General features: G+C 72.6%; 100 protein-coding genes, 3 pseudogenes and 1 riboswitch (1 of these 104 cut by a window edge). Of the genes and pseudogenes, 55 read left to right on the forward strand and 48 right to left on the reverse strand.

Features of this window, described 5'->3' with window-relative positions:
- The 6 genes and pseudogenes from ACFV88_RS03885 to ACFV88_RS03910 all read right to left on the reverse strand — a co-directional run.
- A pseudogene (locus ACFV88_RS03885) lies at positions 1-186 on the reverse strand (hypothetical protein); the annotation flags it as partial.
- A 66-nt stretch (positions 187-252) separates the two neighbouring features.
- The gene (locus ACFV88_RS03890) at positions 253-1,194 is read right to left on the reverse strand and encodes an ROK family glucokinase (protein ID WP_385485659.1); all 942 of its coding nucleotides are present in this window, start codon (positions 1,192-1,194) and stop codon (positions 253-255) included.
- A gap of 53 nt (positions 1,195-1,247) precedes the next feature.
- Positions 1,248-1,811 (reverse strand): DUF5304 domain-containing protein, encoded by a 564-nt coding sequence (locus ACFV88_RS03895; RefSeq protein ID WP_385485661.1) that lies wholly within the window; start codon positions 1,809-1,811, stop codon positions 1,248-1,250.
- 67 nt (positions 1,812-1,878) lie between these two features.
- Positions 1,879-3,039, reverse strand: coding sequence for an ArsA family ATPase (locus ACFV88_RS03900; protein ID WP_385485663.1), 1,161 nt, complete (start codon positions 3,037-3,039; stop codon positions 1,879-1,881).
- 200 nt (positions 3,040-3,239) lie between these two features.
- Positions 3,240-3,677 carry an SRPBCC family protein gene (locus ACFV88_RS03905; protein ID WP_385485665.1) on the reverse strand — a complete coding sequence of 146 codons (438 nt, stop codon included), beginning with the start codon at positions 3,675-3,677 and terminating at the stop codon, positions 3,240-3,242.
- Positions 3,678-3,856: 179 nt separating this feature from the next.
- Positions 3,857-4,660: a metallophosphoesterase gene (locus tag ACFV88_RS03910; protein WP_385485667.1), complete on the reverse strand. Its 804-nt coding sequence runs from the start codon at positions 4,658-4,660 to the stop codon at positions 3,857-3,859.
- Positions 4,661-5,020: 360 nt separating this feature from the next.
- On the opposite strand from ACFV88_RS03910, the gene ACFV88_RS03915 reads away from it, so the two are divergent.
- Positions 5,021-6,823 carry an AMP-dependent synthetase/ligase gene (locus tag ACFV88_RS03915; RefSeq protein ID WP_385485669.1) on the forward strand — a complete coding sequence of 601 codons (1,803 nt, stop codon included), beginning with the start codon at positions 5,021-5,023 and terminating at the stop codon, positions 6,821-6,823.
- Positions 6,824-6,834: 11 nt separating this feature from the next.
- Here ACFV88_RS03915 and ACFV88_RS03920 read toward each other — a convergent pair whose 3' ends face one another.
- From ACFV88_RS03920 to ACFV88_RS03945, 6 genes are all read right to left on the reverse strand, one after another.
- Entirely contained in the window at positions 6,835-7,767 is a 933-nt protein-coding gene (locus ACFV88_RS03920) for a D-alanyl-D-alanine carboxypeptidase family protein (RefSeq protein ID WP_385485671.1), read from the reverse strand.
- A 210-nt stretch (positions 7,768-7,977) separates the two neighbouring features.
- The gene (locus tag ACFV88_RS03925; RefSeq protein WP_385485673.1) at positions 7,978-9,240 is read right to left on the reverse strand and encodes a sensor histidine kinase; all 1,263 of its coding nucleotides are present in this window, start codon (positions 9,238-9,240) and stop codon (positions 7,978-7,980) included.
- A 5-nt stretch (positions 9,241-9,245) separates the two neighbouring features.
- Positions 9,246-10,016 (reverse strand): two-component system response regulator CseB, encoded by a 771-nt coding sequence (gene cseB / locus ACFV88_RS03930; protein ID WP_385485675.1) that lies wholly within the window; start codon positions 10,014-10,016, stop codon positions 9,246-9,248.
- Between the two features lie 44 nt (positions 10,017-10,060).
- The gene (locus ACFV88_RS03935; RefSeq protein ID WP_385486036.1) at positions 10,061-10,966 is read right to left on the reverse strand and encodes an endonuclease/exonuclease/phosphatase family protein; all 906 of its coding nucleotides are present in this window, start codon (positions 10,964-10,966) and stop codon (positions 10,061-10,063) included.
- A 353-nt stretch (positions 10,967-11,319) separates the two neighbouring features.
- A complete protein-coding gene (locus ACFV88_RS03940; protein ID WP_385485677.1) occupies positions 11,320-11,976 on the reverse strand; it encodes a response regulator in 657 nt (218 codons plus the stop codon).
- The gene (locus ACFV88_RS03945) at positions 11,977-13,251 is read right to left on the reverse strand and encodes a sensor histidine kinase (RefSeq protein ID WP_385485679.1); all 1,275 of its coding nucleotides are present in this window, start codon (positions 13,249-13,251) and stop codon (positions 11,977-11,979) included.
- Between the two features lie 111 nt (positions 13,252-13,362).
- Here ACFV88_RS03945 and ACFV88_RS03950 point away from each other — a divergent pair.
- The 3 genes and pseudogenes from ACFV88_RS03950 to ACFV88_RS03960 form a co-directional block, all read left to right on the forward strand.
- A pseudogene (locus tag ACFV88_RS03950) lies at positions 13,363-14,014 on the forward strand (ABC transporter ATP-binding protein); the annotation flags it as partial.
- A 73-nt stretch (positions 14,015-14,087) separates the two neighbouring features.
- Complete coding sequence (locus tag ACFV88_RS03955; protein WP_385485681.1) at positions 14,088-14,861, forward strand: ABC transporter permease subunit; 774 nt, start codon at positions 14,088-14,090, stop codon at positions 14,859-14,861.
- 165 nt (positions 14,862-15,026) lie between these two features.
- The gene (locus ACFV88_RS03960; protein ID WP_385485683.1) at positions 15,027-15,179 is read left to right on the forward strand and encodes a hypothetical protein; all 153 of its coding nucleotides are present in this window, start codon (positions 15,027-15,029) and stop codon (positions 15,177-15,179) included.
- A gap of 329 nt (positions 15,180-15,508) precedes the next feature.
- Here ACFV88_RS03960 and ACFV88_RS03965 read toward each other — a convergent pair whose 3' ends face one another.
- Both ACFV88_RS03965 and ACFV88_RS03970 read right to left on the reverse strand, forming a co-directional pair.
- Positions 15,509-16,651, reverse strand: coding sequence for a glycosyltransferase family 4 protein (locus ACFV88_RS03965; RefSeq protein WP_385485685.1), 1,143 nt, complete (start codon positions 16,649-16,651; stop codon positions 15,509-15,511).
- Positions 16,652-16,756: 105 nt separating this feature from the next.
- Positions 16,757-17,653: an alpha/beta hydrolase gene (locus ACFV88_RS03970; protein WP_385485687.1), complete on the reverse strand. Its 897-nt coding sequence runs from the start codon at positions 17,651-17,653 to the stop codon at positions 16,757-16,759.
- Positions 17,654-17,769: 116 nt separating this feature from the next.
- Here ACFV88_RS03970 and ACFV88_RS03975 point away from each other — a divergent pair, with 116 nt between their 5' ends.
- On the forward strand, positions 17,770-18,804 hold the full coding sequence (locus tag ACFV88_RS03975) for a PucR family transcriptional regulator (RefSeq protein WP_385485689.1): 1,035 nt from the start codon (positions 17,770-17,772) through the stop codon (positions 18,802-18,804).
- 27 nt (positions 18,805-18,831) lie between these two features.
- Here the strand turns inward: ACFV88_RS03975 and ACFV88_RS03980 are convergent, their stop codons facing one another.
- From ACFV88_RS03980 to ACFV88_RS04000, 5 genes are all read right to left on the reverse strand, one after another.
- Positions 18,832-20,094: a hypothetical protein gene (locus tag ACFV88_RS03980; protein WP_385485691.1), complete on the reverse strand. Its 1,263-nt coding sequence runs from the start codon at positions 20,092-20,094 to the stop codon at positions 18,832-18,834.
- Between the two features lie 70 nt (positions 20,095-20,164).
- Entirely contained in the window at positions 20,165-21,196 is a 1,032-nt protein-coding gene (locus ACFV88_RS03985; protein WP_385485693.1) for an NlpC/P60 family protein, read from the reverse strand.
- Between the two features lie 339 nt (positions 21,197-21,535).
- The gene (locus tag ACFV88_RS03990; RefSeq protein WP_385485695.1) at positions 21,536-22,663 is read right to left on the reverse strand and encodes an NlpC/P60 family protein; all 1,128 of its coding nucleotides are present in this window, start codon (positions 22,661-22,663) and stop codon (positions 21,536-21,538) included.
- 343 nt (positions 22,664-23,006) lie between these two features.
- Positions 23,007-24,356, reverse strand: a complete 1,350-nt coding sequence (locus tag ACFV88_RS03995; RefSeq protein ID WP_385485697.1) for an NYN domain-containing protein — start codon at positions 24,354-24,356, stop codon at positions 23,007-23,009.
- 35 nt (positions 24,357-24,391) lie between these two features.
- Positions 24,392-24,631, reverse strand: coding sequence for a hypothetical protein (locus ACFV88_RS04000; protein WP_385485699.1), 240 nt, complete (start codon positions 24,629-24,631; stop codon positions 24,392-24,394).
- A gap of 184 nt (positions 24,632-24,815) precedes the next feature.
- Here ACFV88_RS04000 and ACFV88_RS04005 point away from each other — a divergent pair, with 184 nt between their 5' ends.
- The 7 genes from ACFV88_RS04005 (at position 24,816) to ACFV88_RS04035 (ending at position 31,476) form a co-directional block, all read left to right on the forward strand.
- A complete protein-coding gene (locus ACFV88_RS04005) occupies positions 24,816-25,604 on the forward strand; it encodes a rhomboid family intramembrane serine protease (RefSeq protein ID WP_385485701.1) in 789 nt (262 codons plus the stop codon).
- Positions 25,601-25,882 carry an Lrp/AsnC family transcriptional regulator gene (locus tag ACFV88_RS04010; protein ID WP_385485703.1) on the forward strand — a complete coding sequence of 94 codons (282 nt, stop codon included), beginning with the start codon at positions 25,601-25,603 and terminating at the stop codon, positions 25,880-25,882. Before ACFV88_RS04005 ends, ACFV88_RS04010 begins: the two co-directional genes overlap by 4 nt.
- A 138-nt stretch (positions 25,883-26,020) precedes the next feature.
- A complete protein-coding gene (locus ACFV88_RS04015; protein WP_385485705.1) occupies positions 26,021-26,422 on the forward strand; it encodes a small secreted hydrophilic protein in 402 nt (133 codons plus the stop codon).
- On the forward strand, positions 26,361-27,905 hold the full coding sequence (locus tag ACFV88_RS04020) for an ATP-binding protein (protein ID WP_385485707.1): 1,545 nt from the start codon (positions 26,361-26,363) through the stop codon (positions 27,903-27,905). The genes ACFV88_RS04015 and ACFV88_RS04020 overlap by 62 nt, the downstream gene beginning before the upstream one ends.
- Positions 27,902-28,564, forward strand: coding sequence for a response regulator transcription factor (locus ACFV88_RS04025; RefSeq protein WP_385485709.1), 663 nt, complete (start codon positions 27,902-27,904; stop codon positions 28,562-28,564). The genes ACFV88_RS04020 and ACFV88_RS04025 overlap by 4 nt, the downstream gene beginning before the upstream one ends.
- A 175-nt stretch (positions 28,565-28,739) precedes the next feature.
- On the forward strand, positions 28,740-30,152 hold the full coding sequence (locus ACFV88_RS04030) for an SLC13 family permease (protein ID WP_385485711.1): 1,413 nt from the start codon (positions 28,740-28,742) through the stop codon (positions 30,150-30,152).
- A 109-nt stretch (positions 30,153-30,261) separates the two neighbouring features.
- Positions 30,262-31,476 (forward strand): glycerate kinase, encoded by a 1,215-nt coding sequence (locus tag ACFV88_RS04035; protein ID WP_385485713.1) that lies wholly within the window; start codon positions 30,262-30,264, stop codon positions 31,474-31,476.
- Here the strand turns inward: ACFV88_RS04035 and ACFV88_RS04040 are convergent.
- The 6 genes from ACFV88_RS04040 to ACFV88_RS04065 form a co-directional block, all read right to left on the reverse strand.
- A complete protein-coding gene (locus ACFV88_RS04040; protein WP_385485715.1) occupies positions 31,425-32,834 on the reverse strand; it encodes an aminotransferase class V-fold PLP-dependent enzyme in 1,410 nt (469 codons plus the stop codon). The genes ACFV88_RS04035 and ACFV88_RS04040 overlap by 52 nt on opposite strands.
- 246 nt (positions 32,835-33,080) lie before the next feature.
- Positions 33,081-33,197: riboswitch (SAM riboswitch) on the reverse strand.
- 123 nt (positions 33,198-33,320) lie between these two features.
- Entirely contained in the window at positions 33,321-34,385 is a 1,065-nt protein-coding gene (trpD, locus tag ACFV88_RS04045; protein WP_385485717.1) for an anthranilate phosphoribosyltransferase, read from the reverse strand.
- A 216-nt stretch (positions 34,386-34,601) separates the two neighbouring features.
- The gene (locus ACFV88_RS04050; RefSeq protein WP_385485719.1) at positions 34,602-36,248 is read right to left on the reverse strand and encodes a cytochrome bc complex cytochrome b subunit; all 1,647 of its coding nucleotides are present in this window, start codon (positions 36,246-36,248) and stop codon (positions 34,602-34,604) included.
- Entirely contained in the window at positions 36,245-37,303 is a 1,059-nt protein-coding gene (locus ACFV88_RS04055; RefSeq protein WP_385485721.1) for a Rieske 2Fe-2S domain-containing protein, read from the reverse strand. The genes ACFV88_RS04050 and ACFV88_RS04055 overlap by 4 nt, the downstream gene beginning before the upstream one ends.
- A complete protein-coding gene (locus ACFV88_RS04060; RefSeq protein ID WP_385485723.1) occupies positions 37,300-38,106 on the reverse strand; it encodes a c-type cytochrome in 807 nt (268 codons plus the stop codon). The genes ACFV88_RS04055 and ACFV88_RS04060 overlap by 4 nt, the downstream gene beginning before the upstream one ends.
- A gap of 77 nt (positions 38,107-38,183) precedes the next feature.
- Positions 38,184-38,804 carry a heme-copper oxidase subunit III gene (locus tag ACFV88_RS04065; protein WP_385485724.1) on the reverse strand — a complete coding sequence of 207 codons (621 nt, stop codon included), beginning with the start codon at positions 38,802-38,804 and terminating at the stop codon, positions 38,184-38,186.
- A 212-nt stretch (positions 38,805-39,016) separates the two neighbouring features.
- On the opposite strand from ACFV88_RS04065, the gene ACFV88_RS04070 reads away from it, so the two are divergent.
- Entirely contained in the window at positions 39,017-39,418 is a 402-nt protein-coding gene (locus ACFV88_RS04070) for a hypothetical protein (protein ID WP_385485726.1), read from the forward strand.
- A 113-nt stretch (positions 39,419-39,531) separates the two neighbouring features.
- Here the strand turns inward: ACFV88_RS04070 and ACFV88_RS04075 are convergent, their stop codons facing one another.
- The 4 genes from ACFV88_RS04075 to coxB form a co-directional block, all read right to left on the reverse strand.
- The gene (locus ACFV88_RS04075) at positions 39,532-40,797 is read right to left on the reverse strand and encodes an Ig-like domain-containing protein (protein ID WP_385485728.1); all 1,266 of its coding nucleotides are present in this window, start codon (positions 40,795-40,797) and stop codon (positions 39,532-39,534) included.
- 182 nt (positions 40,798-40,979) lie between these two features.
- Positions 40,980-41,378 carry a cytochrome c oxidase subunit 4 gene (locus ACFV88_RS04080; RefSeq protein WP_385485730.1) on the reverse strand — a complete coding sequence of 133 codons (399 nt, stop codon included), beginning with the start codon at positions 41,376-41,378 and terminating at the stop codon, positions 40,980-40,982.
- Entirely contained in the window at positions 41,375-43,129 is a 1,755-nt protein-coding gene (gene ctaD / locus ACFV88_RS04085; protein ID WP_385485732.1) for a cytochrome c oxidase subunit I, read from the reverse strand. The genes ACFV88_RS04080 and ctaD overlap by 4 nt, the downstream gene beginning before the upstream one ends.
- The gene (gene coxB, locus ACFV88_RS04090; protein ID WP_385485734.1) at positions 43,126-44,085 is read right to left on the reverse strand and encodes a cytochrome c oxidase subunit II; all 960 of its coding nucleotides are present in this window, start codon (positions 44,083-44,085) and stop codon (positions 43,126-43,128) included. The genes ctaD and coxB overlap by 4 nt, the downstream gene beginning before the upstream one ends.
- A 368-nt stretch (positions 44,086-44,453) precedes the next feature.
- Between coxB and ACFV88_RS04095 the strand changes: the two genes are divergently transcribed.
- Positions 44,454-45,848 (forward strand): cysteine desulfurase/sulfurtransferase TusA family protein, encoded by a 1,395-nt coding sequence (locus ACFV88_RS04095; RefSeq protein ID WP_385485736.1) that lies wholly within the window; start codon positions 44,454-44,456, stop codon positions 45,846-45,848.
- Positions 45,849-46,224: 376 nt separating this feature from the next.
- Here ACFV88_RS04095 and ACFV88_RS04100 read toward each other — a convergent pair whose 3' ends face one another.
- Positions 46,225-47,205: a carbohydrate kinase family protein gene (locus tag ACFV88_RS04100; protein WP_385485737.1), complete on the reverse strand. Its 981-nt coding sequence runs from the start codon at positions 47,203-47,205 to the stop codon at positions 46,225-46,227.
- Between the two features lie 181 nt (positions 47,206-47,386).
- Here ACFV88_RS04100 and ACFV88_RS04105 point away from each other — a divergent pair, with 181 nt between their 5' ends.
- Both ACFV88_RS04105 and ACFV88_RS04110 read left to right on the forward strand, forming a co-directional pair.
- Entirely contained in the window at positions 47,387-47,602 is a 216-nt protein-coding gene (locus ACFV88_RS04105; RefSeq protein WP_385485739.1) for a hypothetical protein, read from the forward strand.
- 142 nt (positions 47,603-47,744) lie between these two features.
- Positions 47,745-49,307: a hypothetical protein gene (locus tag ACFV88_RS04110; protein WP_385485741.1), complete on the forward strand. Its 1,563-nt coding sequence runs from the start codon at positions 47,745-47,747 to the stop codon at positions 49,305-49,307.
- 105 nt (positions 49,308-49,412) lie between these two features.
- Here the strand turns inward: ACFV88_RS04110 and ACFV88_RS04115 are convergent, their stop codons facing one another.
- Positions 49,413-49,775: a HesB/IscA family protein gene (locus ACFV88_RS04115; RefSeq protein ID WP_385485743.1), complete on the reverse strand. Its 363-nt coding sequence runs from the start codon at positions 49,773-49,775 to the stop codon at positions 49,413-49,415.
- Between the two features lie 371 nt (positions 49,776-50,146).
- On the opposite strand from ACFV88_RS04115, the gene nadA reads away from it, so the two are divergent.
- Positions 50,147-51,325 carry a quinolinate synthase NadA gene (nadA, locus tag ACFV88_RS04120; protein WP_385486038.1) on the forward strand — a complete coding sequence of 393 codons (1,179 nt, stop codon included), beginning with the start codon at positions 50,147-50,149 and terminating at the stop codon, positions 51,323-51,325.
- A gap of 446 nt (positions 51,326-51,771) precedes the next feature.
- On the opposite strand, the gene ACFV88_RS04125 is transcribed toward nadA, so the two are convergent.
- The 5 genes from ACFV88_RS04125 to ACFV88_RS04145 all read right to left on the reverse strand — a co-directional run bounded on the left by ACFV88_RS04125 (position 51,772) and on the right by ACFV88_RS04145 (position 58,341).
- On the reverse strand, positions 51,772-54,888 hold the full coding sequence (locus ACFV88_RS04125; RefSeq protein ID WP_385485745.1) for an efflux RND transporter permease subunit: 3,117 nt from the start codon (positions 54,886-54,888) through the stop codon (positions 51,772-51,774).
- Positions 54,889-55,065: 177 nt separating this feature from the next.
- On the reverse strand, positions 55,066-55,743 hold the full coding sequence (locus tag ACFV88_RS04130) for a response regulator (protein ID WP_385485747.1): 678 nt from the start codon (positions 55,741-55,743) through the stop codon (positions 55,066-55,068).
- Positions 55,740-57,098: a sensor histidine kinase gene (locus ACFV88_RS04135; protein ID WP_385485749.1), complete on the reverse strand. Its 1,359-nt coding sequence runs from the start codon at positions 57,096-57,098 to the stop codon at positions 55,740-55,742. Before ACFV88_RS04135 ends, ACFV88_RS04130 begins: the two co-directional genes overlap by 4 nt.
- A 140-nt stretch (positions 57,099-57,238) precedes the next feature.
- Positions 57,239-57,517, reverse strand: a complete 279-nt coding sequence (locus tag ACFV88_RS04140; protein WP_385485751.1) for a hypothetical protein — start codon at positions 57,515-57,517, stop codon at positions 57,239-57,241.
- A 32-nt stretch (positions 57,518-57,549) separates the two neighbouring features.
- On the reverse strand, positions 57,550-58,341 hold the full coding sequence (locus tag ACFV88_RS04145; RefSeq protein WP_385485753.1) for a PspA/IM30 family protein: 792 nt from the start codon (positions 58,339-58,341) through the stop codon (positions 57,550-57,552).
- A gap of 278 nt (positions 58,342-58,619) precedes the next feature.
- Between ACFV88_RS04145 and ACFV88_RS04150 the strand changes: the two genes are divergently transcribed.
- The 3 genes from ACFV88_RS04150 (at position 58,620) to ACFV88_RS04160 (ending at position 61,253) form a co-directional block, all read left to right on the forward strand.
- Positions 58,620-59,246, forward strand: coding sequence for a DUF3043 domain-containing protein (locus ACFV88_RS04150; RefSeq protein WP_385485755.1), 627 nt, complete (start codon positions 58,620-58,622; stop codon positions 59,244-59,246).
- A gap of 71 nt (positions 59,247-59,317) precedes the next feature.
- Positions 59,318-60,025, forward strand: coding sequence for a class I SAM-dependent methyltransferase (locus ACFV88_RS04155; RefSeq protein WP_385486040.1), 708 nt, complete (start codon positions 59,318-59,320; stop codon positions 60,023-60,025).
- Between the two features lie 142 nt (positions 60,026-60,167).
- The gene (locus ACFV88_RS04160; RefSeq protein ID WP_385485757.1) at positions 60,168-61,253 is read left to right on the forward strand and encodes a S1C family serine protease; all 1,086 of its coding nucleotides are present in this window, start codon (positions 60,168-60,170) and stop codon (positions 61,251-61,253) included.
- 111 nt (positions 61,254-61,364) lie between these two features.
- Here ACFV88_RS04160 and ACFV88_RS04165 read toward each other — a convergent pair.
- Positions 61,365-61,574, reverse strand: a pseudogene (locus ACFV88_RS04165) (hypothetical protein); the annotation flags it as partial.
- A 90-nt stretch (positions 61,575-61,664) separates the two neighbouring features.
- Between ACFV88_RS04165 and ACFV88_RS04170 the strand changes: the two are divergent.
- The gene (locus tag ACFV88_RS04170; protein ID WP_385485759.1) at positions 61,665-62,882 is read left to right on the forward strand and encodes a bifunctional adenosylcobinamide kinase/adenosylcobinamide-phosphate guanylyltransferase; all 1,218 of its coding nucleotides are present in this window, start codon (positions 61,665-61,667) and stop codon (positions 62,880-62,882) included.
- 1 nt (position 62,883) lies between these two features.
- Here ACFV88_RS04170 and ACFV88_RS04175 read toward each other — a convergent pair whose 3' ends face one another.
- Complete coding sequence (locus ACFV88_RS04175; protein WP_385485761.1) at positions 62,884-63,867, reverse strand: class I SAM-dependent methyltransferase; 984 nt, start codon at positions 63,865-63,867, stop codon at positions 62,884-62,886.
- A 189-nt stretch (positions 63,868-64,056) separates the two neighbouring features.
- On the opposite strand from ACFV88_RS04175, the gene cobT reads away from it, so the two are divergent.
- The 9 genes from cobT (at position 64,057) to ACFV88_RS04220 (ending at position 77,126) form a co-directional block, all read left to right on the forward strand.
- Complete coding sequence (gene cobT / locus ACFV88_RS04180; protein WP_385485763.1) at positions 64,057-65,259, forward strand: nicotinate-nucleotide--dimethylbenzimidazole phosphoribosyltransferase; 1,203 nt, start codon at positions 64,057-64,059, stop codon at positions 65,257-65,259.
- Between the two features lie 18 nt (positions 65,260-65,277).
- Positions 65,278-66,141, forward strand: coding sequence for an adenosylcobinamide-GDP ribazoletransferase (locus tag ACFV88_RS04185; protein WP_385485765.1), 864 nt, complete (start codon positions 65,278-65,280; stop codon positions 66,139-66,141).
- Between the two features lie 217 nt (positions 66,142-66,358).
- On the forward strand, positions 66,359-67,915 hold the full coding sequence (locus ACFV88_RS04190; RefSeq protein WP_385485766.1) for a leucyl aminopeptidase: 1,557 nt from the start codon (positions 66,359-66,361) through the stop codon (positions 67,913-67,915).
- A gap of 256 nt (positions 67,916-68,171) precedes the next feature.
- Positions 68,172-69,560, forward strand: a complete 1,389-nt coding sequence (gene lpdA / locus ACFV88_RS04195) for a dihydrolipoyl dehydrogenase (RefSeq protein WP_385485767.1) — start codon at positions 68,172-68,174, stop codon at positions 69,558-69,560.
- 62 nt (positions 69,561-69,622) lie between these two features.
- The gene (gene sucB / locus ACFV88_RS04200) at positions 69,623-71,401 is read left to right on the forward strand and encodes a 2-oxoglutarate dehydrogenase, E2 component, dihydrolipoamide succinyltransferase (RefSeq protein ID WP_385485768.1); all 1,779 of its coding nucleotides are present in this window, start codon (positions 69,623-69,625) and stop codon (positions 71,399-71,401) included.
- Between the two features lie 217 nt (positions 71,402-71,618).
- Positions 71,619-72,263, forward strand: coding sequence for a GntR family transcriptional regulator (locus ACFV88_RS04205; RefSeq protein ID WP_385485769.1), 645 nt, complete (start codon positions 71,619-71,621; stop codon positions 72,261-72,263).
- A gap of 304 nt (positions 72,264-72,567) precedes the next feature.
- Positions 72,568-75,273 carry a pyruvate dehydrogenase (acetyl-transferring), homodimeric type gene (gene aceE, locus ACFV88_RS04210; RefSeq protein WP_385485770.1) on the forward strand — a complete coding sequence of 902 codons (2,706 nt, stop codon included), beginning with the start codon at positions 72,568-72,570 and terminating at the stop codon, positions 75,271-75,273.
- 214 nt (positions 75,274-75,487) lie between these two features.
- A complete protein-coding gene (locus ACFV88_RS04215) occupies positions 75,488-76,474 on the forward strand; it encodes a helix-turn-helix transcriptional regulator (RefSeq protein WP_385485772.1) in 987 nt (328 codons plus the stop codon).
- 124 nt (positions 76,475-76,598) lie between these two features.
- Complete coding sequence (locus ACFV88_RS04220) at positions 76,599-77,126, forward strand: DUF4240 domain-containing protein (protein ID WP_385486042.1); 528 nt, start codon at positions 76,599-76,601, stop codon at positions 77,124-77,126.
- Positions 77,127-77,151: 25 nt separating this feature from the next.
- Here ACFV88_RS04220 and ACFV88_RS04225 read toward each other — a convergent pair whose 3' ends face one another.
- A complete protein-coding gene (locus tag ACFV88_RS04225) occupies positions 77,152-77,640 on the reverse strand; it encodes a GNAT family N-acetyltransferase (protein ID WP_385485774.1) in 489 nt (162 codons plus the stop codon).
- Positions 77,641-77,745: 105 nt separating this feature from the next.
- Here ACFV88_RS04225 and ACFV88_RS04230 point away from each other — a divergent pair, with 105 nt between their 5' ends.
- Both ACFV88_RS04230 and ACFV88_RS04235 read left to right on the forward strand, forming a co-directional pair.
- Positions 77,746-78,645, forward strand: a complete 900-nt coding sequence (locus tag ACFV88_RS04230) for a TIGR01777 family oxidoreductase (RefSeq protein ID WP_385485776.1) — start codon at positions 77,746-77,748, stop codon at positions 78,643-78,645.
- 206 nt (positions 78,646-78,851) lie between these two features.
- Positions 78,852-80,192 carry an NAD(P)/FAD-dependent oxidoreductase gene (locus ACFV88_RS04235; RefSeq protein ID WP_385485778.1) on the forward strand — a complete coding sequence of 447 codons (1,341 nt, stop codon included), beginning with the start codon at positions 78,852-78,854 and terminating at the stop codon, positions 80,190-80,192.
- Between the two features lie 568 nt (positions 80,193-80,760).
- On the opposite strand, the gene ACFV88_RS04240 is transcribed toward ACFV88_RS04235, so the two are convergent.
- Complete coding sequence (locus ACFV88_RS04240) at positions 80,761-82,302, reverse strand: regulator (RefSeq protein WP_385485780.1); 1,542 nt, start codon at positions 82,300-82,302, stop codon at positions 80,761-80,763.
- Positions 82,303-82,527: 225 nt separating this feature from the next.
- On the opposite strand from ACFV88_RS04240, the gene lipB reads away from it, so the two are divergent.
- The 6 genes from lipB to ACFV88_RS04270 all read left to right on the forward strand — a co-directional run bounded on the left by lipB (position 82,528) and on the right by ACFV88_RS04270 (position 87,571).
- Positions 82,528-83,358, forward strand: a complete 831-nt coding sequence (lipB, locus tag ACFV88_RS04245; protein WP_385485782.1) for a lipoyl(octanoyl) transferase LipB — start codon at positions 82,528-82,530, stop codon at positions 83,356-83,358.
- Positions 83,359-83,536: 178 nt separating this feature from the next.
- Positions 83,537-84,502, forward strand: coding sequence for a lipoyl synthase (lipA, locus tag ACFV88_RS04250; protein ID WP_385485784.1), 966 nt, complete (start codon positions 83,537-83,539; stop codon positions 84,500-84,502).
- A 359-nt stretch (positions 84,503-84,861) separates the two neighbouring features.
- Positions 84,862-85,059 (forward strand): hypothetical protein, encoded by a 198-nt coding sequence (locus tag ACFV88_RS04255; protein WP_385485786.1) that lies wholly within the window; start codon positions 84,862-84,864, stop codon positions 85,057-85,059.
- A 91-nt stretch (positions 85,060-85,150) separates the two neighbouring features.
- Positions 85,151-85,852 (forward strand): DUF4191 domain-containing protein, encoded by a 702-nt coding sequence (locus ACFV88_RS04260; protein WP_385485788.1) that lies wholly within the window; start codon positions 85,151-85,153, stop codon positions 85,850-85,852.
- 202 nt (positions 85,853-86,054) lie between these two features.
- Positions 86,055-86,528 carry a carboxymuconolactone decarboxylase family protein gene (locus ACFV88_RS04265; RefSeq protein ID WP_385485790.1) on the forward strand — a complete coding sequence of 158 codons (474 nt, stop codon included), beginning with the start codon at positions 86,055-86,057 and terminating at the stop codon, positions 86,526-86,528.
- Positions 86,529-86,650: 122 nt separating this feature from the next.
- A complete protein-coding gene (locus tag ACFV88_RS04270; protein ID WP_385485792.1) occupies positions 86,651-87,571 on the forward strand; it encodes an RNA polymerase sigma-70 factor in 921 nt (306 codons plus the stop codon).
- A 105-nt stretch (positions 87,572-87,676) separates the two neighbouring features.
- Here ACFV88_RS04270 and ACFV88_RS04275 read toward each other — a convergent pair whose 3' ends face one another.
- Positions 87,677-88,144, reverse strand: coding sequence for an RDD family protein (locus ACFV88_RS04275; protein WP_385485794.1), 468 nt, complete (start codon positions 88,142-88,144; stop codon positions 87,677-87,679).
- 284 nt (positions 88,145-88,428) lie between these two features.
- On the opposite strand from ACFV88_RS04275, the gene glnA reads away from it, so the two are divergent.
- Entirely contained in the window at positions 88,429-89,838 is a 1,410-nt protein-coding gene (glnA, locus tag ACFV88_RS04280; RefSeq protein WP_385485796.1) for a type I glutamate--ammonia ligase, read from the forward strand.
- Positions 89,839-89,919: 81 nt separating this feature from the next.
- On the opposite strand, the gene ACFV88_RS04285 is transcribed toward glnA, so the two are convergent.
- The 3 genes from ACFV88_RS04285 to ACFV88_RS04295 all read right to left on the reverse strand — a co-directional run bounded on the left by ACFV88_RS04285 (position 89,920) and on the right by ACFV88_RS04295 (position 92,958).
- The gene (locus ACFV88_RS04285) at positions 89,920-90,531 is read right to left on the reverse strand and encodes a DUF5753 domain-containing protein (protein ID WP_385485798.1); all 612 of its coding nucleotides are present in this window, start codon (positions 90,529-90,531) and stop codon (positions 89,920-89,922) included.
- Between the two features lie 178 nt (positions 90,532-90,709).
- Positions 90,710-91,600, reverse strand: coding sequence for a glycosyltransferase family 2 protein (locus ACFV88_RS04290; RefSeq protein ID WP_385485800.1), 891 nt, complete (start codon positions 91,598-91,600; stop codon positions 90,710-90,712).
- Positions 91,597-92,958, reverse strand: coding sequence for a tetratricopeptide repeat protein (locus tag ACFV88_RS04295; RefSeq protein WP_385485802.1), 1,362 nt, complete (start codon positions 92,956-92,958; stop codon positions 91,597-91,599). The genes ACFV88_RS04290 and ACFV88_RS04295 overlap by 4 nt, the downstream gene beginning before the upstream one ends.
- A 181-nt stretch (positions 92,959-93,139) precedes the next feature.
- Between ACFV88_RS04295 and ACFV88_RS04300 the strand changes: the two genes are divergently transcribed.
- The 6 genes from ACFV88_RS04300 to ACFV88_RS04325 all read left to right on the forward strand — a co-directional run bounded on the left by ACFV88_RS04300 (position 93,140) and on the right by ACFV88_RS04325 (position 100,377).
- Positions 93,140-93,649 (forward strand): hypothetical protein, encoded by a 510-nt coding sequence (locus ACFV88_RS04300; protein ID WP_385485804.1) that lies wholly within the window; start codon positions 93,140-93,142, stop codon positions 93,647-93,649.
- A 111-nt stretch (positions 93,650-93,760) separates the two neighbouring features.
- Positions 93,761-94,429, forward strand: coding sequence for a class I SAM-dependent methyltransferase (locus ACFV88_RS04305; protein ID WP_385485806.1), 669 nt, complete (start codon positions 93,761-93,763; stop codon positions 94,427-94,429).
- A gap of 142 nt (positions 94,430-94,571) precedes the next feature.
- Positions 94,572-96,425 carry a methylmalonyl-CoA mutase family protein gene (locus tag ACFV88_RS04310; protein WP_385485808.1) on the forward strand — a complete coding sequence of 618 codons (1,854 nt, stop codon included), beginning with the start codon at positions 94,572-94,574 and terminating at the stop codon, positions 96,423-96,425.
- Entirely contained in the window at positions 96,425-98,641 is a 2,217-nt protein-coding gene (gene scpA / locus ACFV88_RS04315) for a methylmalonyl-CoA mutase (RefSeq protein ID WP_385485810.1), read from the forward strand. Before ACFV88_RS04310 ends, scpA begins: the two co-directional genes overlap by 1 nt.
- A 3-nt stretch (positions 98,642-98,644) precedes the next feature.
- The gene (gene meaB, locus ACFV88_RS04320) at positions 98,645-99,643 is read left to right on the forward strand and encodes a methylmalonyl Co-A mutase-associated GTPase MeaB (protein ID WP_385485812.1); all 999 of its coding nucleotides are present in this window, start codon (positions 98,645-98,647) and stop codon (positions 99,641-99,643) included.
- 272 nt (positions 99,644-99,915) lie between these two features.
- Positions 99,916-100,377, forward strand: coding sequence for a hypothetical protein (locus ACFV88_RS04325; protein ID WP_385485814.1), 462 nt, complete (start codon positions 99,916-99,918; stop codon positions 100,375-100,377).
- A 69-nt stretch (positions 100,378-100,446) separates the two neighbouring features.
- On the opposite strand, the gene sigJ is transcribed toward ACFV88_RS04325, so the two are convergent.
- Complete coding sequence (gene sigJ, locus ACFV88_RS04330) at positions 100,447-101,364, reverse strand: RNA polymerase sigma factor SigJ (protein ID WP_385485816.1); 918 nt, start codon at positions 101,362-101,364, stop codon at positions 100,447-100,449.
- A gap of 101 nt (positions 101,365-101,465) precedes the next feature.
- Here sigJ and ACFV88_RS04335 point away from each other — a divergent pair, with 101 nt between their 5' ends.
- Together ACFV88_RS04335 and ACFV88_RS04340 are read left to right on the forward strand one after the other, a co-directional pair.
- Entirely contained in the window at positions 101,466-101,840 is a 375-nt protein-coding gene (locus tag ACFV88_RS04335; protein ID WP_385485818.1) for a hypothetical protein, read from the forward strand.
- Between the two features lie 109 nt (positions 101,841-101,949).
- On the forward strand, positions 101,950-102,390 hold the full coding sequence (locus ACFV88_RS04340) for a TetR-like C-terminal domain-containing protein (protein WP_385485820.1): 441 nt from the start codon (positions 101,950-101,952) through the stop codon (positions 102,388-102,390).
- A 24-nt stretch (positions 102,391-102,414) separates the two neighbouring features.
- Here ACFV88_RS04340 and ACFV88_RS04345 read toward each other — a convergent pair whose 3' ends face one another.
- Both ACFV88_RS04345 and ACFV88_RS04350 read right to left on the reverse strand, forming a co-directional pair.
- Positions 102,415-103,779 carry a DUF2252 domain-containing protein gene (locus ACFV88_RS04345; RefSeq protein WP_385485822.1) on the reverse strand — a complete coding sequence of 455 codons (1,365 nt, stop codon included), beginning with the start codon at positions 103,777-103,779 and terminating at the stop codon, positions 102,415-102,417.
- Positions 103,780-103,997: 218 nt separating this feature from the next.
- Positions 103,998-104,288 (reverse strand): hypothetical protein, encoded by a 291-nt coding sequence (locus ACFV88_RS04350; protein WP_385485824.1) that lies wholly within the window; start codon positions 104,286-104,288, stop codon positions 103,998-104,000.
- Positions 104,289-104,683: 395 nt separating this feature from the next.
- Here ACFV88_RS04350 and ACFV88_RS04355 point away from each other — a divergent pair, with 395 nt between their 5' ends.
- The 6 genes from ACFV88_RS04355 (at position 104,684) to ACFV88_RS04380 (ending at position 111,252) form a co-directional block, all read left to right on the forward strand.
- Positions 104,684-105,202: a MarR family winged helix-turn-helix transcriptional regulator gene (locus ACFV88_RS04355; protein ID WP_385485826.1), complete on the forward strand. Its 519-nt coding sequence runs from the start codon at positions 104,684-104,686 to the stop codon at positions 105,200-105,202.
- A 119-nt stretch (positions 105,203-105,321) separates the two neighbouring features.
- The gene (gene glnII, locus ACFV88_RS04360) at positions 105,322-106,353 is read left to right on the forward strand and encodes a glutamine synthetase (RefSeq protein ID WP_385485828.1); all 1,032 of its coding nucleotides are present in this window, start codon (positions 105,322-105,324) and stop codon (positions 106,351-106,353) included.
- Positions 106,354-106,512: 159 nt separating this feature from the next.
- Positions 106,513-107,520, forward strand: coding sequence for a DUF6891 domain-containing protein (locus tag ACFV88_RS04365; protein ID WP_385485830.1), 1,008 nt, complete (start codon positions 106,513-106,515; stop codon positions 107,518-107,520).
- Positions 107,521-107,855: 335 nt separating this feature from the next.
- The gene (locus ACFV88_RS04370; protein ID WP_385485832.1) at positions 107,856-108,533 is read left to right on the forward strand and encodes a winged helix-turn-helix domain-containing protein; all 678 of its coding nucleotides are present in this window, start codon (positions 107,856-107,858) and stop codon (positions 108,531-108,533) included.
- A gap of 99 nt (positions 108,534-108,632) precedes the next feature.
- The gene (locus ACFV88_RS04375; RefSeq protein ID WP_385485834.1) at positions 108,633-109,646 is read left to right on the forward strand and encodes an NAD-dependent epimerase/dehydratase family protein; all 1,014 of its coding nucleotides are present in this window, start codon (positions 108,633-108,635) and stop codon (positions 109,644-109,646) included.
- 157 nt (positions 109,647-109,803) lie between these two features.
- Positions 109,804-111,252, forward strand: a complete 1,449-nt coding sequence (locus ACFV88_RS04380) for a DUF1996 domain-containing protein (RefSeq protein WP_385485836.1) — start codon at positions 109,804-109,806, stop codon at positions 111,250-111,252.
- Between the two features lie 86 nt (positions 111,253-111,338).
- Here ACFV88_RS04380 and ACFV88_RS04385 read toward each other — a convergent pair whose 3' ends face one another.
- Entirely contained in the window at positions 111,339-111,845 is a 507-nt protein-coding gene (locus tag ACFV88_RS04385) for a hypothetical protein (RefSeq protein ID WP_385485838.1), read from the reverse strand.
- A gap of 220 nt (positions 111,846-112,065) precedes the next feature.
- Between ACFV88_RS04385 and ACFV88_RS04390 the strand changes: the two genes are divergently transcribed.
- A complete protein-coding gene (locus ACFV88_RS04390) occupies positions 112,066-112,665 on the forward strand; it encodes a tetratricopeptide repeat protein (protein WP_385485840.1) in 600 nt (199 codons plus the stop codon).
- A 158-nt stretch (positions 112,666-112,823) separates the two neighbouring features.
- On the forward strand, positions 112,824-114,635 hold the 5' portion of the coding sequence (locus tag ACFV88_RS04395) for a hypothetical protein (protein WP_385485842.1). The gene runs 135 nt beyond the window's last position; 1,812 of the gene's 1,947 nt are visible here — the first part of the coding sequence; the start codon lies at positions 112,824-112,826; its stop codon lies off the right edge, out of view.

Raw genomic sequence — 114,635 nt, forward strand, 5'->3', positions numbered from 1 at the left:
GTGGGGGCGTGTTGTGCGCCGTGTGTATACTTGGGGGGGCGGCGCGGGGGGGGGGCGCTGGGGGGGGGGGGGCGCCCCCCCCCGCCCCCCCCCCGCCGCGGTGTCGTCCCGCATCGACCGTACGTTGTAGCTCAGCACCCGCACCACGGCCAAACCGTCGGGTTCCGCAACCGAGTTGAAGTCCATTCCCCCAACGTACGCGGCCCCCGGAGCCCGTTCGACGCGACACGGGGACCCGCGGGCCCGGAGCGGTCAGCCCTGTCGGGCGAGGTCGGCCGCGCCCACCAGACCGGCCCGGTTGCCCAACTGGGCGGCCAGCACCTGGGCGTGGGGTCGCCAGTGGGAGCCCACGAGCCAGCGCCGGAAGGACTTCCGGATGGGGTCGAGCACCAGATCGCCCTCGTCGGACACGCCGCCGCCCACGATGAAGGCGGAGGGGTCGAACAGCGAGGCGAGGTCGGCGAGTCCGGCGCCGGCCCAGCGGGCCAGTTCCCGGAACGAGTCGACGGCCACCGGGTCGCCGGCCCGCGCGGCGTCGCTCACGTGCTTGCCCTGGATGCCGTCGGGGGTGCCGTCGCCGAGTCCCAACAGCACCGCGGCGTTCTCGGGGGTGGCCCGGGCGCGCTGCCGGGCGTAGCGCACGAGCGCCCGACCGCTGGCGTACTGCTCCCAGCAGCCCTGGCTGCCGCAGCCGCACAGCAGTCCGTCGGGGACGACCCGGACGTGGCCGAACTCGGCGGCGACGCCGAAGCGTCCGCGCCGCAGCTTGTTGCCCATGATGATGCCGCCGCCGATGCCGGTGCCGAGGGTGACGCAGATGACGTCCTCGTGTCCGCGGCCCGCGCCGAACCGGTACTCGCCCCAGGCGGCGGCGTTCGCGTCGTTCTCCACGACGACGGGCAGCCCGACCCGCTGCTCGACCTTGTCCTTCAGCGCCTCGTGCCGCCAGTCGATGTTGGGGGCGAACAGCACGGTGGCCCGCTTGTCGTCCACGTAGCCGGCGGCGCCGATGCCGACGGCCTCGATGTCGTGGCCCCCGCCCGCGCCGCCGACCGCGTCACAGATCGCCTCGACGATGCCGTCGGGGGTGGACGGCGTGGGCACGGTGTGCGTCTCCAGGATCGCGCCCTCTTCGTCGACCACTCCGGCCGCGATCTTCGTGCCGCCGATGTCGACCCCGATGGTCAGTCCCATGTGTCCCTCAGTTCGGTCGTGCCCCGCACGGCACACCGTACCCGAGGGGGAGTTCAGTCGAGATCGATCCGGCCGTCACCGCCGGTGCCCTCGTCGCGCGGCTGGTCACCGGGGTCGTCAGGGTCGTCAGGGTGGTTGGACGCGGCCCCGTCGGTGCTCTTGCGGGGGTCCTCCGCGGAGCCCCGGGTCCAGCGGGTTTCCTGGGCCTGGACGGCGGAGCGGTACGCGGCGAGCAGTTCGCCGCCCGCGGCGGTGAGGTGGTCGAAGACCGCCGGGTTGCGCTCGATGACCGGTTCGACGGCCTCCCGAGCCTGGCGCACCACCTGCTGGACGACGCCCGAGGTGGCGGGGCCGAGCAGCGGGCCGGACAGCCCGGAGAGCTTGTCGGCCACCGCGTCCATCAGCTTGCGCAGCTCTTCGGTGGCGGAGCCGGGCGGCGGGCCGTACTGGGCCCGGCGGCGGGCCTGCTCCTCGGCGAGGTCCTCGGCGCAGGCCGTGGACCAGGCGTCGGTGTCGAAGCCGGGGTCGGACGGGGCGGCGCCCTGCTGGTCCTTGCCGCCCGAGCCGCCTTCGGCACCGGGGCTGGAGCTGGCGGCGGGGCGCTCGGCATCGCTCATGACGGGCTGACTCCTGAGGAAGACGACGGTTCGCCCCTTCGACGGTACCCGAACGGCGGTGTCCCCTTCACTTCGCCGGCCACAGTCCGGGGTCGGGCGCACAGCGGATCTGGAGCTGCCCGTCGCGCAGGCCGGCCCCGACGACCGTGCAGCGACGCAGCGCGGAGGGGAGCGGAACGATCCTGCGGAACCGTCCCGCGGTGATGACGAGTTCGTCGCCGCGACGGACCAGGTCGAGCTCTTCGCGGACGGCCCCGGGCAGCGGGATCGCCCACACCAGTACCCCGTCGGTGGCGATCCGGTCGGTGAGCGACCAGGTCACGGGCGTCGGGGGCGCGGGGTCGAAGGGGACGGCGAGTGCGGCGAGGTCGTCAGCGCCGCGCGGCTCGCGGCCCAGGTGCCCCACCTCGTGCACGGGGTAGGGGGCCCAGCCGGCGAGGGCCTTGCGCTGCTGGGCGACCGCGCCGGCCAGCCAGTGGCTGCCGGTGTCCTCGGGGAGCACCCGGTTGGCGAGGAGGGTGTCCACCCGCAGTCCGTGCAGGGCGAGGCCGGTGGCGGCGGTGTGCAGGGCGTCGGTGGCGGCGGAGCCGGGTTCGGCGACCAACCGCACGGTGGTGGCCGGGTCGGCGATGACGGCTTCGACGGCGGCGAGTTCCCCGTCCCAGCGTTCCACGGTCTCGTACAGGGCGGCGGTGGGCAGCGGGACGCCGGCGAGCCGGCCGAGGACGGGACGCAGGGCGCGGGCCGCCCGGCGCTCGGGGGGCAGCAGTCGGCGCAGGTAGCGGCGGAGCTGCTGGGGCAGGGCGAGCAGGGCGAGGGCCCGGTCGAGGGGCGGCAGATCGACGACGACCACGTCGTGCGGGGCCCGGACGGCTGCCCGCAGGGCGCGGAAGACGGCGGCTTCCTCCGCTCCGGGCAGCGGGGTGAGTTCCTCGGCGTCCAGCCGGGCGGCTCCCGCGAGGTCGAGCGCGGGGGCGGCCCAGTCCTGGAGGCGCAGCAGTTCCTCGCCGAAGGAGGGCGCCGCCGAGGGACGCCAGGCGGTGAGGCCGGGCGCGAGTTCGGCGGGGTCCTGGCGGGTGGGGATGCCGAGGGCCGCGCCGAGGCCGTCGGCGGGGTCGGTGGACAGGACCAGGGTCCGTTGTCCCGCGCGGGCGGCGGTCAGCGCGGTGGCGGCCGCAGCCGTGCTGCGGCCCGCTCCGCCGGGGCCCGTGACGAGGATCGTTCGCATGCCCGAACGCTAGTGCCTGCCGCGGTGCCCACCGACGGCGCGGCCGTACGGACCGTCGCGCCGTACGGGCGGTCGCAGAGACCGTACGGACGGTCGCGGAGCCCGTACGGGCGGTCGCAGAGACCGTACGGACGGTCGCGGAGCCCGTACGGACCGGTCGGTCCTCGGAAGCCGGTCGGTTCCGGGGCGGACCCGTCGCGTCAGGCGGACTCGACGCGCTTCTTGAGTCCGGCGAGCGCGCGGTCGATGATGACCTTCTCGGCCTTGCGCTTGATCATCCCCAGCATGGGGATCTTGACGTCCACGGTGAGCTGGTAGGTGACCTCCGTCACCGACTCCCCCGCCTCCTTGAGCAGGTACGAGCCGTCCAGCGAGCGCAGCATCTGCGACTTCACCAGCGTCCAGCTCACCTCGTGCGGACCGCCCCAGCTGTAGGCGAGGGTCTGGTCGTCCTTGATCGCGCCGGCGTCCATGACGAGCCGCACCTCCTCGGCACGGCCGTCGGTGTCGGTGGCCAGCACCTGGGCCTCCTTCACCTCGCCGGTCCAGTCGGGGTAGCGGGCGAAGTCGGCGATCACGGCCATGACCTCGGCCGGGGCGGCCTCGATCCTGATGCTCGAACTGGTGTACTCCGCCATCGCCGTGGCTCCTCCAGATGCGGTCCGGTGGGTGCGGGGTGCGCGTGTGCCGCGCGGGATAGGGATGAAGGCTACCGCGCAGCGCTGACCGGCCGTTCCCGGCCCCGGGGCGGACCCGGCGGCACGCAGCGGTCCGCGGTGGGGTGCGACGGCCCGCGGTGCGGTGCGAGGGGGGCGGTTCACCACTCCAGCACCCAGGGCCGACCGGTACGGGCGAAGTGCCCGACGTTCACGCACTCGGTGGCGCCGATCCGCATCCGCCGGGCGAGCGGCTGGTGGACGTGCCCGAAGAGGGCGTACCGGGGGCGGGTGCGGCGGATGGCGTCGAGCAGGGCGCGGCTGCCCCGTTCGAAGCGGCGCGGCACGGTGTCGTAGAGCAGCTCGGGCACGTCCGGCGGGATGTGGCTGCACAGCACGTCGACCTCGCCCAGCGCCTCGACCTTGGCGGCGTACTCCTCGTCGCCGACCTCGTAGGGCGTGCGCATGGGGCTGCGCAGTCCCCCGCCGACGAACCCGAAGGTCCGCCCGCCGATCTCGACGCGCTGTCCGTCCAGGACCGTGGTGCCGGGGCGGGCGTACTCGGGCCACAGGCCCGGTATGTCGACGTTGCCGTAGGTGGCGTACGTCGGAGTGGGGAGGGCCGCGAACAACTCGGCGTACTGCTCACGGACGGCCCGCTCGACGGCCGCGTTCCGGTCGACGCCCGCCCAAAGCTCAGCCGCGAAGGCCCGCGCCTCGTCGAAGCGGCGGGCGGTGCGCAGGGCGATGAGCCGGGTGGCGTTCTCCGCGCCGAACAGCTGGGGGAAGATACCGCGCGCATGGTCGGCGTAGTCGAGGAAGAGCACCAGGTCACCGAGGCAGAGGAGGGCATCGGCACCGTCCCCGGCGCGGGCGAGGTCCCGGGCGTTGCCGTGGACGTCGCTCACCACGTGAACGCGGGTGCGGGTGCGGGGGTGGCGCGTTCGGGACGCGGTGACTGGCATGCCCCGACCCTAGAACGGGCCCGGTGGGCCCACGGTGCTCCGACAGGGCCGTAGGGGCCTACCGGAGGGCACCGGACCTGCGGTTACTTCCCAGTCGGGAAGGGGGTGGACTACTGTGCGCGCAGGAACACCATGACATGTGACGCAGCGAACATCTGGCCGGAACCCTCTATCGAAGAGTCGTACCGGTCGGTAACGTCCGGGCCGTCCCGTCGTGCCCGTCGAGCTCCGAGCCCGGCGCCGTGTACCGCGCCCCGGTCGCGGGGCCCGGCAGCGGAGTCCGGGGCACTGCCGAGCCGTGACCGGACCGCCGCAGCGACACACTGTCGTGGCGCCGGCGCCCTATGAGGAGCAGCAGCCTTGCGCGAGTTCAGCCTTCCGGCCCTGTACGAGGTCCCGACGGACGGCAATCTGACCGACATCGTCCGCAGAAACGCGGAGCGTCACCCCGAGGTCGCCGTGATCGCCCGCAAGGCGGGCACCGCCTGGCAGGACGTGTCCGCACGCGCGTTCCTCGCCGAGGTCGAGAAGGCGGCCAAGGGCCTGATCGCCGCCGGGGTGGGCCCCGGCGACCGGGTCGGCCTGATGTCCCGCACCCGCTACGAGTGGACCCTGCTGGACTTCGCGATCTGGAGCGCGGGCGGGGTCACCGTCCCGGTGTACGAGACCAGCTCGTCCGAACAGCTGGAGTGGATCCTGTCCGACGCGGGCGCGGTGGCCTGCGTGGTCGAGCTGGACTCCCACGCGGCCGAACTGGCGGCGGTGCGCGACCGGCTCCCGGCGCTGCGGCACGTCTGGCAGATCGACGCGGGCGGGGTGGAGGAGCTGGGACGGCTCGGCGCGGAGCTGGCCGACGGTGACGCGGTGGTCGCCGAACGGGGCTCGCTCGCCAAGGCCGACGATCCGGCGACCATCATCTACACGTCCGGCACCACGGGCCGGCCGAAGGGCTGCGTGCTGACCCACCGCAGCTTCCTCGCGGAGTGCGGCAACGTGGTGGCGCGGCTGCGGCCCCTGTTCCGCACCGGCGAGTGTTCGATCCTGTTGTTCCTGCCGCTCGCGCACGTCTTCGGCCGCATGGTGCAGATCGCGCCGATGGTGGCGCCGATCCGGCTCGGCTGCGTACCGGACATCCGCCAGCTCACGGACGAACTGGCCTCGTTCCAGCCGACGTTGGTGCTCGGCGTGCCCCGAGTCTTCGAGAAGGTCTACAACGGCGCCCGGGCCAAGGCGCAGGCCGATGGCAAGGGCAAGATCTTCGACCGGGCCGCCGACACGGCCATTGCGTACAGCCGGGCCCGGGACACCGCCCAGGGCCCGTCGCTGGGGCTGCGGGTCAAGCACAAGATCTTCGACAAGCTGGTCTACCGCAAGATCCGCGCGGTGCTGGGCGGGCACGGCGAGTACGCAATCTCGGGCGGCGCACCGCTCGGGGAACGGCTGGGCCACTTCTTCCGGGGCATCGGCTTCACCGTCCTGGAGGGGTACGGCCTCACCGAGAGCTGCGCGGCGACCACGTTCAACCCGTGGGACCGGCAGAAGATCGGTACGGTCGGGCAGCCGCTCCCCGGTTCGGTGGTCCGGATCGCCGACGACGGCGAGGTGCTGCTGCACGGCGAGCACCTGTTCACCGGGTACTGGAACAACGAGGCCGCGACCGCCGAGGCGCTGCGCGACGGCTGGTTCCACACCGGGGACATCGGCACCCTGGACGAGGACGGCTATCTGCGGATCACCGGCCGGAAGAAGGAGATCATCGTCACCGCGGGCGGCAAGAACGTGGCGCCCGCGGTGATCGAGGACCGCATCCGCGCGCACGCCCTGATCGCCGAGTGCATGGTGGTCGGCGACGGGCGTCCGTTCATCGGCGCGCTGATCACCCTGGACGAGGACTTCCTCGGCCGCTGGGCGCGGGACAACGGCAAGCCCGCCGACGCCACGGCGGCCTCCCTGCGGTCGGACCCGGATCTGCTGGCCACCCTCCAGCGCGCCGTCGACGACGGCAACGCCGCGGTGTCCAAGGCGGAGTCGGTGCGCAAGTTCCGCGTCCTGGACTCGCAGTTCACCGAGGACTCGGGGCATCTGACCCCGTCCCTGAAGCTGAAGCGGAACGTCGTCACGAAGGACTTCGCGGACGAGATCGAGGCGCTCTACCGACCGTAGGGACCTTCGGGTCATCCGCGGCCGATGACGTCCGGCAGGGCCCTGCGGACCGCGGTGATCAGGGCGTGGCTGGCCTCGTGGGCGGCGGCCCCGCCGGCGACCGGGTTGCTGCCGGCGCGCTGCCCGAGGACGACCCCGAGGACCAGCCGCGAACTGCCCGCGACCTCCTGCCGGACGGCCCACACGAGGTTGCCGCCGGCCGGGGTGGAGGAGCCGGTCTTGAGACCGACGACCCCGTCCCGGCCGAGGAGCTTGTTGGTGTTCGCCACCCGCGCCCCGCTGCCGCCCTCGACCTCCTCGGTGGCGACGACCTCGCGGAAGACCGGGTCCTTCATGACGGCGCGGGCCAGCCGGAGTTGATCGGTGGCGGTGCTCTTGGTGCTGGCCTCCATGCCGCTGACCCCGGTGTACGTGGTGCGGCCCATGCCGAGATCGTCGGCGGCCCGGTTCATCTTCGCGACGAACGTCTGCTCGTCGCCCGCGTCCCAACGGGCCAGCAGCCGGGCCACGTTGTTGGCGGAGCCCACCATCATGTACTCCAGCAGCCGCCGTTGGGAGTACGTGCGCCCCTCGTCCACCGGGACGGTCGACTCGACGGACGAGTACGACTCGTCGGCGGCCCGCTGGTCGGCCAGGACGTCGGCGCCCGGGGAGCCGGCTCGGACGGGGTGTTCCCGCAGGATCACGTAGGCGGTCATGACCTTGGTGAGGCTGGCGATCGGCACCGGGGTCTGGGCGCCCCGGGTACCGAGGCTGCCGACCCCCTCGACCGTCACGCTCGCCTGGCCCTCGGCGGGCCACGGCAGGTCCAGCGACCGGGCCGCGGAGAGCGTCGGCGGGGCCTCGGTGACGGCGGGGGCGAGGCGCCGCTCGTCGCCGCCGAGGAAGAGCCAGGCTCCGGTGCCGGTCGCCAGCACGGCCGCCGCGACGAGCGGGGCGAGCACGGTCCGTCGGCCCGCAGGGCGGAAGGTCGGGCGGGGGGTCGGACGGGGACGGGGACCGAGTGACGGGTGGTCGACTGACTGGTGATCGACTGACACGGGGAACCTCCGGAAGACGTGTGCGCCGGGTACGCACCCCACCTTCGGGGAGTCGTTCTTCCGGGCCGGTGCGACGCCGTTTCGGCCGCCGCGTAGTCCCGTTTCGGTTCCGTTTCAGGTGGTGCCGGAGGTCAGGTGGAGGGTCGCGACCGCCCCGCCGTCCGGGGCGTTCTCGAAGGTCAGCCGGGCTCCGAGCACCCGTGCCTGGCCCTCGGCGACGGTCAGCCCCAGGCCGTGGCCGCGTCCGCGCTCGCTGGCCCCGGTGAGGAACCGGCGCGGCCCGTGCTCCAGCAGCGCCGCGGGGAAGCCCGGCCCGTGGTCGCGCACGGCGATCCGGGTGCCGGTGACGGTGACGTCCACGGGCGTCGCTCCGTGCCGGTGGGCGTTGACGACCAGATTGACCACGATCCGCTCCACCCGGCGCGGATCGGTCTCCACCACGGCCGCGTCCCGGACGGTGATCCGGGTGTCCGCCTGGGAGCCGGCACCCGAGCGCCGCACCACGTCCTCGACGAACTCGGCGAGCGGCACCCGGTCCAGCCGGGCCCGTTCGACCCCCGCGTCGAGTCGGGAGATCTCCAACAGGTCCTCGACCAGCGCGGTCAGCGCCCGTACCCGGTCCCGTACCAGGGCGGTCGCCTCGTCGTCCTCGCTGAGCAGCCCGGCGGCGGTCGCCAGGCCCATCAGCGGGGTGCGCAGCTCATGGGCGACGTCCGCGGTGAACCGGCGCTCGTCCTCCAGCTTGCGTTGCAGGGCGGCGGCCATCTCGTCGACGGCCGCCGACATCTCGGTGATCTCGTCACGGGCCCGTCCGGGTCGTCCGATGCGGGCGTCGAGGTCGCCGTCGGCGATCACCCGGGCGGTGCGGGCGCCGTAGCGCAGCCGCCGGTGGACGGGCTCGGTGGCCAGGGCGGCGAGCGGGACGACGACGGCGAGCGAGGTGAACAGGGAGATGAGGATGCGGCGGTCCAGGAGCTGGCGGTTGCGTTCCTCCCGGCTCATGTCCATCCGGACGACCAGCACCCGGTCCCCGACCGCGGCGGCGCCCCACATCCAGTACCAGTTGGGCGGGTCGACGTCGTACCACAGGGCCTTGTTCCAGCCCGCGGACTGCTCGGCGGCCAGCAAGCGGGCCAGGGGCGCGGGCAGTTCCTCGGGGGCGCGGGCGTCGACGGGGAGCCCCACCCGGCCCGTGCGGACGTACTCCTTCTCCGCCGCGAGCAGTCGGTCCTCGACGTGCTCGCGCATCACTTTCATGCCCCGGTCGTGGACCGCGTCGCGCACGAGGACGCCGATCACTCCGGCGACCGCGCAACAGGCGACGGCGGTCAGTACGGCGATCTTCCAGCGCAGGGTGCGGAAGGCGGACAGGCTCACCGCGGTCAGCCGCGGACGAGCTTGTAGCCGAAGCCGCGGACGGTCTCGATCCGGCCGCTGCCGATCTTCTTGCGCAGCCGCAGCACGCACAGGTCCACGACCCGGGTGTCGCCCTCCCACCCGTAGTCCCAGACGTCGCGCAGCAGCCGGCGGCGGTCGAGGACGGCGCCGGGCGCGGCGGCGAACTCCAGCAGCAGCCGCAGCTCGGTGGGGGTCAGCGGGACGAGGTGCCCGTCCCGGCGCACCTCCATGCCCTGGGGGTCCACGCTCAGGTCACCGAAGACCAGCGGCCGTACGGGGTCCCGGTCGGCGGCGGTGGCGGACTCCGCGGGCGGCCGGTAGGTGGCGCGGCGCAGCAGGGTCCGGATGCGGGCCACCAGGACATTGGTCTCGACGGGTTTGACCACGTAGTCGTCGGCGCCCGCCTCCAGCCCGGCGATCACGTCGAGGGAGTCGCCGCGGGCGGACATCATCAGGACCGGGACCAGACTCTCCTCACGGATGCGGTGACACAGCCCGATCCCGTCGAGCTCGGGCAGCATCACGTCGAGGAGCAGCAGGTCGTGGCCGCCCGCACGGAAGCCCTCCAGCCCGCTGAGCCCGTCGGCGGCGACCGTGACCCGGTAGCCGTACCGCTCCAGGGAGAGTTGGACACCGCGGCGGATCGTGGCGTCGTCCTCGACGAGCAGGACGTGTACGGGGGCGGGTACGGGGTCGTTGGCCCGGGCTTGCGGCACGGTGCCTTCCTGGTCGTGGGGGGTGTCGGTCGTTCGCATGGTAGCCCCGGCTCCGGCCGCCCGGCGGTGGGCGGGGACGCATCTCACAGCGTGAGGGAGGCGGCGACGGGGAGGTGGTCGCTGCCGGTGGCGGGCAACGTCCAGGAGGAGCGCGGGGTCATTCCGCGGACCAGGACGTCGTCGATGCGGACCACCGGGAACGCGGCGGGCCAGGTGAACCCGAAGCCGTCGCCCGCTTCCCGCTGGGCGGAGCGCAGCCCGGAGGTGAGGCGTGCCAGGGCGCGGTCCCGGTCCGTGCCGTTGAGGTCGCCCAGCACCACCACCCGGGGCAGCGGCTCCGCGTGGACCGCGTCGGCGAGCAGGCGGGCCGCGTCGTTGCGGCGCTCGGTGGTGAAGCCGTGGAACGGGTGGACGCGGACCGAGGCGAGGTGGGCGGCGTAGACGGCGACGGGTCCTTCGGGGGTGCGAACGGTGGCCCGCAGCGCACGGGTCCACGGCATGATCGGCACCACCTCGACGTCCTCCAGCCGGTGTCGGCTCCACAGTCCGACCCCGCCGTGCACCGACCGGTGCGGGTAGGCGGCGGCCAGTTCGCGGGCGTACACGGGGGCGGCGTCCCGGGCCAGTTCCTCCAGGGCCAGGACGTCCGCCCCCGTCGCGGCGAGGGCACGGGCGGTGCGCTCCGGGTCCCGGTTGTCCTCGTCCACGTTGTGGCTGACCACCACCAGCCGGCCGGCGCCGCCGCCGTGCGCGCCCGACTTGTCCGTGAGCACCCCGCCGAAGAGCGAGGCCCACACCACGGCGGGAACCAGCGCGGCGACGGCGGCGAGCCGGGAGCGGCGCAGCGCCGCCAGGGCGAGCAGGACGGGCACGCTCAGGCCCAGCCAGGGCAGCAGCGTCTGGACGAGGCTGCCGAGGTTGCCGACGGTGTTGGGCAGCGAGGCGTGCAGCGCCATGAGGGCACCGGTGAACAGGGCGGCGACCGCCAGTCGGCGGCCACGGAGGCGGGGCCGAGGGGCGGTGCCCCCCGCGGCCTCCCCGGCGGTGTCCCGATCGGCGCCCCGCTCGGCGCCCCCGCCCCGCTCGGCGTCCGGGGCGGGGCGCGCGGGCGGGTCAGCGGGGGGCACGGGTTCGGGCTCGGTGGCGGGCGCGGAGGCCCTCGGAAGGCTCGGCACGGCAGGTGTCTCCCCACTGTCACGGACACCCGGGGCCCGGGTACCCCGACACCCTCCGCGAGGTGCGCTTCCGGCTGTTCAGGGGAGTGCTTCAGGTGTCGCGCGGCTGTGTATCGACTCTGTATCGACGGCCGACCCTGCGGGCGGCACCGGGCCCCCGGGACCGGTCAGCCCGGGGCGCCCGGGTCGGCGTCCCGGCAGAGCAGGGCGGCCTGGACGCGGTTGGCGCAGTCGAGCTTGGCCAGCACCCGGCTCACGTACGTCTTGATGGTCATCTCCGTCATGTGGAGGCGGCGGGCGATCTGGGCGTTGGACAGCCCCTCGGCGACCAGCGCCAGCACCTGCGACTCGCGGGTGGTCAGCCGGGTCAGCCGCTGCACCGCCTCCTGGCGCCGGGCCACCCGTTCGGCGCCGACGGTGTCCAGCAGCAGCCGGGTCACCTGGGGCGAGAGGAAGGCGTCCCCGGCGTGTGCCGCGCGGACCGCGCGGATCAGCTCCCCCGGTTCGCAGTTCTTCAGCACGAAACCCGCCGCGCCGTGTTGCAGGGCCGCCATGACGTGGGGCTCCGCGCCGAAGGCGGTCAGGACCACGCACCGGGTCGACGGCGCCTTGCCGCGCAGTTCCGCCACGGCGCCCAGTCCGTCCAGCACCGGCATGACCACGTCGAGCAGGGCCACGTCCGGCCGGTGGCGCACCGCCTGTTCCACGGCGCCGCGCCCGTCGCCCGCCTCCGCGACGACCTCGATGTCCGCGGCGGAGCTGAGGACGGTGCGGATGCCCGCCGTGATGAGCGGCTCGTCGTCCGCGATCAGGACCCTGATCATTCAGCGCACCCCCAGCATCAGGGAACCGGGCACCACCACGAACACCAGCACGGCGACGGCGATCCCCTGGACCACGGACCGGACGGGGCCGACGGGCACCGGAGACAACGGCGGCACCGGGCCGTCGAGTGCGAAGTCCCCCGGTGCGACGGACCGCACGCCGGAGCCGTCCTCCGCGTCGGGGCGCCGCGCGGGCAGCATCGCCAGCAGCCGGAAGCCGTCCCCGGTGGGCCCGTGGTCCAGCAGGCCGCCGGCGTGCCGCACCCGTTCCCGGAGCCCCGCCAGGCCGTGCCCGGCACCCGGGGCGGTGCCCAGGTCGGGCCCGGTCGCGCCCCGGCTGACGACGGTGAGCAGGGCCGCGTCGCCCTCCCAGTCGAGCGCCACCCTCACGGGCTGACCGGCCGCGTGTTTGACCGCGTTCGTCAGCCCTTCCTGCACCACCCGGTAGGCGGCGCGCCAGCCGGCGTCGGTGAGCTCCAGCGGTTCCCCGCCGCCGGACAGCACCACGGGCACCCCGGCCTCGCGGAACTCCGCGACGACCCGTTCGACGGCGGCCGGACCCGGCTCGGGCGGTGCCTCCTCCGCCCCGCGCAGCGCCCCGACGAGTTCGTGCAGGTCGTCCACGGCGCCCCGGGCGGACCCGGCCAGCCGTCGCACCCCGTCCCGCTGGGCGGGCGGCAGGTCCGCCACCTCCAGCGCGGCGGCCTGCACCGACACCAGGCTGAGCCGCCCGCCCAAGGAGTCGTGCATGTCCCGGGCGATCCGGAGCCGCTCCGCCAACCGCTCCCGTTCGGCGAGCAGCTCCTGCCGGCGGACGAGTTGCCGGTTGCGCTGGTACAGGGCGGACACCAGCTGGTCGTGCTGCGCCTGGTGACGGCCCACCAGCAGCGGCATCGCGACGAACACCAGGTAGCCGGTGACGACGGTGGCGATCCCCACCCCGGCGGGCCGCAACGCCAACTGGGCCGCGAGACCGCCGCAGGCGGCGCCCACGGTGATCGCGGTACCGGCGCGGGTGGCGGGTGCGTGGCCGGCCCGGTACCCGCTCCACAGCAGCAGCGTGTACGCGCCGGGCACCACCGAGACCACCACGGTCGCCGCGAAGGCCGCGGCCGGGGCGCGCCGGCCCCACCAGACGAGGGCGACGGCGAGCGCCGCGTACCCCGGGACCGTGACCCACCGCGACGGACCACCCAAGTGGGCCGCGGTCAGCAGGAGGGTGTCCGTCGCGACCACGGCGGGCGCGGCGACCGCGGCGAGGATCGGGCGGATCATGGCGAGCAGCGTAGGACGCGTCGCGCGGACGGCGCCACACCACGAAGGCGGATCGCCTCCGCCCACTTTCGGGGGCGGTGCCGCAGCGGGTCGCGCCCCTAGCGTCGCACCATGATCAACGTACGGAACCTCGCCAAGAGGTACGGTCCCCGGGTCGCGGTGGACGACCTGACCTTCACGGTCCGCCCCGGGCGGGTGACCGGGTTCGTGGGCCCCAACGGCGCGGGCAAGTCCACCACGCTGCGCATGGTCCTGGGGCTGGACCGCCCGACGTCCGGCACGGCACTGATCGGGGAGCGGCCCTACCGCGAGCTGACCCGTCCGCTGTGCCACGTGGGGGCGCTGCTCGACGCCGGCGCCCTGCACGGGGGTCGGCGGGCCCGGCACCACCTGCTGTGGCAGGCGCACAGCAACCGGATACCGGCCCGCCGGGTGCGCGAGGTGCTGGACCTGGTCGGGCTGGGCGACGCCGGGTCGCGGCGCACCAAGGGGTTCTCGCTGGGGATGACGCAGCGGCTCGGGATCGCCGGTGCGCTGCTCGGTGATCCTCCGGTGCTGATCCTGGACGAGCCCGTCAACGGACTCGACCCGGAGGGCGTCCGCTGGATCAGGAAGCTGCTGCGGGGGCTCGCCGCGGAGGGCCGCACGGTGCTGGTGTCCAGCCATCTGATGGCCGAGATGGAGCTCACCGCCGATCATCTGCTGGTGATCGGGCGGGGCAGGTTGCTGGCCGACGCGCCGCTCGCCGAGGTGGTGGCCGCGGGGGGCGGCGGCACGCTGGAGGAGTCGGTGTTGCGGCTCACCGACGCCGCCGTGGAGTACCGGGGGGCGGGGCGATGAGCGTGTTCCGCGCCGAACTGACCAAGATCCTCACCGTGCGTTCGATGCCGTGGTCCCTGGCGGCGGTGGTGGCCGTCGGCGGGGGCGGGGCGGTGTTGATCGGGCAGGCGTTGCGGGCGGGCTGGGAGGACCCGCCGGCGGACGGGACGGGGATGGTCGACCCGGTCTTCGCGAGCACCTACGGTCTGACGCTGGCCCAGTTGGCCGTGGTGGTGTTCGCGGTACTGGCGGTCGGCGGCGAGTACGCGACGGGCACGGTGCGCATCTCGTTGGTCGCGACCCCGAGCCGGGGCCGCTACTACGCGGGCAAACTGGGCGCGGTGACGGCCCTGTTGTCCGTCGTCTGCCTGGTGACGGTGGCGACGGCGTTCGCGGCCGGGCAGGCGGCCCTCGGCCCGTGGGGGGTCGAGTGGGGGGAACGGGACACGTACCGGACCGCGGTCGGCTCCTGGCTGTGCCTGATGTTGATCGGGTGGTTCGCCTTCGGCGTGGCCTTGGTGGTGCGCAGGCCGGCGCTGGCGATGGGGGTGCTGTTGCCGCTGCTCTTCCTCGGTTCGCAGGGGCTCGGCAACCTGCCGCAACTCCGGCAGGTGATGCAGTTCCTGCCGGACTCCGCGGGCTCGTTCATCATGCACCTGGCCGGGCCGCCGGAGGATCCGGCCTTCCCCCGCGCGTACGGGCCCTGGACGGGGACCGCGATCCTCGCGGGATGGGCCGCTCTCGCGCTCGCCGCGGGGTACGCGACGCTGCGGCGACGGGACGCGGGGTGAACCAGGGCCGCCGGCGGTCGGCGCGGTGACCGAGGGCTTCGGCCCGGAACGGGTCTGGCGGAGCGCGGGCGGGCGCCCTACTGTCCCAAGTGCCGCCGCAGTGGCGGTGTCCGCAGCCGCCGTCGGCCACCCGGGCGACGGCGGCCCGTGTCCCAGGGGGTTCCCATGACCGTCCGACGTCTCGCGCTCGCCTTCGCCACCCTCGTGGTCTCCGGTTTCCTCATCGGGGCCGCCGGACAGCTCGCGAAGATCCTCATTCCCGAGGACCGCGCGTCCTCCTCGGTGAGCGCGATGAACAAGGCCGAACTCGTCGGCTGAGCACGGGCGCCCGGTTCGTGGGGCCGTGCCCCGGCCGCCGGGTCCGGGCCGGGGCGCTGCGCATTTCCCCGCGCCCCTTCGGGTGCGTTCCGCTGCATGTGCGCTGCTCCGTGCGGGTGCGTCGCGGTTGCCCGCGCCGTTCCCCGCGCCCCTCTGGGTACGTTCACCTGGCGGTGCGCTGCCCTGCACGGGTGCGCCGGTGTTGTGCGCAGTTCCCCGCGCCCCCATCGGGGCGTCTTCCGACCCGTGTGCCGCAGGAGTGCCCCGTCAGGGGCGCGGGGAACTGCACGACCGGCCCCGTCCGAGGCCGGTGGGCCCCGGGCGGACGGTCACAGCAGTTTCCGCAGCCGCTCCGCCAGCAGGTCCCAGCGCCAACGCTCCTCGACCCAGGCCCGGCCGCGCTCCCCCATCCGCCGTCGCAGCTCCGCGTCGCCGAGCAGGGTCACGATCCGGTCGGCCGCCTCCTCGGGGCGTCCACCACGCACCACCCAGCCGGTCTCGCCCTCCAGGACGGCGTCCGGAGCGCCGCCGGAGTCCCCGGCGACCACCGGCAGCCCGGTGGCGGACGCCTCCAGGTACACGATCCCCAGACCTTCGACGTCGAGTCCGCCCCGACGGGTGCGGCACGGCATCGCGAAGACGTCCCCCGCGCCGTAGTGGGCGGGCAGTTCCGACCACGGCACCGACCCGGTGAACCGCACCGAGTCGGCGACCCCCGTCGTCCCGGCGAGCGCGCGCAGGTCCTTCTCGTACGGGCCGCCGCCCACCACCAGCAGCACCGCGTCCGGCACGGCGGCCAGGATGCGGGGCATCGCCTCGATCAGGGTGTCCTGCCCCTTGCGCGGCACCAGTCGGGAGACGCACACGACGACGGGCCGGTCCGCCAGGCCGAGGCGTCGGCGCACCAGGTCACCGCCCGAGCCCGGGTGGAAGGTCTTCTCGTCGACGCCCGGCGGCAGCTGCACCATGCGGGCCGCGGCGGCCGGCGTCAGCGCACCGGCGATCCGGGAGCGGGTGTACTCACCGAGGTAGGTGAGGGTGTCCGTCGACTCGCCGATCCGGCGGAGCAGCTGCCGGGCGGCGGGCAGTTGCGCCCAGCCCGCTTCGTGGCCGTGGGTGGTCGCGACCAGCCGTTGCGCCCCCGCGGCGCGCAGCGCGGGCGCCATCAGGCCGAGCGGGGCGGCGGCCCCGAACCACACCGACTCGCAGCCGTGCTCGCGCAGCAGCGCGGTGGCCCGACGGGTGACGCGGGGGGTCGGCAGCAGCATGGTGGTGCGGTCGCGGACGACGGTGAAGGGCTGTTCCGCGTCGAAGGCGGCGGTGGCCTCGACGCCCTCGCGGCTCCGCTTCCAGGTGGAGGCGTAGACGACGATCCGCTCGGGGTCCAACCGCAGGGCCATGTTGTGCAGGAACGCCTGGATACCACCGGGCCGGGGCGGGAAGTCGTTCGTGACGATCAGGGTCTTTCGCATCGGCCTCGACAGTACCGAACCCGGGACGCCACCGGGTCGCCGGCCACGGCGGTCGACGCGGCGCCCGGTCGGGCGCGCCGCCCGACCGCCGTGGCCGGGAGGGCCTCAGCCCGCGAGGGCCCGGCGCAGGACGGTGCCGAGTTCGGTGAGTTGCCGCTGGGAGACCTCGGCGGACTGGAGCGCCTGCGACCCGTGGAAGGTGCCGGGCCACTGGTGCAGTTCGACCGACACCCCCGCCTGGAGCAGGCGCTGCGCGTAGGTGATGGCCTCGTCGCGGTTCGGGTCGAACTCCGCGGTGGCGATGTAGGCCGGCGGGAGGCCGGACAGGTCTTCGGCGCGGGCCGGTGCGGCGTACGGCGTGGCGGGCTGGGAGCCCAGGTAGTGCCCCCAGGCCGCGCCGCGGACGGCCCGCGTGTTCCAGGGGGTGTCGGTGAAGTTCTGCGCCGACCAGGTCTGTTGCCGGTCGTCGAGGATGGCCTCGTTGAGCAGTTGGAAGCGGATGGGCGGGCCGTTCTCGTCCCGGGCGCGCAGGGCGACCGCGGCGGCGAGGTTGGCGCCGGCGCTGTGGCCGCCGACCGCGATCCGCTCCGGGTCGATGCCCAGTTCGGCCGCGTTCTCGTACGTCCAGGCCAGCGCGGCGTAGGTGTCGTCCAGGGCGGCCGGGAACCGGTTCTCGGGGGAGAGGCGGTAGTCGACGGAGATCACGGTCGCACCGGAACGCTCCGCGATCAGGACGCCCCAGTGCTGTCCGACGTCCAGGTCGCCGACGACCCAGGCCCCGCCGTGTAACCATACGACCGCGCCCTGCGCCTGGTCCGGACGGTGGATCCGCACCGCCACGTCGGGGTCGGCGTGCACCGTGCGGTCCTCGATCTCCAGCCCGAGGGCCTCCGGCACCGACTTCTCGGTGGCCAGCGCGGCATAGACCTCACGGAAGGCGACCGGGTCGGTAAGGTCGGCAAGGGGGAGCAGATGGACGAATGCTTCGAGTTCGGGATCCATGGCCTCATCCTCACCACCGGCTGACCGGGGCACACCCGCCAACTGTCGGGCATTCCACCCGGATCGTGCACCGGTCGGCGCTTCTCCTTGCTCGTTCCGGGGCCTACTCTCCTGCCATGGAGGCACTGGCCGTACGGCTGTCCGGGCTGAATCCGTACGTCGACGGCGCGCTGCGCATCGTCGCGTTCTACGACACGCTGATCCATCGGCGGGTGAACGTTTCCGCACTCGTCCGGGCCTCGGCCGGCCTGGCGGAGTGCGTGGCCGGGATACGACTGCACGGCACCGGGCGGGCGATCCGGGTCGCCCCGGACGGCGAGCCGGCGCCCGCCGCGTCGTCACCCGCGTCCACGACGACGCCGATCACCCTCGACGAGGAGGAGATCGGCACGGCGTGGCTGGAACGCCCCGGCGCGCCGAACGCGCTCGACGGCATCCTCCTGGACCGGCTCGCCATCGCCGCCGCGACGGCCGTCGAACGGTACGGTCCGGCGCGCACCACCATGGCCGACCCCGCCCTCGTCGAACTGGTGATCAGCTCCGACAGCGACGAGGCCGCCCGGGCCCGGGCGTTACGCCTGCTCGGCTTCACCGCCCACTCCCCCGTGCACGTCGTCGCCGTGCACGCACGGCTCCCGCTCGACCGGATCGCCGCGCTGATCTGCCCGGCCCGCCCGGTCAAGTCGGCGCCGCTCGCCGACGTGGGCGCCGTCCTGGCCACCACCGTGGACCGGACCGGGTTCCCGGACGGGGTACGGGCGGGCATCGGTTCCGGCGGGAGCCCCGACCGGTCCTGGCAGCGGGCCCGCACCGCCCTGCGTTTCACCACCGCGCGCCGCCCGGTCGTCCACCACGACGACCTGGGGGCGTTGGCGCTGCTCGCCCAGGTGTCCCGGGCCACCACGCACGACAACGCCGACGTGGCCGCCGTCGCCCGCATCGCGGGCAACTCCGAGGACCTGGAGACCCTGGACGCCTACTGCGCCACCGGTTCCCTGCGTCGGGCCGCGGACCTCCTGCACCTGCACCACAGCAGCGTCGCCCGACGGCTCAAACAGATCGCCAAGGTCCTGGACATCGAACTCACCGAACCCCGCGGTCTGATGCGGGCCGCCCTCGCCCTCACCGCCTGGCGGCTGCACGACGGCTGAGCACGAGCCCCCCGGGTCAGATCGGGGTCAGCCCAGTGTCCGGGTCAGACGGGCCCGCCACCGTGCCGTGAACTCCGTCTCCGACACCCCGAGCACCTCCTGGAGCGCCTCCTCGACCGCGCCCGCGCGATCCGCCCGGGCGCCGACGGCCCGGTAGAAGGCGTTCAGTTCGGCCGCGCCCCACTGCTCCTCGATCAGCCGGCAGGCCAGCCAGCCGCCCTCGTAGGCCCGCGCCAACCGGGCCGGGTCACGGGCGAACCCGAAGTCGGCGTCCTGGGGCAACCGCTGGGGAACCCGACCGTCCCGCACCGCCCGCTCCAGTTCGGGGGCCCGCTGGCGGTCGGTGCGGGCCCCGGAGCCGGGCGCGGCGCGGTAGCCCACCCAGTCCGCGTACCCCTCGGAGAGCCACAGCGGGGTGGCCGCCGAGGTGTGGGCCCGGGTCGCCACGTGGACCGTCTCATGGGTGAGGACGACCCGCTCGCCGAAGTCACCGAGCGCCCCGTACGCCTGCGGGTTGACGACGATCCGGTCGGCGGGTCCGCGCCCCCCGACCTCGCCGGTGGTGACCGCGGCGATCCCCCGGTACCCGGCGGCCGGCTGCCCGAGCAGCGCGGCCATCCCGTCCAGCGACCCGGGGACGAGGACCAGCACCCGTCGCGCCCAGTCCTCCCCCCACTCGGTGCTCACCCCGGGCACCGCCCGGTCGGCGAGCGCCGCGAACTCCTGGAGCCGCGCCCGGTCCGGGCCCGTGCCCGTGCCGAGGACCAGTGACCGCTTCCCGCGCACCACCTCCACCGGCCCCTGCTCCCACAGGTGACGGGGCGCCCCCGCGGCGGGCCGGTCACCGACCACGTACCAGCGGTCCCCGCGCAGCCGCAGGTCGAGCAGACGGGCGGTGACCACCGGCGCCCGGTCGTAGCCCTCGATCCGGTGGGCGAGGTCGGCGCGGACGGCGGCCCGGTCGCCGGACCGGTCGACGCCCCGCACGCGGTAGCTCCAGGAGTCGAGGGGTACGCGGGCGAGCCGGTCGAACACCGGGTCAGCCGGGGGCGCCCCACCACCGGGGCCGGGGTCGCCGGTCGCCCGGTAGCCGGCGGCGTCCCGGGCGAGCAGGGCCCGCGCCCGCTGGTCGAGGAGCCGCTGCGCCTCGTCGACGCGGAGCGGGGCCGGCGCCGCGGGGGCACCGCAGCCGATCGGACCGGCGAGCAGCGCCGATCCCGCCACCACCGCGAGCAGGGCGGACGTCCGCCACCGTCGCGTCCTCCGCCCGCCGGGCCCGTGCGCCGCCATGCTCCGAGCGTACGGTCCCCTGCGGACGGGCTCCGTCCCCGACCCCGGCCCGGGCCGCCCCGGAGCGGTCTCAGACCCGGGTCACCGACGAGACCGGCATCATCCCGACCGGGTCGTAGCGGACCGGGGCACCCGGGTAGGGGGCGTGCACGACCTGGCCGTTGCCGACGTACATCCCGATGTGGCTGGCGTCGCTGCGGTAGGCGACCAGGTCACCGGGCCGGGCCTGGGACAGCGGCACCTGCCGACCGGCGTACCGCTGCGCCTGGGAGGTGCGCGGCAGAGCGACCCCGGCCTGTGCGTACGACCACTGCATGAGGCCCGAACAGTCGAAACCGGTGGGTCCGTTGGCGCCCCACACGTAGGGGCGGCCGACGGCGGAACGCACGGCGGCGACGGCGGAGGCGGCGCGCTGGGAGGGGGCCGCCGGTCCGGCGCCGGGCGGGGCGAGCGTGTCGCGTCCGGAGCGCGAGGCCCGGTCGTAGGCGTCGCGCTGCGCCCGGGTCAGGGAGTTGAGGAGTTGGCGGGCCGCACCGAGCTTCCGCTCCACGGCCTGTTTGCGGCGGGCCACGTCCGCCCGGCTGCGCTCCAGTTCGGCGAGGGCCCGGGTGGCCTCGGCGCGCTCCTGGGCGAGGGTGCGCTGCGCCTGCTGGAGCTGCTGGAGTTCGCCGACCTGCCGGGTGCCGATGCGGTCGAGGGCGGCGACCCGTTCGAGGTAGGAGTCGGGGTCGGAGGAGAGCATCAGCTCCAGCGAGGGGGCGACGGCCCCGGAGCGGTACTGCGCCCCGGCGAGCGAGCCGAGCGCACCGCGCATGGTGTTGATGCGTTCCTGACCGCGCGCCACCCGGTTCCGCGCCCCGGTCACGGTCTTGCGCAGTCGATCGGCGCGTTCGTCGGCCTCGTTGAAGGCTTCCGTGGCCTGCTCGGCCTGCGCGAACAGCCGATCGACCTCGGCCCGGGTCTCGGCGGGGGTGTCACGGGGTGCGGCGTGGGCGGAGCCCGCGACGAGCGCCGCCGCCGCGGTGGCCGCGGCGGCGGACAGGACGGTGACGCGGGCGCTCCGGTCGAGGCCGGGCTGCGCTGGGCGGCGATGGGACCCCACGGCTGGCCGCACTCCTTCCGCTGACGTCCCCCTGGGCGGGGGAATGCGCGCCGACAGTAGCCGGGCGACCACGTCACGACCAACGACCGGCTCGCGCACGCACGGTGACGAGGTGCCGCAGACGCAGGTCATCCGGGGGGCGGGGGTCAGCGGACGATTCGGGATTTCGCCCGTTCGGAGGGTGCGGCGAACGTCAGCACGCCGTGGGAGGGCGCCCCGTCAGCGGGTGCGCCGCGGTGGGGCGCCCCGTCGCTCCACACGCCGCCGCCCGCCGGCCTGGACGGCCCGCGGGCGGCGGAGGGGTTCGGTGGCGGGCGCGCGGGCCCGCGACGGGTGCGGTCAGACCCGCACGCCGAACATGTACGGCATGTTGCTCATCGGCTCGTAGCGCACGACGGTGCCGCTGCGCGGGGCGTGCAGCACCTGGCCGTTGCCGGCGTAGAAGCCGACGTGGTGCAGGTCGGAGTAGAAGAACACCAGGTCGCCGACCTTGAGGTCGCTCTGCGAGTTGATCCGGGTGCCGGCCCCGGTCTGGGCCTGCGAGGTGCGCGGGATGGTCTGGCCCGCCTGGGCGAAGGCCCAGGAGGTGAGGCCGGAGCAGTCGAAGGAGTTGGGGCCGTTGGTCCCGTAGATGTACGGCTTGCCGAGCTTGCCCTGCGCCGCGGCGTACGCGGAGGCGGCACGGCCCGAGGCGGGCGCGCCGGAGCCGGGGGTGCCGGTGTCGGTGTTGGTCGCGGTGCTGCCGGACTTGCCGCTGCCGGAGGACTTCCCGGAGTCCTTCTTCGCCTCGTCCTGCTGGGCCTTGAGGGCGGTGCGCTCGCTGTTGCGGCTGGCGCGCTGCTCCTCCGCCTCCAGGGCCGCCTTCTCGGCGGCGGTCAGGGAGTTGAGGAGCTTCTGGGCCTCGTTGAGCTTGGCCTGCACCTCGCTCTTCTTGTCCCCGAGTTCGGTGCGGGTGTCGGCGAGGTCCCCCAGCTTGTCGCCGGCTTCCTGCCGCTGCTGGGACAGGGAGCGCTGCTTCTCCTGGATGGTGCGCAGCGCTTCGACCTGCTGACCGCTGAGCTGGTCCAGCGTGGAGGCCTTGTCGAGGTAGCTGTCCGGGTCGGCGGAGAGGAGGAGTTGCAGCGAGGGGTCTATGCCGCCGCTGCGGTACTGGGCGCTGGCGAGCGAGCCGAGGTCGGAACGGAGTTCGTTGACCTCGTCCTGGCCGCGGGCCACCTTGTCCTGGAGGGTGCCGATCTCCCCCTCCAGCTTCTCCTGCTTCTCCTTGGCCCCGTTGTACTTCTCGGTGGCCTGGGCCGCCTCTTCGTAGAGCTTGTCGACCTTGGACTTGACCTCGTCCTTGGTGGGCTTCTCGCTCGGCGCGGCCTGGGCGGACTGGGCGGTGAGCGCGACGGCCGCGGCGGCGGTCACGGTGAGCACGGTCACACGGGCGCGGCTCGGCTGCTTCGGTCGACGGTGGGACGCCACGGAGGCGAGCTCCTTCTTCCCTCAGCCGCCTACCGAGAACGCCGGCGGGCGGTGCTCCTCCACCGTCGCTCCCATTGAGCGATCACCCGAGCGGAGGTTCGACGCCCGACCTTAGTGACCCTCTTGTGATCAGTTCAAATCCTCACCGGAAAAATCTCGATCGTGACCGGCAATCTTTACCAACAACTCACCCGTAGTGATGTCTGATTGACACTATGTCGCACACAAGTCGCCCTCATACGATCAACTGCCGCGGATGACGCAAAGAGCACAGAGTCAACAGACGGGACAGAGGGGACGGGTGAGGTGGCGGGAACGGGTGACATGCCGGACCTCGGGGGTTTCAGCCCCGTGACAACCGCTTCAGGAGCATCACGGAGGCCACCGGACGGGCTCCCGCCTTGGCGACCCCGTCGGCCACCTCCCGGTCCGTGGAAGCCACGATGACCGGTCGGCCGGGCGGTTCGGCGCGCACGAGCTGGCGGATGAGCTCGTCGGCGGTCACCCCGGGCTTGGAGAACAGCACCCGCACCCCGCGCGGCGGGGCGAGCAGCACCGGTGCGACGAGTTCGGCGCCGTCGAACACACAGGTGATCTCGGCGCCGGTCTGTGCGGCGAGCACCGAGAGTTGGCCGAGCAGCCGCAACCGCTGCTTCTCCAACGGCATCTGCGGATAGCCGGTCTTGGTGACGTTGTAGCCGTCGACCACGAGATGGGCCTGCGGAAGGTCCAACAGCTGGTCGAGGATCGCGGGATCGTGTTCGGACAGGGCGCGCGCCGCGATGTCCTTGGGGGTCATCCGGCCCGGCTCGACGGCGTCGACGGTCTCGGCGGGGCGCACCGACACGGGCGGCAGGGCGAGTTCGCGGCGCAGCCCCCGGGCGGAGTCGAGGAGGGTGTCGAGGAGCAGCCGCAGCCGCATGTCCTCGACGCTGCGCCCCTCCCGGGCGGCCCGGCGGCTGGCCTCCAGGGCGGCCTCGGCCTCGCCCAGCCGGGACTTGAGGCGCCGGGTCTCGCTCTCCGCGGCGGACAGCTGGACCTGCCCCTCGGCGCGGACCGCCTCCAGCTCGCCGTGCACCTTGCGCAGCTCGGCCTGGCCCCGTTTGACGTCGCTCAGGGCGCCGCGCAGCTTGCGTTGGACGGAGTCGGCCTCCCGGCGGGCGGTGTCCAGTTCGCTGCGCACCCGCTCGGTCTCGGCGCGCGTCTGCTGCCGTGCCTCGGCGAGCTCCGTGCGCAGCCGGTCGAGTTCGGCGCGGGCCTCCTCGTCGGCCCGCTCGGCGTCGGCGCGCTGGGCCTCCTCACCGGCGGCGGCGACCAGCTTGACCCATCCGGTGGGGCGCAGCACGTACGCCGCGGCGGCCACGTCCAGCGGGTCGGCGGCGGGTGGCGGGGCCCCCGAGTCGAGGGCCCCGGCCAACTCGGGCTGGGCCTGCCGCAGGGACTCCGCGATGCGCTGGCGGAACAGGGCGTCGCCCTCCACGGCCGCCGCCATCGCATTGCCGGCGAACTTGGCGCGGCGGCTGGGGGTGAAGCGGGCGTACTGGCGCAACGCGCTCGGCAGCTCGGACGGGGTGAGCCCGCCGAAGCCGTCCGAGACGATCTGGACGACCCGACGGCGCACCCCCTCGGGCAGCGGGTGGTCGAGCACCTCGGCGGTGCCGTCGTCCGGCACCCCGCCTCCGCTCTCCGTCATCCGTCCACCCCACTAGCTGTGCGGGGCCGGCTCCGTCAGGAGTCGGCGCCCGGCCTGTCCACGAGTTCCACGTTGTCCAGTGCGTTGCACCATCGGCAGCGCACCGACTCGATGGTCTCACTGACGACCTCGCGCTCCTCCACCTTCGACTCACCGGCCAGGTCGAGGTGGACGTACTCGACCACCTTGGACGAGCGGGTCACGTCGAAGCGGGTGAGGTTGCCGCAGAGCGTGCAGCGCCACCGCGTGGTGTCGGTCGGCAGGGGAACCGTCATCGTGAGCGTCACTTTCCGTCGGGTGCCGGTGCCCGCGGCGGCGCGCCCCGTCCAGCTCCGTGGTGCGCCCGTCGCCGGGGCATGTGTCGCCGTAACCCTACGACCTGGAGCGCCGCCCCCGCTCGGCCCCCGGCCACGGCGGGGCAACCGTACGGTTTCGGTCCCGTTCCGTCATGATCTGCTCATGATCGGCTCCCGGGGTGACGGGCGGGCCGCGCCCGGGCGGGGGGTGCCGCGCGCGACGGCGACGCCGGTGACGTACGCACTGATCGCGGCCTGCGCGGTGGCCTTCGTCTGTTCCCCGGCGGCCGGACTCACCACGGGGCACGGCACCGGGGACGCCCTGGTCACCGCCCAGCGGGCCCTGTACGCCCGCTGGGGGGTGATCCCCGCCGATCTGCTCGCCGGGGAGCCCCGGGCCCTGCTGACGCCCGTCACGGCCCTGTTCGTGCACGGCGGCTGGCTGCACCTGCTCGGCAACATGCTGTTCCTCCAGGTCTTCGGGGTGATGGCCGAAAAGCGCCTGGGTCCGCTGCGGTACCTCGCGCTGTACGTGGGGTGCGGCGCCCTCGCGCTGTGCGGGTACGCGGTGGCGCACGCCGACTCGGCGCAGACCCTGGTCGGGGCGTCGGGGGCGATCTCGGCGGTCCTCGGCGCCTTCCTCTGTCTCTTCCCCGGGGCGCGGGTCACCAGTCTGTTCCCGTTCCTGTTCTTCCTGCCGCTGCGTTTCCCGGCCTGGGTGGTGCTGCCGTTCTGGGTGAGCCTCCAGTGGTGGGCGGCGAGCGGGCGGAGCGCGGGTCCCGGGGTCGCGTACCTGGCGCACCTGATCGGCTTCGCGCTCGGTCTGCTGGCCGGTTGGGCGGCCCGCGGTCGGCCCGGCCCGCGCCCGTGCGACGACCAGGGGAGCCCCCGTCGGGCGCGGGCTACAGTGAAGCCACCAGCCGCGGCCACCGAGGGAGACAGCAAGCCGTGATCACCGCGATCGTGCTCATCAAGACCAGCGTGGACCGCATCCCCGAGATCGCCGAGGCCATCGCCGCCCTGGACAGCGTCAGCGAGGTGTTCTCGGTGACCGGGACGTACGACCTGATCGCCATGGTCCGGGTCCGGGCGCACGAGGAACTGGCCGAGATCATCCCCGGCCGGATCAGCAAGATCCCCGGTGTCGAGGGCACCGACACCCACGTGGCGTTCCGCACCTATTCGCAGCACGACCTCGAAGCCGCGTTCGCCATCGGACTGGACTCCTGACACCGGCCCCGCCCGCGTCGCACCGCCTCCCCCGCCCGGCACCCCTTTACTCCTGTGGGCACCCGTGCGCCCCGAAGATGAAGAAGTCCTCATCTCCGGCTCATCCAGCGGTTCGGTTCGGTTCGTCACGATCTCCTCATGGTTTTCACTCACCGCATAGCGGCCCTCGCCGCGGTCGTCGCGATCCCGCTGGGCATCGCGGTGACGAGCTATGCCCTCACCGACACCCCGGACGACCGGAAGGTGCCGACCAAGGTGGAGCTGGAGAGCGGCTCCCCCAGCGGGTCGCCGGGCGCCCCGCAGACCCCGGGTTCCCCTCGTCCCGAGCCCACCGACGAGACCGTCTCACCGCCCCCCGTGGGCGAAGCCCCCACCGGCACCACGCCGAGCACCGGTCCGAGCGCCGGTCCGAGCACCAGCGCCTCGACGAGCCCTTCGGCGAGCGCGTCGACCAGTTCCTCCCCGAGTGGTGACGACGATGACGGCCCCGGACAGGACGACGACGGCCCGGGCGGCGACGACAACGGTGACGACGGCTGACCCGGTGCGCCGCTGGGTGTCCGCCCGACTGCGCATCATGCTCTGGCTGCTGCTGGTGATGGCGGTGGCGCTCGGCGCCGTCGCCTTCGCGACCCGTTCGGTCCTGCTGCGGGACGCCGACCACCGCATCCACGGGCTGCTCGTCCAGGAGACCGAGGAGTTCGCGAACCTGGCCCAACAGGGTGTCGACCCCCGCACGGGCAAGCGCTTCGCCGATCCGGAAGCCCTGCTGCGGCTGTTCCTGGAGCGGCAGTACGCCGACCCCGACGAGGAGTTGTTGGGGTTGGTCGGGCGCACCGGAAAGCCGCCCGTCGCCAAGTTCCAGCCCCGGGAGATCCGGGTCAAGAACCCCCTGGCCCAGGACCGCGAGGCGCGGACCATGATCTTCGAGTCGAAGGACTCCATGGGGACCCTGCGCCGCTCGGGGGGCGAGCTGCGCTGGGCGAAGGTGACCATCGAGTCGCGCCCCGGACACCCCCCGGCGGCGTTCGTCGTCGCGTTCCACCCCGCGGGCGAACAGGCCAAGGCCAATGACGTGTTCACCATGCTCATCGCCATCTCCGGGGTGGCGCTGATGATGACCACGGGCATCGGCTGGGCGGTCGCCGGGCGCATCCTGCGACCGGTGCGGCTGGTGCGCACGACCGCCGCCCAGCTCACCGAGCAGGACCTCACCCGACGCATCCCGGTGCAGGGCCGCGACGACGTCGCCGCGCTGGCCGAGACGTTCAACGCCATGCTCGACCGCTTGGAACGGGCGTTCGCCGCCCAGCGCGAGTTCGTCGACGACGCCGGCCACGAACTGCGGACCCCGATCACCATCGTCCGGGGCCATCTGGAGCTGATGGGCGACGACCCCGTCGAGCGGGAGGAGACCGTCCGCATCGTCCTGGAAGAGCTGGAGCGGATGAGCAGGATCGTGGAGGACCTGCTCCTGCTCGCCAAGGCCGAGCGGCCCGACTTCGTCGCGCCCGGACCGGTCCAGCTCGGCGAACTGACCGCCGACGTGTTCGTGAAGGCCCGCGCCCTCGGGGAGCGGGAGTGGACCCTCGGTTCGGTCGCCGACGCCGAGGTCCGCCTCGACGCCCAGCGGATCACCCAGGCCATGGTCCAACTCGCCCAGAACGCCGTCCAGCACACCGTCGCCGGGCAGCGGGTCACCCTCGGGTCCCGCATCGAGGGCGACCGGGTGGAGCTGTACGTCGCGGACACCGGTCCGGGGGTCCAGCCGCAGGACGCGCAGGTGATCTTCGAGCGGTTCCGGCGGGGCACCGCCCGGCGCGGCGCCCGGGGCACCGGCGCCGGACTCGGCCTCTCCATCGTCAAGGCCATCGCCGAGGGGCACGGCGGACGGGTCGAGCTGCGGCCCACCGAAGGCGGCGGAGCCACCTTCGCCCTGGTCTTCGGGGACCCGGGCGTCCCCGACGGCGACACGATCCTCCTGCCCACACTGGACGAGCCCACCGAGGAAGCGGCACCGTGAACCGAATACTCATCGTGGAGGACGAGGAGCGCATCGCCTCCTTCGTGGAGAAGGGCCTGCGCGCCAACGGCTTCACCACCACCGCCGTCACCGACGGCGAGTCCGCCTACGACTACGCCGTCACCGGCGGTTTCGACCTGATCGTCCTCGACATCGGACTGCCCGGCAAGGACGGCTTCACCGTCCTGCGGCAGCTGCGCGAGGCCCGCGTCTCGGTCCCGGTGATCGTGCTCACCGCACGGGACTCGGTACGGGACACCGTCGCCGGACTCGAAGGCGGCGCCGACGACTGGATGACCAAGCCGTTCCGCTTCGAGGAACTGCTCGCCCGGGTGCGGCTGCGGCTGCGCACCGCGGCCCGGGCGCCCGAGGTGACCGTGCTGCGCAACGGGGAACTGACGCTCGACCTACGCACCCGCCGGGCCCGCTCCGGTGACCGCACCGTCGACCTGACCGCCCGTGAGTTCGTCCTGCTCGAACTGTTCCTGCGCCACCCCGGCCAGGTGCTGTCGCGCGAGCAGATCCTGTCCCACGTCTGGGGCTACGACTTCGACCCGGGTTCGAACATCGTCGACGTGTACGTGCGCGCCCTGCGCAAGAAGCTGGGCGCGGACCGGGTGGAGACCGTACGGGGCATGGGGTACCGACTGCCCGAGTGACCCACCGGCCCGCGCCGGAACACCAGCGCGCGGGGTCACCGAGCACGCGCCCGCGTGCCCCGGTGGCCCCGCGCGGGCGTGTCCGCGGCCACCGCTCCAGCGGACGCGAGCCGCGTGAAGTTCCCTTCATCAACGGCTCATGGAGCGCTCACCGCCGGAGTGAAAGCTCTCTCATGTGACTGTGAACCTCCGGCAAATGGCGACCCTGTGCGTGGCCCTGAGCATCTGTGCGCTGCTCGCGGTCCCCGGCAACTTCCCGGGGCTGAGCGGCGACGCGCGGATCACCCTCGCCGTCTTCGCGCTGGCCACCTGCGCCTGGATCGGCACTCCGATCGACGACACGTACATCGCCCTGGGCGCCGGGCTCGCCCTCACCGCGACCGGTGTGATCAGCAGCGACACCCTGTTCGGCACCCTCGGCGACGACACCGTGTGGCTGCTGATCTGCGCGTTCGTGCTCGCCGCCGCCGTCGCCAGGACCGGGCTCGCCGGACGGGCCGCGGCCTTCCTGGTGAGCGGCGCGCGCACGGTCCGCCAGTTGGTGCACCTGACGACGGCCGCCCTGGTGGTGACCGCGTTCGCGGTGCCCGCGACCTCCGGGCGGGCCGCCCTGGCGATGCCGGTGTTCCTCGCCCTGGCCAAGGTCCTCGCGGACCGCACCCGACTGGTCGTGATGCTGGCGCTGCTGTTCCCGACGGTGATCCTGCTGTCGGCGGTGGCCACCCTGATCGGTGCGGGCGCCCACCTGATCACCGTGTCCGTGCTGTGGGACGCGGTGGGCGAGCGGATCGGCTTCACCGAGTGGCTGCTGATCGGACTGCCGCTGGCCGTGGTGTCCTCCCATCTGGCGGCGGAGGTGGTGCTGTTCACCACCACCAGGCGGGAGGACCGCAAGGGCCCCGTCCACATCACCGTCGAACAGATCCAGGAGCACAGCGACCACCCGGTCACCGGCCCCTGGGAGGCCGCCGAGACCCGCTGCGCCCTGCTGCTGGCCACGGTGATCGCCCTCTGGTGCAGCGAGCCGCTGCACCGGGTGCCGCCCGCGGTGGTCGCCCTGATCGGTGCGGTCGTCGCCGCCTCCCCCGCGCTCGGCACGGTACGGCTCAAGGACGCCCTGAAGACGGTGCCCTGGTCCATGTTGCTGTTCATGGCGGCGACCATGGCGATGGGCCTCGCCCTGTCCGACTCGGGGGCGGCGAAGTGGCTGGTCGGCGGGATACCGCTGGACCTGCCGCCGTGGCTGTTCCTCGGGGTCGTCGTGGCGGTGTCCACGGCCGCGCACCTGCTCCTCCAGTCCCGTTCGGCCCGCTCCTCGGTCCTGGTGCCGCTGGTCGTCGCGGCGGCGGCCGGCGCCGGAGTGAACCCGGTGGCCGCCGCGCTCGCCTCCACCGCCGCGGCGGGCTTCTGCCACACGCTCCCCGCGTCGGCGAAGCCGGTCACCCTCTACGCCGAGATACCCGGCATCCCGACCTACACCCCGGGCCATCTGCTGCGGATGTCCGCCGTCCTCGCCCCGCTGACCGCCGTGCTGGTGCTGCTGTTCGCCGTGCTGGTCTGGCCGCTGCTGGGCATCCCCCTGACCTGACGCACCGTCCACCCGATGTGACCGGCCCGGCCGCGACCCCTCGGTCCGGCCGCGCCACCACCCCGCGGGCCGTGCGCCCGCCCACCCTCATCCGTCACAGGAGTCCACCATGCTGACCCGATTCGCCATCGCCCCCAGTGGCTTCAAGGAGTCCCTGTCCGCCGAGTCCGCCGCCGAGGCCATCGCCGAGGGCGTGCGCAGGGTCGTCCCCGACGCCGAGATCGACCTGATACCGCTGGTCGACGGCGGCGAGGGCACCGCCCAGGCGCTCGCCGCGGCGTCCGGCGGCCGACTGGTCCCGCTGCGCGCCACCGGGCCCACCGGGGAACGGATCGGCACCCACTTCGCGCTGCTCGGCGACAGCGAGGGCACCGCCGTGGTGGAGATGGCCGCCGTCGCCGGACTCTCCCTCGTCCCCCGCGACCTGCGGAACCCGGGCGCGACCACCACCTACGGCGTCGGCGAGTTGATCCGGGCAGCCCTCGACACCGGGTCCCGTCGCATCCTCGTCGGCTGCGGCGACTCGGGCACCTCGGACGGCGGCGCCGGCGCCCTCCAGGCCCTCGGCGCCCGGCTCCTCGACGCGGACGGCCGGGAACTCCCGTACGGCGGCAGCGCCCTGACCCGGCTGGACCGCATCGACACCAGCGGACTCGACCCGCGCCTCGCCGAGGTGGAGATGCGCGTCGCCTGCAACCCCTACAACGTGCTGTGCGGGGAGCGCGGGGTGGCGCGGGTCTTCGGGCCGCAGAAGGGCGCCACCCCCGAGCAGGTCGAACACCTGGCCGCCGCCCTGGAGCACTGGGCCGCCGTCCTCACCCGTGACCTCAAGGTGCGCACCGACCTGTGCCACGGCGTCGGCACCGGGGCCTCCGGCGGATTGGGCGCCGGACTCGCCGCGCTCGGCGCCCGGTTGCTGCCCCGCTTCGACGTGCTGCTGGACCGCCTCGGGCTGGACGAACGACTGGCCCGGGCCGATCTGGTGGTCACCGCCGAGGGCGCCCTGGACCACCAGACCCCGCGCGGCAAGGTGCCCGCCGAGGTCGCCCGGCGGGCCAAGCTGCACGGCCGCCCGGTGCTCGCCCTGGCCGGCACCCTCGGTGAGGGCGCCCACCAGGTGCGCTCCATCGGGGTGGACGCCTACGGGTCGATCCTGCCCGCGCCGGTCTCCCTGACCGAAGCACTGGGCCGCGGCGGCGAGTTCCTGACCGACGCGACCGAGCGCGCGCTACGGATGATCCAGCTCGGCACCCGGATGACCGAACACCCGCGTCAGGCGGCGGTGGTGGGGTCCGGCACGCAGCGGCCGTCCTCGGTGCGGTAGCGCCAGCGCGCACCGTCGGTGACCAACTCCCGTACGGCCCGCACGAACCGCTCCACGTGCTCGTCGGGGGTGCCCGCCCCGAAGCTGACCCGGACGGCGTTCAGCGAACGCTCTCCGGGTGCGGCCTCCGGGGCGCCGCACTCCCCCGGGTCCTGCGGGTCGGTGCCGAGCAGGGTGCGCACCAACGGGTGGGCGCAGAACAGTCCGTCGCGCACCCCGATGCCGTACTCGGCGGACAGCGCGGCGGCGAAGTGGGAACTGTTCCACCCGTCCACCACGAACGAGATCACCCCGACCCGGGGCGCGTCGTCCCCGAACAGGGACAGCACCCGTACCGCGGGCACCTCGGCGAGCCCGGCGCGCACCAGGTCGATCAACCGCTCCTCACGCGCGACCAGTCGGTCGAAGCCCGCCTCGGTGAGCGCCTTGCAGGCGGAGGCGATGGCGTAGGCGCCGATCACGTTGGGCGAGCCGGCCTCGTGCCGGGCCGCACTGTCGTGCCACTCGACGTCCACTCCCCCGTCGGCGCGCCGTGACACCTTCCGCGAGGCGCCGCCGCCGGCCAGGTACGGCTCGGCCACCCGCAGCCAGTCGGCGCGCCCGGCGAGCACGCCGGCGCCGAAGGGCGCGTACAGCTTGTGCCCGGAGAAGGCGATCCAGTCGACGTCGAGGTCGGCGACGTCCACCGGGTGGTGCGGTGCGAGCTGGGCCGCGTCGAGGACGATCCGGGCGCCGTGGGCGTGTGCGGCGGCGGCGAGTTCGCGCACCGGCCACAGCTCGCCCGTGACGTTGGACGCGCCGGTCACGCACACCAGGGCGGGGCCGTACGGGTCGCGGTCGGCGAGGGCCCGCTCCAGCGTGTCGACGGCCTCGCCGGGGGTGCGGGGCGCGTCGAGGTAGGTGACCCGGGCGTCGCGCCAGGGCAGCAGGGACGCGTGGTGCTCGGTCTCGAAGACGAAGACCTCGCAGTCGGCGGGCAGGGCGGCGGCCAGCAGGTTGAGGGAGTCGGTGGTGGAGCGGGTGAAGACCACGTCGTCGCCGTCCCGGCAGCCGAGGAACTCGGCGACGGTGCGGCGGGCGTTCTCGAAGAGGTCGGTGGAGAGCTGGGAGAGGTAGCCGGCACCGCGGTGGACGCTGCCGTAGTAGGGCGCGTAGGCGGCCACGTCGTCCCAGACCCGCTGGAGCGCGGGGGCACTCGCGGCGTAGTCGAGCGCGGCGTAGTCGACCTCCCCGCCGGTGACCAGGGGGACGGTGACGTCACGGCCGAGGACGGGCAGCGGGCTCTCGGTGAGGGACCCGACGGCGCCCGGAACACAGGCGGGGTCGGCGTGAGTGGTCGTGGTGGCGCGTGCGGACATGACGAACTCCCGGATGAGGCAGATGCGGTGGACCACGCATGAGCACCGCGGAAGGCGCGGCAGGGCACGGCTCGGCACCGGTGCGACACCCGGAGGCGACGACGGGGACCGGCCGGAGGCACGGCGTGGGTGAAGGAAAGGAACACACCGGACAGGGCGTGCGCGGAGGTGGGGCGCTGCGCCCTATCGCATTCGCTTGCTCACGAGACCGCTCCCTCGACGACCAGGACCCCTGGAGACGCGAGGGGTCCGCGCTTGCCGTAGACCTCGCTGCCTACGACCTGGTCTTCACCCGGGGCACCCCGCCACGGACGGAGGGTTGCCGGACAGCAGGCCGGGGCCGATGCGCTGTCACTCATGACCTGCGAAGAATCATGCCAGACGACCGGCGGAACGCACCAGCCCGTTCCGCATCCCGGACGCCACGGAACGCGACCGGCCGTCCCGCGGTGAGCGGAGCGGCCGGAAAGCTCAGGAAGGAACGGGTCAGGCGTTGCTGGCGGCCACCCAGCGGTCCAGGGCCCGGTGGGCCGCGCCCGAGTCGATCGACTCGGCGGCCCGTGCCATCCCCGCGCGCAGCTGGTCGGCCAACGGGGCGTCGCCCGGCGCCAGCGCCACCAGCGCCGCCGCGGAGTTCAGCAGGACCGCGTCCCGGACCGGACCGGTCTCCCCGGCCAGCAGCCGGCGGGCGACATCGGCGTTGTAGGAGGAGTCGGCGCCGCGCAGCGCCTCCACCGGGACGAGGTCGATGCCGACGTCACGGGGGTCGAAGGGCTGCTCGGCGACGGCTCCGCCGCGCACCACCCACACCCGGGAGGTGGCGGTGGTGGTGAGTTCGTCCAGGCCGTCGTCCCCGCGGAACACCAGGGCGGACGAGCCCCGCTCGGCGAGCACCCCGGCGACCACCGGAGCCATCCGCGCGTCCGCGACCCCGGTGGCCTGCGCCGCGACCCGGGCCGGGTTGGTGAGCGGGCCGAGGAAGTTGAAGACGGTGCGGATGCCGAGTTCCTTGCGGGCTGCGCCCACGTGCCGCAGCGCGGGGTGGAACTTCACCGCGAAGCAGAAGGTGATGCCGGCCTCCTCGGCGACCTCGGCCACCCGCTGCGGCGTCAGCTCCAGATTGACGCCCAGCTTCTCCAGCACGTCGGAGGCACCGCTCGCGGAGGACGCGGCGCGGTTGCCGTGCTTGACGACCTTCGCGCCGGTCCCGGCGACGACGATCGCGGACATGGTGGAGATGTTGACGGTGTGCGCCCCGTCCCCGCCGGTGCCGACGATGTCGACGCTCGGCCCGGGCACCTCGATGGTCCGGGCGTGCTCGTACATGGCGCGGACCAGGCCGGTGATCTCCTCGACCGTCTCGCCCTTGGCCCGCAGGGCGACGGCGAAGCCCGCGATCTGCGCGTCGGTGGCCTCCCCGCGCATGATCCGGTCCATCGCCCAGGCCGTGGCGTCGGCTCCCTGGTCCTCGCCCGACAGCAGCGCGTTCAGGACCTGCGGCCAGGAACGGACCGCCGTGGTGTCGCCTCCAGCGGGGGTCACAGCGCTCATGGGTCGCTCCTGGGTTGCGGGCCGTACGGGATCGGGCCCGTACGGCGGACGGTGGCGGACGCGCTGCCGCGCCCGTGGACGGGACCGGCCTGACCGGCGCCCTTCGCGCTCCACCCTATCCAGCTCCGGGGAGCGCGAAGAGCCCCGTCCGGGCAGTGGACGGGGCTCTTCGGGTGGCGACCGCCGGGACCCCCGCGCGGGGTCCCGACCGGGGGATCAGTGGTGGCCGTGGCCGTCCGTGATCTCCTTGTACTCCTCGGCGGTGGGCTTGGCGATCTGGCCCTGGTCGCCGTAGTAGCCCTTCGAGAGACGGGCACGCGCCTTCTGGAGGCGGGACACCTTGCGCTCGACGCCGTTCTCGTCGACCAGCGGGCCGATCTCCACCGGCTGGTACTGCTCGTGCTGGGTGAGCGTGTGCAGCGCCTCCTGGTTGAGCGGCTCGTGGATCTCGATGAACTCGCCGTGCGGCAGGCGCTTGATGATGCCGGACTCGCGTCCGTGCAGCACCTTGTCCCGGTCCCGGCGCTGGAGGCCGAGGCAGATCCGCTTGGTGATGATGAAGGCGAGGACCGGGGCCACGAAGAACCCGATGCGCACGAACCAGGTGATCGCGTTGATCGACAGGTGGAAGTGCGTGGCGACGAGGTCGTTGCCACCGCCGATCAGCATGACCACGTACCAGGTGATCCAGGCGACACCCACACCCGTACGGGTCGGGGCGTTGCGCGGACGGTCCAGCAAGTGGTGCTCGCGCTTGTCCCCGGTGATCCAGGACTCGATGAACGGGTACACCGCGATCGAGACCAGCACCAACGGGAAGACGATCATCAGCGGGATGAACACGCCCAGCACGAGGGTGTGTCCGGCGAAGTTGATCTCCCAGCCAGGCATCACCCGGATCAGGCCCTCGGAGAAGCCCATGTACCAGTCGGGCTGTGCGCCGGTGGACACCATGTCCGGCCGGTAGGGGCCGATCGACCAGATGGGGTTCAGGGTGACCATCGCGGAGATGACCGCGATGACGCCGAAGACCAGGAAGAAGAAGCCTCCCGCCTTGGCCATGTAGACCGGCATCAGCGGCATGCCGACGACGTTCTTCTGGGTGCGGCCGGGGCCGGGGAACTGGGTGTGCTTGTGGTACACGACGAGGATCAGGTGGGCCACGATCAGACCCGCCATGATGCCCGGGATCAACAGGACGTGGGCCGAGTAGAAGCGCGCCACGAAGTCGTGCCCGGGGAACTCCCCGCCGAACAGGAAGAACGCGAGGTACGTGCCGACGATGGGCACGGACAGGACCGCGCCCTGCATGAAGCGGACACCGGTGCCGGACAGCAGGTCGTCCGGGAGCGAGTAGCCGGTGAAGCCGGCGAACATCCCGAGGACGAACAGCGAGAAGCCGAAGACCCAGTTGACCTCACGCGGCTTGCGGAACGCACCCGTGAAGAACACGCGCATCATGTGCGCGAACATGCCGGCCAGGAAGATCAGCGCGGCCCAGTGGTGGATCTGCCGGATCAGCAGACCACCGCGGACCTCGAACGAGATCTTCATGGTCGAGTTGAACGCCTCGGAGACCAGCTGGCCCTGGAGCGGCACGTACGGGCCGTGGTACTCCACCTCGTTCATCGACGGGTGGAAGAACAGCGTCAGGTAGACACCCGTGACGATGATGATGACGAAGGCGTAGAGGCAGACCTCCCCCAGCATGAAGGACCAGTGGTCCGGGAAGATCTTGCGCATGTTGGCCTTGGCCAGGGAGTAGATCCCCAGCCGGCCGTCCGCCCAGTCGGCGACCCGCTCACCCGCGGGCGCTTTGTCCCGTCGGGTGGTCTCGCGGTCGTTGGTCGTCGTGGTACTCATCCGCGCTCCCAGAAGGCCGGACCGACAGGCTCGTCGAAGTCGCCGAGCGCCTCAAGGTAACCCTCCGAGTTCACGCCGATCCGCAGCTGCGGAAGCGCGTGGCCGGCCGGGCCGAAGATGACCCGAGCACCGTCGGAGAGGTCGAAGGTGGACTGGTGGCACGGGCAGAGCGCGTGGTGCGTCTGCTGCTCGTACAGGCTGATCGGGCAACCGACGTGGGTGCAGACCTTGGAGTAGGCGACGATCCCGTCGTGGGACCAGGCCAGCTCCTGCTTGTCCTTGATGTCACCGGGCTGGAGCCGGACGATCATCACGGCGGCCTTGGTGATCTCGGTGAGGAAGCCGTGGTCGTGCTCTTCGAGGCCCTCGGGCTTGACGAACGTCAGCGAACCGACGATGACGTCCTCGGGACGCAGCGGCTCGTTGGTGTTCATGTTGACGAGGAGCTTGCCCTTGGCCCACAAGGTGTGCCGCAGCTTGGTGCCGGGCGCGGGGCCGAGGCCGCCGAGCAGGACGACACCCGAGAGCGGGAACAGCGCCAGGGCACCGAACATCGTGTTGCGGATCAGCTTGCGGCGACCGAGCGCGGATTCCTCCGCCCCCTGTCGGAAGTCCGCCATCACCTTCGCCTTGACCTCCGGCGAGGCGGCGATGGGGTGACGCTCGTCGACGTGCTCCACGTCGGACATCAAGGTGCGGGCCCAGTGGACCGCGCCCGCGCCGATCAGGAACAGCGAGACGCCGAGGGTCCACCCGAGGGTGAAGTTCAGCGCGTTGATGTGCCCGATCGGCCAGATGTAGATCGACTTGTCGACCGGGATCATCACGTAGGCGACGATGAACGCGACCGTGCCGAGCATCGACAGCACGAACATCAGGGCGACGGTGCGCTCGGACCGCTTGGCGGCCCGCTCGTCGATGTCCTGGATGCGGTGCTCGTGCGGGGGCAGACCCGGGTCCGCGAACGGATTCTCCGTGTCGGCCAGGGCTACGGCGCCGTGGGCGTGGTCCTGCGCTGCGGGCAGGTTCTCTTCTGGAATGTCTTGGCTACTCATGACTTCTTGGCCTTTGCGGTCCGAGCGGCGACCCAGATGGCAGTGACGATCAGCGCGCCGAGACCGAAGATCCAGGCGAACAGACCCTCACTGACCGGCCCGAGGCCGCCGAGGTTCAGACCACCGTTGTGGACGGTCTTGTCACCGTTGACCGCGTTGACGTACGCGATGATGTCCCGCTTGTCCTTCTCCGGCATCGTCGTGTCGGGGAAGGAGGGCATGTTCTGCGGACCCGTCTGCATCGCCTCGTAGAGGTGCTTCGGGCTGACGCCGTCCAGGCCGGGCGCGTACTTGCCCTTGGTCAGGGCACCGCCCTGGCCGGTGAAGTTGTGGCACTGCGCGCAGTTGTTGCGGAACAGCTCGCCACCGTTGGCGATGTCCGCGCCCTCGGGGCTGTACTGCTTCTTGGTCGGGATGCTGGGACCGGCACCCATCGCGCCGATGTAGGCCGCGAGCTGGTCGATCTCGGCCTGCGTGTAGACCTTCTTCTTCTTCGGGGCCTGGGCACCCTGGGCCATCATGGGCATCCGGCCGGTACCGACCTGGAAGTCGACGGCGGCTGCGCCGACGCCCACCAGCGGCGGGCCGTCGGAACTGCCCTGACCGCCGGTGCCGTGGCAGCTCGCGCAGCCGACGGCGTACAGCTTCTTGCCCTCTTCGATGGCGAGGGACTGGGCGGTCTCGGCCTGCGCCTTGTCCGCCGGCGCGAACACGGCGTACAGCCCCCCGGTGGCCGCCAGCGCGAGGAGTAGGACGACGACAGCCGCCAGCGGGTGGCGTCGTCGTGCGGAGAGCTTTTTCACGGATTACCCCGGTGTCAGGATCTTCTGCGTCGATGCTTCGGGTGGTCGGGATGCGGCCCCGGCGGGGCGCCGCCCGATTACTTGATCAAGTAGATCGTGGCGAAGAGGCCGATCCACACGACATCGACGAAGTGCCAGTAGTAGGACACGACGATCGCGGCGGTCGCCTGCTCGTGAGTGAACCTTCTGGCCGCGTAGGTGCGCCCCAGGACCAGGAGGAAGGCGATCAGTCCGCCCGCCACGTGCAGTCCGTGGAAGCCGGTCGTCAGGTAGAACACCGAGCCGTACGGGTCGGAGGACAGCGAGAGGCCGTACTCCTTCACCAGCTCCACGTACTCGAAGACCTGACCACCGATGAAGATCGCACCCATGATGAAGGTCACGATGAACCACATCCGGAGCTTCTTCACGTCACCCCGCTCGGCGGCGAACACACCGAGCTGGCAGGTGAAGGAGGAGAGCACCAGGATCGTGGTGTTCGTCGCCGAGAACGGCAGGTTCAGGGCTGCTGCCTGTTCCTTCCAGAACTCGGGGCCGGTCACCGATCGCAGGGTGAAGTACATCGCGAAGAGGGCCGCGAAGAACATCAGCTCGGAACTCAACCAAATGATGGTTCCGACGCTGGTGAGGTTCGGTCGATTGACCGACGGGTGCGCGGGCCCGGTTTCTACTGTCGTTGCTGTCGCCACGACCGACATTATGTCGGTCGCTTATCTCGCCCTCACTCCGGGGGGTGCCGTTCGGTGTGTCCGCACGCCGTGCGCTGCCCGGATGGCCCATCGCGACGGTGTCCGAACCGGTGTTGACGAGGTGTCCGAGGGAGTAGCATCCGCCCCAACGGTTCCCGTCCCAGGCATCCCACAGCCCCGGGCCAGGCAGGCTCCGGAGCCCCCAAGCACTCGGAGGAACAATGCAGCCGACCGCCACGGTGCTGGTCTACAGCGACGACGCGAACACGCGGGAGCAGGTGCGGCTGGCTACGGGGCGCCGGCCGGCCACGGACGTGCCGCCGGTCGAGTTCATCGAGTGCGCCACGTTGCCCGCGTTGCTCAAGGAACTGGACCGGGGCGGGATCGACGCGTGCGTCCTGGACGGCGAGGCGGTTCCCGCGGGCGGCATGGGCGTGTGCCGCCAGATCAAGGACGAGGTCTTCCGCTGCCCGCCGGTGCTGTTGCTGATCGGGCGCCCCCAGGACGCCTGGCTGGCCACCTGGAGCCGGGCCGAGGCCGCGGTGACCCACCCGGTGGAACCCGTGGAGTTCGCGCGAGCGCTCGCGGAACTGCTGCGCAGTCGGCTGGCCGTGCAGGCCTGACGCGTACGGATGGGGGTTGACCCCGATCTTTACGGGTGCCGGACGCCCGGTGGTGTGCGCACCGCCGGGCGTGTCGTGCAGGACCGGGCGGCGACGGGGCCGCGCGGGACGGGTCAGGTCCCCGGGCGCAGTCGGGCCTGTTGGGCCGCCGGCGGGGTGCGGGGGGCTCCGGTGCCGTGGACGGCACTGCCCTCCTGCCAATCCTTCCAGTCCAGGTTCCAGTCCCCGTACCCGTTGCCGAAGGGGTCCATCTCCTCGCCGTAGCTGTTGATGACCTTGACGAGGTCGCCCGCGCGGACGGTCTCGTAGAACCAGGCGGCGTTGCCGGTGCTCATCCCCGTGCAGCCGTGGCTGACGTTGGCGGCGCCGTGCGAGCCCAGCGACCAGGGCGCCGCGTGCACGTACTCGCCGCTCCAGGTGACCCGGGTGGCGTAGTACACCGGTAGGTCGTACGACTCCGAGGTGCCCGCGGCGATGCCGATGCTGGTGCCCCGCATCCGGACGAAGTACTCCTTGCCGAGCACCACCTTGATGCCGTTGCGGGTGGAGAAGCCGGGCTTGCCGGTGGTGACGGGGATCGAGTTGATCTCCTCGCCGTTGCGGTAGACCGTCATGTAGTGCGAGGAGGCGTCGGTGACCGCGACGATCCTGTCGCCCGTGGTGAGCTTCAACGGGGCGCTCTCGCCGCCCCAGAGGCGCTCGCCGACCTTGATGCCGTCCAGGGTGCTGCGCGCCGTGATCGTGGCGTTGACGGGCCAGTACTCCTTGGGCCGGTAGTGCAGGACCTCGTCGTTGAGCCAGTGCCAGGCGCCCTCGACCGCGGGCTGCGACTCGACCCTGAGGCCCCGTTCGACGGCGGCCCGGGCCTTCTTGTCCTCGATCGGCTCGCTCAGCTCGGCGATGATGGGTTGGCCGACCCCGTACTTGCCCTCGTCGGGGCCGAACGTCACCTTCAGTTCGCGTTTCTTGGCGGGGACGCCCGTGTCGAAGGTGACGACCTTCCGGCCGGGCGAGCCGTCCGCCTTCTCGGTGCTGACCCGGGCCGTGTAATGGGCGCCTGCGGCCAGCGGGACGGTGGTGTGCCAACGAGTGCCGTCGGCGGAGAGTTTGCCCGCCACGTAGCGTCCCGCGGCGTCGGTGGCCGTGACGTCGGTGATGCGGCCCCCCGCGCCCTGCTTGGCCGTGATCTCCAGGGGGCGGTCGGGGTCGAGCTTGGCGTTGCCCGATGCGGTGCCCAGGAGCACCTGGCTCGCCGCGTCGTACGGCGCGGCTGACAGCGGATGGTCGGTGGTACCGCCACAGGCGGTGGCACCCGCGACGAGGGTGACCACCAGCATCGTGCAGCTCAAGACCGTGCGCGTTCGCGGTGAGTGGCTCATGGCCCGAGCCTAAGAACGTCCGGCGCGCCGGGCACGGCGAGTGGGCCGTACGGGGGAGGTGGGGGGTGTGGGAGGGGATATGGGGGGCGCGGGGGTGCCGGGGTGCGGGGGTGCCAGGTGCAACGCACGGGGCCCGGACCTCCGAGGGGAGTGTCCGGGCCCGTACGGGTGCTCAGCGGGTGCTACTGGTTCTGGTTCTCTCCGTGGTAGTACTCGAAGACCCAGCCCCACAGACCGATCAGGATGATCGGCAGCGAGAAGTACAGCAGCCACCAGCCGAAGATGACGCCGCAGAAGGCGAACGCGCCACCGACGGCGAGGGCGAGCGGCTGCCAGCTGTGCGGGCTGAAGAAGCCCACCTCACCGGCGTCGTCCGCGACGTCCGCGTCCTTGTTGTCCTGCGCGCCCACGTCGACCCGCTTGGCCGTGAAGGCCAGGTAGTAGCCGACCATGATGCACAGGCCGAAGGCGAGGAAGAGCGCCGTGGTGCCGGCCGGCTCCTTCGACCACACGCCGTAGACGATCGCCATGACGAGTACGAAGACGCTCAACCAGATGAACATCTTGCCCTGGATCTTCACTTGCCGGCCTCCTTGCTGCCGGCCAGCGCCTCACCGGAACCGGGGCCGAGGTGCCCGCCCGCGTTCTCCAGCTGGTCGAGCGCGGCGATCTCCGGGTAGTGCAGGTCGAACGCCGGCGATTCGGAGCGAATGCGCGGCAGGGTGACGAAGTTGTGCCGGGGCGGCGGGCAGGACGTGGCCCACTCCAGGGAGCGGCCGTAGCCCCACGGGTCGTCCACCTCGACCTTCTTGCCGTACTTGGCGGTCTTCCAGACGTTGTAGAAGAACGGCAGGACCGACAGACCGAGCACGAAGGAGCTGATCGTGGAGATGGTGTTCAGGGCGGTGAAGCCGTCGGCCGCCAGGTAGTCGGCGTACCGGCGCGGCATGCCCTCGGCACCCAGCCAGTGCTGGACCAGGAACGTGCCGTGGAAGCCGATGAACAGCGTCCAGAAGGTGATCTTGCCGAGGCGCTCGTCCAGCATCTTGCCGGTGAACTTCGGCCACCAGAAGTGGAAGCCGGCGAACATCGCGAAGACCACGGTGCCGAAGATGACGTAGTGGAAGTGCGCCACCACGAAGTACGAGTCGGAGACGTGGAAGTCGAGGGGCGGCGAGGCCAGGATGACACCGGTCAGACCACCGAAGGTGAAGGTGATCAGGAAGCCGATCGCCCAGAGCATCGGTGTCTCGAAGGACAGCGAGCCCTTCCACATCGTTCCGATCCAGTTGAAGAACTTCACGCCGGTCGGAACGGCGATGAGGAACGTCATGAAGGAGAAGAACGGGAGGAGCACGCCACCGGTGACGTACATGTGGTGCGCCCACACCGTGACCGAAAGGCCCGCGATGGCGATCGTCGCACCGATCAGACCGGAGTAACCGAACATCGGCTTGCGGCTGAACACCGGCAGGATCTCGGAAATGATGCCGAAGAACGGCAGGGCGATGATGTACACCTCGGGGTGGCCGAAGAACCAGAAGAGGTGCTGCCAGAGCAGCGCTCCGCCGTTGGCCGGATCGAAGATCATCGAGCCGAACTTCCGGTCGGCCTCCAGCGCGAAGAGCGCGGCGGCCAGCACCGGGAAGGCGAGCAGGACCAGCACACCGGTCAGCAGCACGTTCCAGGTGAAGATCGGCATGCGGAACATCGTCATGCCGGGTGCGCGCATGCAGATGATGGTGGTGATGAAGTTGACCGAGCCGAGGATCGTACCGAAGCCGGAGAACGCCAGACCCATGATCCACATGTCCGCGCCGACGCCCGGCGAGCGGACCGCGTCGGACAGCGGCGAGTAGGCGAACCAACCGAAGTCGGCGGCGCCGTTCGGGGTCAGGAAGCCCGCGACCGCGATGAGCGAGCCGAACAGGTAGAGCCAGTAGGCGAACATGTTCAGCCGCGGGAACGCGACGTCGGGGGCACCGATCTGGAGCGGCATGATCCAGTTCGCGAAGCCCGCGAACAGCGGCGTCGCGAACATCAGCAGCATGATCGTGCCGTGCATCGTGAACGCCTGGTTGAACTGCTCGTTCGACATGATCTGCGTGCCCGGGCGGGCCAGCTCGGCACGCATGAACAGCGCCATGACGCCGCCGACGCAGAAGAAGACGAACGAGGTGACCAGGTACAACGTACCGATGGTCTTGTGGTCGGTGGTGGTGAGCCACTTGACCACGACGTTGCCGGGCTGCTTGCGACGGACCGGCAGCTCGTTCTCGTACGAGTCGTCAGCCGCCTCTGCGCCCTGAGGAGGATCGTTGAGGATGCTCACAGCTGGTTCGTCTCCCGGTTCTTCTCGTGGCTCGTCTGCTCAATGCCGGCCGGGACGTAACCGGTCTGCCCCTTGTCCGCCAGCTCCTTCAAGTACTGCCGGTAGCGCTCGGGGGAGACGACCTTGACGTTGAAGAGCATGCGGGAGTGGTCCGTACCGCACAGCTCGGCACACTTGCCCAGGAAGGTCCCCTCCTTGCTCGGGGTCACCTCGAAGGCGTTGGTGTGGCCCGGGATGACGTCCAGCTTCATCAGGAACGGCACCACCCAGAAGGAGTGGATGACGTCACGCGAGGTGAGGACGAAGCGGACCTTCTCGCCCTTGGGGAGGACGAGCGTGGGACCGGGGTTGCCTGTCTGGGGGTTACGGGTACCGGGAACGCCGACGTCGTACACGCCGCCCGCGTTGTCCGGGAAGTCTTCCTTGAAGCGGTTCGGAATCCCCGCCAGGTTCTTGTCCGTCTTCGCGTTGCCCGTGGAGCCGGGCACCTTCTCGACGTAGTTGAAGGCCCAGCTCCACTGGAAGCCGACCACGTTCACGACGTGGGCGGGCTTGTCGTCCAGTGCCAGGAGCTTCGACTCGTCGCGCGCGGTGAAGTAGAAGAACACCGAGACGATGAGGATCGGGACCACGGTGTACAACGCCTCTAGCGGCATGTTGTACCGGGTCTGGGGGGGAACTTCGACCTTGGTGCGGCTGCGCCGGTGGAAGAAGACACTCCACAGGATCAAGCCCCACACCAGCACGCCAACGGTGAGCGCGGCGGCCCACGAACCCTGCCACAAGGAGAGGATGCGGGGCGCCTCCTCGGTGGTCGGGGTGGGCATACCCAGGCGGGGGAAGTCCTTGTATGTGCAACCGGTGGCGGTCGCCAGGACCAGGCCCGCAGTCAGTGCCTGCAGCAGCTTCCGCCGCATCGGGCGCCGCGGCGAGCGGTCGGAGCCGTTGGGACTCACGTAGCGCCTTCCCGAGAGTCTCGCCCGCGCGGTTGGCTGCGGCCTTCTCGCTGGTCGGTCGCCGCCCTGCGTCGGGCAGGGGTTTGGATGTTTATGCGGACCAAACCCTACTGGACGCTATTTGGGGTCGCGCGGGGAGGGTGCCCAACGCGCCGTCCGACTCCCCGAAGGGGTGGTACGCCGCTGGTCGGAGGCCCGACCGCAACACGGAGCGGGACGTTCCGTCGGGTCGAAGGGGCGGCCGATCGGCCCCGGGGACACTGCTCCTGACGGCCCCTCCGGCGCCGGTCCCCGGCCCCGCTGCGCCCCCCGTCCGGCGGGGCCGGCCGACCGGACGGCCGGGGGCGGGCCGGGGTTACGGTACGGGCGTGTCCTACTTCGACGCGGCTTCCTCCGCACCGCTGCACCCCGTCGCCCGGCAGGCGCTCCAGGCGTCCCTGGACGAAGGGTGGGCCGACCCCGCCCGGCTCTACCGCGAGGGCCGCCGGGCCCGCATGCTGCTGGACGCGGCGCGGGAGGCCGCGGCCGAGGCCCTGGGGTGCCGCCCCGACGAGCTGGTCTTCACCCCTTCCGGCACCCGGGCCGTGCACGACGGGGTGGCCGGCGCCCTGGCCGGCCGGCGCCGGGCCGGCGCTCACCTGCTGGTGTCGGCGGTCGAGCACTCCTCCGTGCTGCACGCGGCCGAGGTGCACGAGGCGGCCGGCGGCAGCGTCACCCGGGCCCCGGTGACCCGGACCGGGGCGGTGGACGCCGAGGTCTTCACGGGCCTGCTGCGGCCGGACTCCGCCCTGGCGTGCCTCCAGTCGGCCAATCACGAGGTGGGCACGGAACAGCCGGTCGCCGAGGTGGCCGAGCGGTGCCGGGAGGCCGGGGTGCCGCTCCTGGTGGACGCGGCGCAGTCGCTCGCGTGGGGACCGGTGCCCGGCGGTTGGTCCCTGTTGACGGGCAGCGCCCACAAGTGGGGCGGGCCGGCCGGAGTGGGGCTGCTCGTGGTGCGCAAGGGAGTGCGGTTCGCCCCGCGGGGGCCGGTGGACGAGCGGGAGTCGGGTCGGGCACCCGGCTTCGAGAACGTTCCGGCGGTCGTCGCGGCGGTGGCCTCGCTGCGGGCGGTACGGGCGGAGGCCGACGCCGAGGGGGCGCGGCTGCGGGCGCTGACCGCACGGGTGCGGGAACGGGTGACGGTGCTGGTCCCGGACACGACGGTCGTGGGCGACCCGGAGCGGCGGCTGCCGCACCTCGTCACCTTCTCCTGTCTGTACGTGGACGGCGAGAGCGTGTTGTCCGAGCTGGACCGGGCCGGGTTCTCCGTGTCGTCCGGGTCCTCGTGCACCAGCAGCACGCTGACGCCCAGCCACGTGCTGCGGGCGATGGGCGTGCTCAGTGAGGGGAACGTACGGGTGTCGCTGCCGCCGGGGACCCCGGCCGAGGAGGTCGAGCGGTTCCTCGGGGTGCTGCCGACGGTGGTGGACTCCGTGCGCGGGAAGTTGGGTGGCGGCACCCACGCGCCGGCCCCGTCGGACCCGGCTCGCGTCGAGGGGGGCGAGCTGGTGGTGGACGCGCTGGGCAAGCGGTGCCCGTTGCCCGTGATCGAGCTGGCGAAGGTGATCGGGCGGGTTCCGGTGGGCGGGACGGTGGTCGTGCTCGCCGACGATGAGGCTGCCCGGTGGGACATTCCTGCGTGGTGCGAGATGCGGGGTCAGCGGTTTGCCGGCGCGTCGCCGGGGGGGCGGGGGGTGGCTTACCGGGTGGTCCGGGTGGTGTGAGGGCGCGTCCCGTCGTCGGGTGCGGCGTGGTTGGCCGCGCCGTTCCCCGCGCCCCTTTCGGTGCGTCCACCTGGCGGTGCGCTGTCCCGTGCGGGTGCGCGGTGGTTTTGCGCCGTTCCCCGCGCCCCTGATCGAGTGCGTTCATCCGGTGGTGCGCTGTCCCGTGGGGGTGCGCTGTCCGGCTCGGTGCGCTGGACGCTTTGCGCAGTTCCCCGCGCCCCTATCGGGGCCCCGCCGAGGTGGCAGGCGGGCCCCTATAGGGGCGCGGGGAACTGCGCGGGTGAGCACAGCGCACCCGCGCAGCGCAGCACACGCTCAGGTGGCCGTACCTCCGGGGCCCGCCACCAGCTGGAGCACCGCGGGCCACCGAAACGCGTCAGGGGCAAGTCAGGTGGGACTGGACCTCTTGCGCGGCCTCGTCGCCGTACGCCTTGGTGAAGCGGTCCATGAAGTGGACCCGGCGAAGCTGGTACTCCTGCGTGCCGAGCGTCTCGATGACGAGCGTCGCGACCATGCAACCGACCTGGGCGGCCCGTTCCAGGCTGACGCCCCAGGCGAGGCCGGACAGGAACCCGGCACGGAACGCGTCGCCGACACCCGTGGGGTCGACCTTCGCGTCCTCCGCGGGGACCCCGACCTCGATGGGATCGTGTCCGACCCGCTCGATGCGCACGCCCCGCGCGCCGAGGGTGGTGACCCGGTGGCCGACGCGGCTGAGGATCTCCTGGTCGCTCCAGCCGGTCTTGGCCTCGATGAGGCCCTTCTCGTACTCGTTGGAGAAGAGGTACGCCGCGCCGTCCAGCAGTATGCGGATCTCGTCGCCGTTCATCCGGGCGATCTGCTGGGAGAAGTCCGCGGCGAAGGGGATGTCCCGGCTGCGGCACTCCTCGGTGTGGCGGAGCATGCCCTCCGGGTCGTCGGCGCCGATCAGGACGAGGTCGAGCCCGCCGACCCGGTCCGCGACCGCCTTCAGCTCGATGAGCCGGGCCTCGCTCATGGCACCCGTGTAGAAGGAGCCGATCTGGTTGTGGTCGGCGTCGGTGGTGACGACGAACCGGGCCGTGTGCAGGACCTCGGAGATGCGGACGGACTCGGTGTCCACGCCGTGCCGGTCGAGCCAGGCGCGGTACTCGTCGAAGTCGGCGCCGGCGGCCCCGACCAGGATCGGGTTCGCCCCCAGCTGTCCCATGCCGAAGGCGATGTTGGCGCCGACCCCGCCGCGGCGCACGTCGAGGGTGTCGACGAGGAAGGACAGGGAGACCGTGTGCAGTTGATCAGCGACGAGTTGCTCGGCGAACCGTCCGGGGAAGGTCATCAGATGGTCGGTGGCGATGGAGCCGGTGACTGCGATACGCACGGCGAGGCGCTCCTGGGGGAAATTCGGGGCGGCTGGACGGGTCCGCGGCGGTCGACCGGGACCCCGGAGAGTGAACACTTCACGCTACCCGTTCACCGCAACGGTCCGAACCTGGCGAAAGGTCGAAACTACCTGATAGTAGGGCTTTTTTCGCATGAGCCCTGGCGCCTACCGTGGCCCTATGACGAACCTCCGGCTCCGGGAACCCGCTCCGTACGACCTCGACGGCGGCCTGGCCGCGCTGCGGGGGGACTGTGCCCGGATGGTCCCGCACTGGACCCCGGACCCGCGGCGCACCTCCGCGCCCCGACCCGCTCCGCTCCACGGGGTCGTCGTGCCCGCCTCCTCCGCCCGTCTGTTGGACCCGATGTTCGAGCGGTCGACGTACGGGGGGTGAGCCGTTCGGGTGAGCTCGGGCGCGCGGCGGAACCGTGCGCCCGCCCACCGCGTCCCATCGCTGTCCGCCGCACCGGCGGACCAGTTCTACGACCCGCCGCGGGAGCACGAGGCGACCGCGGCGCAGGCGAAGGAGCGATGCGGTGAGCAGCAACCCGGTCGACCCGGACGGCCCCGGTGGCGTCGAGGGTGCCGACGCCGCGGGCGAGTCGCGGCCCCGCGGCGGAGCCCGGTGGGGGGGCCTGCGCCGCTCCCCCGTGATGGTCGCCGCCGTCGCGGCGGTGGTGCTGGTCGGGGGCGGTGGAACGTATCTGGCCATGGCCGCCTCGGGCAACGGACCCGCGGAGCGGGCCGTACCGCCGGGCAAGGGCGGTGACACTCCCCCGCCGCTGGCCCTCGACGGTCAGCAGGGGGGCGGCGGCGACGGGCCGGGGATCGCACCCGGTGAGCCCAACCCCGGCGGCCCGCGCTACGAGGCACGGGGGAAGCTGCCGAAGGGCCCCGCCCGCGCGGCCGTGTACCGACCGGGCTCACCGGTGGAACGGTCCGCGGTCAGCGAACTGGCCGAGGCGTTGGGCGTCCCGGGCGAACCGGTGCTGAACGGCAGCACCTGGCGGGTCGGCGCGGCCGACGGCAGCCCGTCGCTCCAGGTCGCCCGGGACGACGTGGGGACCTGGACGTTCACGCGTTACGCGGGAGGTTCGGACTCCTGCGCCTCGGGGAGCCGCTGCACCCCCGACGAGGAGCGCCGGCCGGCCCGGCTCCCCGGTGGGTCCCGGGGCACCGCGCCGATCGGTGAGGCCGCCGCGAAGGCCGCCGCCGCTCCGGTGCTCAAGGCCATCGGACAGGACTCCGCGAAGGTCGACGCGCGGCAGGTCCTGGGTTCGGCCCGGGTGGTGAACGCGGCACCGGTGGTGGCCGGTTCGCCCACCTTCGGCTGGTCGACCGGGCTGCACATCGGCCCGGGTGGCGAGGTCACCGGGGGCAGCGGCCGGTTGGCCGAGCTGGTCGAGGGGGACACGTATCCGACGATCAGCGCGGCGAAGGCGCTCGGGCTGTTGAACGGGGCGGGCGACGGGCCGGTGGGCATCGGCGGCTGCGCGACCGCCGTCCCGCACGAGGACCGGATCGCCGCGCCCTGCGGCGAGGGGTCGACGAAGGCCGCGCCGGAGAAGGACCCGCTGTGGATCACGGGGGCCGAGTTCGGGCTGGCCGCCCAGCTCTCCGGGGGCCGTTCGATCCTGGTCCCGTCCTGGCTGTTCGAGGTGACCCCGGACGGCTCCGGCACCCCGTACACGGTGACCCGGCCGGCGGTCTCCCCCGTGCACCTGAGCGCGCCGGGCGGCTCGCCGTCGCCGCTGCCCGAGGAGCGCGAGGGCACCGAGACCTCGGACGTCGACATCGCGTGGTACTCGGTCCGGAAGGTCGAGGGCGGCACCGTCGACGAACTGGTGCTGCACTTCGTCGGCGGGCTCTGCCCCACCTATGCGGCGAGCGCGCGCGAGAAGCAGGACGAGGTGACCGTACGGGTCACGCAGACCACCGAGCCGGGGCGGGTTTGCGCGGCGGTCGCGGTGCACGAGGAGCGGACCGTGCGCCTGGACGGGCCGCTCGGGAACCGCGAGGTCGTGGACGCGAAGGGCGCGCCGGTGCCGGACCGCGCTCCGCGGGGGTGGCCGGGCACGGATCGCGGCGGCGCGCGGTAGCCAGCGCGGAACGCACGTCAGGCGGTACCCCGTCACGGGGTACCGCCTGATGCGGTGCGGGGACGCTGCGGTCCGTCGCGGGGACGGCCGACCGGTCGGGCCGCGTCAGCTGAAGGAGTCGCCGCAGGCGCAGGAGCCCGTGGCGTTCGGGTTGTCGATCGTGAAGCCCTGCTTCTCGATGGTGTCGACGAAGTCGATGGAGGCGCCGCCCAGGTAGGGGGCGCTCATGCGGTCGGTGACGACCTTGACGCCGTCGAAGTCCTTCACGACGTCCCCGTCGAGGGAGCGCTCGTCGAAGAAGAGCTGGTAGCGCAGGCCCGAGCAGCCGCCGGGCTGTACGGCGACCCGCAGGGCCAGGTCCTCGCGGCCTTCCTGGTCGAGCAGAGCCTTGACCTTGGACGCGGCGGCGTCGGACAGGATGATGCCGTCGGTGTCGGTGGCGGTCGTGGTCTCGTCCGATACGGACATCTACATCTCTCCCGGGTTGTACGGAGACTGCTTGCCGACGTAACAACCGGCGGTGCGGCGGATTCATTCCGGGCCCGCGTGCGTGTTCGGCGTCTTGCCTTGCGCTTCCCATGCTCGCACACGGGGCGCGGGGGCGACCACGTCCGTTCCCGGGGCCCATCGCCCGGGGAACACGCCTGGTCCGGGGCGCGCCGGTGGTCCCGGGGGGAATGCGTCACATCGACATGATGGCCATCGTCAAACTGACGTGAAGCAGTTATGATAGATAACGTCAGAACGACGAAAAGGGGCCTCCGGGCCGGGCCACCCCCGGTCCGGAGGCCGCCTGTGAGCCGCCGGGGTCAGACCCCGCAGAGAAAGGGTGCGTGATCGTGACCACCGCCCAGCCCCTGGACGTCCAACCGACTCCGTTGGCCCTGCTGCTGCTCGGCCGGGAGGCCGACCCGCGCAGCGAGCGCGGCGTGGAGTGTCCCGGTGACCTGCCCTCGCCCTCCGACCCCGACCTGGTGGAACGGGCCCGGGCGGCCAAGGAGAAGCTCGGCAACAAGGTCTTCGTCCTGGGGCACCACTACCAGCGCGACGAGGTCATCCAGTTCGCGGACGTCACGGGCGACTCGTTCAAGCTGGCGCGCGATGCCGCGGCGCGCCCCGAGGCCGAGTACATCGTCTTCTGCGGTGTGCACTTCATGGCCGAGTCGGCCGACATCCTCACCGAAGACGCCCAGAAGGTCGTCCTGCCGGACCTCGCCGCCGGGTGCTCCATGGCCGACATGGCCACCGCCGAGCAGGTCGCCGAGTGCTGGGACGTGCTGACCGAGGCCGGCATAGCCGAGCGGGTCGTGCCCGTCTCGTACATGAACTCGTCCGCGGACATCAAGGCGTTCACCGGACGGCACGGGGGGACGATCTGCACCTCGTCCAACGCCCACAAGGCGCTCGACTGGGCGTTCACCCAGGGCGAGCAGGTGCTGTTCCTGCCCGACCAGCACCTCGGGCGCAACACCGCGGTGCGGGACATGGGCATGTCCCTGGAGGACTGCGTCGTCTACAACCCGCACAAGCCGGGCGGCGGGCTGACCCCGGAGCAGTTGCGGGCCGCGAAGATGATCCTGTGGCGGGGGCACTGCTCGGTGCACGGGCGCTTCTCGCTGGAGTCCGTGGAGGACGTGCGGGCCCGCATCCCCGGGGTCAACGTGCTCGTCCACCCCGAGTGCCACAACGAGGTCGTCGCGGCGGCGGACTACGTGGGGTCGACCGAGTACATCATCAAGGCGCTGGAGGCCGCGCCCGCCGGGTCCAGTTGGGCAATCGGCACGGAGCTGAATCTGGTGCGGCGGTTGGCGAACCGTTTCGCCCCGGAGGGCAAGGAGATCGTCTTCCTCGACAAGACGGTGTGCTTCTGCTCGACCATGAACCGGATCGACCTGCCGCACCTCGTGTGGACGCTGGAGTCGTTGGCCGACGGCAAGGTGGTCAATCGGATCAGTGTCGATCCGGAGACCGAGCGGTTCGCCAAGCTCGCGCTGGAACGCATGCTGGCTCTCCCGTAGGGGTCTTTTGCGCTGGCGTGCGCTGTGGTTGCCCGCGCCGTTCCCCGCGCCCCTTTCCGGTGCGTCCCGGTGGGCGTGCGCTGCTCCCGTGCGGGTGCGCTGGTGTTTCGCGCAGTTCCCCGCGCCCCTGATCAGGTGCGCCCAGCTCGGGGTACGCCGCCCCGTGCGCCCCGCCCCGCCCCACAGGGCACCCCGACCCACAGGGCGGCGCCCCGACAGGGGCGCGGGGAACTGCGCGGGTGAGCACAGCGCACCCCGCAGGACAGCGCACGCGCAGGTGGACGTACCCGATAGGGGCGCGGGGAACTGCGCGAAGCGGCAGCGCACCGCACGGAAGCAGCGCACGCGCAGGTGGACGTACCGAAAGGGCGGGCGACCACCTCGCACCCCGCGGAAACGAGTGGGCCCCCCGACCCGTACAGGATCAGGGGGCCCACCCGGAGGGACTACGCGCGGGCCGGCTCCGGCGAGTCGGACTGCTCCGGAACAGACGTCCCGGACCTCTTCGCCTCGCGCTTCGCGCGCCTACGATCCTTGCGGAGCTCGACCATCGCGTACAGCGTCGGCACGAGCAACAGCGTCAACAGCGTCGAGCTGATCAGCCCACCGATCACGACCACGGCGAGCGGCTTCGCGATGAACCCGCCCTCACCGGTGACCCCGAGGGCCATCGGCAGCAGCGCGAAGATCGTGGCCAGCGCGGTCATGAGGATCGGACGCAACCGGTGCCGGCCGCCCTCGACGACCGCCTCCACGACCCCGTACCCCTGAGCGCGGTACTGGTTGATGAGGTCGATGAGGACGATCGCATTGGTGACCACGATGCCGATGAGCATCAGCATGCCGATCATCGCGGGAACGCCCAGCGGCGTGCCGGTCACGATGAGCAGGCCGAGCGCGCCGGTCGCCGCGAACGGGATGGACACCAGCAGGATCAGCGGCTGGACGAGCGACTTGAAGGCCGCCACCAGCAGCATGAACACGATGGCGATGGCCGCGAGCATCGCGAGGCCGAGGGAGGCGAACGCGTCCTCCTGGTCCTCGGACACCCCGCCGATGGACGCGGTGGCCCCCTCGGGCAGCTTCAGCGCGTTGATCTTCGTCTGGAGTTCCGAGCTGACCGCGCCGGTGTTCTCGCCGGTCGGCCGGGCCGTGACGGTGGCCGAGCGCTGACCGTCGATGCGGGTCATGGAGACGGGACCGTCGACGAGTTCGACCACGGCGAGGTCACCGAGCCGGGCCTGACCGATGGGCAGGTCCTTCAGTTCGTCCAGGGTGGCGGCGGACTGCGCCGAGCGGATCACGATGTCGCGCTCGGCGTCGTTCAGGACCGCCTTGCCGGTGGTGGTGCCGCGCACCGCCTGGGCGACGGCCGCGCCGAGGGTGGCATCGGTGAGCCCCGCCCGGGCGGCCTTGTCGTTGGCCTTGACGGAGATCCGCGGGATGGACTGCGAGAGGTTGCTCTGGACGTCGGTGACGTCGTCGAGCTTCGCGATCTCGTCGCGGACCTCGTCGGACGCCTTGCGCAGCACCGCGGGGTCGGCGGCCTTGACAACCACGCTGAGGTCCTGGGCGCCGAAGCCGTCGCCGACGGACAGGGTGGTCTCACCGACGCCGGAGAGCTTGCCGAGCCCGGCCTCGATGCGGTCCTGGGTGTCCTCGTAGGACGCGTCGTCCTCCAGGGTGACCTGGTAGGTCGCCTGGTTGGTGTCGGTGCTGCCGCCGAACGCCGCCATGAAGCCGGAGGAACCGACGGTGACCTGGTAGTTCTCGATGCCCTCGACCCCGTCGAGCATCTTCTCGACCTTGCGGGCCGCCGCGTCGGACGCGGCCAGCCCGGTGCCGGGCTTCAACTCCTGGCGGATGGTGAGGACTTCCTGCTCACCCGGGTCGAAGAAGTTCGTCTTGAGCAGCGGTGCCATGCCGAAGGTGGCGAGCAGGACGACGACGGCTATGCCGAGGCTGACCAGACGGCGTCGGGTGGCGAACCGCAGCACGGGCACGTACGTGCGCTGGAGGCGGCTGCGGGCCTCCTTCTCCTCGGCCTGGCGGCGGGCCTCCTCCGCGTCGACCCCGCGCACGGACTTCGGGGGCCGCAGGAACCAGTACGACAGGACCGGGACGACGGTCAGCGACACCAGCAGCGAGGCGAGCAGCGCGGCCGTCACGGTGAGGCTGAAGGAGCCGAACAGCGCGCCGACCATGCCACCGACGAGGCCGATGGGCAGGAACACGGCGACGGTGGTGAGCGTCGAGGAGGTGACCGCGCCCGCGACCTCCTTGACGGCGGTGAGGATGGCCTCCTTGCGCTCCTCGCCGTAGCCGAGGTGCCGCTTGATGTTCTCCAGGACGACGATCGAGTCGTCGACCACCCGGCCGATGGCGATGGTCAGGGCGCCCAGGGTCAGCATGTTGAGCGAGAGGTCCCGGCTCCACAGCACGATCAGCGCGAGGACGATGGACAGCGGGATGGAGACCGCGGTGACCAGCGTCGAGCGGATCGAGGCGAGGAAGACCAGGATGACGATGACGGCGAAGAGCAGCCCGAGCGCGCCCTCGGTGGTGAGGCCGTCGATCGCCTTGGAGACCGCGGGTCCCTGGTCGGTGACGACGGCGAGCGAGGCGCCGGCACCGAGGTCGGCGCGCAGGTCCGCCAGGGCGTCCTCGACGGCCTCGGAGATCGCGACCGAGCTGCCGTCCTGGTCCATGGTGACCACGATCGCGAGGCTGCGTTCGCCGTTGGTGCGGGTGATGGAGTCGGCCTTCGCCGGCTCCTGCTTCACGGTGGCGACGTCGGCGAGCCGCACGGGCTTCTTGACGCCCTCGCCGGTGACCATCAGGTCCTGGATCTGCTGGACGGAGGTGAAGCCGCCGCCGACCTGGACCGTGCGGTTGTTGCCGTCCTCTTCGAAGGAGCCCGCGGGGACGGTGGCGCCGCCGGCCTGGATGGCCTGACCGAGGACCGGGGCGCTCACCCCGGCCCGCGCCATCTTCTTGTCGTCGGGGGTGACGGTGACCTGGAGGTCGCGGACACCGTCGATGGTGACCTGGCCGACGCCGTCGATCTCCTTGAGCTTGGGCACGACGGTGCGGTCGAGCTGGTCCTTGAGCGCCTGCTGGTCCTTGTCGGAGGAGGCGGCGAGCACGACGGTCGGCATGTCGTCGGTGGACCCGGCGATGACCTGGGGGTCGACCTCGGCCGGCAGCTGGGAGCGGACCCGGTTCACGGCCTGCTGGACGTCGGCGATGATCTGCTTCGAGCCGTCACCGTAGTCGAACTGCGCCATGAGGACGGCGTTGCCCTCGCTGGCGGTGGCCGTGACGCCGGTGATGCCGTCGACCGCTTCGATGCTGTCTTCCAGCGGCTCGACGACCTGCTTCTCGACCACGTCGGGCGAGGCACCCTGGTACGGGGCGAGCACGGACACCATCGGCAGTTCGATGGAGGGCAGGAGCTGCTGCTTGAGCTGCGGAATCGCTATGGCGCCGAAGACGATCGCAATGATCGACATCAGCCCGATCAGGGCCCGTTGAGCGAGGCTGAACTTCGACAGCCAGGACATGGGTGACGGTCTCTCTTCTGTGGCTGGGCACGGAGGGAGGCGCGTCTTCTCAGCCCCCTCCCCTACCCTGGGCCATCGCGGAAGGCCGATCCCTCGACCCCAGGTCGCTTTCCTTTATGCCGCGCATACTGCGGGTGTAGTAGGCGATCTACACCTTGAGGGGTAGTGCGCAGCGGTCTAGCCGCGTGGGCGCACGAGGCCCGACTCGTAGGCGATGACGACGAGTTGGGCGCGGTCGCGGGCACCGAGCTTGGCCATCGCCCGGTTGACGTGGGTCTTCACGGTGAGCGGCGAGACCTGGAGGCGTTCGGCGATGTCGTCGTTGGAGAGGCCGCCGGCGACCTGCACGAGGACTTCCCGTTCCCGGCCGGTGAGCGCGTCGAGCCGCTCGGAGTCGGCGCGGCCGGCGGGGTCGAAGTCGTCGCCCTGGGCGAGGAACCGGGCGATCAGGCCCTTGGTCGCGGCGGGGGACAGCAGGGCCTCGCCCACTGCGGCGAGCCGGATCGCGCCGAGCAGTTCCTCCGGCTCGGAGCCCTTGCCGAGGAACCCGGAGGCACCGGCGCGCAGCGACTGCACGACGTACTCGTCGACCTCGAACGTCGTCAGCATCACCACCCGCACCGTGGACAGGGCGGGGTCCCGGCAGATCAGCCGGGTGGCGCTGAGCCCGTCGGTGCCGGGCATCCGGATGTCCATCAGGACCACGTCGGGCACCGTCTCGGCGGCGATCCGGACGGCTTCGGCGCCGTCGGAGGCCTCGCCGACCACTTCCATGTCGGGTTCGGACTCGACCAGGACCCGGAAGGCGCTGCGCAGCAGGGCTTGGTCGTCGGCGAGCAGCACCCGGATGGTCACGGCGGTTCCTCCGTCTCCCCCGCACCGCGCCCGGTGCGGGTCTTGACCGGCAGGATCGCATGGACCCGGAACCCGCCCCCGTACCGGGGACCGGCCGTGAGGACGCCGCCGAGCGCGGTGGCGCGTTCCCGCATGCCCAGCAGTCCGTGGCCGCCGCCCGGCTGGTCCTGGTGGCCCGACGGGTCGGGGCGTGTCCGCTGGTCCGAGCGGTCCGGGCCCGCCTGGGACGGCAGGGCCGGGTCGGGCGGGGTGGTGGGGTCGGCGGCGGCCTCGGCGCGGGCGGCCCGGGAGCCGTCGTCCAGCACGGTGACCTCGATGTGGGGGCCCACCCGTACGACGCTCACCTCGGCGCGGGCGCGGCCCCCGGCGTGCTTGCGGACATTGGTCAGTGCCTCCTGGATGATCCGGTACGCGGCCAGGTCGACCGCGGCGGGCGGGCGGCTGCCCTGGTCGCCGCGGGCCACCTCGACGCGCAGTCCGGCGTGCCGGAAGGTGTCGGCGAGCTCTTCGAGCCGGTCGAGGCCGGAGGTGGGTTCGACGGGGGCCTCCGGATCGCCGCTCTGCCGGAGCAGCCCGACCGTGGCGCGCAGCTCGCCGAGGGCCGACCGGCTCGCCTCGCGGACATGGGCCAGTGCCTCCTTGGCCTGGTCGGGGCGCCGGTCCATGAGGTGTGCCGCGACGCCCGCCTGCACGTTGACCAGGGCGATGTGGTGGGCGACCACGTCGTGCAGGTCGCGGGCGATGCGCAGGCGTTCCTCCGCGACCCGGCGCCGTGCCTCCTCCTCGCGGGTGCGTTCGGCGCGTTCGGCGCGTTCGCGGATGGCGTCGACGAAGGCCCGGCGGCTGCGGACCGCGTCGCCGGCGGCTGCGGCCATGCCGGTCCAGGCGAATATGCCGAGGTTCTCCTGGGTGTACCAGGGCATCGGGCCGGCGAGCATCGCCGCGCCGGTCAGGGCCGTCATCGTCAGCAGGCCGACCCGCCAGGCCGTGGGGCGGTCGGTGCGCGCGGCGACCGTGTAGAGCGCGCAGACGGCTGCCATCGCGACCGGTGCCCGGGGTTCGCTGAACAGCAGTTCCACGAAGGACAGGAGGCCCGTGACCCACAGGACGGGCAGGGGGGCGCGGCGGCGGAACGCCAGGGTCGCGGCGGCCAACGGCATCAGGACCAGGCTGAGGGCACCCGGGGTGCGGGTGCTCCACACCATGGGGCCGTGCTGCGCGGCCGGCCCGTAGGGGTTCATCATCGCGACGCAGAGCATGACGGTGAAGACGCCCAGGGCGAGGGCGCCGTCGGCCACGGTGGGGTGGGCGCGCAGCCAGCCCCAGCTGTTCCTGGCCCGGTCCAAGGGGGTCACCTCAGGAACGTTAGCCGGGTCGGGGTGCGGCGCGGGCGGCGGTGGCCGCACCGCACCGGTCGGGTACGGCGCGGCCCTTCGGTCGGTGTCACCGGGCGCCGGCGGGCGTCACCGGGCGCCGGAGGGGAGATCAGTGGGGATCAGTTGGGGATCAGGCCCTCGTCCGTCAGCAGGGCTCTGATCTGGTCGAGGCTGGCGTCCGGGGACGGGAGGATCAGCTCCGACGGCTCCAGGGAGTCGTCGGGCAGGGGGCTCCCCAGCTCCCGCACCCGGTCGAGGAGGGCGGAGAGGGTCCGCCGGAATCCGGGGGTGTCCCCGCTCTCCAGCTCTGCGAGCAGTTCGTCGTCCAAGGTGTTCAGCTCGGCGACGTGGCTGTCCGCGAGCCGTACCTGGCCCTCCCCCATGATCCGTACGATCATGACGCCCTCCTAGGCGTGTGTGCGGCCCGGGCCTACTGCTTGTCGAAGCGCGGGGTGTCGCGCTGCTGCTGGTTCCCGGTGGCCTGCTGGCCGCCCTCGATGGCCTGCTGCGAGGGAGAGCCCCCGGCCAGCTCGGCCTTCATGCGCTGGAGTTCCAACTCCACGTCGGTGCCGCCGGAGATGCGGTCCAGCTCCGCGGCGATGTCGTCCTTCGCCATGCCCGTGGGGTCGTCGAGGGCGCCCGAGGCGAGCAGCTCGTCGATCGCGCCGGCACGTGCCTGGAGCTGCGCGGTCTTGTCCTCGGCGCGCTGGATCGCGAGGCCGACGTCGCCCATCTCCTCGGAGATGCCGGTGAACGCCTCGCCGATCCGGGTCTGGGCCTGGGCGGCGGTGTAGGTGGCCTTGATGGTCTCCTTCTTGGTGCGGAAGGCATCGACCTTGGCCTGGAGCCGCTGGGCCGCGAGGGTCAGCTTCTCCTCCTCGCCCTGGAGGGTCTGGTGCTGCGTCTCCAGATCGCTGACCTGCTGCTGGAGCGCGGCCCTGCGGGACAGCGCCTCACGGGCGAGGTCCTCACGGCCGAGCGCCAGCGCCTTGCGGCCCTGGTCCTCCAGCTTGCTGGACTGGTTCTGGAGCTGGTTGAGCTGGAGCTCCAGGCGCTTGCGGGAGGTCGCCACGTCGGCGACCCCGCGGCGGACCTTCTGGAGCAGCTCCAGCTGCTTCTGGTACGAGTAGTCAAGGGTCTCGCGCGGGTCCTCGGCCCGGTCAAGGGCCTTGTTCGCCTTCGCGCGGAAGATCATCCCCATACGCTTCATGACACCGCTCATGGGCTTCGCGCGCCCCCTTCTGACGGACTCCGGCTCAAACTCTCCAACAGGTCCCACAGTAAGGGGCCCGCCTCTATTACCGCACTGTTCGGCGCCGGATGCGGTCATCCCCAAGGACGACTGCGTGCGACTTCGATCCAGCGTAAGGAGTAGGTGTTACCCGGGGGTCCGAGCCGGTGACGGCCCGTGGTGGAACTCCGGGTAGCGGTCTGGATGTCTCCTCTGTCCCTCTAGGGACGACCGGTGTTGCCGGATCGTTCCCCGCCTGGCATGGGTCCATGCGCCCCCACCCCGTACCCTTGGGTTTTGTGTTCCGTAGCCGTGCCAAGACAGACAAGACCGCCGCCGAGCAGGCGCCGGTGACCACCACCAAGCAGGCCCGCGACCCGCAGGCGCCGAAGGGGCATGCCACGCCCAAGCGCAGCGAGGCCCAGTCGCAGCGCCGCAGCGTGGCGAATACGCCCATGACGCGCAAGGACGCCACCAAGCGCAACCGCGACGAGCGGCGTGCCGCGCTGGAGCGGCAGCGACAGGCGTTGGCGAGCGGGGACGAGCGGTACCTGCCCGTACGTGACAAGGGCCCCGTGCGGCGCTTCGTCCGGAATTACGTGGACTCCCGCTTCCACATCGCGGAATTCTTCCTGCCCATGGCCGTGGTCATCCTGGTCCTGAGCATGGTGCGGGTACCGCAGCTCCAGAACATCGCCCTGCTGCTGTGGCTGTTCGTGATCGCGCTGATCCTGCTCGACTCCTCGCTGCTGTTCATCCGGCTGAAGAAGGAGCTGCGCACCCGCTTCCCGGACGAGCCCAAGCGCGGCGCCGTCGCCTACGGTCTGATGCGGACGCTCCAGATGCGCCGCCTCCGGCTGCCGAAGCCGCAGGTCAAGCGCGGGGAGCGGCCCTGACACCGGCCGCACCTGCGGGGGACGGACCGACTGACCCCTACGGGCTGCGGGACGTGGTGCGGCGGGAACTCGTGGCCCGCCAGTTGGACGAGCAGATAACCGCCCGCTTCCGGGTCGGCAAGCGACTGCGGGTCCTGGACGTGGGCGCGGGGCGCGGTACCCAGGCGTTGCGGCTCGCCCGGGCCGGGCACGAGGTCACCGGACTCGAACGGGACCTCGCACGGTTGGCGGTCGCGCGTGCGGCGCTGGCCGCCGAGCCGGAGGGCGTCCGCAACCGGGTGCGCTTCTTCGAGGGCGACGGCCGCGACACCGGGGTCCAGTTCCTGCCGGGCAGCTTCGACGTGGTGTTGTGCCACGGGCTGCTGATGTACGTGGCGGAGACCGACCCGGTGGTCGCCGGGCTGGCCCGGATGCTGGCCGGCGGCGGGCTGATGTCGCTGCTGGTGCGCAATGCCGACGCGATGGCGATGCGGCCGGGGCTGTCCGGGGACTGGGCCGGTGCGCTCGGCTCCTTCGACTCCGTCGTGTGCCGGGACCGGGGCGGGGTGGAGGTCCGGGCGGACCGGCTGGGCGCGGTGACCGCGACCCTCGCCGGCATCGGGGCGCCGCTGCGCGCCTGGTACGGGGTGCGGGTCTTCACGGACACCGTGCCCGAGGCGACCGCCCTGCCGGGGAAGGGCGATCTGGGGCTCCTGCTGGACGCCGAGGACCGGGCCGGGCGGACCGACCCCTACCGGGGCGTCGCCTCGCTGTTGCACCTCTGCGGGGCGCGGGGCTGACCGGACTCCTGGCCCGCTACGCCCCCTCCGTCTGCCGCCCCCGTCGCGTTCACCCGATGGGCGACCCGTGATTTCCCCGGGGTGACCCGTTTGGGTGGGTAATTCAGGGTTCCACGCCGTGCGCGGCCACAGACTTCTCGACATGAACTCATCCCGTAGGACGGCGCCCGGCGCCCGGGCGGCGATCGTGCTGGGGTGCCTGTGCGTCGGGGCGCTGCTCGCCGGGTGCTCCGGCGGGCCCGGGTCCGCGAGGACCGCGGCGGCCACCCCCGTCACCGAACGCGCCGCGCCGGCCCAACGATCCGCCGAAGCCCTCCAGGGCGACTACGAGGAGACCATCGCCGACGTCCTGCCGTCCGTCGTGCAGATCCGCGGGCGCGATGACCTCGGCTCCGGCGTGGTGTACGACGACCGGGGTCACATCGTCACCAATGCGCACGTCATCGGCAACGAACGCTCCTTCCGGGTGACGACCGCGGGCAGCGAGCAGCCGCTGACCGCGGAGCTGGTGTTCAGCTATCCGGAACAGGACCTCGCGGTGGTGCGGCTCGACAGGGTGCCCAAGGGGCTGCGTCCGGCCTCCTTCGGGGACAGCGGCAAGGTGCGGGTGGGCCAGATCGTCCTGGCGATGGGCTCCCCGCTGGGGCTGTCCTCCAGCGTGACCGAGGGCATCGTGTCGGCGACCGGACGGACCGTCAGCGAGAGCGAGGACAACGGCGGGACGGGCGCGACCATCGCGAACATGATCCAGACGTCGGCCTCGATCAACCCGGGCAACAGCGGGGGCGCCCTGGTGGACCTGGACAGCAAGGTGATCGGCATCCCCACCCTGGCGGCGACCGATCCGAACTTCGGGAACAGCGCGGCGCCGGGCATCGGCTTCGCGATCCCCGCCTCGATGGTGACCACCGTGGCGGACCAGATCATCAAGGACGGGAAGGTCACCGACTCGGGCCGGGCCGCGCTCGGCATCACCGGGCGGACGGTCGTGGACGAGCAGCAGCGGCCCGCCGGGGTCGCGGTGGTGTCGGTGACGAACGGCGGCGGCGCGGACGACGCGGGCATCCGCCCCGGCGACGTCATCACCCGGGTGGACGACCAGTCGGTCACGACGATCACGTCCCTGTCGGAGGTCCTGGCGGAGGACGCGCCGGGCGACCGGGTGAAGGTGACCTACCTGCGGAACGGGGCGGAATCCACCGTGGAGGTCACGCTCGGCGAGATCTGATGCCGCCCCGGCCCGGTGCGCGGCCGGGGCGGACGGGGTTCAGGACTCCGCGGGGGCCTCGACGGTCTCCGGGTCGCCGATGGTCCCGGTCCCGGTGGCCTCGGTGTTCCCGGCGGTCTCGGCGTGCAGGCTCATCGGCCCGTAGATCCGCGTTCCGTCCTCGGACAGGAACACCTGGTCGGCGCCGCCGGCGAGGAGTTCCTTCCAGTACTCCCCGATCCAGGTCTCGGCGTCCCCCTGCGTGGTGAACTCCTCGGGTTCCACCGCCGGGGAGACCTCCGTACCGTCGGCCTTCTCGAACCGCCACGTCCACGTCGTCATGCCAGCCTCCCGAGCTAGATCACGGTTGTGCGTGCAGCCGGAAGCCTAGCCGGGCGGGCGTCCGGCCCGGGGTCGCGGGAGGATCCTCACGTGGAACTCACTCTGCTCGGTACCGGCGGGCCCGACGGCCTGCCCCGCCCCGGCTGCCCCTGCGCGGTCTGCGCCCTCGCCGTCGGGGAGGCGGCGCGCGGGCCCTCGGCGGCGCTCGTCGACGGAACGCTGCTGCTCGACCTGACGCCGGGCGCCGCGCTCGCCGCGGCACGGGCCGGGCGGTCGCTGACGGGCGTGCGGCAGGTGTTGCTGTCGCATCCGCACGACGGTCCGGCGGTCGAGGTGCCGGCGGGGCTGCCGCAGCCCGGTCGGGTGCCGGACGGGCGTGAGCTGGCGCTGCTGACCGGGCACCGGGTGCGGGCGGTCGCGATGGACTCCCCCGGCACCGGGTACGCGGTGACCGGTCCGGACGGACAGCGGCTGCTGTACCTGCCGCCGGGCGCCGCGCCCGCCGGGCTCACCGACCCGGCCGGGCCGGACGGCCGGTACGACCTGGTGCTCGCCGACGTGGTGGGCCGCCCGGACGCGCTGGCGCGGCTGCGGGCTTCGGGGGCGGTGGGCCCGACCACGGACGTGGTGGCGGTCCACCTCGACCACGACGTGCCGCAGGGGAACGAGTTGACGCGCAGGCTGGCGGCGGTGGGGGCGCGGGCGGTGCCGGACGGGACGACGCTGACCGTGGGCGCCTACGAGGAGGTCCCGGACGTGCCGCGCCGGACGCTGGTGCTGGGCGGGGCCAGGTCGGGCAAGTCGGTGGAGGCCGAGCGGCGGTTGGAGGGCTTCCCCGGCGTGGTGTACGTGGCCACGGGCGGCAACTACCACGGGGCGCCGGCCGACGAGGAATGGGCGGCGCGGGTGGGTGCGCACCGGGAGCGGCGGCCCGGGTCGTGGCGGACGGTGGAGACCTGTGACCTGGTGCCGCTGCTCGCGGAACCGGGGCCACCGCTGCTGATCGACTGTCTGTCGCTGTGGCTGACGGACGCCATGGACGCGGTGGACGCGTGGGACGACGCCCAGTGGTCGGACGGCGGGGAGCGGGAGTTGCGGCGGCGGGTGCGGGAGTTGACCGGTGCGGTGCGGGCGACGCGCCGCCCGGTGGTGGCCGTGTCCAACGAGGTCGGTTCCGGGATCGTCCCCGCGACCGCGTCCGGCCGGCGGTACCGGGACGAGTTGGGGAGGCTGAACGCGGCGTTCGCGACGGAGTGCGAACAGGTGGTGCTGGTGGTGGCGGGGCAGGCGCTGGTGCTGCGCGGCTGACCTACCCGGGGGCGGCGTCCCGGCGGGCGATCACCCGGTAGGAGTTGGTGAACCGGGTGCGGGCGGCGACCGGGGCGAGCACCCGGTCGAGGGCCCGGCCGAGGGCGAGCAGGGTGCGCGCAGCACCGGACGGGGCGCCGGCGGCGGGCCGTCGGCGGCTCAGCAGCAGGGTGACGGCGGCTCCGGGGCCGGCGCTCTGGTGCGCGGCGCGACGGTCGACGAGGACCACGGTGTAGCCGAGGGCGCGCAGCTCCCGGCGGAGGTTGGCCTCCGGGATCAGGTGCCGGGTGCCGGGCCGGTGGTAGGGGGCCCACCAGCGGCCGAGGAGGGCGGCGGACCGGCTCAGCGGATCGGAGCCCTCGACCAGGAGGTGGCCGCCCGGACGCAGGGCCCGGTGACCGGCCCGGAGTTCGGCCCGCGGATCGGGCACGTGTTCGAGGTGGCGGAACATGCTCAGGACGTCGTACCGGCCCGCGAGGTGCGGGGCGAGGTCGACGAGGGTGCCGCGGTGGGCCTCGTCGAGCAGGCCGTCGGCGAGGGCGCGGGCGCCGTCAGCGCTGTCGCCCGCGCCGTAGCCGCCGTCGACGCCGTCGAACGCGGTGTACGGGTGGACGCTGCGGGCGGCGGCGGGGAAGCGGGCCGTGCCGGTGCCGACGTCCAACCAGCTCTCCGGTTCGCCGAACGGGAGCAGGGCGCGGGCCGCGGCGCGGTGCGCCCGGTCACTGCGCGCGGCGGGGCGGGCGCAGTGACCGGCCGCGGGGGTCGCGTCCGGGGTCGCGGAGGTCGGGCCGCGGAAGACGTGGGCGCAGTCGCGGCACTCCTCCACGGGGGAGCCCGGTACGAGGGTGGCGCGGACCTTGGTGCGCAGGGACGTGGAGCCGCACCAGGGGCACGCGGGCCGGGTGGCGGTGCCGGGGGCGACGGGCGGTAGGGGGCGCGGGCCGATCGCGGCGGGTTCGGCGGCGCTCGCTTGCTGGGGAGGCACAAAGCGGAACGTATGGGATCAAGGGGGCCGGTTCAACGACAGGGCGGGACCGGTGCGTCACGTGGCGCCACGGAGGGGGCGACGGTGCCGGACCGGTCGGCCGGGGGCGGTCCGCAGGGGTGCGGGAACCGGCCGTCGGCGCGGGGTGAGCGCACCGGCCGGAGGACCGCTGACGGTACTGTTCCGCGAATGAGCTCCCTGAATCTCGACGACTTCACCGACCTGATCGAGCGCCCCGACGGCGGGTTGCGCAACGCCGCCGAGGAGCGCCGGGAGCGGCAGGACCTGCCGCCCGGGGCGCTGGGCCGGCTGGACGAGTTGGGCACCTGGTTGTCGACGGCTCAGGCGTCCGTACCGGTCCGCCCGGTGGAGCGGCCGAAGGTGGTGCTGTTCGCGGCGGATCACGGGGTCGCCGAGCTCGACGTGTCCTCCCGGCAGGCGGGCACCGCGCACGAGTTGGTGCGCGGCGTCCTCGACGGGGCCAGCCCGGTGGCGGTCCTCGCCCGCCGCTCGGGGGTGCCGGTGCGCGTGGTGGACGTGGGGCTGGACTGCGAGCCGGACGCGCTGCCCGAGGACGTGGTGCGGTTCCGGGTGCGGCGCGGGTCGGGGCGGATCGACGTGGAGGACGCGCTGACGGCTCAGGAGGCCGAGGCCGCCTTCCGGGCGGGGATGGCCCTCGCCGACGAGGAGGTCGACTCGGGGACCGATCTGGTGGTGCTCGGGGACGTGAGCGTGGGCGGGACCACGGCGGCGGCGACGCTGATCGCGGCGCTGTGCGGGGTGGACGCCTCGGTGGTGACCGGGCGGGGCGAGGTGCCGATCGACGATCTGGCGTGGATGCGCAAGTGCGCCGCCGTGCGGGACTCCCTGCGGCGGGCCCGGCCGGCCCTCGGCGACCAGTTGAAGCTGCTCGCCACGGCGGGCGGAGCGGACTTCGCGGCCATCACGGGCTTCCTCTTGCAGTGCGCGGTGCGCAAGACGCCGGTCATCCTGGACGGGGTGGTGTCCGCGGCCTGCGCGCTGGTCGCGCAGCGGGTCGCGTTCCGGGCGCCGGACTGGTGGATCGCCGGGCACGACTCGGGGGAGCCGGCGCAGGCCAAGGCCCTGGACCGGATGGCGATCGAGCCGCTGCTGACCCAGGGCGTCCGGATCGGTCAGGGCACCGGGGCGCTGTTGGCGTTGCCGCTGGTGCAGGCCGCGGCGGCCCTCTCGGCGGAGCTGGAGCCGACGCCGGAGCCGGAGCCCGAAGAGAAGCCGGAGCCGGAGCAGGAGCCCGAGGCGGAGCAGAAGACGACGCGGGAGCAGGAGACGACGCCGGAGCCGGACGGACCGGCCGACCGGGGCGAGTCGTCCGAGCGGGACGCGGCGGCCGGGCAGAGCGCGGCGGGCTGACCGGATAGCGTGCCCGACATGGCAGCGGCGGACGAGGAACGACCCCCTCCAGACAGCGCGGACGGCTCGGACGGACCGGAAGCCTCCACCCCGGGCGGGCCCGAGGGGTGGGCGGGAGCCAGGTTCGCCTTCGGCACGCTCACCGTGCTGCCGGTGCGGGTGACCCGTTGGGACCGGGAGGCGGCCCGCTCCGGGATGGTGTGGGCGCCGGTCACCGGGCTCGTCGTCGGAGGGTGCGCGGCGGCCCTGTCGGGACTGTTGTTGCTCGGCGGTGCGGGGCCGGCCCTGGCCGGCGTCGCGAGCGTCGCCGTGGGCGCGGTGCTCACCCGCGGCCTGCACCTGGACGGGCTGGCGGACGTGGCCGACGGACTCGGCAGCGGCAAGCCCGCGGCGCACGCGCTGCGGATCATGAAGCAGTCGGACATCGGGCCGTTCGGGGTCGTCGCCCTGGTGCTGGTGGTGCTCGCGCAGATCGCGGCCCTCGCCCAGCTGTACGCCGGTTCCTGGGCCGCCGGGGCGGCCGGGGCGGTCGTCTCGGGGGTCACCGCGCGACTCGCGCTGCCCCTCACCGCACGGCGCGGCGTACCGGCGGCGCGCCCCGGCGGACTGGGCGCCGCCGTCGCCGAGACCGTGTCCCTGCGCCGGGCGGCGCTGCCCGTACTGGTGCTCGTCACCGCGGTCGCGGCCGTGCTGGCCGGTGCACTGTGGGGACCCGCCGGGGCGGTGCGCGGCGCCGCTGCGGTCCTGATGGGGTGCGGGTTCGCCGAACTGCTGCTGCGGCGCTGCGTGCGGCGCTTCGGCGGGGTCACCGGAGACGTGTTCGGAGCAGTGGCCGAAACCGCCGCCACCACCGCCCTGGTCGTGCTGACGCTGGGCGGGTGACACCCGGCGCACCCCGGATGCCTGCCGGGCGTCTGCCGGGCGCCGGGTCCGGGCGCCACGGCGTCCCCACCGGTGGACGGCACCGGTGTCACGGAGCGTAGGCTCCTCACTGGCACTCTGCCGGCCCGATCCACAAGCGTCGGGTACGGGGCCGGTCGAGCCACCCACTCCTTGCGGCTCAGGCCATGGAACTCCCAGGAAGCGAGATCCCACCACCGTGACTGCTCTCACTCTCAGCACCGCCGCGGCGTCCGGCCTGCGTGCCGACGCGATCGTCGTCGGCGTCGCCAAGGGCGCCAAGGGCCCCGTGCTCGCCCCGGGCGCCGAGGCCGTCGACCAGGCGTTCGACGGCAAGCTCGCCGCCCTCCTGGAGACGCTCGGCGCCTCGGGCAGTGAGGGCGAGGTGAGCAAGCTGCCGTCCCCGACCGGGCTCAAGGCGCCGCTGGTGCTGGCGGTCGGACTCGGCGCGGTGCCCGGCACCCCGGCCGACGGCGACGACACCACCACCGCCGCCGACTACACCGACGAGGTGCTGCGGACCGCCGCCGGAACCGCCGCCCGCGCCCTGACCGGCGCCAAGAAGGCCGTCTTCGCGCTGCCGGTCGCCGACGCGGAGGCCGTCGGGGCCATCGCCGAGGGTGCGCTGCTGGGCGCCTACGCCTTCGACGCGTACAAGGAGACCGGGCGCGGCAACAAGAACGCGAGCAAGGGCAAGGCCCCGCTCGCCGAGATCGCCGTCCTCGGGGCCAAGCCCCGCGACAAGGCGCACAAGGCCGCCGTCGCCCGCGCCCTCGCCATCACCGAGGAGCTGAACCGCGCCCGCGACCTGGTGAACACGCCGCCCAACGACCTCGACCCGGAGGCGTTCGCGGCGGTCGCCACGGCCGCCGCCAAGGAGCACGGGATCAAGGTCCAGGTGCTGGACGAGAAGGCGCTCGCCAAGGGCGGCTACGGCGGCATCCTCGGCGTCGGCGCCGGTTCCGCCGCCGGGCCCCGCCTGGTGAAGCTGAGCTACACCCACCCGGACGCCGAGAAGCACCTCGCGTACATCGGCAAGGGCATCACGTACGACTCGGGCGGCATCTCGCTGAAGCCCGCGGGCCACAACGAGACCATGAAGTGCGACATGGCCGGCGCCGCCGCCGTGTTCGCCTCGGTCGTCGCGGTGGCACGGCTCGGTCTCGCGGTCAACGTGACCGGGTGGCTGGCGCTCGCCGAGAACATGCCGTCCGGCTCCGCGACCCGCCCCGGCGACGTGCTGCGGATGTACTCCGGCAAGACCGTCGAGGTGCTGAACACCGACGCCGAGGGCCGTCTGGTCCTCGCCGACGCGCTCGCCAAGGCGTCCGAGGAGGAGCCCGACGCGATCGTGGACGTGGCCACGCTGACCGGCGCGATGATGGTGGCGCTGGGCAACCGCACCTTCGGGATCAACGCCAACGACGACGCGTTCCGCGCCTCGATCCACGAGACCGCCGAGGAGGCCGGCGAGGCCGCCTGGCCGATGCCGATGCCGGAGCACCTGCGCAAGGGCATGGACTCCCCCACCGCCGACATCGCGAACATGGGCGAGCGGATGGGCGGCGGCCTGGTCGCCGCGCTGTTCCTGCGCGAGTTCGTCGGCGAGGGCATCACCTGGGCCCACCTCGACATCGCGGGCCCGGCCTTCAACGAGGGCGCCCCCTTCGGCTACACCCCCAAGGGCGGCACCGGCTCGGGCGTGCGCACCCTGGTCCGGCTCGCGGAGCGCACCGCCGCCGGTGACCTGGGCTGACGCACCCCGCACCACCCCGCTGCGCGGCCTTTGAGCACCGTGGCCCCGGGCCCCTCGCCCGGGGCCACGGTGATGTGTGAGACATACCACCCAGTGGCCCGGCGTCCCGACACCCCCCGACTAGTGCGAAGATGGGCGTCGGCAGGACAGGGCCCCCACCACAGGGCCGTAGAAAGAGCGGCCACACCAGCCGACCGGCCGGACACCCTCCCGGAAACAGGGTCCGGCACGCGGCGCAAAGCATGGAGGACGTGACGTGGCGAACGACGCCAGCACCGTTTTCGACCTAGTGATCCTCGGCGGCGGTAGCGGCGGTTACGCCGCGGCCCTGCGTGGCGCTCAGCTGGGTCTCGACGTCGCCCTGATCGAGAAGAACAAGCTGGGCGGCACCTGCCTGCACAACGGCTGCATCCCGACGAAGGCCCTGCTCCACGCCGGTGAGATCGCGGACCAGGCCCGGGAGGCCGAGCAGTTCGGTGTCCGCGCCACCTTCGAGGGCATCGACATCAAGGCCGTCCACAAGTACAAGGACGACGTCATCGCGGGCCTCTACAAGGGCCTCCAGGGCCTGGTGGCCTCCCGCAAGGTGACGTACATCGAGGGCGCGGGACGACTGTCCTCCCCGACCTCGGTGGAGGTGAACGGCCAGAACGTCCAGGGCCGCCACGTCCTGCTGGCGACCGGCTCCGTGCCGAAGTCGCTGCCGGGCCTGGAGATCGACGGCAACCGGATCATCTCCTCGGACCACGCGCTGACCCTGGACCGGGTGCCCGAGTCCGCGATCATCCTCGGCGGCGGGGTCATCGGCGTCGAGTTCGCCTCGGCGTGGAAGTCCTTCGGCACCGACGTGACGGTCGTCGAGGGCCTCAAGCACCTCGTGCCCGTCGAGGACGAGAACAGCTCCAAGCTGCTGGAGCGCGCGTTCCGCAAGCGGGGCATCAAGTTCAACCTCGGCACCTTCTTCGAGAAGGCGGAGTACACCCAGGACGGCGTCCGGGTGACCCTCGCCGACGGCAAGGTCTTCGAGGCCGAGGTGCTGCTCGTCGCGATCGGCCGCGGCCCCGTCTCGCAGGGCCTCGGGTACGAGGAGCAGGGCGTCGCGACGGACCGCGGCTACGTCCTGGTCGACGAGTACATGCAGACCAACGTGCCGACCGTCTCGGCGGTGGGCGACCTGGTCCCGACCCTCCAGCTCGCGCACGTCGGCTTCGCCGAGGGCATCCTGGTGGCGGAGCGGCTGGCCGGTCTGAAGACCGTGCCGATCGACTACGACGGCGTGCCCAAGGTCACCTACTGCCACCCCGAGGTCGCCTCCGTGGGCATCACCGAGGCCAAGGCCAAGGAGATCTACGGCGCGGACAAGGTCGTCGCCCTGAAGTACAACCTGGCGGGCAACGGCAAGAGCAAGATCCTGAAGACCGCGGGCGAGATCAAGCTCGTCCAGGTCAAGGACGGTGCCGTGGTCGGCGTCCACATGGTCGGCGACCGGATGGGCGAGCAGGTCGGCGAAGCCCAGCTGATCTACAACTGGGAGGCCCTGCCGGCCGAGGTCGCCCAGCTCATCCACGCCCACCCGACCCAGAACGAAGCGCTCGGCGAGGCCCACCTCGCGCTGGCGGGCAAGCCCCTCCACTCCCACGACTGATTTCCGGTCACCGGGCGCGACGACCACAGACTTCCGCACTTTCGTAAGGAGCAACCGAAACCATGGCGGTTTCCGTATCCCTTCCGGCGCTCGGTGAGAGCGTCACCGAGGGCACTGTCACCCGCTGGCTGAAGGCCGAGGGCGAGCGCGTCGAACTCGACGAGCCGCTGCTGGAGGTGTCCACCGACAAGGTCGACACCGAGATCCCCTCCCCCGCCGCCGGCATTCTGGCCTCCATCAAGGTCGCCGAGGACGAGACGGTCGAGGTCGGCGCCGAGCTCGCCGTCATCGACGACGGCAGCGGTGCCCCCGCTGCCGCGCCCGCCCCGGCCGCCGCCGAGGCCCCCGCCCCGGCACCCGCGCAGCCCGCTGCACCCGTCGCCGAGGCTCCCGCGGCACCGGCGGCTCCGGCTGCGCCCGCGGCTCCGGCGGGCGCGGCCGAGGGCACCGACGTGGTGCTCCCGGCGCTCGGCGAGTCCGTCACCGAAGGCACCGTCACCCGCTGGCTGAAGGCCGTCGGTGACAGCGTCGACGCCGACGAGCCGCTGCTGGAGGTGTCCACCGACAAGGTCGACACCGAGATCCCCTCCCCCGTCTCCGGCGTGCTGCTGGAGATCACGGTCGGCGAGGACGAGACCGCTGAGGTCGGCGCCAAGCTGGCCGTGATCGGTGCCGCCGGTGCCGTTCCGGCCGCCGCGCCCGCTCCGGCGGCTCCCGCCCCGACGCCCGTCGCCCCCGCGCCCGCCCCGGTGGCACCGGCTGCTCCGGCGCCGGCTCCCGCCCCGGTCGCGGCTGCCCCGGCTCCGGTCGCGGCTCCGGTCGCCCCCGCGGCTCCGGCACCGCAGGCCCCGGCCGCTCCGGCGCCCGCCGCCGCGCAGCCCGTGGACGACGGCGCCTACGTCACGCCGCTGGTGCGCAAGCTCGCCTCCGAGAACGGCGTCGACCTGTCGGCCGTCAAGGGCACCGGCGTCGGCGGACGCATCCGTAAGCAGGACGTCCTCGCCGCCGCCGAGGCCGCGAAGGCCGCAGCGCAGGCCGCGGCGCCCGTCGCCGCCGCCCCCGCTGCTGCTCCGGCCGCTCCGGTCGCCGCCAAGAAGGCCCCGGCCCTCGAGGTGTCCCCGCTGCGCGGGCAGACGGTCAAGATGACCCGGATGCGCAAGCTCATCGGCGACAACATGATCAAGGCGCTCCAGACGCAGGCGCAGCTGACCTCGGTCGTCGAGGTCGACGTGACCCGTCTGATGCGACTGCGCGCCCAGGCCAAGGACGCCTTCGCCGCCCGTGAGGGCGTCAAGCTGTCCCCGATGCCCTTCTACGTGAAGGCGGCGGCCCAGGCGCTCAAGGCGCACCCGATCATCAACGCCCGGATCAACGAGGACGAGGGGACCATCACCTACTTCGACACGGAGAACATCGGCATCGCCGTGGACTCCGAGAAGGGGCTGATGACCCCGGTCATCAAGGGCGCCGGCGACCTCAACATCGCCGGGATCTCCAAGAAGACCGCGGAGCTCGCGGGTGCCGTGCGCACCAACAAGATCCGTCCCGACGACCTCGCGGGCGCGACCTTCACGATCAGCAACACCGGTTCGCGCGGTGCGCTGTTCGACACCGTGATCGTGCCGCCCACCCAGGCCGCCATCCTGGGCATCGGCGCCACGGTCAAGCGTCCGGCGGTCATCGAGACCGCCGAGGGCACCGTGATCGGCGTCCGGGACATGACGTACCTGTCGCTGTCCTACGACCACCGCCTGGTCGACGGCGCCGACGCCGCCCGGTACCTGACCGCCGTCAAGGCGATCCTGGAAGCCGGCGAGTTCGAGGTCGAACTCGGTCTGTGACCGATGCGGCGCCGCCCGTACAGGGGTTCTTTCCGTCCCCCGTACGGGCGGCGCCGGCTTTTCGGGGCGGGTCCGCACCCGCGCCCGGGGCTGTAAGGCTCACCACACCTGCGGGAACGCCCCCGTCCGAGACGCGTCAGGACGGGGGCGCGGCCGTATTGTCTATGGGTCAATGCCTTTGGGGGTCCCCACGACGCCCGGCAGCAAGGAGCCCCGCATGACCGCGCCCGTCGTCCACTCGCTGCGCGAACAGATCCGCGAGCACATCGTGGAGGGGATCGTCAGCGGGCGCTGGAAGCCGGGTGAGCGGATCGTCGAGCGGCGGATCGCCACCGAGCTGGCGGTCAGCCAGACCCCGGTACGGGAGGCGCTGCGGGAGCTGGAATCGCTGCGGCTCATCGAGTCGGCGCCCAACAAGGGCGTCCGGGTGCGCAATCTGACCGCCGCCGACCTGGAGGAGAGCTATCCGGTCCGGGCGGGCCTGGAGGCGATCGCCGCGGAGCTGGCGGCGGAGCGGCTCGCCGAGGACTGCTCGGCGTTGGAACCGCACGTCGCGGCGCTGTACGAGGCGGACCGGCACGCCGACGGGACCGGGCAGGTGCGGCACACCGTGGCGTTCCACCGGGAGCTGGTGCGGGCGGCCCGCAACGCGGTGCTGCTGCACACCTGGGAGGGGCTGGGCATCGAGGTGTTCACCTCGCTGTCCATCCGGTGGCTGGGGACGGTGCAGCAGTCCTACGCGGAGGAGCACGAGGCGCTGGTGGCCGCCTTCAAGCGGCGTGACCCGGCGATCGCCGAGTTGGTCAAGGCCCATGTCCTCGGCTGCGCGCCCCGGCCCGACGCGGGGCTGCACCGGTCGTGAGTACCGGTTTCCCCCAGCACCGGTCGTACCGGCTCAGTCTGCGTCAAGGCCCGCTCATCTGTGCGAAGCCCCCGCATTCACCTGCGAAAACAAGGCACCGCATGCCCGAGGCGGAGGCACTGCGTGCCGACTTTCCCCCGCTGGAGAGGTTTTACCGATCCGCCCTTTGATCGATCATCGATCAGCGGGTTACAGTCCCCGTTGGGCTTCCATCCAAGAGCCCTTCCGCCCTGTCCTGCCAAGACCTAGGGCAACCCGAACCCCTACCGATGAGGGAACCCCTTCGACTCCGGAAGGCGGCGACATGACCGACCCCACCGTGATCCAGCCGAGCGAGCTGGACCAGCTCCATGACCGCGACCCCGAGGAGACCGCCGAGTGGCAGTCCTCCCTGGACGCCGTGACCAAGGCAGCCGGTCCGCACCGCGCCGCCTACCTGATGCGGCGCACGCTGGAGCGGGCCGAGGGAGCCGGTCTCGCGCTGCCGAAGCTCCTGGAAACCGACTACCTCAACACCATCCCCACCTCCGCGGAGCCCGAGCACGACGGCGACCAGGAGCTGGAGAATCGGATCACCGCCTGGAACCGCTGGAACGCGGCGGCCATGGTGACCCGCGGCAGCAAACTCGGCGTCGGCGGCCACATCGCGACCTTCGCGTCGGCCGCCTGGCTCTACGAGACGGGCTTCAACCACTTCTTCCGGGGCAAGGAGTCCGCGGACGCGCCCGGCTCCGGTGACCAGCTCTACATCCAGGGCCACGCCTCCCCCGGCATCTACGCCCGCGCGTTCCTCGACGGACGCCTCTCCGAGGACCACCTCGACCACTTCCGCCAGGAGGCCGGCGGCAAGGGCCTGCCCTCCTATCCGCACCCGCGGCGGCTGCCCTGGCTCTGGGAGTTCCCGACCGTCTCCATGGGCCTCGGCCCGCTCTCCGCGATCTACCAGGCCCGGTTCAACCGGTACCTGACCAACCGCGGCATCAAGGACCTCTCCGCCTCGCACGTGTGGGCGTTCCTCGGTGACGGCGAGATGGACGAGCCCGAGTCGACGGCCGCCCTCGCGCTGGCCGCCCGTGAGGGACTGAACAACCTCACGTTCGTCATCAACTGCAACCTCCAGCGCCTCGACGGCCCCGTCCGCGCGAACTTCAAGATCGTGCAGGAGCTGGAGGCCCAGTTCCGCGGGGCGGGCTGGAACGTCGTCAAGTCGCTGTGGGGCACCGCCTGGGACGAGCTGTTCCAGCTCGACACCACGGGCGCCCTCGTACGGCGGCTGCGCGAGGTACCGGACGCCCAGGTGCAGACGTACCAGACGCGTGACGCGGCCTACATCCGCCAGGACTTCTTCGGCAAGGACCCGGCGCTGGCGGAGCTGTCCAAGCTGGTCAGCGACGACAAGATCCTGGAGTGTTTCCACCTCTCGCGCGGCGGCCACGAGCCCCGCAAGGTCTACGCCGCGTACCGGGCCGCCCTCTCCCACACGGACGGGCCGACGGTGATCCTCGCGCAGACCGTGAAGGGCTTCACCCTCGGTGAGGGGTTCGCGTCCAAGAACGCGAACCACCAGATGAAGAAGCTGTCCACGGACGAGTTCAAGAACATGCGGGACCTGCTGGGCCTGCCCATCTCGGACAGCGACTTCGTCGACGGCGTGGTGCCCTACGGCCACCCGGGCGCCGACTCCCCCGAGGTCCGCTACCTCCAGGAGCGCCGCGCGGCGCTCGGCGGTCCCGCCCCGGCCCGCCGGGTGCACCCGCTGCCCCCGCTGCCCGCGCCCGCCGAGAAGGCGTTCGCCTCCTTCGACAAGGGCTCCGGCACCCAGTCGGTCGCCACCACCATGGCGTTCGTCCGGCTGGTCAAGGACCTCATCCGGGACAAGGAGACCGGCCGCCGCTGGGTGCCGATCGTCCCCGACGAGGCCCGCACCTTCGGCATGGAGTCGCTGTTCCCCTCGCTCGGCATCTACTCCCCCAAGGGGCAGACGTACGAGCCGGTCGACCGCGACCAGCTGATGTACTACCGCGAGGCCAAGGACGGTCAGATCCTCAACGAGGGGATCACCGAGGCCGGGTCGATGGCGGACTTCATCGCCGCGAGCACGTCGTACGCGACGCACGGCGAGCCGATGATCCCGTTCTACATCTTCTACTCGATGTTCGGTTGGCAGCGCACCGCCGACCAGATGTGGCAGCTCGGCGACCAGCTGGGACGCGGCTTCCTGGTGGGCGCGACCGCCGGGCGGACCACGCTGACCGGTGAGGGCCTCCAGCACGCCGACGGCCACTCCCCCGTGATCGCCGCGACCAACCCGGCCGCCCTCTCCTACGACCCGGCGTTCGCGTACGAGGTCGCCGCGGTCGTCAAGGAGGGTCTGCGCCGGATGTACGGCGAGGCCGCCGAGGGCGAGGACCAGGACGTCTTCTACTACCTCACGGTCTACAACGAGCCGATGCCGCAGCCCGCGAAGCCCGCCGGGGTGGACGAGGGCATCGTCAAGGGGCTGTACCGCTTCAACACCGCGGAGTCGGCGGGGCTGACCCTGCCCGCGAACGCGTCGCGCATCCAGCTGCTCGGCTCCGGTACGGCCATCCACTGGGCGCTCAAGGCGCAGCGGGTGCTCGCCGAGGAGTGGGGCATCGGGGCCGACGTGTGGTCGGCCACCTCCTGGACGGAGCTGCGCCGGGACGCGCTGGAGGCGGACGCCGCGGTGCTGCGCGGGGAGGACCGGGTGCCGTACCTGCGCAAGGCGCTCGCCGGTGCGCAGGGGCCCGTGCTCGCGGTCAGCGACTACATGCGGCAGGTGCCGGACCAGATCGCCCAGTGGGTCGAGCAGGACTGGTCCTCGCTGGGGGCCGACGGGTTCGGGCTCTCCGACACGCGGGACGCGGCGCGGCGCCACTTCGGGGTCGACGCGGAGTCGATCGTCGTGGCGGCGTTGGCGCAGTTGGCGCGGCGCGGTGAGGTTTCTGCGACCTCCGTCAAGGAGGCGCGCGAGCGGTACGGGCTGTGAGCCCGTGGGTGGGGTGGCGGTGACGCCGCCCCACCCGTGCCCTCGGGTGTTCGCCCCGGTCCCTGCCTTCGGGTGGGGTCCGGGGCGTTTTCCGTTCGGGTGCGGGTCGTTGTGGGTTGCTCGCGCAGTTCCCCGCGCCCCTGACGGGGCCGTCACTGGCGTCGGGGCCCGTCCCTGGCTTCGGGGGCGCGGGTGGGTTGGGGATGATGGGGGGATGCGGGCTGCTCGGCTGATCAGGATGGTGTTGCTGTTGCAGGCTCGGGTGTCGATGACGGCGGCCGAGCTGGCACGGGAGTTGGGGGTGTCGGAGCGCACCGTGACCCGGGACGCCCAGGCGTTGTCCGAAGCGGGGGTGCCGGTGTACGCGGACCGCGGGCGGGCCGGCGGGTACCGGCTCGTCGGCGGCTACCGGACGGGGCTGACCGGGCTGGCCCGGGGCGAGGCCGAGGCGCTGTTCCTGTCCGGGGTGCCGGGCGCCCTGCGCGACATGGGCCTGGAGGACACCGCGTCGGCGGCCCGGCTGAAGGTCTCGGCGGCGCTGACGCCCTCGCTGCGCGGGGCGTCCCGGACCGCGGCCCAGCGGTTCCACCTGGACGCCCCGAACTGGTTCCACGAACCGTCGACCCCGGCCCTGCTGGCCCCGGTGGCGGACGCGGTGTGGGACGACCGCAGGATCACCGCCCGCTACCGGCGGGGCGCCGCGCACGGCACCGGGTCCGGTGAGGTGGAGCGGCTGTTGGAACCGTACGGACTGGTCCTCAAGGCCGGGGTCTGGTACTTGTGCGCCCGGGCGGACACCGGTGCGTACCGGGTGTACCGCATCGACCGGTTCAGCGCGGTGGACGCACAGGAGGAGCGGTTCGCCCGGGACGCGGAGTTCGACCTCCCGGGGTTCTGGGCGGAGCGGGCCGCGCAGTTCACCCGGGCGCTGCTGCACGCCTCGGTGGTGGTGCGGCTCTCGGCGGACGGCGTGCGGCGGTTGCGGCACGCGGTGGGGCCCGCCGCCGCCGAGGAGGCCCTGGCGGAGACGGGCGAGCCGGACCCGGACGGCTGGGTGACGGTCACGGTGCCCGTGGAGTCGGACGAGGTGGCGTACTCCCAGATCCTCGCGCTGGGCCCGGAGGCGGAGGTCCTGGGGCCGCCACGGCTACGGGAGCGGTTCGCCGAGGCGACGCGCCGGGCCGCCCGCCACTACCGGTAGCCGGTGGCGCCCGGGGTCGGCGGCGAGGGCGACCCGGCCGTGCAGGGGTGCCGGGCCGGAACGGGGGTACGGACCCCTGACTCGGCGTGCGGCCGGCGGGCCCAGGGCAGATGCTGGTCCCGTGATGGACGAGACGGAGTTCTGGGAGCTGATCGACGGCTCGCGCGAGGACGCCGGGGACGACCCCGACGAGCAGGCGGACGTGCTGGTCGAGCGGCTGCTCCAGCGCGACCCGGAGTCCGTCCTCGACTTCTCCCGGCACTTCGAGGCCCGTTTCAACCGGGCCTACCGCTGGGACCTGTGGGGGGCCGCTTGGGTGCTGCTGGACGGGGTCAGCGACGACGCGTTCGACTTCTTCCGCTGCTGGCTGATCGGCCAGGGCCGGGAGGTGTTCGAGGGCGCCCTGCACGACCCCGACGACCTGGCGGAGCTGCTCGACGGCTTCGACCCGGAGGTGGACGGGGACGCGGAGGAGCTGGGGTACGCGGCGGACGAGGCGTACGAGCGGCTGACCGGCATCGCCCCGCCCGACCTGGGGCTACCGGCGCCGCCCCGGGAGCCCGAGGGCACGCCCATGGACTTCGAGGACGATGCGGTGCTCGCCCGCTACTACCCCCGGCTGTGGGACCGCTTCGGCCAGTCCGAGGTGTGAACGTCAGGCCGGGGCCCGGGGCGGCTCAGAGGAAGCGGCCCATGAAGACGTCGTCGACGTACTCGCCCCCGACGAAGAACTCCTGCGGCTGCACGCCCTCGACGGTGAAGCCCTCGGACGCGTACAGCGCACGGGCGGGCGCGTTGTGGGCGAGGACCCGCAGGGTGAGCCGACGGGCGCCGCGCCGCCCGGCCTCCTCGACCGCGGCGCGGACCAGCGCGCGCCCCGCTCCCGTGCCCCGGGCGGACTCGGTGACGGCGAGGCCCTGGATCTGTCGTACGTGGGCGTTGGTGGGCAACGGCGTCGGGAAGCCGAGTCGGACGTAGCCCACCACCTCGCCCGCCCGCACGGCCACCAGGTGGTCCTCCGGACCGGTCCGGTCGCTGAAGAAGGGCTCGTCCGGGGAGGGCGCGGACGGGGTCACCGCGTGCAGGGGCGACCAGGTGTCCCGGTCGAGCCGGGCCAGGGCCGCATCGTCCTCCTGGCGGGCGGGGCGTATCTCCAGATCGGGCATGTGGCCCAGCCTAGGGGGCACCCGCGGGGGCGGGCGGGGAATTTCCGCGCCCCGGCAGCGCGCCCCGGACCTCGGGTGCGCCCCGTTCTTCGGCAGGATGGAACCATGCAGCCTTCCCGCATCGCGGTGGCCGGAGCCTCCGGGCTCGTCGGTTCCGCGCTCGTAGCTTCGCTGACCGCCGACGGCCATCGGGTGGTGCGGCTGGTGCGCCGCCCGCCGCAGGGACCGGACGAGGTCCGTTGGGACCCGGTGCGCCAACGGATCGACGCGCCCGGCCTGGCGGACTGCGACGCCGTGGTGAACCTCGCGGGGGCGGGGGTGGCGGCCCACCGCTGGACCCCCGCGTACAAGAAGGAGATCCGGGACAGCCGGGTGCTGGGCACGGCGACCCTGGCCGAGGCCATCGCCTCGCTCGACGTGCCGCCGCGGGTGTTCGTCAACGGCAGCGCGGTCGGCTTCTACGGGGACACCGGCGGCCGGACGGTGGACGAGGGGGCACCCCCCGGGAGCGGGTTCCTGTCGTCGCTGGCGGTGGAGTGGGAGGAGGCCGCGGCGCCCGCCGAAGAGGCCGGGGTGCGGACGGTGTACGCCCGGACGGGACTGGTCGTGGCCCGCCACGGAGGCGCCTGGCAGAAGCTGTTCCCGCTGTTCAAGGCGGGACTCGGGGGCCGACTCGGAGACGGTCGGCACTACTGGAGCTTCATCTCGCTGCACGACGAGGTGGCCGCGCTGCGCCATCTGCTGGACACCGAGGGCCTGTCCGGGCCGGTGAACCTGACGGCTCCCCGGCCGCTGACGAACCGTGAGGTCACCGCCGCGATGGGACGGGTGCTGCACCGCCCCGCGGTGTTCGTGGCCCCGGCGCCCGCGGTGCGACTCCTGCTCGGGGAGATGGCCTCGGACGTGCTGACGAGCACCCGGGCGGTTCCGGGGAAGCTGCTGGAATCCGGGTTCGCCTTCGCGTTCCCCGGGATCGACGAGAGCCTGCGGGCCGCCCTGCGCTGACGGGGGCGTACGGGGCGGGGCCCGCGCACGACGGGTGGGTCCCGTCCCTTCTCGGTACGGCCGTGCGACCGGTGTGCGTCCGTGCCACGGTGGCGCGCGCCCTGCCAAGGGCGGCCCGCGCTCCTACGCTCGACCGGAACTCGGGTACTCACGGAGCCGCGTCGAGGGTGTCACCCCCGCGGCCGCGCAACCTCGGGGAGGAGCACGTGTCTGAGCCCGCACGTCACACGGACATCGTCATCGTAGGTGCCGGAGTCGCCGGACTCTCGGCGGCCCGACGACTCACCAGGGCGGGGATTCCCACCGTGGTCCTGGAGGCCGCCGACCGGCCGGGCGGCCGGATGTCGACCGAGGGGGTCGACGGCTTCCTCCTCGACCGGATGGGGCAGCCCCTGTCCACCGCCCACCCCGAACTGCGGCGCGCTCCGGGGCTGGAGGGGCTGGTCCTGCGCCCGTTCTCGCCCGGGGTGTTGGTACGGGGCGAGGGGCGCTTCCACCGGGTCGGGGAGGCCCGCAGCATCCGGCGCGCACGGGGCGCGTTACGCGCTGCGCGCGCCCTGGCAAGCGCCCCTCGGATGCCGCGTACGGGGTGGGTGCCCCGGACGGCCAGCGCGGTCGGGAGCCCACTGGACCAGGCGCGCCTCGCCGCCGCGCTGGCCCGGCTCGCCGACACCCCGCGGGAGCGGCTGTTGGCCCGCCCCGAACTGCCCGCCGCCGACGCGCTGCTGGCCCGGGGGGTGCCCGCCCGCACGGTCGAGGGGTTCCTGCGCCCACTGCTGTCGACGCTGCTCTGCGACCCGGAGCTCACGACGTCCAGCCGGTGCGCGGACCTGGCGCTGCACGCCTTCGCCCGGGGCCGGCTGTGCCTGCCCGAGGGCGGTACCGCCGCCCTCCCGGACCTCCTCGCGGCCGGGCTGCCGCCGGGGACGCTCCGTACCGGGGTGCGGGTCCGGTCCGTGTCGACCAACCGGGTGGTCACCGAGGAGCACGGCGAACTCCGCTGCCGGGCGGTGCTCCTCGCCACGGACGCCCGGTCGGCCGCCCGGCTGCTGCCGGGGCTGCGGGTGCCGGACTTCCACGGGGTCACCGTGGTGCACCACGCGGTCGACGAGCCGCCGTTGGAGGAGCCCGCGCTCGTCCTCGACACCGAACGGCGCGGGCCGGTGGCCCACACGGCGGTCGTCAGCCAGGTCGATCCGACCCGGGCGCCGGCCGGGCGGTCCCTCGTCGCGTCGACGGTGCTCGGCCCGCCGCCGCCCGACCACGACCGGACGGTCCGCGCACACCTGGCGCAGCTGTACGGCACGGGGACGGCCCGCTGGGAACTGCTCTCCGTGCGGTACGTGCGGGACGCGGTGCCCGCGATGCCGGCGCCGCACGATCTGCGGCGGCCGGTTCGGGTGCTGGCCGGGCTGTACGTGTGCGGTGACCACCGTGAGACCAGTACGTTTGCCGGGGCCATTCAGTCCGGGTGGCGGGCTGCGAGGGCCGTTCTCACGGATCTCGCGCCCGAGCTCAGCCGGTCCTCGGAGCGGTTCGCGGCGTAGCCCCGTGCGGGGCGGCGGGTCGGTGCGGGTGCGCAGGGGTGGCACGCGCCGTTCCCCGCGCCCCCTTCGGTGCGACCAGCTGGGGGTGCGCTGCCCTGCGCGGGTGCGACCCGCCCGGCGTGCGCTGCCCCGCGGGGGTGCGCGGTCGTCACCCGCGCCGTTCCCCGCGCCCCCTTCGGGCGCGGCCTGGCTGGCCTGCGCTGCCCCGCGGGGGTGCACCGTCGTCACCCGCGGCCCCTTCGGGTCGTCGGGTCTCGCCGAGGGCGCGCGCCCACCGGCAGCGCCCGACAGGGGCGCGGGGAACTGCGCAAAACAACAACGCACCCGCACCGGACGGCGCACCCCCAGCCGGACGCACCCGATCAGGGGCGCGGGGAACTGCGCGAAACCGCAGCGCACCCGCGCCGGACAGCGCACCGCAGGTGGACGCACCGATCAGGGGCGCGGGGAACTGCGCAACGCGACAGCGCACCCGCACCGAACCGCGCACCCGGAGGTGGACGCACCCGATCAAGGGGCGCGGGGAACTGCGCAGAACCGCAGCGCACCCGCACGGGACATCGCAGGGTCAGATCAACGCGACCTTGTCGCGATACGCACGGGCCTGGACCGTCTCCCGATACGGCTCCAACCGCCGCTCGAAGTCCCGGACGTACTCCAACGCCCGTACGGACCGCATGTCCGCAGCCTGCTGCGCAGCCTCCGCGCCCAACGCGCACGCCTGGTCCAGCTCCCCGAGCCCGAGTCGCGCACAGGCCAGCACGACCCGGCAGAACAGCCGACTGCGCGCGTACCCGTGCGCCCGCAACTGCAACGACCGTTCCGCGTGCTGCGCGGCGGCCCGGTACTGCTGGAGGTCCCGGTAACAGTGGCCGAACTCGTCGGCGAGTTGGGCCTCGTCGAAGAACCGGGCCCAGTGCGGGGGCTCGTCCCCGGGCCGGGCCGCGTCCAGCGCCCGTTCGGCCCGGACCAGGGACGCCGTACAGGCCCGCACCTCACCGAGCACCCCGTGCCCCCGCGCCTCCGCGGCGTGCAGCAGCGCCTGGACGACGTGCGGGGCGGAGGAGCCGATGCCCTGTTGGGCGACCCGGGCCAACTGCACGGCCTCCCGACCGTGACCGAGGTAGACGGCCTGGCGGCTCATGGTGACCAGGATGTACGAACCGTACGCCCGGTCGCCGGCCGCCTGGGAGAGCCGCAGCGCCTGCACGAAGTACCGCTGGGCGAGCCCGTGCGCCCCGATGTCGTACGAGGTCCAGCCGGCGAGCCGGGTCAGCTCGGCCGCCGCGCCGAACAGTCGCCGGCCGGTCTGCTCGCCGTAGACGCCGCGCAGCATCGGCTCGGCCTCGTGCTCCAGGTAGCGCACCAGGGCCTGCCGGGCGTGCCCGCCCCCGTACGCGTTGTCGAGGGTGCGGAACAGTTCGGCGACGGAACGCAGGGCCGCGATGTCACCGCCGGTGACCCGGTGGCCGGGGCCGCGTTCCGTACCGCGCTGTCTCTGCTGGGGCACCGCACCGCGGCCCTGTGCGGGGATGCGCACGCCGGCGCCGGGCGAGGGAGCGGGCGCGGGCTCGCTGCGGCCGGGGCGGTCGCCGGGGGGCCCGGGCCGCCCCGCTGCGACGGCCGCGCGCTCGTCCACCCGGGAGCGGTCGTCGCCGCGGCTGACCTTGTCGTCGGCGCGGCCGATCAGCCAGTCGCGGCTGGGGACGACGAGCCCGGCGGGGGTGAAGGCGATCTTGCGCAGTTCGGCGTGGCTGCCGGAGTCCTTGCGCCACAGCCCGCTGACGATGTCCACCGCCTCTTCCGGGCCGGCGGCGAACTCCAGCCCGGCGTACACCGGCGCGCACGCGTCGAGGCCCAGGTCCTGGGCGGTGAGTCTGCGCCCGAGGCGCCGGGTGAACACCTCGGCGATGAGGGCGGGGGTGGTGCCGCGCGGCTGCTGTCCGCGCAGCCAGCGCGTCACGGACGTCTTGTCGTACCGCAGGTCGAGCCCGTGCTCCAGACCGAGCTGGTCGACCCTGCGGGCAAGCCCCGCATTGGAGAATCCTGCCTCCGCGATGAGGGCGGCTAGCTGGCGGTTGGGGGTGCGCTGCGGAGGTCGTTCCGTCATCAGATGTGCGGTCTCCTGCCTTTCGGGCCACACCTTGAGCGGCCCTTATGGCCTTGTGAACGGCGCGAATGTAGCGGTAGAAGTCACCCGCAACGCCGCCTTCGCCCCGCATTCATCCGATCGTGTGAGGATCGGCCCGACGGCTGACGCTGCGCGGCGGGTCGTAGAGTGGCGGGGGTGGAGAGGTGGACATCTGCTCCGGAAGGCTCTAGGGAGGCACGTGCCGTGAGTGAGCTGCGGTTCGTCCGGCTGGGATTCGGCGCGGACGCGGTGGAGTACCAGGTGGCCTGGGACGAGCAGCGGCGGGTGCACGCGGCCCGGTTCGCCGACGAGGTCCCCGACACCTGCCTGCTCCTGGAACACCCGCCGGTCTACACCGCCGGACGGCGTACCGAGGACCGGGAGCGGCCCCTCGACGGGACGCCGGTGATCGACGTGGACCGGGGCGGGAAGATCACCTGGCACGGCCCGGGCCAGCTGGTCGGCTATCCGATCATGAAGCTGCCGCGCCCGGTGGACGTGGTGGCGCACGTCCGCAGGCTGGAGGAGGCCCTGATCCGGGTCTGCGCGGAGCTCGGTCTGGAGACCACGCGCATCGAGGGCCGCAGCGGCGTGTGGGTGCTCGGCGACCCGGTCGACCAGCGGCCTTCGCTCGGCGGGCTCTCCCTGGACTTCGACCCGCGGATCACCGACGACGAGTTCGACGCGCGGTTGAACGGGCCCGAGTACGCCCCGTCGAACGCGGGTCAGCGTCGCGAGGACCGCAAGATCGCTGCGATCGGCATCCGGGTGGCCAAGGGCGTCACCATGCACGGCTTCTCGCTCAACGTGAACCCCGACAACACCTGGTTCGACCGGATCGTGCCGTGTGGCATCCGGGACGCGGGGGTCGCCTCGCTCGCGGGGGAACTGGGCCGCGAGCTGACCGTGCCCGACGTCCTGCCACTGGTGGAGCGACACCTGGCCGAGGTGTGGGAGAACGCGACCCCGCTGCCCCGCGAGGTGCCCGCGACCGAGGACGTCGCCCGGCCCGTCGCCACCCCGACCACCGCCTGACACCGACCCCGACACCGGCCTTTACACCAGGACCGCGCGGCACTGGGTGCCAATTACACACACTCACCCGAACGGGGAATGCCCCCCTACGGTCCGAGGTTGGCACCAGCGCGGGGGCCTTACACCTTTCGGGCGTACTCTGGTGGACGCCCAAGAATCGAATGCACAGGGAGCCGATGTGTCCGCAGTCGCACCCGACGGACGCAAGATGCTGCGCCTGGAGGTCCGCAACAGCCAGACCCCCATCGAGCGCAAGCCCGAGTGGATCAAGACCCGGGCGAAGATGGGTCCCGAGTACACGAAGATGCAGAACCTCGTCAAAAGCGAGGGCCTGCACACGGTGTGCCAAGAAGCGGGTTGTCCCAACATCTACGAGTGCTGGGAGGATCGCGAGGCGACCTTCCTCATCGGCGGTGACCAGTGCACCCGGCGTTGCGACTTCTGCAACATCGACACCGGCAAGCCGCAGGCGCTCGACCGTGACGAGCCGCGCCGCGTCGCCGAGTCCGTCGTCACGATGGACCTGAACTACGCCACGATCACCGGCGTCGCCCGGGACGACCTCGAAGACGGCGGGGCCTGGCTGTACGCCGAGACCGTCCGGCAGATCCACGGCATGACCGCGGAGCGCGCCGACGGCCGCACCAAGGTCGAGCTGCTGATCCCCGACTTCAACGCCGAGCCGGACGCGCTCGCCGAGGTCTTCTCGTCCCGGCCCGAGGTCCTGGCCCACAACGTCGAGACGGTGCCCCGGATCTTCAAGCGCATCCGCCCCGGCTTCCGCTACGAGCGGTCCCTGAAGGTCATCACGGAAGCGCGCGCCGCCGGGCTCGTCACCAAGTCCAACCTCATCCTCGGCATGGGCGAGACCCGTGAGGAGATCAGCGAGGCGCTGCGCGAGCTGCACGAGGCCGGCTGCGAACTGATCACCATCACGCAGTACCTGCGGCCGACCGTGCGCCACCACCCCGTCGAGCGCTGGGTGAAGCCGCAGGAGTTCGTGGAGCTGAAGGAGGAGGCCGAGCAGATCGGCTACTCCGGTGTGATGTCCGGTCCGCTGGTCCGTTCCTCGTACCGGGCCGGACGGCTGTACCAGATGGCGGTGGAGAAGCGGGGCGCGTACATCGCGGTCCAGGCGGTCTGACGCACTCCCGCGCGGGACTCACCGCCGCTCCCGGCGTGTGAGTCTCCGCACAGCTCCCTACCGGCTGGTAGCGCCGGGGAGGCGGGTCCCCGCAGCTGACGGCCCGCCCCGGGGTGCGACCGGCGCCCCGGTCCACTGCCCCGGGGCTTCATGTGCGTTTGACCAGCAGGTCACGCACTGGTAACACCACTCACAGACCCTGGTTTCCGTGACACCGGTTCCCTCCGCGTACGACGTCGTACGAGCCGTGCGGTCCGTACGGCTCAGGCAGGCGGACCGGCGCCGCACAGCCGTGAGGCGCCCCACCGCCGCGCGACTGCCGGGCCCACACCACCCGCCGCGCTCCGAGGGGTACCACCATGCAGACCGCGCCCGCCACGATCCCGTCGATCACCGGTGCCCTGCGCGCCGTCGAGACGCTCCTCATCGGCCGCGGCCAGCGCACGGCCCGCCGCAACGCGTGGACGTCCGTCCTGGAGGACCGCCGTCGGGCCGAGGACCGGACCGAGGCGCAGCGCGCGATGGAGCGGTCCCCGGGCACCGCCCGCACCTCCTGAAGCCGGCGGGAGCGCCGCCCCCGCGCACGCAACCGGAATCACGGGGCGCCCGGACGTCGTAGCCGGCCCGCGGGGCACGTAGACTCACAGCATGGCGAGGAAGGAACCCGCAGCGAACGCTGCGAACACCGGGCGTCTCAAGCAGATCGCCCTCACGTACAAGATGACCCGCAGGGCCGACTCCAAGATCGGTCTCGTGCTCGCGGCGGTCGGAATCGGCACCCTCGGTGTCTTCCTCGCGTTCGGTTTCTGGATCGGGCATCCCATCTACCTGGGCATCCTCGGACTGCTGCTCGCGTTCCTCGCGACGGCGATCGTCTTCGGGCGCCGTGCCGAACGGGCCGCGTTCGGCCAGATGGAGGGCCAGCCCGGCGCCGCCGCGGCCGTCCTCGACAACATCGGCCGCGGCTGGACCACCACGCCCGCCGTTGCGATGAACCGCAGCCAGGACGTCGTGCACCGCGCCGTCGGCAAGGCGGGCATCGTGCTGGTGGCCGAGGGCAACCCGAACCGGGTCAAGAGCCTGCTGGCCGCGGAGAAGAAGAAGATGGCCCGCATCGTCGCGGACGTTCCCGTGCACGACCTGATCGTGGGCACCGGCGAGGAGCAGGTCCCGCTGAAGAAGGTCCGCACGACGATGCTGAAGTACCCGCGGGTGCTCACCGGCCCGCAGGTCACCGCGACCAACGACCGGCTGCGCGCACTGGGCGACCTGATGAGCAACATGCCCCTGCCGAAGGGGCCCATGCCGAAGGGCATGCGGATGCCCAAGGGCGGGCCCAAGATGCGTTAGCCCGACCCTCCCTGCCTCTGAAGGGCGCCGGAACCCACCTGGTTCCGGCGCCCTTCGCGTGTTCCGGTTCCCGCCTCGGGTGCGCCGCCCGTTCTGCTGGCGCACGACATGGGGAGACGCAGGTCACACGGGGCCGTGTCACAGGGGGGTGCGCCATCTCGTCTCGGGGGTGTAACCACGAACGACGACCGAGGAGCATCCCGTGGACGCACGACTGAACTATTTCGCGAGCCCGATCGCCAGCGAGGTCTTCAAGCACGTCATGACGGCCGGCAAGGTCATCAAGAAGTCGACGCTTCCCGCCGTGACGCAGGAACTGGTGTCGCTGCGCGTGAGCCAGATCAACGGCTGCGCCGTCTGCATCGACATGCACACCAAGGAGGCCGCCGCCGCCGGCGAGACCCAGGTGCGACTGCACCTGGTGGCGGCGTGGCGGGAGGCCACCGTCTTCACCGAGGCGGAGCGGGCCGCGCTGGAGGTGGCGGAGGAGGGCACCCGGATCGCGGACGCGGCCGGTGCGGTCAGCGACGAGGTGTGGGCGAAGGCCGCCGAACACTACGACGAGGATCAGCTGACCGCCCTGGTGTTCTTGATCTCGTTCATGAACCTGGCGAACCGGCTGAACGCCATCGGGCAGCAGCCGGCCGGCGACTACAAGGTCGGGCAGTTCCACTGAGGGGTACCGGCCCGGAGGTCCCGCGCCGGACGTCCGGCCGGGCGGAACGGGAGGCGTCCGGCCGGGCGACACAGGGGGCGTCCGGCCGGACGGGACGGGCGTCCGGCGGAGGGGACACGGTCGTGAGCAAGGTCGAGGAGTTCGAGGAACTGCGTCCGCTGCTGTTCTCGATCGCCTACCGCATCCTGAGCAGTGTCGGTGAGGCCGAGGACGCGGTGCAGGAGACCTGGCTCCGCTTCGACGGCTCGACCACCAGGCCCGCCTCGACCAAGGCGTTCCTGTCGGCCACGGTGACACGGCTCTCCGTCGACGTGCTGCGTTCCGCCCGGGTGCGGCGCGAGGCGTACGTGGGTCCGTGGTTCCCGGAGCCGCTGCTCAGCGATCCCTACCAGGACCCGGCCCGGTCGACGGAGCTGGCCGACTCGGTGTCGATGGCGGCGCTCCTGCTGCTGGAGCGGCTCAGCCCGTTGGAGCGGGCGGTGTTCGTGCTGCGGGAGGTGTTCGGCTTCGGCTTCGACGAGGTCGCCACGGCGGTCGGGCGGTCCCAGGCGGCTTGCCGACAGCTGCTGGTGCGGGCCCGGCGGCACATGGAGGCCGGGCGGCCCCGCTTCGCCGCGGACCGGCAGGAGCGGCGGGAGTTGGCCGAGCGGTTCTTCGACGCCCTGCGCAACGGTGACGTGGACGAACTGCGGGACCTGCTCGCCGCCGACGTGCACCTGATCGGGGACGGTGGCGGCAAGGCCCCACAGGGCCGGGGCGTCCACGGAGCCGACAACGTGGCGCGGCTGCTCGTCTCGTTCTTCCGCCAGATGGTCCGGATCGACGTCACGCTGGAACCGCACGAGGTCAACGGCCTGCCGGGCGGGATCGTCCGCGATCGGGACGGGCGGGTGCTCCAGACGCTGGCGCTCGACGTGCTCGACGGGCAGGTCCAGGCGGTCCGCTCGGTGCTCAACCCCGACAAGCTGGGGCACGTGGGTCCGGTGGCGGACGCCTGGGCGTTCGCCCGCGAAGTGCGAAGGGCCCGCCGGCAACCGGAGTGACCTCGGCGGGTTCACAGGGTCGGTACCGTCCGCACTTCCCGGGACGGTACCGACCCTGTGGTCACGTCGCACGAGGGGCGTACGCCGCGCACCGGCCACCGACGATCAGATGCGGACCTCGATGGTCCGGGCCAGCTGGTCGTGGAGGCCGCGGCCGTCACGGTCCCAGACGAGGGCCGGAACGCCCAGGCACAGCAGCGCGCCGCGCGTCAGCGCCCGCAGCGGACGGATGTGTCCACCGTCCGCGGAGATCACCCGCAGCCCGAAGATCCGCTTGCCGGGGGTGGAACCGACCGTTCCCACGGTGAGCACGCTCATCACGAAGAAGAGGAGCAGGGCCCAGTTGCCGGTGGCCTGGTTATAGCCCTCGGTGAGCAGGCCGTATGCGATCAGCACGCACAGCCCCCAGTCGACGAGGAGGGCGCCCAGCCGGCGACCGGGGCGGGCGATCGAGCCGGGCCCCGTCTCGGGCAGGCCCAGTTGCTGACCCCGGTAGCCGAAGTCGACGCCCTCGTTCTCCGCGGCCTCGCGGGGGCCGGAGAGCCACGATCCGATTGCTTGCCTCTTGTCCACCCGTCCACGGTAACCGGGTGGACGGCCGGCCCCGCGCCGGGGGTGCGACCCGGCGGCGCCGGGTTGACGCGGGGGTCGCGCGGCCCGGTACGGACGGGGCAGGCCGGACCGGACGGGGCAGGCGGGGCGCGGCGCCGCACCGACCCCGGTTAACTTCGGCGAAACAAATGGGTCACGCTCGGGAAATCCCCCGTCCCTAAGGTCGGGGCGAGCGTGCGCCACCGCACTGGCGCACGAACGAGTTGCAACCCCGCCCCTCCCGGGTCGGGAGTAGGAGGAGTTGGATGTTCCGCAACGCCGACGAGGCCAAGAAGTACATTGCCGACAATGACGTCAAGTTCATCGACGTACGCTTCTGCGACCTGCCGGGAGTGATGCAGCACTTCACGATTCCGGCCGCGGCGTTCGACCCGGACGAGGAGCTGGCGTTCGACGGTTCGTCGATCCGTGGCTTCCAGGCGATCCACGAGTCCGACATGGCACTGCGTGCCGACCTGTCGACGGCGCGGGTCGACCCGTTCCGCCGTGACAAGACGGTCAACATCAACTTCTTCATCCACGACCCGATCACCGGCGAGCAGTACAGCCGTGACCCGCGCAACATCGCGAAGAAGGCGGAGGCGTACCTCGCCTCGACCGGCATCGCGGACACCGCGTTCTTCGGTCCCGAGGCCGAGTTCTACGTCTTCGACTCGGTGCGCTTCAGCACCTCCGCGAACGAGGGCTTCTACCACATCGACTCCGAGGCCGGCGCCTGGAACACCGGTGCGGTCGAGAACAACCGCGGGTACAAGGTCCGTTACAAGGGCGGTTACTTCCCGGCCCCGCCGGTCGACCACTTCGCCGACCTGCGCGCCGAGATCTCCCTGGAGCTGGACCGGCAGGGTCTCCAGGTCGAGCGCCAGCACCACGAGGTGGGCACGGCCGGTCAGGCCGAGATCAACTACAAGTTCAACACGCTGCTGGCCGCGGCCGACGACCTGATGCTCTTCAAGTACATCGTGAAGAACGTCGCCTGGCGCAACGGCAAGACCGCGACCTTCATGCCGAAGCCGATCTTCGGTGACAACGGTTCGGGCATGCACGTCCACCAGTCCCTGTGGGCCGGCGGCGAGCCCCTCTTCTACGACGAGCAGGGCTACGCGGGCCTGTCCGACATGGCCCGCTACTACATCGGCGGCATCCTCAAGCACGCCCCGTCGCTGCTGGCGTTCACCAACCCGACGGTGAACTCGTACCACCGCCTGGTGCCCGGCTTCGAGGCGCCGATCAACCTGGTGTACTCGCAGCGCAACCGCTCCGCCGCGATGCGCATCCCGATCACCGGCTCGAACCCGAAGGCCAAGCGCGTCGAGTTCCGTGCGCCGGACCCGTCCTCGAACCCGTACCTCGCCTTCTCGGCGCTGCTGCTCGCGGGTCTCGACGGCGTCAAGAACAAGATCGAGCCTGCCGAGCCGATCGACAAGGACCTGTACGAGCTCGCCCCCGAGGAGCACGCGGGCGTGGCCCAGGTCCCGACGTCCCTCCCGGCCGTCCTCGAAGCCCTGGAGAACGACAACGAGTACCTCCAGGCCGGCGGGGTCTTCACCTCCGACCTGATCGAGACCTGGATCGACTACAAGCGCACGCACGAGATCGCGCCGATCCAGCTCCGCCCGCACCCGCACGAGTTCGAGCTGTACTTCGACCTCTAGGCGGCGGGCCGGGTTTACCGGTAGTTGGAAGCCGAGGGCCGCCACCTCCCCTTTGGAGGTGGCGGCCCTCGGCCGTGTGGGTCAGCCTCGTGGGGCGTCCGTCCAGAAGGAGACCGCTTTCTCCAGGAGTTCCTTGGCTGCGTCGCCGTGCAGGGCCGCCTCACGCATCCTGTCGAACGCCTTGCGGTAGAGGGCCACCTCGTCCGGTTCGGTGATGGTCACGCCCGAGGAAACCAGCTCGACATGGACCTCTTCGCCGTACATGCCGAAGGCGTCGACAGGATGCATGTTCACACGTGCGGAGGCGGGAACGATGCCGAGCGTGAGAGAGGGCAGGTGGATCTCCCGGAGGATCCGGTCGGTCTGCTCGCGCATCACCTCGGGCCCGCCAATGTTCGTGTAAAGGGCCTGTTCCCCGAGGACGACGTCGTAGTGGTGCTCGCCGTCGTACAGCATCTGCTGTCGCTGCATGCGTTTGGCGACTCCCGCGGGCACGTCGTTCGGGATCCCCAGGAACTCGACCACCTGCCCCAGGATCACGGTGGCGTACGCCTCCGTCTGGAGTGTCCCCCAGATCATGGTGGGAACGTACGCCACGCCCTCGCGCGTCTCCTGATACAGCCGGACCACCTCGCCCTGGATCGACTCGGTACCGGTGGACAGACGCTCCTGCCACGGCACGGAAATGGTCACCGTCATCCCCTCCTGACTTGTTCCTCATCGGACTTGCCACGATTCGCCACCGCAGGTTTCGCACAGGCGGATTCCGCCCCCGCAGAGATGTACGCCCAGATCGCGATGACGCCCCCGCCCCTGCTCCCGAGCCGGCCGGCGGGGGCTTCGTCGTCCGGGTCGTGCGGGACCCGACGGTTCAGATCACCGGGGGCCGGCCCAGCCGCGTCATCCGCCAGACCGTCCGCCAGCGGATCGGGCGCCGCGGTGGGCACGGGACCCGGACCCCCTCGAAGAACCCGGACCACCAGGACCTCAGCCCGTGCAACGGGGGCCGCTGGACCAACGTGTAGGCGGCCCACGAGGCAAGGTAGACCGGCACCAGAACGGCGGGCAGATGGCGCTTGGCCAGCCACACGCGGTTACGGCCGGTGTTGCGGTAGTAGACAGCGTGACGGGACGCCTCGGTGCGGGGATGACGCAGCAACAGGTCGGCCCGGTAGTGGATCTCCCACCCAGCGTCCAGGACCCGCCACGCGAAGTCAGTCTCCTCGTGTGCGTAGAAGAACGCAGTGGGGAACTCACCCACCCGGTCGATCAGGCTCATGCGGATGGCATGGGCACCGCCCAGGAACGTGGTGACCGGTCCCGATCGCGCCGGGTCGGCACCGCCGAGGCGGGGCACGTGACGGCGCTGGGTGAATCCCTCCTCGTCCACGATCCGGAAGCTCACGACACCCAGCCTCGGATTCTCGGCGAAAGCGGCGCGCACCAACCGCATCGTGTCCGTCCGGGGCAACCAGCCGTCGTCGTCCAGGAACACCGCCACGTCGACTCCGCCGTGTTCACGAAGCCACTGCACGCCGGCGTTCCTACCACCGGGGATGCCCAGGTTCTCCGACAGTTCGACGGTCGCCACAGCATCCGGGACGCCGGGCGCCCCAACCTCTTGGCCCAACACCACAACGGTGGCGGCTTCGCCTTCCTGGGCAACGATCGACTCAATGAGCGAGCGGAGTTCTGCGTCCCGGTCGCCCAGGGTCAGTACGACGACGCCCACGGTGGGCACACCTGCTCCGAGGCCGGTCATGCCCGGGACCGCAGCAGTTCACTGGCGCGCTGGTCCAAGGCGGCAGCGCCGGACACTCCGCGCTTTCGGTAGGCCACTGCAACGGTACGGATGGACTTGATTTGCTGTCGGTTCCGGTCGGAGATCACACCGTCCATGAAGCCGAGTGATCGGTTCCACAAGCTCACGGCCTCCTCGTAGCGGTGCTGGGCAGCGACCGACTTCCCGAGGTTGACCATGGTCAGGCCATGAACGCGCTGGTACGTATCTGGAGTACGGCCCGCGAGCGCCCTGCGGTATTGCCGTTCGGCCGCCACGTAGTCCTTCATCGCGGTCAGGGTCTTGCCCGTGTGTGAGGCAACGGTGGAGGCGACGGGTCCGGAAGCAGCAGCGTACGAAGGCACCGGGTCCCCCGTATCTGTCAGTGCGTCCTCGGCCGCCATCAGTGTGCGAGCAGCCTTGCGGCCCTCCCCGATGGTTCCGTACGCCCTGGAGCAGGTGACCAGGAGGAGGGCTTCGGTCTGCCGGTCGACCTTCCCCGACGCGCGCCGCAGCGCCTCCTCGGACAGTTCCACACAGAAGTCCAAGTGGTGAAGGTCGAGCGCTTGGTGTGTCAGGGCGCGCATCATCCACGCGCTGTGCCCGTTCGAGTCGGATTCGCAAGCCAGCTGATAGCCGAGCAGGTAGTACTGCTGTGCAGCACCTTCACGACCGAGGTCGTGGTGTTTCCAACCGACCAGGCAGGCCAGTTGTGCAGCCGCACCGAACGCGTCCCGGCGTACCGAGTCGGACGGGAACCGTGACTCCAGCATGGGGACCACGGTGTCGGTGAGGTACGCGGTCACCGTGGTCAGGCCGTGCCCGCCGCCCATCCTTTCGTCCACGCTCCTGAAGGTCTCGGTGAGCTGGCGGACGACTGCGACCGCTTCAGTCCCGACGGCGCCCCCGCTCACGGCGGCTTTGAGATTGGCGGTGACGACCTCGTGGTCGTAGACCAGGGGGAGACTGACCGCGGCCGTGGCGAAGGCCGCGTTGAGGACTTCCCTGCGACGGAGCACCACGGCTCTCCCGAGGTCGACGGCGGCGGCCAGCGGATCGCTGCTCATCACCTCCCTTACGTCTGCGCCGCACAAACCGATCTCAGCAACCGTCACCTTCCGCTTGATCCTTCTCGAAAGAGCCTCGGCGAGATATGCACGGGTCTGACCGGACGGGTTCCCACCGGCGACCCAGTAGGCGATCGCCGAAGGTGCGGTGCCCAGCGTTTCGCCGGCCTCAGCCGCCACGAGGCGAATCTCCCGGGCCAGTGCGTAGTACGTGACTTCTGCCTCGGCGATAACTGCCGCCAGCTCGGCGTTCGGTGTCCGGTCACCCACCAACTTCTGCCTCTCAGAACAATCTTGAACGGATTGAACGGGCTCCTGAGGTGCACACCGTACCGGCAGAGAGTGATCGCCGGTTCACTGAATGCAAGCATCCGGGCAAGGGTCACTCCGGAGAGCCTCCCGGCGCGGTGAGCCATCCGTGCACCGGGTCGAACCAGTCGAGAGGAGCACCACCATGACCGTCATGCTCGAAACCTCGAACGCCACCGGGTTCCGCGATCCCCGCGCGCTGCTCAACGCCTGCCGTCCGTACGTGACGGAGAAGACCTACAACGTCTTCGAGGGTATGGCCGAGGGCGAGGAGTTGTTCGACCGCGAGGTGAAACTACTGCTGCGCGACAACGTCATGACGCGTGACATGGCCGAGCGGATCATGGAGAACGCCATCGCCTACACCATCACCGCGATCGAACGCCCGGACGTGCACCTCGGCGTCGGCAAGATCGTGGACATCGGCGTCCACCAGCTCTATCTCGACACCCCCGTGTTGTTCGCGTTCTTCGCGCTCCACAACGGATCCGAGTTCAAGCACCACGCTCCGCTCATCACCCGCCGTCGGGACGGTCTCGTTCTCCGCACCGCCGACTTCCTCCGCGCCAACGGCTTCGCCGTGGACGAGGAGCTGTGGAACGTCGACGGCGCCGACTGCTCGCCCTGCGACGACAAGGTGCCCGACTCCCATTGAGTGACTGGCAGCAGCCCGACCGCCGCCACCAGCCCATCGAACCGCCCCGAGGGGTGGGGCTCCACCGGTACCGCGGTGGAGCCCCGACCCCGTTTCCCGGAGGACCACTCCATGACCGCACCGCACAACTATGCGCACGAGCGCGCCCTGTGGGACGCCTTTGCCGAGCGGGCATGGAAGGACCCGTCCCACGACGAACCGGTGTTCCGGTGGACGCAGTACCGGGAGCACCCCGCCGACCCCGGCCCGGAGCTCCTCGGCGCCCCGAGCACCGCACTGGAGATCGGCTCGGGCACGGGTCGGGCCGTGGCCCACCTCGCCGGGCGCGGAGTGCGGGCGACCGGGGTGGACCTGTCGCCGGTCGCCGTGGCCCGGTGCGGCGAGCGGTACCGGCACTCGGGCGCCGAGTTCGTCTGCGCCGAGGTCCTCGCCCACCTGGCCGGCGAGCGGCGCACCTACGACGCGGTGTACTCGATCTTCGGGGCCGCCTGGTTCACCGACCCCGAACGGCTCTTCCCTCTCGTCGTGGGCGCCCTCAACCCGGGCGGCACCTTCGCCTTCTCCCAACCGCCCGCGATCCCCGGCGCCTACGGACCCCAGGGCATGTACAAGGGCGGTTTCGCGGGGCCCGCCATGTTCACGTACCGCTACAGCTACACCCCCGGGACCTGGGAGTGCTTCCTCCGCGACGCCGGGTTCGGGGACGTGCACGCCCGGGTGCTCGACGCTCCGGAACCCGGCCACATCGGTACCCTCCTCGTCACCGCGAGGGCCGTCTGACGCGTCCCGTCGGGCGGCGACGGGGCAGGAGCACCCTTCACCCTCCCAGGGGACAAATACACCCAGATACACCATCTTCCTGAGGAAAACATCACAACCCGTGCCGCTGCGTGCCTTTAGCGTGAGGCCCTAGCATCTGGGCATGACGGTCCTGCCTGACGACGGGCTTTCGCTGGCCGCCGAGTTCCCTGACGCGACCCATGAGCAGTGGCAACGCCTCGTGGAGGGCGTACTGCGCAAGTCGGGCAAGGAAGCCTCGGGCGACGACGCTGAGAAAGCACTGTCCACGACGTTGGAGAACGGGCTCACGACCCGGCCCCTCTACACCCCGAGGGACGCGGTGGCCGACACCGGGTTCCCCGGCTTCGCGCCCTTCGTGCGGGGCGGGCGCGCCGAGGGCGTGGCACCCGGCGGATGGGACGTGCGGCAGCGGCACGCCGGGAGCGACCCGGTACGGGTCAACGAGGCGGTGCTCGCCGACCTGGAGAACGGGGTGACCTCGCTGTGGCTCGCCGTGGGCCGGGGCGGCATCCCCGTGGACGGCCTCGGGCGGGCGCTGCACGGGGTGTACCTGGACCTCGCGCCGATCGTCCTCGACGCCGGTGACGCGTACGGGGCGGCCGGTCGGGCGCTGTGGGAGCTGTACGGCGAGCGCGGGGTGCGGCCCACCGAGGCCCGGGCGGTGTTGGGCGCGGATCCGCTGGGGCACGAGGCCCGTACCGGTCGGGAGGTCGCCACCGGCGATGCGGTCGAGCTGGCCCGGGCCGCGGTCGCGCACTGGCCGGGCGTGCGGGCCCTGACCGTCGACGCGCTGCCGTACCACGAGGCCGGTGGCTCGGCCGCCGAGGAGCTGGGCCTCTCGCTGGCGACCGGGGTCGCGTACCTGCGGCTGCTCACGGATGCGGGGCTGACCGCGGAACAGGCGTGCGGGCAACTGGAGTTCCGGTACGCGGCGAGCGCCGACCAGTTCCTGACGATCGCCAAGTTCCGAGCGGCGCGGCGCCTGTGGGCCCGGGTCGCCGAGGTGTCGGGCGTGCCGGGCGCCGCCGGAGCGCAGCGGCAGCACGCGGTGACGTCGTCGGTGATGATGACCCGGCGCGACCCGTGGGTGAACATGCTGCGGACGACGCTCGCCTGTCTGGGGGCCGGGGCCGGCGGGGCGGACGCCGTGACGGTGTCGCCGTTCGACGAGGCGATCGGGCTGCCGGACGCGTTCGCACGGCGCATCGCCCGGAACACGTCGACGATCCTGCTGGAGGAGTCGCATCTGGCGCGGGTGATCGACCCGGCGGGCGGCTCCTGGTACGTGGAGCGGTTGACCGATGAACTCGCCCATCTGGGCTGGGAGTTCTTCCGGACGGTGGAGCGTGCGGGTGGGCTGGGCGCCGCGCTGCGGTCCGGGTTCGTCGCCGAGCGGTTGGCCGGGACCTGGGCGGTGCGCTCCCAGCGGCTCGCCACCCGGCGGGAGCCGGTGACGGGCGTGAGCGAGTTCCCGCTGTTGGCGGAGCGGACGGTGGAGCGACAGGCACATCCCGCGCCGCTGTCCGGGGGGCTGCCCCGGGTGCGCAGGGACGAGGCGTACGAGGTGCTGCGGGCCCGTTCGGACGCGCACCTGGCGGCGACGGGCGCCCGACCGAGGGTGTTCCTCGCGGCGCTGGGTCCGGCCGCCGCGCACACCGCGCGGGTCACCTTCGCGGCGAACCTCTTCCAGGCCGGCGGGATCGAGCCGGTGCACGACCCGGTGACGGTGGACGCGGAGTCGGTCGCCGCCGCGTTCGCCGCGAGCGGGGCCTCGCTCGCCTGTCTGTGTTCCAGTGACGCGCGTTACGAGGAGGAGGCGCCGGCGGTGGCCGCCGCCCTCCGGAGCGCGGGGGCCGGGCGGGTGCTCCTCGCGGGTCGCCCGGGCGGGCACCCGGGCGTGGACGGTCACGTCTTCGCCGGCTGTGACGCGGTGGCCACCTTGACCTCCGTCCTCGACTTCCTGGGAGTGTCGTGATGACGATCCCCGACTTCACCGGCATCGACCTGACCGGCGGGCCCGGCACGGGCTCCGAGGAGCAGTGGCGGACGGCGGTGAAGGAGTCCACCGGCAAGGACGAGGGCGACCTGCGGTGGGAGACGCCGGAGGGCATCCCGGTGCAGCCGCTGTACACCGGGCGGGACCTGGAGGGCCTCGACTTCCTGGGCACCTACCCGGGCGTCGCCCCGTACCTGCGGGGCCCGTACCCGACGATGTACGTCAACCAGCCGTGGACGATCCGGCAGTACGCGGGGTTCTCGACGGCGGAGGAGTCCAACGCGTTCTACCGGCGCAATCTCGCCGCCGGGCAGAAGGGCCTGTCGGTCGCGTTCGACCTGCCGACGCACCGGGGGTACGACAGCGACCACCCCCGGGTCACGGGTGACGTGGGGATGGCCGGGGTCGCCATCGACTCGATCTACGACATGCGGCAGTTGTTCGACGGCATCCCGTTGGACCGGATGACCGTGTCGATGACGATGAACGGCGCGGTGCTGCCGGTGCTGGCGCTGTACATCGTGGCCGCCGAGGAGCAGGGCGTACCGCCCGAGAAGCTGGCCGGGACCATTCAGAACGACATCCTCAAGGAGTTCATGGTCCGCAACACGTACATCTACCCGCCGAAGCCGTCGATGCGGATCATCTCCGACATCTTCGCGTTCACCTCGCGGCGGATGCCCCGCTACAACTCGATCTCCATCTCCGGTTACCACATACAGGAGGCCGGAGCGACGGCCGACCTGGAGTTGGCGTACACCCTGGCGGACGGGGTCGAGTACCTGCGGGCGGGCCGCGGGGCGGGCCTGGACGTGGACGCGTTCGCGCCCCGGTTGTCGTTCTTCTGGGCGATCGGCATGAACTTCTTCATGGAGATCGCCAAGCTGCGGGCGGCCCGGCTGCTGTGGGCCCGACTGGTGCGGGAGTTCGGCCCCGAGAACCCCAAGTCGCTGTCGCTGCGCACCCATTCGCAGACCTCGGGCTGGTCGCTGACCGCGCAGGACGTGTTCAACAACGTGACGCGCACCTGTGTGGAGGCGATGGCGGCGACCCAGGGGCACACCCAGTCGCTGCACACCAACGCGCTGGACGAGGCGTTGGCGCTGCCGACGGACTTCTCCGCGCGGATCGCCCGCAACACGCAGTTGCTGATCCAGCAGGAGTCGGGCACGACCCGGGTCATCGACCCGTGGGGCGGCAGTGCGTACGTGGAGAAGTTGACGTACGACCTGGCGCGTCGGACCTGGGCGCACATCCAGGAGGTCGAGGCGGCGGGCGGCATGGCCCAGGCCATCGACGCGGGCATCCCGAAGCTGCGGGTCGAGGAGGCGGCGGCCCGCACCCAGGCGCGGATCGACTCGGGGCGGCAGCCGGTGATCGGCGTCAACAAGTACCGGGTGGAGACCGACGAGCAGATCGAGGTGTTGAAGGTCGACAACTCCTCGGTGCGGCAACGGCAGATCGACCAGTTGCGGCGGCTGCGCGCGGAGCGGGACGAGACGGTGTGCCAGGACGCGCTGCGCGCCCTCACCCACGCCGCCGGACGGACCCCCGGCCCGGACCTGGAGGGCAATCTGCTGGCCCTGGCGGTGGACGCGGCCCGGGCGAAGGCGACGGTCGGGGAGATCTCGGACGCGTTGGAGAAGGTGTACGGGCGGCACGCGGGTCAGATCCGTACGATTTCCGGTGTGTACCGCACCGAAGCAGGCAAGTCGCCGTCCGTGGAGCGCACCCGGGCCCTGGTGGGCTCCTTCGAGGAGGCCGAGGGGCGCCGGCCGCGCATCCTGGTCGCCAAGATGGGCCAGGACGGGCACGACCGGGGGCAGAAGGTGATCGCGACGGCGTTCGCGGACCTCGGTTTCGACGTCGACGTGGGCCCGCTGTTCCAGACCCCGGCGGAGGTCGCCCGACAGGCCGTCGAGGCGGACGTGCACATCGTCGGGGTGTCGTCGCTGGCCGCGGGACACCTCACGCTCGTTCCGGCGCTGCGGGAGGAGCTGGCGCGCGAGGGCCGCGAGGACATCATGATCGTGGTCGGTGGGGTGATCCCGCCGCAGGACGTCCCGGCGCTCCACGAGGCGGGTGCCACGGCGGTGTTCCCGCCCGGCACGGTCATCCCGGACGCGGCCTACGACCTGGTGGACCGGCTGTCGCAGCAGCTCGGGCACGGGTCCGGGGAAGCGGTGAGTCGGTAGTCCATGGTGAGGACGATCGATCTCGACGACTACGTACGGGGCGTGCGCGAGGGCCGGCGGGCGTCCGTGGCGCGGGCGATCACGCTGGTGGAGTCGACCCGGGCCGACCACCGTGCACGCGCCCAGGAGTTGCTGACCGCTCTGCTGCCGTACGCGGGGCGGGCGCGGCGGGTCGGCATCAGCGGGGTCCCGGGCGTCGGCAAGTCGACGTTCATCGATGCGCTGGGGACGATGCTGACGGGGCTGGGGCACCGGGTCGCGGTGCTCGCGGTCGACCCTTCGTCCACCCGGACGGGCGGCTCGATCCTCGGGGACAAGACGCGGATGGAGCGGCTGTCGGTGGACCCGGCGGCGTTCGTGCGCCCCTCCCCCACCGCGGGCACGCTCGGCGGGGTGGCCAAGGCCACCCGGGAGTCCATCGTGGTGATGGAGGCCGCCGGGTACGACGTGGTGTTGGTGGAGACGGTGGGCGTGGGGCAGTCGGAGACGGCCGTCGCGAACATGGTGGACACGTTCCTGCTGTTGTCGCTGGCGCGGACCGGGGACCAGTTGCAGGGCATCAAGAAGGGCGTCCTGGAGCTGGCGGACGTGATCGCCGTGAACAAGGCGGACGGCCCGCACGAGCGGGACGCACGGGCCGCGGCCCGTGAACTTGCGGGTGCACTGCGGCTGTTGCAGTCGCCGGACGCGGCGTGGTCCGCCCCGGTGCTGAGTTGCAGCGCCCGGGAGGGCACCGGTCTGGACACCGTGTGGGAGCGGGTGGAGGCGCACCGCGCGCTGCTCGACTCCACGGGTGCGCTGGCCGCCAAGCGTCGGGACCAGCAGGTCGACTGGACCTGGTCGATGGTCCACGACGAGGTGTTGGGGAGGTTGCGCACCGACCCCGCGGTACGGGCGCTGGCGCCGGGCCTGGAGCAGGAGGTGCGCCGTGGGGAGCTGACCGCGACGCTGGCCGCGGAACGCATCCTGGAGGCGCTGCGGGGCGGGGAGCCCACCGGGTAGGCAGCCACTGCCCCCGGACGGTCGCTCTCCGTGCGTCACGGGACTGGTGCCCGTCACGGGGCTGGCGCCCGTTACCCCGCTGGCGCCCGTTACCCCGTTGGCGGGCTCTTACTCCTGTGCGCGGCGACCCGGCCGGCCTTTCACCCGTTCGGCGGTATTCCGTTCGCCACCGGCGGCCGGACGTCACACGCTCGGGGCACCGGGTCCTCGGTGGTCCCCCGGTCGGGGACCACCGCTCAGCACCGAGGGCCGCGCTTCGAGGGGAGAACCCCATGAGCAGCACCACACCACCGCCGGCGGGCACCCCGGGGACCGGTGGGACGCCCCCGCAGCACCGGAAGTCCTCCGGTGCCGACTGGGTCACCGGAGGGACCGTCTTCGCCGGGGTCCTGATGCTGGTCTCCGGTGTGCTGGCGGTCCTGAACGGCATCGCGGCGGTCGCCGAGGACGATGTGTACGCCCGCGTCGGCGACTACGTGTTCGAGTTCAGCCTGACCACCTGGGGCTGGATCCACATCGTCCTCGGCGTGCTCGTGGCGGTGGTGGGCTACGGCATCCTCAAGGGCACCGACTGGGCCCGTGCAGTGGGCGTCGGGCTGGCCGCGCTGAGCATCGTCCTCAACTTCATCTGGCTGCCCTACCAGCCGTTGTGGGCGCTGATCAGCATCGCCATCGGCGTCTTCGTGATCTGGGCACTGTGCAGCACTCCGCGGCGGGAGGACCCTCTCCTCTGACGGTTCCCGGGCTCGGCAGGGGTCCGTGCGGGGTCGGTCGCCCCGCACGGACCCCTGCCGCGTGGGGGCTCAGTCCCGTCCCCAGGGCCGCAGCTTCTCCGGGTTGCGGACCGCCCAGATGCGGTCGACCCGCCCGTCACGGACGTCGAACGCGGCCACGGTCACCACGACGCCGGCCCGCCGGGCGACCAGGCCCGGCACTCCGTTGACCGACCGCTCCAGGAGTTCGAGCCCCGGTGCCCGGTCGGCGATGGCCACCATGTAGGCGGCGATGCGCGCCCCGCCTTCGACCGGGCGCAGCACGGTGCCGACCATGCCGCCGCCGTCGGCGGTCATCACGGCGGCCGGGTCGAGGAGGCCGACGAGGGCCGCGATGTCCTTGGCCTGCCACGCCTCCTTGACGTGCCTCACCACAGCGGCCCGGTCGGCCGCCGGCACCGGAGCGCGCGCCGCGCCCGCCCGTCGTCGGGCGGAGGCCGCCAGCTGTTTGCAGGCCGCGGGGGTCCGGTCGAGGACGTCGGCGATCTCGGCGAACGGGTACCGGAAGACGTCGTGCAGGACGAACGCCACCCGCTCGGCGGGCGTCATCGACTCCAGGACGACGAGGAACGCCATGGTCACCGACTCGTCCAGGACGATCCGGTCGGCGGGGTCCTCGGGGCCGGTGGGGGCGGCGGCGCCCGCACGGCCCGACCCGGCGGTGCCGTCGGGCAGCGGCTCGGGCAGCCAGGCGCCGACGTAGCGTTCCCGGCGGGCCCGCGCCGAGCCGAGCAGGTCCAGGCAGATGCGGCTGGTCACCGTCGTCAACCAGGCGCCGGGGGAACGGATCTCCTCCCGCCGGCCGTGCGGCAGCGCGTACCAGCGCGCGTAGGCGTCCTGCACGGCGTCCTCGGCCTCGGTCAACGAACCGAGCAACCGGTAGGCGACATTGATCAGTCGGCCTCGCTCGCCGACCGTACCGTCCACGCCGGCCCCGCCCCTGCCCATGTTCCCGGTCGCCCCCTCGCCTTACCTTTCGCAGGCCCGCGTCGTCGGACTGGTGAGACCTTATCGATCTACTGCCCGAGGGCGGACAAGGGGACTTCGAGATGGCGACCCAGCTGACGGCGCACGCACGGCGCAGGCCCTCGTTCCTCCAGGTCTCGATCGCCGTGCAGACCGTGACCGTCTTCCTCCAGGCGGTCTCCGCGGGACTGCTGTTGACCTCGTCCTACGGGGAGGTGCTGCACGACGTCGGAGCCCGGGTGATGTACGGGGCGTCGATGCTGTACGTGCTCGCCGCGGTGCTGGCGTGGAAGCGGGGCGGCGGCTCGCCCCGGGCCGTCTGGCAGGCGTCCGGCTTCCTGGTGCTCGCGTCGGTCCAGGTCGCGGTCGGCATCGCGCACGTCCCGTCGGTCCACTTCCCGCTGGGCGTCCTGATGTTCGGCCTGAGCCTGCTGGCCCTGGCCCGTCCAAGGCGGTGACGCCCCAGGGATCCCCGTTCGCACGCGGCGATCGTCCGCGCGGCCACCGAGTTGGTGGTCGAGGTCGGTTACGCCACGACCTCGATCGGGGCGGTGGCCGCCCGCGCTGGTGCAAGCGCTGGTCGACGAGTTCCGCGCACCCGGCGCCGCGGCGGCGCTTCCGGGACTGCTCGCCGACTTCGCCGCCGACCCGGAGCTCAAAGCACGCATCCGCGGCGACTTCCTCGCCCCGGCGAAGGCGCGGCTGGCGCTCGTCTTCGAGCGTGCCGCGGCTCGTGGGGAGATCACGGACGACACCCCCGTGGACCTGGTCCTGGACATGCTGGCCGGGGCCGTGTTCTCCACGTCGGCCTGGTCTACCTCGCTCTGGCGGACGACACGTCGACGACCCGCCTGGCGGCCTGGTTCGTGGCTGCGCACTTCCTCCGCGTACGCGATCGTCTTCCTGGTCGTCACGCTGTCGGTCGGCTGGCCCAGGCCACTGCTCAGGCTGCCGCAGTGGATGCTGTTCCTCCCGGTCTGCGCCCTGACGGTGGCGGGCACCGTCTAGCGACGGCCCGCAGGGTCCGGTGGGCTACACGCCGGGCTCCGCCGCGATGACGCCGGCCGCGATCGACGCCTCCAACGCCGAGTGGTCGGCCGCGTTCTGGTCCGCGTACCGCAGCGCGAAGTCGGCCACGGCCCGGTCGAAGGTGTCGCCCGCGCCCAGGTAGGCGGCGAGGGCGATGCGGTCGCCGGACCGGGCGTGGGCGCGGGCCAGGGCGACACCGCAGAGGCCGGCGTAGCGCACGAGTTGGCCGGGGGACAGCGCGGCGAGGTCGACCGCACCCTTCATGTCCCGGAGCTGGCGCCAGTAGTAGGCCCGGCCGTGCGAACCGGTCATCCAGCCGAGGAAGATGTCGCTCGCGGCCTGCGTCAACCGCTGACCGGCGACCACCCGGCGACCGGGGTGGTCGTAGACGCCGTTCGGCAGGTGCTCCTCCAGGACGGACGGCGCCGCTTCCTTGATCTGGAGGAACAGCGGGTCGCCGTCGTCGCGCCCGGTGAGCAGCACGATGAAGCAGCGGGTGCCGACGCTGCCGACGCCGACGACCTTGCGGGCGGCGTCCACGAAGCGGTACCGGTCCAGGAGGGCGCGGCGTTCCTCGGTGAGGGTGGAGCGGTAGTCGCTGAAGGCCTTGCGCAGCTCGGTCAGGTCCGGCCCGCCCAGCCGCTCGACCAGCGGCGGATCGTCGACGATCCGCCGGCGTCCGTCGACCACCTCGGTGAGCTTGCCGAGGGCCTGGAGGCTGGTGCGGCGGCGGGCCCGGGCGAAGGTCGCCCGGGCCCGCCCCCGGCCGCCGGGGCGGATCAGCCGGATGAGGCCGGTGGCGTCGATGTGCGTGTACCAGACGTCCAGTTCGCCGAGGTCCGCGAGTTTGCGGATCATCAGGCGGTACTGGGTGACGCTCTCCCGCGCGGCGCGGTGGGCGGGCCCCTTGCCGAGGCCGTTGTCCCGGGCGGCGACGGCGGCGCTGACGGCGAGGCGTTTGACGTCCCACTCGAAGGGGCCCGGGAACGTCTCGTCGAAGTCGTTGACGTCGAAGAGCTGGGTGCGTTCCGGCGAGGCGTACAGCCCGAAGTTCATCAGGTGGGCGTCGCCGCAGAGTTGGACGGTGAGCCCGGTGTTGTCCGTGGCGGCGAGGTCGGCCGCCATGATCGCGGCGCTCCCCCGGAGGAACGCGAAGGGGGACAGGACCATCCTGCCGTAGCGGACGGGGAGCAGTTCCGGTACCCGGTCGGTGCCCTGGCGTTCCAGTACGGCCACCGGGTCGGGGCGGCCGACGGCCGGGATCCACATGCCGTGGGCACTGCGCGGCACCCGTTTGCGGGCGCGGCGGCCCCGGGTCGCACGCGCCTGGGGAGTCCGGTCGGCCGGGGGTCCGGCGGGGGTGCTCACGGCGCCCGCCGCGCGTGGGCGGTGGGCGTCCTGGGGGTCCTCGGCATGGGCAGCCTCCCGGGGGTACGCCGCGTGGTGTCCCCAGTGAACGGGACCCCGTGGCGGGCCGCACCGCCGGTACGGCATCCGGGTGAGCCCCCGCGGGGCGGGAGCGGCAGCCGGGGGCGGGGCGGGGGAACGGGCGGAGGAACCGCCGCAACCGGCTCCCCCGCCCTCGGTCAGCGGCTGTAGCGCATGAACGCCCGGACCATGTGGCACGTGGTGTCCGACGGCGGGTGGATGCCGACGCGCTCGGCGGTGGACCGGATCGTGCGGTTGGGCGCCTGGCTCGGCACGTACACGCCCGCGTCGAGCAGGGCGATGGCGAGGCGCATGGCCTTGAGCCGTCGGTTGTGGGTGACGTACCACTCGCGCGGGCGTCCGGCGGGCAGCGCCTGCTTCCGCAGCGGGGTGTACGGGAGGTCGATCGGCAGGGTCTGGTGCGTGAGTGCGGCAGTGGGCACGGACATCCTCCTGTCGCCGTCGAGGGCTCCTCGCGAACCCCCTTGAACTGCTTCCATTTTACCGCCCACCACTGACAAAAGCCCCTGCTCAGAATGGATGTGATGGGCCGTCAAGCAGGCCCCCGGGACGCCCCGCCGCGCACCCCGTTGCGCCTCCTCCGGGAGACGACAGCCGGCGTCGATTACCACGCCCGGGAAGCACTTCGGCCGGCGGGACGCAGAAACCGTCCCTCGCGGAGTGTGGCGTTCGTTACCCGGGGTTTCCCCGTCCGCGTTGAGCAACCACCCCCACGTGATTCGTACCTGACACCGCAAGCCGCACGGCCGCCCGGCTCCCGGGACACCGCGCCGGCCCGGGAGCCGGAGCACCGCGCGGGTCCACGACACCAGCGGAGGACGGCATGGACGGACAGAGCCCACAGGACACCGGAAGGGACGCCGTACGGCTCCTGCGGGAGGCGTCGGCCGCGCTGACCGCACTGCACGCGCGGTTCGCCGCCCGGCACGGCATGCACCCCACCGACGTACGGGCCCTCGCCTGGCTCCTGGACGCCCGACGGGCCGGCACGCCCGTGACCGCGGGGCTGCTCGGGTCCCGGCTCGGGCTGAACTCCGCGGGGACCACCGCCCTCATCGACCGGCTCGAACACCTCGGGCACGTCAGACGGGTCCCGGACCGGCAGGACCGCCGACGGGTGCTCATCGACCTGCAACAGCGGGCCGCCACCCTCGCCGCAACCGTGCACGCCCCCCTGCTCGACCGGTCCGCGGAGCTGGTCAAGGAGTACGACGACCACCAGCTCGACGCCGTGCAGCGGTTCCTCACCTCGGTGCTGGCCGCGGCACGGGGGACGACGGAAACGGTGCCGGCGACGGTGACGAAGATGAGCCCCGCGCCCGGACGGGGAACAGCCGGGTAACACGGGGTTCACGTACGGGCAACCGTCGGGTAATCGCGTCTTGACACTGTCGGTCACGCACCGCGCCCCCGCGGCACCCGCACCGACCGCGCAGTCCTGACGCCCCAAGGATGTGTCCCGTGACGTTCAAGGCCGAGTACATCTGGATCGACGGCACCGAGCCGACGGCCAAGCTCCGTTCGAAGACGAAGATCATGCCGGGCTCCGCCACGGTCCTCGCCGAGCTGCCGTTGTGGGGCTTCGACGGATCGAGCACCAACCAGGCCGAGGGCCGCTCCTCGGACTGCGTGCTGCGGCCCGTGTTCGTCTGCCCGGACCCGATCCGCGGCGGCGACGACATCCTGGTGCTGTGCGAGGTCCTCAACACCGACCTGACCGCCCACCCGTCCAACACCCGGGCGGAGCTGGCCGAGGTCGCCGAGCGGTTCGCCGCGCAGGAGCCGATCTTCGGCATCGAGCAGGAGTACACCTTCTTCGAGGGGGAGCGCCCGCTCGGCTTCCCCGTGGGCGGCTTCCCCGCGCCGCAGGGCGGCTACTACTGCGGCGTCGGCGCGGACGAGATCCACGGGCGACCCGTCGTCGAGGCGCACCTGGAGAACTGTCTCAAGGCGGGCCTCGGGATCTCCGGCATCAACGCCGAGGTGATGCCCGGCCAGTGGGAGTTCCAGGTGGGGCCGCTGGCCCCGCTGGAGGTCTCGGACCAGCTGTGGGTGGCCCGCTGGCTGCTCTACCGCACGGCGGAGGACTTCGACGTGTCGGCCACCCTCGACCCGAAGCCGGTCAAGGGCGACTGGAACGGCGCGGGCGCGCACACCAACTTCTCGACCCGGGCGATGCGCGAGGGCTACGACCCGATCATCACCGCGTGCGAATCGCTGGGTGAGGGGTCCAAGCCGCTGGACCACGTCAAGAACTACGGGGCGGGCATCGACGACCGGCTGACCGGCCTGCACGAGACGGCGCCCTGGAACGAGTACTCGTACGGGGTCTCCGACCGCGGCGCGTCCGTCCGCATCCCGTGGCAGGTCAAGGACGAGGGCAAGGGCTACATCGAGGACCGGCGCCCCAACGCGAACGTGGACCCGTACGTCGTCACGCGACTGATGGTCGACACCTGCTGCGCCGCGCTGGAGAAGGCCGGTCAGGTCTGATCCCGCGCCACCCGTCACGCTCCCGTGGGGCGCCCGCCGCGACCGGTGGGCGCCCCGCCCGCGTGGGGCGACCGTGCGCCACGGCTGCGGCTTCCCGGGCGCGGTGTCAGTGGGCCGTGGCACCTTGGGTCCCGGAATCCGCAGGCCGAAGGGAGCACCATGACGGACGCGAGCGGGGCAGGAGTGGAGGCGCTCGGCCGGAGTGCGCCGGGGGACGGTGACCCGCTCGCCGTTCGGGTCAGGACGGAGGACGACGCGAGCCATCTGCGGCCCTGCGCCGCGCGGCTGCGCCGTCTGGTGGAGCGGATCGGCGGGGCGGACGACCACTTCCTCGTCGTCCAACGGGTGCCCGACCTCCCGGACGTGTTCCTCCAGGTCTGGCACGCCGAGGGGGAGGAGTACCGCGTGGAACACCGGTCGAGCCGGGCGGTGTTCCTGGGTGCGGACCTCCCGGCCGATGACCGTGACCGGGTCGTCGCGGCGGTCCTCGGCTGGTCGCTGGGCGCGGACGGCTGGGACCACGGCATCGCGTGGAAGCCGGTGGACGCGGACCCGCCGGTCGACGAGCCGGAGGTGCCCGAGGAGTTGCGCGGCCCCCTGGAGGAGCGGGTGCGGACGCTGATCCGCTGCGGGTACCTCGACCGCGCGGCGCTCGCGGAGGTGGCCGAGGAACACCTGATCGGCTCGGCTCAGGCGGAGCGCGCCGGGTTCGCGCCCGGGCGGCGGCCGGTGTCCCCGGGACAGGCGCGGGACCTGGTGGACCGGCTGTGGCTGGCGCGGGTCGCGGAGAGCGCCGACTGGTCGGGGACCACGGACCCCGAGCGGGTGACGGAGGCGTTCGCGGCGCTGGAACGCACGGGCATCACGGCCCGTGAGGACTTCACGTGTTGCCTCGGTTGCGGGCGCTCCGACATCGGCGGCGAGGCCGGTCCGGGCGCCCGGGGATACGTGTTCTTCCACCGCGGGGCGACCGGGTCCGCAACCGCCGGGCAGGGGCTGTCGCTCGTGTACGGCGGGTTCGACGGCAGCGGCACGACCGCGGTGGCGGTGGGCCGTGAGGTGGTCGCGGCACTGGCGGCCACCGGGCTGTCCACGAAGTGGGACGGTGAACCGGACAGCGGTATCCTCGTGACCCCCGTCAACTGGCGAAAGCGCCTGGTCGGTTGAGGTACGGGTGCTCCAATCGCGCCAAGGGACGCGTCCATCAGGTGAGAGAGCGTTCCTGACGGGCACCCCCTTCTGGTTCAATGGCGCCATGGCCAGCGACCAGAACACAACGACGGGATGCCCCGACGTGTACGCACTGGAGCCCTTCTGGCCGTCCCGACAGCACCACGACTTCGATCGGGTGTGTCGCCGCGCAAGGAACGCGCAGGCCCTCTAAAGCCGTTCACCCCGGCCTTCGGCCAGCGCGCACGACGTACGTCCTCGACGGGACGGGTCCACCGGCCCGTCGCCCTCGACTCAATCGACGGCATCTCGCGCGAAAGAGCTGACCCCTCATGGCGAACACCCGTTCCTTCCCGGCGAACACCCCCCGCTCGGGCGCTTCCTATCCACAGGGGACCTCGTATCCCCCCTCCTCCGCCGCGGCCTACTCGACGGCCACCGCCGCGGCCTACGGCCAGCCGCTCGGCGGTGCGGGCAGCCGTTCCGGCGCCACCGGTTCCCCCGCCCGGCGCGGGTTGCGCGCCGTGGACCGGGACGAAGTCGTCGACGTGACGGACTTCCTGCCGCCGGGGGCCACCTGGCTGCCCGCGCCGCAGCACACCCTGCCCTCGATCCCCGGGCAGCCCCCGATGATCGGGTACCTGGTCCTGGTCCCCGCCGACCAGCAGCGGCTGCTGCCCGTGCCCCCGACGTCCGGGGAGGAGTCCGTCGAGGGCGACGAACTGGTGCGGGTGGACACCGTGCGGCGGACCGCCCGGGTGCTCGGGCGGGAACTCGACCTCACCTACCTTGAGTTCGAACTCCTGGCCCATCTCGTGGCCCACCCCGGGCGGGTGCACACCCGGGACCAGCTGGTCACCACCGTGTGGGGGTACGGGCACGTGGGCGACGGCCGGACCGTCGACGTCCATGTGGCCCGACTGCGCCGCAAGTTGGGGGCCGAGCACCGGCAGGCGATCCAGACCGTGCGCAGGGTGGGCTACAAGTACGTGCCGCCGTCCGCCCAGTGAGGTGATCTGGCGCCGTGCGGATTCCGCTGTCGGAGGAAGACGTTCTCCGACAGCGGAACCGCGTTCCCACCCGGACCGGCGCGGTGTCAGGGTCGGTGCATGAAGCTACTGATTCTGGGAGGAAGCGAGTTCGCGGGGCGCGCCGTCGCCGAAGAGGCCGTGCAACGCGGCTGGCAGGTCACCGCGTTCAACCGGGGACGGCATCCCGCACCGGACGGCGTCGCCACGTTGACCGGGGACCGCACGGCGCCCGGGGGGCTGTCCGCGCTGGCGAACGGCGACTGGGACGCGGTGGTCGACACCTGGTCGGCCGCCCCCCGCGCGGTGCGGGACACGGCCGCGCTGTTGGCGGACCGGGTCGGGCACTACACGTACGTGTCCAGCAAGTCGGTGTACGCCTGGGCACCGCCCGCCGGGGCGAACGAAAGCCATCCGCCGGTGACGGGCGACCCCGATGCGGAGGCGACGGCATACGCCGAGGACAAACGGGGCGCCGAACTCGCCGTGGAGGCCGCCTTCGGACCGGAGCGGAGCCTGCTGCTGCGCGCCGGACTGATCATCGGCCCCTACGAGAACGTAGGACGGCTGCCCTGGTGGCTGAACCGGATCGCCCGGGGCGGTGCGGTCCTCGCCCCGGGCCCCCGGGACCTGCCCCTCCAGTACGTGGACGTCCGTGACCTCGCCGCCTTCGCCCTCGATGCCACGGTCGCCGGGCTGAACGGCCCCTACGACACGGTGAGTCCCTCGGGGCACACCACCACCGGAGAGCTCCTGGACGCCTGTGTGGCGGTCACCGGCTCCCGCGCCCAGCTGCGCTGGATCGACCCGGAGGTCATCCTGAAGGCCGGCGTTGAGCCCTGGACGGAGCTGCCGATCTGGGCCCCGCCCGGCTCGGAGGTGCACGCGGCCCTGCACGGCTCGGACGTGTCGCGGGCCGTCGGAGCGGGTCTGGTCTGTCGCCCGGCCGCCGAGACGGTCGCCGACACCTGGACGTGGCTCACCTCCTTGGGCGGTGCGGCGCCGCACCGGCCGGACCGGCCCGCCGTCCGACTCTCCGCGGAGACCGAGGCACGCATCCTGCGGGAGGTCGCGGACGGCGGCGACCAGGGCTGATTCCGGTGGCGGTCGCCCGTCGACCGCCACCGCACACCTGTGCCCCACGACGGATCGGCGGGAGCGTTGAACGCCCGCGCGGGCAGCCCCGTATGGAACGGAACCGCTTCACCCCTGCCGTGCGCCCCCGGCCCGGCGAGGAGAGCAGAGGAGTTCCATGGCACGCACACGAAAACGACGACCGAGCACCGCCCGACGCGCCGTGGCCGCGTCGACCGCCCTGGTCCTGGGCGCGGGCGCGCTGGTCGTGGCGAACGTCTACGCCGCGGCGCAGGAGCCAGCGCCGACCGACGGCGACGGTACGCGGCCGGTGGTCGCCACGATCGACTGCCCCGACGTGGGCAACGAACTGACGGAGGTGCCCGGCGCGGCGCGGGCCGGGGTGGACGGTGATCTGGCCACCCTCGACGGCCAGATCACCGAGGCCTACCGGCGGCTCGCGGCCTCCCGGGACGCCGCCGCACGGGACCCGCGGTTCGTGCGGGACGACATCCTCACCCCGCTGAACGACGACCGGGCCGTGGTGATCGAACGCATCCGGCTCCAGATCAGCCGCAGCGGCGGCCGACCACCCGCGGGGATCGACTCCCTCGCCACCTGCACCGGCCGGTCCCCGGACGCCGGCCGCCCCGGCAACGGGAACGGGAACGGGAACGGGAACGGGAACGGGAACGGCAACAGCGGTGGCAACGGGAGCGGCGGCGGTCAGGCCGGCAACGGTCCCGTCGCCGCCGACTACGTGGACATCAGGTCCGTCCGCGCCAACACCGGCCGGCTCCCCCGCGTCCAGCGCAACGCCTCCCGCGGCACCTTCACCACCCGGTGCGGCACCAACCGGAACGGCCTGTTCAACTCGGACAACGTGATCGTGGCGCCGGGTGTCCGCAACGGCGCCCACCACATGCACGACTACGTCGGCAACCAGGCCAACGACGCGTTCGCCGACGACCGCACGCTCGCCCGGGGTGCGACCACCTGCCGGAACCAGGGCGACCGGTCCTCCTACTACTGGCCGGTGCTGCGGGTGCAGAACGGGCAGGACGAGGCGGACGCCGGTGCGGACGGCGGCGGTCGGGACCGGAACGTGGGCAAGATCCAGACGCCTTCGTCGGTGACCCTGGAGTTCGTGGGCAACCCGCGTTCCCCGGTGGTGGCCATGCCGCGGTTCCTGCGGATCATCACGGGGGACGCCAAGGCCCTGACCAACGGCACCGGCAACGCGAACGCCTCCTGGAGCTGCACCGGTTTCGAGGACCGGCAGCTGAAGGACAAGTACCCGCTGTGCCCGAGCGGCAGCCGGGTGGTGCGCACGTTCCGCTTCCAGAGCTGTTGGGACGGCAGGAACACGGACAGCGCGAACCACCGTACGCACGTGGCGTTCGTCGACCCGCGCACCGGCGCCTGCCCCTCGGGTTTCCGGGCGGTCCCGCAGCTCGTGCAGCGCATCGTCTACGACGTGGCACCGCGCCGGAACTTCGCCATCGACTCGTTCCCCGAGCAGCTGCACAAGCCGGTCACCGACCACGGTGACTTCATCAACGTCTTCGACCGGCAGCTCATGCAGCGACTGACGCAGTGCCTCAACCGCGGTCAGCGGTGCTCCTGACCGGGCCCGCGCGCCGGCCGGAGCGAACGGGCCGGTGAGGGCGCCACGACGGCCCGGAGGGCGGGACCCGATCCCCGCCCTCCGGGTCAGTGGCCGCCGTGGCCCGCCGGGCCGGAGTCCGGACCGGCGCCCGTACCGGTGTCCGTGCCGTGCGCGGATTCCTCCACCTGGCCGCCCAGTTCACGGCGGAGCGCCCCGACGACGTCCGGCTCCCCCACGGCCACCCACGCCCGCCCCACCAGATAGGTGCCGCCGTAGTCCTTGGCCCCGTTCAACCACTCCCGCTGGCCCCGGTCGGTGGCGAAGGTCACCAGCACGAACCGGCCCCCCTCCACCCGGCAGTCGGCCAACCTCAGCTCCTCGGCCCCGGTCCGCAGCTCGGGCTCGCAGCCGGCCAGGGCCGCGAGGTCTTCCAGGGTGCCGGTGGCCGTCGGGGGGACGTCCGGGGCCCGGTCGACACAGCCGGTGAGCCCGCCGAGCACGGTGAGCAGCACGACCGGGCCCGCGAGCCGTGCCCCCCGCCCGGCGCGGGACCGCGCACCGTTCACCGTCCCGTCCGGACCCCCCTCGGGGCCGCTCCTCGTCCGCCGCATCGCGCCGCCCTTCCGCCGGTGTCCCGGAGCCCGGGCGGGCCCCCTCCTGGATACGGCCCCGGGCTCCGCTGCGCTCAACGGCCGACACCCCGTCCCCTTCAACACCATCCCCTACGGGGCGTGTTCGCCAGGGCAAACATGGCTGATCACAGCCTTTCCCCGGCCGCTTGTGGGGTACAAGTGTGCGAAGGTGTGCCTGTGGAGAACGGGAAGGGGAGGCATGCGTGGGAGCGGGAGCGGTGACGGCGGCAGCACGGTGGGCCGCAGGGCGAGCGGACCGGGCGGCACGGCGGGCACCACGGTGGCGGTGACGCACGACGGGGAGCCCGGGCTCGCTTGGGAACAGCGGCTCGCAGCCGCCTGGTCCCGGTACGACACGCTGTCCGCTTCCGAGTTCCGGGCGCTCATCGACACCCTGGCCGGGGAGCTGCCGACGGACAGCGCGGTGGCCGCGTTCGAGCGGGCCGGCGCCTTCGACTCGACCGGCCGCCCCGAGCGGGCGGTCCCGCTGTACCGGCTCGCCCTGGAGCGCGGGGTGGTCGGCGTACGCCGGCGGCGGGCGAAGATCCAGTTGGCCAGCTCACTGCGGAACCTGGGCCGCCCCGAGGAGGGGGTCGTGCTGCTGACCCCGGAACTCACCGCGGAGCACGACGACTTGGACGACGCCGTACGGGCGTTCCTCGCCCTGTGCCTGGCGGACACCGGTCGGGAGCGGGAGGCGCTGGCCCTGGCCCTCGGCTCGCTCGCCCCGCACCTGCCCCGCTACCAGCGGTCGTTGGGGCACTACGCGAAGCAGCTCACGGCTCCGAGCGAACCCTGACCCGCGCCGGAACCCGACCCCGTCGGAACCGACCCGCGGCCGAGCCCCGGTCCGTGCCGGTCCGGTCCGTGCCGGTCTGGGCTGGGCTGGGCTGGGGCCGACGTCCCCCGTCCGGGTCGCCCCGGTGACCCGGGGACGGTTCGTTCGTTGCGCTGGTCGTGCAGTCACAGGATGTCGCCACCCGCCCCGACCACCCGACCGACCCGGCCACCGACGTGGAGCGGGCCGGGGCCGCTCTCGTCGAGCACTACCCGCGGCTCGCCCGGCTCGCCTATCTGGTGCTGCCGCCGGACCTCCCCCGGGCGCGACGGGCGCTCACCGCGCACGGGGTGGTCCAGCGGTCCCTGCCGCGCGACCGGAACGGTCAGAGCGTCGGCGGTGTGGTGCCGGCCCGCCGCTCCGACGACTCCCGGTCCGCCGATCCGGAGTACGCCCTCGCCCGACTGCGGGTCCTGCGGGCCGCGTTGTCGGCGGGGCGGCCCGCCAAGCGGTTCGCCCTGGCCGACCGGGTCCGACGGCGGCCCGCGCTGCCCCTGGTGTGGGGCCTGAAGCTGTTCCCCCGCTCGGGCGGTGCCGACGAACTCGCCCTCGACCGGCAGTTGGCGGACCTCTCCGCCGAAGGGCGTGCCGCCTACGTGCTGCGGGGTCTGGAACGGCTGTCCGAGGACGCGACGCTGGACCTCCTCGCCGCGGCCGGCGCGAAGGACCCCGAGGGGGCGCTGGACGAGGCCGACGAGGTCGAGGCCCCGCCCGCGCTGCTGGAGTCCCCCGAGTTCGATCCGTGCGCGCTCCAGGCGCGGCCCACCGACCTGGTGCGGCGCCGGCAGCACTTCCGGGCGGCCGGGGTCACCCTGGCCGCGTTGGTGGTGTGCGGCACCCTGCTCGGGCTCCCCGGCGAGGGCTGGGGACCGGACGGTGCGGCGGCCCCGCCCTACGCGCGCAACCCCGCCGGGCAGGCCGCGCTCGACCCCGACCAGCTCACCGGCGCCGAGGCCACCGCCTGGGAGACGTCCGACCGCACCGACTTCTCGGTCTGGCCCGCCCGGGGCTCGCACACCAAGGACAAGGCACTGCTGCGCCGGGCGCTCGCCGTGTGGGCGCGGCCCGGCGGGTCGGTGCGGGTGTCGGCCACCCCGGGAACGGCGTCCGGCGCGGCGCCCGGACCGGCACAGCTCCTGTACGCGGGCGAAGTGGACGGGGCGCGGGTCGTCCTCTTCTACGACGGGCTGCGGGTCGTCCGGTACGCGGAGCCCGTCGAGGGCACCCGGGACGCCGCCCTGGACTTCGCCCGGGTGGACGGTGCCCAGCGGGCGGGGGCCGGTGCGCTGGTGCTGGGCCGGACCGACGGCAACGTCCGGTATCTGACGGCGCCCTGGGTGACGGACGCGTCCATGCGCGATCTGCGGGAGCCCGGCAGCACTCCCGTGAAGCTGCGCAGGTCCGCCGACGGGGTCACCGATCCGTTGGCCGCGGGGGGCCGCCCCGACCCGAACACCGGGCTGTGCGCCACCTGGCACGTCCTCCAACTGGAGGAGCGCGGCGGCGGGGAACGGCTGCTCACGGACCTCGGCGAACTGACGCCCGCCCGGCTGACCTCGGGCACGCCCGGCGGTGCGCGGGACGCCACGGGCAAGGGTGCGCTCGACGAGTGGTCGCGCACGGCGTGTTCGCTGGCCATGTTGCAGGGGCAGGGGATGCGGTCGGTCAACTCCTGGGCGTACGCGCGCCAGCCGCTGCCACAGGGCAACGGGGAGGCCACCTGGCTGTGCACCCGGGGTGACACCTGGCGGGGCGGGGAGGCCAGGGTGCTGGCCCAGGTGCTCGCCCCCGGGAAGCCCGTGGCCGCGGTCGCCGCGCAGTCGTCGGGCTCGCCGGCGTGCGGGGTGCGGGAACCGCGGGTGCTGGCCGGGGCCCTGTGGAAGTCGGACGCCGGCTCCTGGTACCTGTTGGCCGCCGGGAGCGCAGGGGTC

The organism is Streptomyces sp. NPDC059816, from assembly GCF_042732055.1.
Lineage (GTDB): Bacteria > Actinomycetota > Actinomycetes > Streptomycetales > Streptomycetaceae > Streptomyces.

Excerpts from the sequence above, each read along its gene's own strand:
- ACFV88_RS03890 (WP_385485659.1), bottom strand. The coding sequence starts at position 1,194 with ATGGGACTGACCATCGGGGTCGACATCGGCGGCACGAAGATCGCGGCC.
- ACFV88_RS03895 (WP_385485661.1), bottom strand. The coding sequence starts at position 1,811 with ATGAGCGATGCCGAGCGCCCCGCCGCCAGCTCCAGCCCCGGTGCCGAA.
- ACFV88_RS03900 (WP_385485663.1), bottom strand. The coding sequence starts at position 3,039 with ATGCGAACGATCCTCGTCACGGGCCCCGGCGGAGCGGGCCGCAGCACG.
- ACFV88_RS03905 (WP_385485665.1), bottom strand. The coding sequence starts at position 3,677 with ATGGCGGAGTACACCAGTTCGAGCATCAGGATCGAGGCCGCCCCGGCC.
- ACFV88_RS03910 (WP_385485667.1), bottom strand. The coding sequence starts at position 4,660 with ATGCCAGTCACCGCGTCCCGAACGCGCCACCCCCGCACCCGCACCCGC.
- cseB (WP_385485675.1), bottom strand. The coding sequence starts at position 10,016 with ATGCGAACGACCGACACCCCCCACGACCAGGAAGGCACCGTGCCGCAA.
- ACFV88_RS03940 (WP_385485677.1), bottom strand. The coding sequence starts at position 11,976 with ATGATCAGGGTCCTGATCGCGGACGACGAGCCGCTCATCACGGCGGGC.
- ACFV88_RS03945 (WP_385485679.1), bottom strand. The coding sequence starts at position 13,251 with ATGATCCGCCCGATCCTCGCCGCGGTCGCCGCGCCCGCCGTGGTCGCG.
- ACFV88_RS03955 (WP_385485681.1), top strand. The coding sequence starts at position 14,088 with ATGAGCGTGTTCCGCGCCGAACTGACCAAGATCCTCACCGTGCGTTCG.
- ACFV88_RS03960 (WP_385485683.1), top strand. The coding sequence starts at position 15,027 with ATGACCGTCCGACGTCTCGCGCTCGCCTTCGCCACCCTCGTGGTCTCC.
- ACFV88_RS03965 (WP_385485685.1), bottom strand. The coding sequence starts at position 16,651 with ATGCGAAAGACCCTGATCGTCACGAACGACTTCCCGCCCCGGCCCGGT.
- ACFV88_RS03970 (WP_385485687.1), bottom strand. The coding sequence starts at position 17,653 with ATGGATCCCGAACTCGAAGCATTCGTCCATCTGCTCCCCCTTGCCGAC.
- ACFV88_RS03975 (WP_385485689.1), top strand. The coding sequence starts at position 17,770 with ATGGAGGCACTGGCCGTACGGCTGTCCGGGCTGAATCCGTACGTCGAC.
- ACFV88_RS03980 (WP_385485691.1), bottom strand. The coding sequence starts at position 20,094 with ATGGCGGCGCACGGGCCCGGCGGGCGGAGGACGCGACGGTGGCGGACG.
- ACFV88_RS03995 (WP_385485697.1), bottom strand. The coding sequence starts at position 24,356 with ATGACGGAGAGCGGAGGCGGGGTGCCGGACGACGGCACCGCCGAGGTG.
- ACFV88_RS04000 (WP_385485699.1), bottom strand. The coding sequence starts at position 24,631 with ATGACGGTTCCCCTGCCGACCGACACCACGCGGTGGCGCTGCACGCTC.
- ACFV88_RS04005 (WP_385485701.1), top strand. The coding sequence starts at position 24,816 with ATGATCGGCTCCCGGGGTGACGGGCGGGCCGCGCCCGGGCGGGGGGTG.
- ACFV88_RS04015 (WP_385485705.1), top strand. The coding sequence starts at position 26,021 with ATGGTTTTCACTCACCGCATAGCGGCCCTCGCCGCGGTCGTCGCGATC.
- ACFV88_RS04020 (WP_385485707.1), top strand. The coding sequence starts at position 26,361 with ATGACGGCCCCGGACAGGACGACGACGGCCCGGGCGGCGACGACAACG.
- ACFV88_RS04035 (WP_385485713.1), top strand. The coding sequence starts at position 30,262 with ATGCTGACCCGATTCGCCATCGCCCCCAGTGGCTTCAAGGAGTCCCTG.
- ACFV88_RS04040 (WP_385485715.1), bottom strand. The coding sequence starts at position 32,834 with ATGTCCGCACGCGCCACCACGACCACTCACGCCGACCCCGCCTGTGTT.
- trpD (WP_385485717.1), bottom strand. The coding sequence starts at position 34,385 with ATGAGCGCTGTGACCCCCGCTGGAGGCGACACCACGGCGGTCCGTTCC.
- ACFV88_RS04050 (WP_385485719.1), bottom strand. The coding sequence starts at position 36,248 with ATGAGTACCACGACGACCAACGACCGCGAGACCACCCGACGGGACAAA.
- ACFV88_RS04055 (WP_385485721.1), bottom strand. The coding sequence starts at position 37,303 with ATGAGTAGCCAAGACATTCCAGAAGAGAACCTGCCCGCAGCGCAGGAC.
- ACFV88_RS04065 (WP_385485724.1), bottom strand. The coding sequence starts at position 38,804 with ATGTCGGTCGTGGCGACAGCAACGACAGTAGAAACCGGGCCCGCGCAC.
- ACFV88_RS04070 (WP_385485726.1), top strand. The coding sequence starts at position 39,017 with ATGCAGCCGACCGCCACGGTGCTGGTCTACAGCGACGACGCGAACACG.
- ACFV88_RS04075 (WP_385485728.1), bottom strand. The coding sequence starts at position 40,797 with ATGAGCCACTCACCGCGAACGCGCACGGTCTTGAGCTGCACGATGCTG.
- ACFV88_RS04105 (WP_385485739.1), top strand. The coding sequence starts at position 47,387 with ATGACGAACCTCCGGCTCCGGGAACCCGCTCCGTACGACCTCGACGGC.
- ACFV88_RS04115 (WP_385485743.1), bottom strand. The coding sequence starts at position 49,775 with ATGTCCGTATCGGACGAGACCACGACCGCCACCGACACCGACGGCATC.
- ACFV88_RS04125 (WP_385485745.1), bottom strand. The coding sequence starts at position 54,888 with ATGTCCTGGCTGTCGAAGTTCAGCCTCGCTCAACGGGCCCTGATCGGG.
- ACFV88_RS04140 (WP_385485751.1), bottom strand. The coding sequence starts at position 57,517 with ATGATCGTACGGATCATGGGGGAGGGCCAGGTACGGCTCGCGGACAGC.
- ACFV88_RS04145 (WP_385485753.1), bottom strand. The coding sequence starts at position 58,341 with ATGAGCGGTGTCATGAAGCGTATGGGGATGATCTTCCGCGCGAAGGCG.
- ACFV88_RS04150 (WP_385485755.1), top strand. The coding sequence starts at position 58,620 with ATGCGCCCCCACCCCGTACCCTTGGGTTTTGTGTTCCGTAGCCGTGCC.
- ACFV88_RS04160 (WP_385485757.1), top strand. The coding sequence starts at position 60,168 with ATGAACTCATCCCGTAGGACGGCGCCCGGCGCCCGGGCGGCGATCGTG.
- cobT (WP_385485763.1), top strand. The coding sequence starts at position 64,057 with ATGAGCTCCCTGAATCTCGACGACTTCACCGACCTGATCGAGCGCCCC.
- ACFV88_RS04185 (WP_385485765.1), top strand. The coding sequence starts at position 65,278 with ATGGCAGCGGCGGACGAGGAACGACCCCCTCCAGACAGCGCGGACGGC.
- sucB (WP_385485768.1), top strand. The coding sequence starts at position 69,623 with ATGGCGGTTTCCGTATCCCTTCCGGCGCTCGGTGAGAGCGTCACCGAG.
- ACFV88_RS04205 (WP_385485769.1), top strand. The coding sequence starts at position 71,619 with ATGACCGCGCCCGTCGTCCACTCGCTGCGCGAACAGATCCGCGAGCAC.
- aceE (WP_385485770.1), top strand. The coding sequence starts at position 72,568 with ATGACCGACCCCACCGTGATCCAGCCGAGCGAGCTGGACCAGCTCCAT.
- ACFV88_RS04215 (WP_385485772.1), top strand. The coding sequence starts at position 75,488 with ATGCGGGCTGCTCGGCTGATCAGGATGGTGTTGCTGTTGCAGGCTCGG.
- ACFV88_RS04220 (WP_385486042.1), top strand. The coding sequence starts at position 76,599 with ATGGACGAGACGGAGTTCTGGGAGCTGATCGACGGCTCGCGCGAGGAC.
- ACFV88_RS04225 (WP_385485774.1), bottom strand. The coding sequence starts at position 77,640 with ATGCCCGATCTGGAGATACGCCCCGCCCGCCAGGAGGACGATGCGGCC.
- ACFV88_RS04230 (WP_385485776.1), top strand. The coding sequence starts at position 77,746 with ATGCAGCCTTCCCGCATCGCGGTGGCCGGAGCCTCCGGGCTCGTCGGT.
- ACFV88_RS04240 (WP_385485780.1), bottom strand. The coding sequence starts at position 82,302 with ATGACGGAACGACCTCCGCAGCGCACCCCCAACCGCCAGCTAGCCGCC.
- ACFV88_RS04255 (WP_385485786.1), top strand. The coding sequence starts at position 84,862 with ATGCAGACCGCGCCCGCCACGATCCCGTCGATCACCGGTGCCCTGCGC.
- ACFV88_RS04260 (WP_385485788.1), top strand. The coding sequence starts at position 85,151 with ATGGCGAGGAAGGAACCCGCAGCGAACGCTGCGAACACCGGGCGTCTC.
- glnA (WP_385485796.1), top strand. The coding sequence starts at position 88,429 with ATGTTCCGCAACGCCGACGAGGCCAAGAAGTACATTGCCGACAATGAC.
- ACFV88_RS04290 (WP_385485800.1), bottom strand. The coding sequence starts at position 91,600 with ATGACCGGCCTCGGAGCAGGTGTGCCCACCGTGGGCGTCGTCGTACTG.
- ACFV88_RS04300 (WP_385485804.1), top strand. The coding sequence starts at position 93,140 with ATGACCGTCATGCTCGAAACCTCGAACGCCACCGGGTTCCGCGATCCC.
- ACFV88_RS04305 (WP_385485806.1), top strand. The coding sequence starts at position 93,761 with ATGACCGCACCGCACAACTATGCGCACGAGCGCGCCCTGTGGGACGCC.
- ACFV88_RS04310 (WP_385485808.1), top strand. The coding sequence starts at position 94,572 with ATGACGGTCCTGCCTGACGACGGGCTTTCGCTGGCCGCCGAGTTCCCT.
- scpA (WP_385485810.1), top strand. The coding sequence starts at position 96,425 with ATGACGATCCCCGACTTCACCGGCATCGACCTGACCGGCGGGCCCGGC.
- meaB (WP_385485812.1), top strand. The coding sequence starts at position 98,645 with ATGGTGAGGACGATCGATCTCGACGACTACGTACGGGGCGTGCGCGAG.
- ACFV88_RS04325 (WP_385485814.1), top strand. The coding sequence starts at position 99,916 with ATGAGCAGCACCACACCACCGCCGGCGGGCACCCCGGGGACCGGTGGG.
- sigJ (WP_385485816.1), bottom strand. The coding sequence starts at position 101,364 with ATGGGCAGGGGCGGGGCCGGCGTGGACGGTACGGTCGGCGAGCGAGGC.
- ACFV88_RS04335 (WP_385485818.1), top strand. The coding sequence starts at position 101,466 with ATGGCGACCCAGCTGACGGCGCACGCACGGCGCAGGCCCTCGTTCCTC.
- ACFV88_RS04350 (WP_385485824.1), bottom strand. The coding sequence starts at position 104,288 with ATGTCCGTGCCCACTGCCGCACTCACGCACCAGACCCTGCCGATCGAC.
- ACFV88_RS04355 (WP_385485826.1), top strand. The coding sequence starts at position 104,684 with ATGGACGGACAGAGCCCACAGGACACCGGAAGGGACGCCGTACGGCTC.
- ACFV88_RS04365 (WP_385485830.1), top strand. The coding sequence starts at position 106,513 with ATGACGGACGCGAGCGGGGCAGGAGTGGAGGCGCTCGGCCGGAGTGCG.
- ACFV88_RS04370 (WP_385485832.1), top strand. The coding sequence starts at position 107,856 with ATGGCGAACACCCGTTCCTTCCCGGCGAACACCCCCCGCTCGGGCGCT.
- ACFV88_RS04375 (WP_385485834.1), top strand. The coding sequence starts at position 108,633 with ATGAAGCTACTGATTCTGGGAGGAAGCGAGTTCGCGGGGCGCGCCGTC.
- ACFV88_RS04380 (WP_385485836.1), top strand. The coding sequence starts at position 109,804 with ATGGCACGCACACGAAAACGACGACCGAGCACCGCCCGACGCGCCGTG.
- ACFV88_RS04385 (WP_385485838.1), bottom strand. The coding sequence starts at position 111,845 with ATGCGGCGGACGAGGAGCGGCCCCGAGGGGGGTCCGGACGGGACGGTG.
- ACFV88_RS04390 (WP_385485840.1), top strand. The coding sequence starts at position 112,066 with ATGCGTGGGAGCGGGAGCGGTGACGGCGGCAGCACGGTGGGCCGCAGG.